This is a genomic window from Fluviirhizobium alvei, from assembly GCF_030551875.1.
GTDB lineage: Bacteria > Pseudomonadota > Alphaproteobacteria > Rhizobiales > Rhizobiaceae > Rhizobium_E > Rhizobium_E alvei.
Genome location: NZ_JAUOZU010000016.1, coordinates 56,353 through 141,092, shown reverse-complemented (window position 1 = coordinate 141,092; position 84,740 = coordinate 56,353). Strand labels below are relative to the sequence as shown.

The 84,740-nt window shown below is 59.6% G+C and carries 85 protein-coding genes and 1 pseudogene (1 of these 86 running past the window's edge); 57 read left to right on the top strand and 29 right to left on the bottom strand.

Features of this window, described 5'->3' with window-relative positions; translation table 11 throughout:
• Positions 1 to 222: 222 nt before the first annotated feature.
• The 8 genes from Q4481_RS20350 to Q4481_RS20315 form a co-directional block, all read right to left on the bottom strand.
• On the bottom strand, positions 223 to 1,236 hold the full coding sequence (locus Q4481_RS20350) for an aldose epimerase family protein (RefSeq protein WP_304378229.1): 1,014 nt from the start codon (positions 1,234 to 1,236) through the stop codon (positions 223 to 225).
• Between the two features lie 94 nt (positions 1,237 to 1,330).
• The gene (locus tag Q4481_RS20345) at positions 1,331 to 2,212 is read right to left on the bottom strand and encodes a 3-hydroxybutyryl-CoA dehydrogenase (protein WP_304378228.1); all 882 of its coding nucleotides are present in this window, start codon (positions 2,210 to 2,212) and stop codon (positions 1,331 to 1,333) included.
• A gap of 157 nt (positions 2,213 to 2,369) precedes the next feature.
• On the bottom strand, positions 2,370 to 3,299 hold the full coding sequence (locus Q4481_RS20340; protein WP_304378227.1) for an electron transfer flavoprotein subunit alpha/FixB family protein: 930 nt from the start codon (positions 3,297 to 3,299) through the stop codon (positions 2,370 to 2,372).
• Between the two features lie 20 nt (positions 3,300 to 3,319).
• Positions 3,320 to 4,066 (bottom strand): electron transfer flavoprotein subunit beta/FixA family protein, encoded by a 747-nt coding sequence (locus Q4481_RS20335; RefSeq protein WP_304378226.1) that lies wholly within the window; start codon positions 4,064 to 4,066, stop codon positions 3,320 to 3,322.
• Positions 4,067 to 4,287: 221 nt separating this feature from the next.
• The gene (locus Q4481_RS20330; RefSeq protein ID WP_304378225.1) at positions 4,288 to 5,049 is read right to left on the bottom strand and encodes a rhomboid family intramembrane serine protease; all 762 of its coding nucleotides are present in this window, start codon (positions 5,047 to 5,049) and stop codon (positions 4,288 to 4,290) included.
• A 27-nt stretch (positions 5,050 to 5,076) separates the two neighbouring features.
• Entirely contained in the window at positions 5,077 to 5,655 is a 579-nt protein-coding gene (locus Q4481_RS20325) for a cob(I)yrinic acid a,c-diamide adenosyltransferase (protein ID WP_304378224.1), read from the bottom strand.
• 3 nt (positions 5,656 to 5,658) lie between these two features.
• Positions 5,659 to 5,856 (bottom strand): twin transmembrane helix small protein, encoded by a 198-nt coding sequence (locus Q4481_RS20320; protein WP_304378223.1) that lies wholly within the window; start codon positions 5,854 to 5,856, stop codon positions 5,659 to 5,661.
• Positions 5,857 to 5,870: 14 nt separating this feature from the next.
• The gene (locus Q4481_RS20315) at positions 5,871 to 6,704 is read right to left on the bottom strand and encodes an SDR family oxidoreductase (RefSeq protein WP_304378222.1); all 834 of its coding nucleotides are present in this window, start codon (positions 6,702 to 6,704) and stop codon (positions 5,871 to 5,873) included.
• Positions 6,705 to 6,781: 77 nt separating this feature from the next.
• On the opposite strand from Q4481_RS20315, the gene Q4481_RS20310 reads away from it, so the two are divergent.
• Entirely contained in the window at positions 6,782 to 7,672 is an 891-nt protein-coding gene (locus Q4481_RS20310) for a YihY/virulence factor BrkB family protein (RefSeq protein WP_304378221.1), read from the top strand.
• On the opposite strand, the gene gluQRS is transcribed toward Q4481_RS20310, so the two are convergent.
• The 3 genes from gluQRS to Q4481_RS20295 are packed head-to-tail and all read right to left on the bottom strand — an operon-like array spanning position 7,634 to position 10,261.
• The gene (gene gluQRS, locus Q4481_RS20305) at positions 7,634 to 8,506 is read right to left on the bottom strand and encodes a tRNA glutamyl-Q(34) synthetase GluQRS (protein ID WP_304378220.1); all 873 of its coding nucleotides are present in this window, start codon (positions 8,504 to 8,506) and stop codon (positions 7,634 to 7,636) included. The genes Q4481_RS20310 and gluQRS overlap by 39 nt on opposite strands.
• Positions 8,503 to 9,396: an aromatic amino acid exporter YddG gene (gene yddG / locus Q4481_RS20300; RefSeq protein WP_304378219.1), complete on the bottom strand. Its 894-nt coding sequence runs from the start codon at positions 9,394 to 9,396 to the stop codon at positions 8,503 to 8,505. The genes gluQRS and yddG overlap by 4 nt, the downstream gene beginning before the upstream one ends.
• A 19-nt stretch (positions 9,397 to 9,415) precedes the next feature.
• Positions 9,416 to 10,261 carry a DUF3108 domain-containing protein gene (locus Q4481_RS20295; RefSeq protein WP_304378218.1) on the bottom strand — a complete coding sequence of 282 codons (846 nt, stop codon included), beginning with the start codon at positions 10,259 to 10,261 and terminating at the stop codon, positions 9,416 to 9,418.
• 493 nt (positions 10,262 to 10,754) lie between these two features.
• Between Q4481_RS20295 and Q4481_RS20290 the strand changes: the two genes are divergently transcribed.
• From Q4481_RS20290 to Q4481_RS20280, 3 genes are all read left to right on the top strand, one after another.
• On the top strand, positions 10,755 to 12,503 hold the full coding sequence (locus tag Q4481_RS20290) for a sensor domain-containing protein (RefSeq protein ID WP_304378217.1): 1,749 nt from the start codon (positions 10,755 to 10,757) through the stop codon (positions 12,501 to 12,503).
• Between the two features lie 154 nt (positions 12,504 to 12,657).
• The gene (locus tag Q4481_RS20285) at positions 12,658 to 13,278 is read left to right on the top strand and encodes an RBBP9/YdeN family alpha/beta hydrolase (protein WP_304378216.1); all 621 of its coding nucleotides are present in this window, start codon (positions 12,658 to 12,660) and stop codon (positions 13,276 to 13,278) included.
• A gap of 51 nt (positions 13,279 to 13,329) precedes the next feature.
• Positions 13,330 to 13,515, top strand: coding sequence for a hypothetical protein (locus Q4481_RS20280; RefSeq protein WP_304378215.1), 186 nt, complete (start codon positions 13,330 to 13,332; stop codon positions 13,513 to 13,515).
• A gap of 21 nt (positions 13,516 to 13,536) precedes the next feature.
• Here the strand turns inward: Q4481_RS20280 and Q4481_RS20275 are convergent, their stop codons facing one another.
• From Q4481_RS20275 to kce, 3 genes are read right to left on the bottom strand one after another with little or no spacing between them, the layout of a single operon-like run.
• Positions 13,537 to 14,565: a histone deacetylase family protein gene (locus tag Q4481_RS20275; protein WP_304378214.1), complete on the bottom strand. Its 1,029-nt coding sequence runs from the start codon at positions 14,563 to 14,565 to the stop codon at positions 13,537 to 13,539.
• Positions 14,562 to 15,095 (bottom strand): GNAT family N-acetyltransferase, encoded by a 534-nt coding sequence (locus tag Q4481_RS20270; RefSeq protein WP_304378213.1) that lies wholly within the window; start codon positions 15,093 to 15,095, stop codon positions 14,562 to 14,564. Before Q4481_RS20270 ends, Q4481_RS20275 begins: the two co-directional genes overlap by 4 nt.
• Positions 15,095 to 16,027 (bottom strand): 3,5-dioxohexanoate:acetyl-CoA acetone transferase, encoded by a 933-nt coding sequence (gene kce, locus Q4481_RS20265; protein ID WP_304378212.1) that lies wholly within the window; start codon positions 16,025 to 16,027, stop codon positions 15,095 to 15,097. Before kce ends, Q4481_RS20270 begins: the two co-directional genes overlap by 1 nt.
• Positions 16,028 to 16,242: 215 nt before the next feature.
• Here kce and Q4481_RS20260 point away from each other — a divergent pair, with 215 nt between their 5' ends.
• The 8 genes from Q4481_RS20260 (at position 16,243) to Q4481_RS20225 (ending at position 24,049) form a co-directional block, all read left to right on the top strand.
• On the top strand, positions 16,243 to 17,277 hold the full coding sequence (locus Q4481_RS20260; RefSeq protein WP_304378211.1) for a PstS family phosphate ABC transporter substrate-binding protein: 1,035 nt from the start codon (positions 16,243 to 16,245) through the stop codon (positions 17,275 to 17,277).
• Between the two features lie 80 nt (positions 17,278 to 17,357).
• Positions 17,358 to 18,842 (top strand): phosphate ABC transporter permease subunit PstC, encoded by a 1,485-nt coding sequence (pstC, locus tag Q4481_RS20255; RefSeq protein WP_304378210.1) that lies wholly within the window; start codon positions 17,358 to 17,360, stop codon positions 18,840 to 18,842.
• Complete coding sequence (gene pstA / locus Q4481_RS20250) at positions 18,839 to 20,155, top strand: phosphate ABC transporter permease PstA (protein ID WP_304378209.1); 1,317 nt, start codon at positions 18,839 to 18,841, stop codon at positions 20,153 to 20,155. Before pstC ends, pstA begins: the two co-directional genes overlap by 4 nt.
• Before the next feature lie 12 nt (positions 20,156 to 20,167).
• Positions 20,168 to 20,986 (top strand): phosphate ABC transporter ATP-binding protein PstB, encoded by an 819-nt coding sequence (gene pstB / locus Q4481_RS20245; RefSeq protein ID WP_304378208.1) that lies wholly within the window; start codon positions 20,168 to 20,170, stop codon positions 20,984 to 20,986.
• Between the two features lie 43 nt (positions 20,987 to 21,029).
• Positions 21,030 to 21,749 (top strand): phosphate signaling complex protein PhoU, encoded by a 720-nt coding sequence (gene phoU, locus Q4481_RS20240; RefSeq protein WP_304378207.1) that lies wholly within the window; start codon positions 21,030 to 21,032, stop codon positions 21,747 to 21,749.
• Between the two features lie 55 nt (positions 21,750 to 21,804).
• Complete coding sequence (gene phoB, locus Q4481_RS20235) at positions 21,805 to 22,488, top strand: phosphate regulon transcriptional regulator PhoB (protein WP_304378206.1); 684 nt, start codon at positions 21,805 to 21,807, stop codon at positions 22,486 to 22,488.
• Between the two features lie 518 nt (positions 22,489 to 23,006).
• Positions 23,007 to 23,291, top strand: coding sequence for a 50S ribosomal protein L28 (rpmB, locus tag Q4481_RS20230; RefSeq protein ID WP_304378205.1), 285 nt, complete (start codon positions 23,007 to 23,009; stop codon positions 23,289 to 23,291).
• Between the two features lie 119 nt (positions 23,292 to 23,410).
• On the top strand, positions 23,411 to 24,049 hold the full coding sequence (locus Q4481_RS20225) for a VUT family protein (protein WP_304378204.1): 639 nt from the start codon (positions 23,411 to 23,413) through the stop codon (positions 24,047 to 24,049).
• A gap of 16 nt (positions 24,050 to 24,065) precedes the next feature.
• On the opposite strand, the gene Q4481_RS20220 is transcribed toward Q4481_RS20225, so the two are convergent.
• The 4 genes from Q4481_RS20220 to Q4481_RS20205 form a co-directional block, all read right to left on the bottom strand.
• On the bottom strand, positions 24,066 to 24,872 hold the full coding sequence (locus Q4481_RS20220) for an ABC transporter permease subunit (protein WP_304378203.1): 807 nt from the start codon (positions 24,870 to 24,872) through the stop codon (positions 24,066 to 24,068).
• Positions 24,872 to 25,603 (bottom strand): ABC transporter permease, encoded by a 732-nt coding sequence (locus Q4481_RS20215; RefSeq protein WP_304378202.1) that lies wholly within the window; start codon positions 25,601 to 25,603, stop codon positions 24,872 to 24,874. Before Q4481_RS20215 ends, Q4481_RS20220 begins: the two co-directional genes overlap by 1 nt.
• A 62-nt stretch (positions 25,604 to 25,665) precedes the next feature.
• On the bottom strand, positions 25,666 to 26,442 hold the full coding sequence (locus tag Q4481_RS20210; RefSeq protein ID WP_304378201.1) for a transporter substrate-binding domain-containing protein: 777 nt from the start codon (positions 26,440 to 26,442) through the stop codon (positions 25,666 to 25,668).
• 59 nt (positions 26,443 to 26,501) lie between these two features.
• Positions 26,502 to 27,275 carry an ABC transporter ATP-binding protein gene (locus Q4481_RS20205; protein WP_304378200.1) on the bottom strand — a complete coding sequence of 258 codons (774 nt, stop codon included), beginning with the start codon at positions 27,273 to 27,275 and terminating at the stop codon, positions 26,502 to 26,504.
• 193 nt (positions 27,276 to 27,468) lie between these two features.
• Here Q4481_RS20205 and Q4481_RS20200 point away from each other — a divergent pair, with 193 nt between their 5' ends.
• The 17 genes from Q4481_RS20200 to Q4481_RS20120 all read left to right on the top strand — a co-directional run bounded on the left by Q4481_RS20200 (position 27,469) and on the right by Q4481_RS20120 (position 44,561).
• Positions 27,469 to 28,347: a dimethylarginine dimethylaminohydrolase family protein gene (locus tag Q4481_RS20200; protein ID WP_304378199.1), complete on the top strand. Its 879-nt coding sequence runs from the start codon at positions 27,469 to 27,471 to the stop codon at positions 28,345 to 28,347.
• Positions 28,344 to 28,976 carry a TetR family transcriptional regulator C-terminal domain-containing protein gene (locus Q4481_RS20195; RefSeq protein WP_304378198.1) on the top strand — a complete coding sequence of 211 codons (633 nt, stop codon included), beginning with the start codon at positions 28,344 to 28,346 and terminating at the stop codon, positions 28,974 to 28,976. Before Q4481_RS20200 ends, Q4481_RS20195 begins: the two co-directional genes overlap by 4 nt.
• Positions 28,977 to 29,014: 38 nt before the next feature.
• Entirely contained in the window at positions 29,015 to 30,205 is a 1,191-nt protein-coding gene (locus Q4481_RS20190; protein WP_304378197.1) for a pyridoxal phosphate-dependent aminotransferase, read from the top strand.
• Between the two features lie 126 nt (positions 30,206 to 30,331).
• Positions 30,332 to 33,184: a [protein-PII] uridylyltransferase gene (locus Q4481_RS20185; protein WP_304378196.1), complete on the top strand. Its 2,853-nt coding sequence runs from the start codon at positions 30,332 to 30,334 to the stop codon at positions 33,182 to 33,184.
• Positions 33,181 to 34,773, top strand: a complete 1,593-nt coding sequence (murJ, locus tag Q4481_RS20180; protein WP_304378195.1) for a murein biosynthesis integral membrane protein MurJ — start codon at positions 33,181 to 33,183, stop codon at positions 34,771 to 34,773. The genes Q4481_RS20185 and murJ overlap by 4 nt, the downstream gene beginning before the upstream one ends.
• On the top strand, positions 34,770 to 35,162 hold the full coding sequence (locus Q4481_RS20175) for a VOC family protein (RefSeq protein ID WP_304378194.1): 393 nt from the start codon (positions 34,770 to 34,772) through the stop codon (positions 35,160 to 35,162). Before murJ ends, Q4481_RS20175 begins: the two co-directional genes overlap by 4 nt.
• 312 nt (positions 35,163 to 35,474) lie before the next feature.
• Positions 35,475 to 36,539, top strand: coding sequence for a tryptophan--tRNA ligase (trpS, locus tag Q4481_RS20170; RefSeq protein ID WP_304378193.1), 1,065 nt, complete (start codon positions 35,475 to 35,477; stop codon positions 36,537 to 36,539).
• Positions 36,540 to 36,573: 34 nt separating this feature from the next.
• Positions 36,574 to 37,065 carry a universal stress protein gene (locus Q4481_RS20165; protein ID WP_304378192.1) on the top strand — a complete coding sequence of 164 codons (492 nt, stop codon included), beginning with the start codon at positions 36,574 to 36,576 and terminating at the stop codon, positions 37,063 to 37,065.
• 139 nt (positions 37,066 to 37,204) lie between these two features.
• Positions 37,205 to 37,768: a NifU family protein gene (locus tag Q4481_RS20160; protein WP_304378191.1), complete on the top strand. Its 564-nt coding sequence runs from the start codon at positions 37,205 to 37,207 to the stop codon at positions 37,766 to 37,768.
• 18 nt (positions 37,769 to 37,786) lie between these two features.
• A complete protein-coding gene (gene tsaB / locus Q4481_RS20155) occupies positions 37,787 to 38,440 on the top strand; it encodes a tRNA (adenosine(37)-N6)-threonylcarbamoyltransferase complex dimerization subunit type 1 TsaB (protein ID WP_304378190.1) in 654 nt (217 codons plus the stop codon).
• A 136-nt stretch (positions 38,441 to 38,576) separates the two neighbouring features.
• Entirely contained in the window at positions 38,577 to 39,068 is a 492-nt protein-coding gene (locus Q4481_RS20150) for a GNAT family N-acetyltransferase (protein WP_304378237.1), read from the top strand.
• A gap of 34 nt (positions 39,069 to 39,102) precedes the next feature.
• The gene (locus Q4481_RS20145) at positions 39,103 to 39,531 is read left to right on the top strand and encodes a Fur family transcriptional regulator (protein WP_304378189.1); all 429 of its coding nucleotides are present in this window, start codon (positions 39,103 to 39,105) and stop codon (positions 39,529 to 39,531) included.
• A 9-nt stretch (positions 39,532 to 39,540) separates the two neighbouring features.
• The gene (olsA, locus tag Q4481_RS20140) at positions 39,541 to 40,335 is read left to right on the top strand and encodes a lyso-ornithine lipid O-acyltransferase (protein WP_304378188.1); all 795 of its coding nucleotides are present in this window, start codon (positions 39,541 to 39,543) and stop codon (positions 40,333 to 40,335) included.
• A gap of 70 nt (positions 40,336 to 40,405) precedes the next feature.
• Positions 40,406 to 41,797, top strand: a complete 1,392-nt coding sequence (gene miaB / locus Q4481_RS20135; RefSeq protein ID WP_304378187.1) for a tRNA (N6-isopentenyl adenosine(37)-C2)-methylthiotransferase MiaB — start codon at positions 40,406 to 40,408, stop codon at positions 41,795 to 41,797.
• Positions 41,798 to 41,849: 52 nt separating this feature from the next.
• Entirely contained in the window at positions 41,850 to 42,902 is a 1,053-nt protein-coding gene (locus Q4481_RS20130; protein ID WP_377352858.1) for a PhoH family protein, read from the top strand.
• Positions 42,902 to 43,423, top strand: coding sequence for an rRNA maturation RNase YbeY (gene ybeY, locus Q4481_RS20125; RefSeq protein WP_304378185.1), 522 nt, complete (start codon positions 42,902 to 42,904; stop codon positions 43,421 to 43,423). Before Q4481_RS20130 ends, ybeY begins: the two co-directional genes overlap by 1 nt.
• Positions 43,424 to 43,427: 4 nt before the next feature.
• Entirely contained in the window at positions 43,428 to 44,561 is a 1,134-nt protein-coding gene (locus Q4481_RS20120) for a hemolysin family protein (RefSeq protein WP_304378184.1), read from the top strand.
• A gap of 6 nt (positions 44,562 to 44,567) precedes the next feature.
• Here the strand turns inward: Q4481_RS20120 and Q4481_RS20115 are convergent, their stop codons facing one another.
• Genes Q4481_RS20115 through Q4481_RS20105 form a run of 3 tightly spaced genes read right to left on the bottom strand, consistent with a single transcriptional unit; the run spans position 44,568 to position 46,124 of the window.
• On the bottom strand, positions 44,568 to 44,915 hold the full coding sequence (locus Q4481_RS20115; RefSeq protein ID WP_304378183.1) for a biotin/lipoyl attachment domain-containing protein: 348 nt from the start codon (positions 44,913 to 44,915) through the stop codon (positions 44,568 to 44,570).
• Positions 44,908 to 45,342 carry an acetyl-CoA carboxylase biotin carboxyl carrier protein gene (locus Q4481_RS20110; protein WP_304378182.1) on the bottom strand — a complete coding sequence of 145 codons (435 nt, stop codon included), beginning with the start codon at positions 45,340 to 45,342 and terminating at the stop codon, positions 44,908 to 44,910. Before Q4481_RS20110 ends, Q4481_RS20115 begins: the two co-directional genes overlap by 8 nt.
• A gap of 11 nt (positions 45,343 to 45,353) precedes the next feature.
• Positions 45,354 to 46,124: a LamB/YcsF family protein gene (locus Q4481_RS20105; protein ID WP_304378181.1), complete on the bottom strand. Its 771-nt coding sequence runs from the start codon at positions 46,122 to 46,124 to the stop codon at positions 45,354 to 45,356.
• Between the two features lie 205 nt (positions 46,125 to 46,329).
• Between Q4481_RS20105 and pxpB the strand changes: the two genes are divergently transcribed.
• From pxpB to Q4481_RS20080, 5 genes are all read left to right on the top strand, one after another.
• Complete coding sequence (gene pxpB / locus Q4481_RS20100; protein WP_304378180.1) at positions 46,330 to 46,992, top strand: 5-oxoprolinase subunit PxpB; 663 nt, start codon at positions 46,330 to 46,332, stop codon at positions 46,990 to 46,992.
• Complete coding sequence (locus tag Q4481_RS20095) at positions 46,989 to 47,987, top strand: 5-oxoprolinase subunit C family protein (RefSeq protein WP_304378179.1); 999 nt, start codon at positions 46,989 to 46,991, stop codon at positions 47,985 to 47,987. Before pxpB ends, Q4481_RS20095 begins: the two co-directional genes overlap by 4 nt.
• A 3-nt stretch (positions 47,988 to 47,990) precedes the next feature.
• Positions 47,991 to 49,241, top strand: a complete 1,251-nt coding sequence (locus tag Q4481_RS20090) for an NAD(P)/FAD-dependent oxidoreductase (RefSeq protein WP_304378178.1) — start codon at positions 47,991 to 47,993, stop codon at positions 49,239 to 49,241.
• Between the two features lie 18 nt (positions 49,242 to 49,259).
• Positions 49,260 to 50,294 (top strand): proline racemase family protein, encoded by a 1,035-nt coding sequence (locus Q4481_RS20085; protein ID WP_304378177.1) that lies wholly within the window; start codon positions 49,260 to 49,262, stop codon positions 50,292 to 50,294.
• Positions 50,295 to 50,458: 164 nt separating this feature from the next.
• Positions 50,459 to 51,118 carry a FecR domain-containing protein gene (locus tag Q4481_RS20080; RefSeq protein WP_304378176.1) on the top strand — a complete coding sequence of 220 codons (660 nt, stop codon included), beginning with the start codon at positions 50,459 to 50,461 and terminating at the stop codon, positions 51,116 to 51,118.
• Between the two features lie 293 nt (positions 51,119 to 51,411).
• Here Q4481_RS20080 and recF read toward each other — a convergent pair whose 3' ends face one another.
• Both recF and Q4481_RS20070 read right to left on the bottom strand, forming a co-directional pair.
• On the bottom strand, positions 51,412 to 52,545 hold the full coding sequence (gene recF / locus Q4481_RS20075) for a DNA replication/repair protein RecF (RefSeq protein ID WP_304378175.1): 1,134 nt from the start codon (positions 52,543 to 52,545) through the stop codon (positions 51,412 to 51,414).
• 94 nt (positions 52,546 to 52,639) lie between these two features.
• The gene (locus Q4481_RS20070) at positions 52,640 to 53,344 is read right to left on the bottom strand and encodes a type 1 glutamine amidotransferase (RefSeq protein WP_304378174.1); all 705 of its coding nucleotides are present in this window, start codon (positions 53,342 to 53,344) and stop codon (positions 52,640 to 52,642) included.
• A 140-nt stretch (positions 53,345 to 53,484) separates the two neighbouring features.
• Here Q4481_RS20070 and Q4481_RS20065 point away from each other — a divergent pair, with 140 nt between their 5' ends.
• The 9 genes from Q4481_RS20065 (at position 53,485) to Q4481_RS20025 (ending at position 63,489) form a co-directional block, all read left to right on the top strand.
• Entirely contained in the window at positions 53,485 to 54,435 is a 951-nt protein-coding gene (locus tag Q4481_RS20065; protein WP_304378173.1) for a sugar-binding transcriptional regulator, read from the top strand.
• 245 nt (positions 54,436 to 54,680) lie between these two features.
• On the top strand, positions 54,681 to 55,991 hold the full coding sequence (locus tag Q4481_RS20060; protein ID WP_304378172.1) for an ABC transporter substrate-binding protein: 1,311 nt from the start codon (positions 54,681 to 54,683) through the stop codon (positions 55,989 to 55,991).
• A gap of 144 nt (positions 55,992 to 56,135) precedes the next feature.
• Positions 56,136 to 57,008 carry a carbohydrate ABC transporter permease gene (locus tag Q4481_RS20055; RefSeq protein WP_304378171.1) on the top strand — a complete coding sequence of 291 codons (873 nt, stop codon included), beginning with the start codon at positions 56,136 to 56,138 and terminating at the stop codon, positions 57,006 to 57,008.
• Between the two features lie 12 nt (positions 57,009 to 57,020).
• Entirely contained in the window at positions 57,021 to 57,845 is an 825-nt protein-coding gene (locus tag Q4481_RS20050) for a carbohydrate ABC transporter permease (protein ID WP_304378170.1), read from the top strand.
• Positions 57,846 to 57,877: 32 nt separating this feature from the next.
• The gene (locus Q4481_RS20045) at positions 57,878 to 58,879 is read left to right on the top strand and encodes an ABC transporter ATP-binding protein (protein WP_304378169.1); all 1,002 of its coding nucleotides are present in this window, start codon (positions 57,878 to 57,880) and stop codon (positions 58,877 to 58,879) included.
• On the top strand, positions 58,876 to 59,649 hold the full coding sequence (locus Q4481_RS20040; protein ID WP_304378168.1) for an L-iditol 2-dehydrogenase: 774 nt from the start codon (positions 58,876 to 58,878) through the stop codon (positions 59,647 to 59,649). The genes Q4481_RS20045 and Q4481_RS20040 overlap by 4 nt, the downstream gene beginning before the upstream one ends.
• A gap of 29 nt (positions 59,650 to 59,678) precedes the next feature.
• Positions 59,679 to 61,157, top strand: a complete 1,479-nt coding sequence (locus tag Q4481_RS20035; RefSeq protein ID WP_304378167.1) for a mannitol dehydrogenase family protein — start codon at positions 59,679 to 59,681, stop codon at positions 61,155 to 61,157.
• Positions 61,158 to 61,240: 83 nt separating this feature from the next.
• Positions 61,241 to 61,915, top strand: a complete 675-nt coding sequence (locus tag Q4481_RS20030; protein WP_304378166.1) for an HAD family hydrolase — start codon at positions 61,241 to 61,243, stop codon at positions 61,913 to 61,915.
• Positions 61,916 to 61,923: 8 nt separating this feature from the next.
• Positions 61,924 to 63,489 carry an FGGY-family carbohydrate kinase gene (locus Q4481_RS20025; protein WP_304378165.1) on the top strand — a complete coding sequence of 522 codons (1,566 nt, stop codon included), beginning with the start codon at positions 61,924 to 61,926 and terminating at the stop codon, positions 63,487 to 63,489.
• Between the two features lie 13 nt (positions 63,490 to 63,502).
• Here the strand turns inward: Q4481_RS20025 and Q4481_RS20020 are convergent, their stop codons facing one another.
• Positions 63,503 to 65,953, bottom strand: coding sequence for a GcvT family protein (locus Q4481_RS20020; RefSeq protein WP_304378236.1), 2,451 nt, complete (start codon positions 65,951 to 65,953; stop codon positions 63,503 to 63,505).
• Complete coding sequence (locus Q4481_RS20015; protein WP_304378164.1) at positions 65,953 to 66,831, bottom strand: choline/ethanolamine kinase family protein; 879 nt, start codon at positions 66,829 to 66,831, stop codon at positions 65,953 to 65,955. Before Q4481_RS20015 ends, Q4481_RS20020 begins: the two co-directional genes overlap by 1 nt.
• Positions 66,832 to 67,070: 239 nt before the next feature.
• On the opposite strand from Q4481_RS20015, the gene Q4481_RS20010 reads away from it, so the two are divergent.
• The 6 genes from Q4481_RS20010 (at position 67,071) to Q4481_RS19985 (ending at position 74,324) form a co-directional block, all read left to right on the top strand.
• The gene (locus Q4481_RS20010; protein ID WP_304378163.1) at positions 67,071 to 67,874 is read left to right on the top strand and encodes a DeoR/GlpR family DNA-binding transcription regulator; all 804 of its coding nucleotides are present in this window, start codon (positions 67,071 to 67,073) and stop codon (positions 67,872 to 67,874) included.
• A 110-nt stretch (positions 67,875 to 67,984) separates the two neighbouring features.
• Positions 67,985 to 69,193: an NAD(P)/FAD-dependent oxidoreductase gene (locus Q4481_RS20005; RefSeq protein ID WP_304378162.1), complete on the top strand. Its 1,209-nt coding sequence runs from the start codon at positions 67,985 to 67,987 to the stop codon at positions 69,191 to 69,193.
• Positions 69,194 to 69,204: 11 nt separating this feature from the next.
• Positions 69,205 to 70,005, top strand: a complete 801-nt coding sequence (locus tag Q4481_RS20000; protein ID WP_304378161.1) for an aldolase/citrate lyase family protein — start codon at positions 69,205 to 69,207, stop codon at positions 70,003 to 70,005.
• A 115-nt stretch (positions 70,006 to 70,120) separates the two neighbouring features.
• Positions 70,121 to 70,855, top strand: coding sequence for a DeoR/GlpR family DNA-binding transcription regulator (locus Q4481_RS19995; protein ID WP_304378160.1), 735 nt, complete (start codon positions 70,121 to 70,123; stop codon positions 70,853 to 70,855).
• Positions 70,856 to 70,948: 93 nt separating this feature from the next.
• Complete coding sequence (deoC, locus tag Q4481_RS19990) at positions 70,949 to 71,935, top strand: deoxyribose-phosphate aldolase (protein WP_304378159.1); 987 nt, start codon at positions 70,949 to 70,951, stop codon at positions 71,933 to 71,935.
• Positions 71,936 to 71,939: 4 nt separating this feature from the next.
• Positions 71,940 to 74,324 (top strand): aldehyde dehydrogenase family protein, encoded by a 2,385-nt coding sequence (locus Q4481_RS19985; protein ID WP_304378158.1) that lies wholly within the window; start codon positions 71,940 to 71,942, stop codon positions 74,322 to 74,324.
• 66 nt (positions 74,325 to 74,390) lie between these two features.
• Here Q4481_RS19985 and ggt read toward each other — a convergent pair whose 3' ends face one another.
• Positions 74,391 to 76,127: a gamma-glutamyltransferase gene (gene ggt / locus Q4481_RS19980; RefSeq protein ID WP_304378157.1), complete on the bottom strand. Its 1,737-nt coding sequence runs from the start codon at positions 76,125 to 76,127 to the stop codon at positions 74,391 to 74,393.
• A gap of 160 nt (positions 76,128 to 76,287) precedes the next feature.
• Here ggt and Q4481_RS19975 point away from each other — a divergent pair, with 160 nt between their 5' ends.
• Entirely contained in the window at positions 76,288 to 77,022 is a 735-nt protein-coding gene (locus tag Q4481_RS19975) for an MOSC domain-containing protein (protein ID WP_304378156.1), read from the top strand.
• Between the two features lie 15 nt (positions 77,023 to 77,037).
• Here the strand turns inward: Q4481_RS19975 and Q4481_RS19970 are convergent, their stop codons facing one another.
• Positions 77,038 to 78,456: a helix-turn-helix domain-containing protein gene (locus Q4481_RS19970; protein WP_304378155.1), complete on the bottom strand. Its 1,419-nt coding sequence runs from the start codon at positions 78,454 to 78,456 to the stop codon at positions 77,038 to 77,040.
• Between the two features lie 142 nt (positions 78,457 to 78,598).
• Between Q4481_RS19970 and Q4481_RS19965 the strand changes: the two genes are divergently transcribed.
• The 6 genes and pseudogenes from Q4481_RS19965 to Q4481_RS19935 all read left to right on the top strand — a co-directional run bounded on the left by Q4481_RS19965 (position 78,599) and on the right by Q4481_RS19935 (position 83,558).
• Positions 78,599 to 80,131, top strand: a complete 1,533-nt coding sequence (locus Q4481_RS19965; protein WP_304378154.1) for an acyl-CoA carboxylase subunit beta — start codon at positions 78,599 to 78,601, stop codon at positions 80,129 to 80,131.
• Positions 80,132 to 80,335: 204 nt separating this feature from the next.
• Positions 80,336 to 80,644 (top strand): hypothetical protein, encoded by a 309-nt coding sequence (locus Q4481_RS19960; protein ID WP_304378153.1) that lies wholly within the window; start codon positions 80,336 to 80,338, stop codon positions 80,642 to 80,644.
• A 52-nt stretch (positions 80,645 to 80,696) separates the two neighbouring features.
• On the top strand, positions 80,697 to 81,032 hold the full coding sequence (locus tag Q4481_RS19955) for a hypothetical protein (protein ID WP_304378152.1): 336 nt from the start codon (positions 80,697 to 80,699) through the stop codon (positions 81,030 to 81,032).
• Positions 80,998 to 82,465, top strand: a pseudogene (locus Q4481_RS19950) (acetyl-CoA carboxylase biotin carboxylase subunit); the annotation flags it as partial. The gene Q4481_RS19955 and the pseudogene Q4481_RS19950, both read left to right, overlap by 35 nt.
• A complete protein-coding gene (locus tag Q4481_RS24670) occupies positions 82,453 to 83,001 on the top strand; it encodes a biotin/lipoyl-containing protein (RefSeq protein ID WP_377352888.1) in 549 nt (182 codons plus the stop codon). The pseudogene Q4481_RS19950 and the gene Q4481_RS24670, both read left to right, overlap by 13 nt.
• A complete protein-coding gene (locus Q4481_RS19935) occupies positions 83,001 to 83,558 on the top strand; it encodes a hypothetical protein (RefSeq protein WP_304378151.1) in 558 nt (185 codons plus the stop codon). Before Q4481_RS24670 ends, Q4481_RS19935 begins: the two co-directional genes overlap by 1 nt.
• 55 nt (positions 83,559 to 83,613) lie before the next feature.
• On the opposite strand, the gene Q4481_RS19930 is transcribed toward Q4481_RS19935, so the two are convergent.
• Both Q4481_RS19930 and Q4481_RS19925 read right to left on the bottom strand, forming a co-directional pair.
• A complete protein-coding gene (locus Q4481_RS19930; protein WP_304378150.1) occupies positions 83,614 to 84,000 on the bottom strand; it encodes a type II toxin-antitoxin system RelE/ParE family toxin in 387 nt (128 codons plus the stop codon).
• Positions 83,969 to 84,310: a ribbon-helix-helix domain-containing protein gene (locus tag Q4481_RS19925; RefSeq protein WP_377352844.1), complete on the bottom strand. Its 342-nt coding sequence runs from the start codon at positions 84,308 to 84,310 to the stop codon at positions 83,969 to 83,971. The genes Q4481_RS19930 and Q4481_RS19925 overlap by 32 nt, the downstream gene beginning before the upstream one ends.
• Positions 84,311 to 84,348: 38 nt before the next feature.
• On the opposite strand from Q4481_RS19925, the gene scpA reads away from it, so the two are divergent.
• Positions 84,349 to 84,740 carry the start of a methylmalonyl-CoA mutase gene (gene scpA / locus Q4481_RS19920; RefSeq protein ID WP_304378149.1) on the top strand. The gene runs 1,747 nt beyond the window's last position, so only the first 392 of its 2,139 coding nucleotides appear in the window; the start codon lies at positions 84,349 to 84,351; its stop codon lies beyond the right edge, outside the window.

Sequence of the window (84,740 nt, the reverse complement as noted above, 5' to 3'; positions counted from 1 at the left end):
AAAAACAGGCCGCATGAGGCCAGATTAGAAACCCGAGACTCTCCCGAAAACTGGAGGGAATTTGGGTCTCAGGTCACAGGCCAAAATCCCGATGACGGATGTAGAGATCAACCGTCGCCTGAATGTCCCCGCCAAGCTCATAAAGAGACCGAGCCCGAAGATAAGAGCGCATCCGTTGGCGATCGGTCAATGTCCGACCGACAAATGCGGCAAGGCACGAGCCTAACCTTCGATGGAAAAGATGTAGTCCGTCTCTTGCCGCAACACGTCTCCAGGCATGAGAACCGCATTCGGAAATTGTGGCTGATTCATCGAATCAGGCCAGACCTGGGCCTCGAGGCAAAAGCCCGCGAAGGGACCGTAAATGCGTCCCTCAAGCCCCGTAACCGGGACACCAATGCCGGCGCCCGCATAAAACTGCACACCGGGCTCTGTCGTCGCCATTCGCATATGCACGCCCGAGGTTGGGCTCATCGCATGCGCGACCGCGCGTTTGGCGACCCGGTCCGACGAGAGGCAGTAATTGTGATCATAGATGAAGGGCTGACCCTCCACCTTCAGTCCGACCGGTTTCATGGTCCGGAAATCGAACGGGGTGCCGGCGACATCGGCAATCCTGCCAACGGGAATGAGATCCGAATCGATGGGCAGATAACCGTCGGCGGCAATCGAGAGCATCTGGGCGTCCGCGGTCGCACTGCCATCGAGATTGAAATAGGAATGCTGGCAGACGTTCGCGATCGTCGGCTGGTCAGAGACAGTTTCATAGACGATATTGAGAACGCCATCGGGCAGAAGGCGATAGACACAGGTTGTGACACAGTTGCCAGGATAGCCCATATGGCCATCGGCTTCTTCGATGCGCAGGGTTACATGCGAAGGACCCTGGTCGACAATCTCCCAGTTGCGCGCACCAAACCCGGCCCGCCCGCCATGCAGATGCGTCTTGTCGTTATCGTTTCGATCAAGCTCGAAATCCTGTCCATCGATTGAAAACCGACCGCGTGCGACCCGATTGGCGTAGCGACCCACCGTCGCGCCGAAATAGGGGGAATGTGCGAGATAATCTTCGAGCCGATTTAGGCCGAGTACCAGCGGTGCCGCATGACCTTCCAGACGCAGATCCTGGATGATGGCGCCCCATGTCAGGATCGATGCGGTAAGACCACCGCCTTCAATCACCAGCTGCAGGACCGGTTCGCCGGCGGGGCCGGTTCCAAAGAATTCAGTGCCCACGCTCTTCCCTTCCCGTGTCACATGAGGAGGTGCGGAAATTGTATGATTTTTCGAGCGATGGCAACAGAAGATTGCCGTAGACCGACAGTCCGCCTTAACGGGTGGGGACCGGCGTCGGGCCGCGATAGTCGTAGAAGCCACGACCGGATTTGCGGCCGAGCCAGCCGGCTTCGACATATTTCACCAGAAGCGGGCAGGGACGATACTTGCTGTCCGACAGGCCCTCATGCAGCACCTGCATGATCGACAGGCACGTATCCAGGCCGATGAAATCGGCGAGCTGCAACGGCCCCATCGGATGATTGGCGCCAAGCTTCATTGCCGTATCGATGGCATCGACGCTGCCGACGCCTTCATAGAGCGTATAGATGGCCTCGTTGATCATCGGCAACAGGATGCGGTTGACGATGAAGGCCGGAAAATCTTCAGCGACGGTAATGACCTTGTCGAGGGTGCTGACAAACTGCTTGGCGGCAACGAAGGTCGGTTCATCGGTCGCAATGCCGCGCACCAGCTCCACGAGCTTCATCACCGGCACGGGGTTCATGAAATGAATGCCCATGAAACGTTCCGGCCGATCGGTTGCCGAGGCGAGACGGGTAATCGAAAGCGAAGATGTATTGGTGGCCAGAATGGCTTCAGGCTTCAGGATTGGACAGACGGTCGCATAGATCTTGCGCTTGACGGCTTCGTCTTCGGTCGCAGCTTCGATCACCAGATCGGAAGAGGCAAGGTCGTTGACATCCGAGGTGCCGGTGATCAGCGCCAGAGCAGCACTACGGGCATCGTCCGTGATTTTCCCGCTCACCACCTGGCGGGCAAGATTGCCATTGACCGTGGCAAGAGCGGCTTCCACCCTTTCGGCGGAGAGGTCGTAGAGATGCACCCGATGGCCGGCAACAGCCGCCACCTGGGCGATACCGCAGCCCATCTGACCCGCACCGATGATCCCGACATTCCTGATTTCGCTGCCCATGACTTTTCCCGTCGTGCAGGTCCGGTTTTTGTTTTGATTGTCCGGACGTTTAAGGCCGGGCTCGCTCTCACTCGCTGCCCGGCCCTGTGATACTTCCTATCCGTCGAGATTTCCAGCCTTTTCTCGCATTTGCGAAGGGCTGGTTAACAGGCCCGGATCAGAGTGCCTTTTCAAGCTCCGGCAGGGCTTCGAAGAGATCCGCAACGAGTCCGAAATCGGCGACCTGGAAGATCGGCGCTTCTTCATCCTTGTTGATCGCAACGATGACCTTGGAGTCCTTCATGCCGGCAAGATGCTGGATTGCACCCGAGATGCCGCAGGCGATGTAGAGCTGCGGCGCCACGACCTTGCCGGTCTGGCCGACCTGCCAATCGTTCGGCGCATAGCCGGCATCGACGGCAGCGCGCGAAGCGCCGACAGCCGCACCGAGCTTGTCGGCGACTGGAAGGATCACTTCCTGGAACTTTTCCGACGAACCGAGCGCGCGACCACCCGAGATGATGATCTTGGCCGAGGTCAGTTCCGGACGGTCGGACGACGACAGCGCATCGGCGACATGGCTGGAGAGACCCGGATTGCCCGCAGAAGCGATGGCTTCCACCGCAGCCGAACCGCCTTCGGCGGCAGAGGCAAAGGAGGCCGTGCGCACGGTGATCACCTTCTTGGCTTCGCCAGACTGAACGGTCTGGATCGCGTTGCCGGCATAGATCGGACGCTTGAACGTGTCAGACGAAACCACTTCGATGATTTCGGAAATCTGAGCTACATCGAGAAGGGCAGCGACGCGCGGTGCAACGTTCTTGCCCGAAGCGGTGGCGGCAAACAGGATCGTGTCATAAGCGCCGGCGATCGAAACGATCAGGGCAGCAAGCGGCTCAGCCAGCTGATGGGCGTAATCCGCACCATCGGCGAGCAGAACCTTGGAGACGCCCGAGAGCTTGGCGGCAGCGTCCGCTGCAGCCTGTGCACCCGAACCGGCGACCAGCACATGGACGTCCGAACCGATCTTGGTGGCAGCAGAAAGCGTCTTGGCAGTCTGGTCGGAAAGGGTTGCGTTGTCGTGATCGGCAACAAGAAGAATGGTCATGGAAAGATCCTTCCCGGAAATTAGAGAACGCCAGCGGTCTTGAGGCTGGAGACCAGCTCGGCAACCGACTTGACCTTGACGCCAGCCTTACGGCCTTCCGGCTCCTCGGTCTTAATGACCTTGAGACGCGGGGTGACATCGACGCCAAAATCGGCCGGCGCCTTCTTGTCGAGCGGCTTCTTCTTGGCCTTCATGATGTTCGGAAGCGAAGCATAGCGCGGCTCGTTGAGACGCAGGTCGGAGGTGACTACGGCCGGAAGCTTGACATTGATCGTCTGCAGGCCGCCGTCGACTTCGCGGGTAATGTCGGCGGAACCGTCCTTGATGTCGACCTTGGAAGCGAACGTTGCCTGCGGCCAGCCGAGAAGCGCCGAGAGCATCTGTCCGGTCTGGTTGGAATCGTCATCGATCGCCTGCTTGCCGACGATCACGAGACCCGGCTGTTCGGCTTCCGCAACACCCTTGACGATCTTGGCGACGGCTAGCGGCTCGACGGTTTCGTCGGTTTCCACCAGGATCGCGCGATCCGCACCCATGGCGAGCGCCGTACGCAGCGTTTCTTCCGCCTTGGCAGGACCGACGGAGACGACCACAACTTCGCTCGCCTTACCGGCTTCCTTGAGACGAAGAGCCTCTTCCACCGAGATTTCGTCGAACGGGTTCATCGACATTTTCACATTTGCGAGTTCAACGCCCGAACCATCGGGCTTCACCCGGATCTTGACGTTGTAATCCACAACGCGCTTAACCGTTACGAGGATTTTCATCGGCTTCCTTCCTTTTGAGCTCCATCAGGAAAATGCGACATTTGCATGCTGTCCTGATTGTCTGTGGGCGGCAGTTTTAAGCACGATTTTCGTCATTTCATAGTGCCTAAACGCTGTGCAATCCCTAAAAATCCACATGTCGCAGCGGGGATATATTCCTCTTACGTTAACGTCAATATGCCGCACTGCACCCAAATCGATTTAGATCTCGAATAAGAGTTTCAGCGACCCCAATGCGGCGGCTGCGGGTTTTGGGTCTCTTCCGTGGCGATATGCTCGACGGCCTTGGGGCTGACGATCGAACGGTCGAACAGAGGCACGGAGCGCCTTTTCATCAGCGGCGTCAGAACGAGGCCTGCAATGAGGCCGCCGGCATGGGCAGCCCAGGAGACACTTCCTTCTGTATCGACCACAAGCATATAGAATTGCTGGCCGATCCAGAAGAGAAGCGGAATGAATGCCGGCAACGGCAGCGGCAGCCTCCAGAGCACGAGAACCCAGATCCTCACTTTCGGATGCAGGAGAAAATAGGAAGCGACCACGCCGGAAATGGCACCGGACGCACCAATCAGGGGCCCTTCGGAAGCCGGTTCGAGAAAGCCGTGGAACCAGGCCGCAGCTGCCGCACAGATGAGATAAAACAGAAGGAAGCGCACATGGCCCATCGCGTCTTCGACATTGTCGCCGAACACCCAGAGGAAAAGCATGTTGGATGCGATATGCATGAAATTCGCGTGCAGGAAGGCATAAGTCACATATGTGAAATTCTCCGGCACCATCACAAGCGTCGGATCGAGATGGGCATTGCCAAAGATGAGCGCGGGTATGAAACCGAGCCCCATCGAGGCACGCGAGGCGAAATCCTCGTTCGCCGCGGCTCCTGTCGCGAGCCATACCAGCACATTTACAGCGATCAGGCCAAGCGTCACATATTGTAGACGGATATGCTTCAGCGCGTTGACATCATAGAGCGGCACGAACATTCCGGCGTCCTCCTCGCAACGGCCAGGTCAGCGATTGCCTCCCGGAACCCAAAGCACATCATCAGCGCCGCGGTTATTGGCGTAACGGGCCGCAACGAAAAGATAATCGGAGAGGCGGTTGATATATTTCAGCGCCTCCGGCGAAACCACTTCTCCTGCATCCGCCGAAAGCTCAACCATCAGCCGCTCGGCGCGACGGGACATGGTTCGGGCGAGATGCAGATGCGCCGCCAATGCCGAGCCCCCGGGAAGCACGAAGGAATTGAGCGGCTGAAGATCCGCATTGAGCGCATCGATTTCGCGTTCGAGCCTGTCCACCTGGCTCTGGATGATGCGAAGCGGTTCCCATTCCAGTTTGGTGCCCATGTCAGGCGTTGCAAGATCGGCACCGAGATCGAAAAGATCGTTCTGAACGATCAGAAGAACGGCATCGATGTTTGGTACCGTCGCGGCATGAAGGCGTGCCATGCCGATCATGGAATTGACCTCGTCGACGGCCCCATAGGCGTCGACGCGGACATCGCTCTTGAGACGCCGCGGCCCGGTGACCAGTGCCGTCGTACCGTCATCGCCGGTACGGGTGTAGATCTTGTTGAGCTTCACCATCGATCAGCGGCCTCCGCCGGTCAGCCAGAGCGTCAGCATGATAAGGGCGACCGCGAGCGCCTGCAACAGAATGCGGGCCTGCATCAGCTTGTTGGAGAGATTACCGGAGCCGCCGCGCATCATGTTGAAGAGGCCGCGGCCCAGCACGACTAGAACGGCGAACATGACGACGAGCGTCAGGAAGTAGGTGACAGTTCCCATGGAATTTCCCAATCTCAGCCGAGGCTTGCGAGGATGCGATAGAAAAGCCGGCTCGGAAGCAGGCGCTTGAGTAATACGCCGCGTCGCGCCGGTTGGGTCACCACATAATGTGGTTTGGGCCGCCGGGCGGTCAAGGCATGGCGCAACACATCGTAAACCGCTTCGGGGCCGAGCTTGCCCTTGACGCCGGCGCTTTCGCCGCGAAGACGCTGAAGCTGTTTCTGGTATTCGACGCGGTGCACCGATCCTTCGAGGTCGATGTTCTTTTCGATATGCAAGAGCGCATTAGCAGTGAACTGCGACCGGATCGGGCCCGGTTCGATCAGGCTCACCGATATGCCGGAACCGCGCAGCTCCATCGCCATGGTGATGGACAGGCCCTCGAGCGCATATTTCGAAGCGTTGTAGGCGCCGCGCCAGCGATAGGGAACGATGCCGAGGATGGAAGAGCATTGGACAATGCGACCGTGCCCCTGCTTGCGCATGACAGGAATGATGAGCCGCGTCAGTTCATGCCAACCGAAGAAATTAGCCTCGAACTGCTGTCGAAGCACATCGGTCGCGAGATCTTCGACCGCGCCTGGCTGGCCATAGGCGCCATTGTTGAACAGCGCATCGAGAGTTCCGCCGGTTCGTTCAAGCACATTGGCCACAAGCGCATGGATCGAGCCGGTATCGGTGTAATCCATGAGGAAGCTTTCGATTCCGGCCGCTTCCAGTTCGCTCTGATGCTCCGGCCGTCGCACGGTCGCAAACACCCGCCAGCCGTCTTCCTTGAGTTTTCTGGCACAATGGGCGCCGATTCCCGAGGAGGCGCCGGTGACAATAATGGTCGGTTTTTCTGCCACGCTTCGCTACTTTCTGTACAAAGGCCAGATTGTTTCCCATATTCGAACCAGCGTTACAACAGCTCTCGGGAGAAGGAATGCCGGCAATCATCCGCGTGATCTGGAAAGTGGTTTTCGATGCGATCTGGCATTTCACCGAGGATGACGGCTGGGCAATGGCCAGCCATGTCGCGCTCTCCGCCCTGCTCGCCATCTTCCCCTTTCTGATCTTCGGCACGACGCTGGCGAACTTTCTCGGTGCCGATCAGTTTGCCGATACCGCCGTTCACCTGATCTTCGATCGCCTGCCGAAAGAAATCGCAGCGCCGATCTCCAAGGAAGTGGTCGCGGTTCTCACTACGCCGCGCGGGGGATTGCTAACCGTCTCGGTTCTGGCCGCGGCCTATTTTGCGTCCAATGGTGTCGAGGCCCTGCGGATTTCGCTCAACCGCGCCTATCGGGTCTATGAGCCGCGGCGCTGGTATATTACCCGGCTTATCAGCCTGGGTTATGTGATCGGTGCCGTCATGAGCCTGGTCGCCTTGTCGACCTTCCTCGTCTTCGTGCCGCTGGCAATCAAGGATGTCGGTCAGTGGATGCCATGGCTAACGCCGATCGTGTCGGTGCTCGACAACTGGAGCAGTTGGGGCGCCATCGCAACAATCGTTATAGCCCTCTTCATCACACATCTCTATCTGCCGGCCGGACGTCGCCGTTTTTTCGATGTCTTCCCGGGCATATTCCTGACGCTGGTGGCCTGGGTCGCCGGCGCCAAGATTTTCACCTACTATCTCGCCGAATTCGCCAACTATACGGCGACCTATGCCGGTCTGGCATCGATCATGATCGCGCTTGTTTTCCTGTATATGATCGGCGTGATTTTCATGCTGGGAGCGGAAATCAATGCGGCTTTGTTGAAATACCGGGTCCGCTATCTCTTCACCCGCCGCTCAACCCGTGGCCAGGCCGATCCGGCGGCGGATATCTGATGGCGAAAGCCCTGCCAGTCTGAGAGAACGCAAGCCAGTCGAGCCGATGCTTTTTGAAAGCTTGTGGCCGCTTTCGTCCAGGATGAGGCGATGGTGGTGATAGAGAGGTTCCGGCAGGTCAAGCAGCGTTTGCAGCAACCGGTGGACAGGCGTAGCCCAATAAAGATCAAGCCCACGCACCACATGGCTCACTCCCTGCAGTGCATCATCGACCACGACGGAGAGATGGTAGCTCGACGGCGCGTCCCATCGCCAGAGAACGACATCGCCCCAGACCTGTGGGTCGGCACTTATGGTTTCAGCCCGGCCTGATCCGGTCTCCGTCCATCGGAGATTCTGGCCAAAGCGGGCGCAGGCCTTGTCCATATCGAGGCGCCAGAGATGGCGTTCGCCGTCAGCAATTCGTGCTTGCGCCTGCAGGCGGTTTTGCATCCGTTCCTCGGTCGGATAGTGCGGTGTTCCATCCGGGTCGCGGGGCCAGATGCTGCCTGCCGCTTCGGCCGCGGCGACACGCGCCTTGACGGCTGCACGCGACAGGAAGGCAGGATAGACGAGTTCGCGCTCGGCCAACCGCTCCAATGCGGCCCGGTATGCGGCAATATGATCGGACTGCCGACGGGCAGGTCTTTCCCAATCAAGCCCGAGCCATTCCAGATCATCGTAGATCTGGCTTTCATACTCTGGCCGGCAGCGTTGCGGATCGATATCCTCGATCCGCAACAGCATACGGCCACCCGCTTCGCGCGCCATGTCCTGGTTCAAGAGTGCCGAATAAGCATGGCCGAGATGCAACGCTCCGTTCGGGCTTGGTGCGAAACGAAAGACCGGCGTCATTGCGCGTTGGCACGCTCGCGCTTGAGAAGCGAGGGCGCCACGGCAAGCAGGGCGCCGCCCGGCACCAGCAGGCAGGCGACCAGGATTTGCCAGGACGGTTCGGCAAATCCCGAGGCGATCAAAGCCAGGGTCGAAAGAACCGGGGCGGCATAACTTGCGATACCCAGAAGCTGGATGTCGCCATGCTTGACGCCATAGTCCCAGGCATAGAAGGCGGCGCCGACCGGAAAAAGACCCAGACCGACGATCGCCAGCCATTCCGACATCGATGCCGGCCAGACGGTGGTTTCCAGAAACAGATGACTGATCGCCGAAAGCACCGACGTCGCCAAGCAAAAGCCCGTGACTGCATCGGTTGGCACCGCTCCGAAACGGCGGCTGACGAGCGAGTAGGCGGCCCAGGTGAAAGCGCAGGCGAGGGCGGCGGCATAACCGAACATCTTCTGCCCCGTCGTAAACTGGTCAGCGCCACCGGCGCGACCCGACAGGATCAGGACCGCACCGGCAAAGCCGATCATGGCGCCAATGACATGCACAAGGCGCAGCTTCTCGCCCGGCAGCATTGCCGAGCCCAGAACGATAAACAGCGGCCAGAGATAGGCGATCATGCCGGCTTCCGCTGGCGGAGCATTCCGAAGCGCCGAGAAATAGAGAAAATGATAGCCGAACAGGCCGATGATGCCGGTCAACCAGGCCGCCTTGGGCTGGTTCAGGAGTTTGAGCCGTTCCGGTTTTGCCACGAACACTGCAATTCCCGGCATCGATCCGATCAGGAAGGTAATGGCGGCCAATTGAAGAGGAGGCATGGTTCCGGAGGCGGCAGTGAAAAGCGCCAGAAGCGACCACATCAGGATCGCCGTAAAGCCAATCAAGGTTGCTTTGTATTTCAATGGCCTGCTCCCCAAATCCCTAGCCGTCGAAACGCGTCGCCCTCATGGTCAATGTTCCATATTTGGTCGGCACCGACAGAAAGACTGGAGCATATACATTCAAGATTGCAGATTTCGCAAACCAGATTTCAATGCCCTTCAACTTGCGGACATATTCGATATCGCTGTGGTTCTTCCTGTATCCGGAGCGGGGAATATATCGCAGGCTGCATTTGATGACTGATCCTGAAAAACCATGCGTGCGGAATTGGTCCGTCCCTTTGGCTTCCAGCATCAGATCCAGTCTCGCCTCGCCATCATAGACCTGGATCTTCGCCCTGCAGGGATCGGAATCGGCAGGAGAAATAAAGGCAGCAATCGGATCGGTCACCGCTTTGAGATGCTCGGGCCTGATTTCGATCCAGTTCTTGCGGCGGCTCTCTTTTGGTTTCGGTTCGATAATGGAGGAAACGACATTGCCATTCTTGAAAGAGGTGTCGAACAGCCGGTTGCGCTTGCCATAGCGATACCGGAAGAAAAAGCGCTGCGGCTTCAACTGGCCATTCTGCAACGTTCCAACCGATCGCATCTGTGCCTTCGTGCTGGTGATGACATTGGCGATGCCTGTCGAATGGATCTGTGCCTCGATCTCATAGTCGTCGGAATGTTTGACGGCCTGGAAAACGGCACTCGCCAGAGGAAGCCCGGACAATGCGATCGTGTAGTCGGTTCGGTTCCGCGCTTCGTCGGCAAAAGCCGATAGCCCGCTAAAGGCTAGGATCAGCAGGGATGATAAGACAGGTGCTATTGGCCGCATTCGATTACCTCTGGTGCAATCTATCGAATTCTGATGGCAAATTGAGGTGAAAATTGCCTCTGACAGCACATTTTTCGTTCGGAAAAGCCGATTTCAAGACGCCCGGATTTCCGGCGAGGATAAATGCAATCAAAAAAAGAATAAGGGAGAATTCATTCAACCCTGAAGAGGAAATATGCGGTAGCCATATTGGAAGGGTTGCTCCAGATCGTAGATTTAGCAAATAAAAACAAAAGCTTTCAATGGAGCGGACGAGCGCTTCTAAAAAACGCGTCCGCATGCATCCCGTTCTTCACTGGTGATAAAAACTCCGTATCAAGTCAAGGGTGCAACCTGGAGGATTATTAGGCGATAATAATATTATTTCCAATTTTAAGTAATTCTTGGATGCTCGTTCTAGCCCTCTGATATATTTAAGATTTTTCTCCAGTTTACGAAAAATAAACGGCAATACTGCTCTACTTTGAGAACGAACGACATTTTCTATCGAAGAATTGGTCAGACGTTATTACTTAAAACAATAATCGCGGTGAATGATTGCGCCGACAAAGCGGAGGGGGCCATGGCTCACGAGGTGCAAGTCGACAATAGCCAGGAGCCGGATTTATACCGGCGTATATTTGAAGAACTTTCCGAGGCAATCATTGGCACGGATGTCTCAGGAACCATCGTTTTTTGCAACAAGGCATCGGAAGTGATTTTCGGCTGGAAGCCGGAAGAACTGATCGGGCAAAAGATCGAAAAGCTCATACCCCAGCGTTATCGCGCCGCGCATGGTGGCCATATGGCCAAGTTCAAGAAAAACAATGTCCGCTCGAAATATATGGGCAAGGCGGTCGCTTCGGTTACCGGAATGCATCGTGACGGCCATGAAATCGACCTTGGCACCACGATAATGCAAATGACCTGTAACGATGGAAAGAAGGTCTTTGTCGCCGCTGTGCGCGATATCTCCCTTCGCATGCAATATATGCAGCAGGTCGAAAAATACGCCAACACCGACCCGCTTACCGGCCTCTCAAACCGTCGCTATTTCTTCGAAGAGCTCAAAGCGCTGATTGAAAATCCCGGAGCCGGTGAGACCCGTGTCTGGCTTGGTCTCTTTGATCTGGATGGCTTCAAGGCAGTCAATGATATCTATGGCCATCAAGCCGGCGATCTCCTGTTGCAGAACGTCGCCAGACGCATCGCGATTTCGTTGCCGGAGCATTGTCTCCTCGCCCGTCTCGGCGGCGACGAATTTGCCGTTGCCGTACCGGGTCCGGCCACAGCCAGCGATATCGATGAGCTTGGCCACCGTATCATCGCGGCACTGCGCCAGCCCTATGAGATCGACGGCTCCCAGATCGCAGTCGGTGCATCTGGCGGTTTTGCCCACTATCCCGACATGGCGACGACCGTTTCCGCCCTGTATGAACGAGCCGACTATTCGCTCTACGTCGTCAAACATGCCCGCAGCGGCGGCATCAATGTCTTCAATAGTGGCTTTCAGTCCCTGATCGAGCAGAAGTCGCGCATGGAATACTGCCTGCGCAAGGGCGATCTCGCAAACGAGCTTTATCTCGAATTCCAGCCGATCATGGATCTGGCCACCAATCGCATCAGCCATTTCGAGGCTTTGGCGCGCTGGGCCAATCCGGAACTCGGGTTGGTGTCGCCCGCCCAATTCGTACCGCTGGCCGAACGGTGTGGTAAAATCCATGAAATCACCCGCATCCTGTTCCAGAAGGCGCTTGATGAGGCGGCCACCTGGCCGGAGGATGTGTCGCTGTCCTTCAATCTCTCCGCCCAGGATATTCTGTCGCGCGACAGTGTTTTTGCGCTTCTGCGCATGATCATGCGCTCCGGCCTCTCGCCAGCGCGGATCGAATTCGAGATCACCGAAACCTCGATCCTGACCGATTTCGACCAGGCCGATCTCGCTCTCCGTAATCTCGCCGCTGCCGGCTGCCGGATTGCGCTCGACGATTTCGGCAGCGGCTATTCCAGCTACGGCTATATGGATCGGCTCATGCTGCACAAGATCAAGATGGATCGCAGCTTCGTCTCGCGGCTCAATACCGGGCCGAAGGCGCTGAAAGTCATCAAGGCCATTGCCGATTTTGCCGCCAGTCTCGAGCTTGACTGCGTTGCAGAGGGCGTTGAGACGCTCAACGAACTCGAATTGATCCGGTCGCTCGATATCCCGCATGCACAGGGCTATATCTTCAGCCGGCCGGTGGACGCCGCGAAGGTCCCTGACCTGTTGCAGATCCATAACGGTTTCGATGCCGCATCCAACGAAGACCTTCGTCGCGACCGCAAGGCTTGACGGTACGGAAAAGCGCTATCGTTCCGAAAATGGATGGCATTTTTTAATGTCTAGTAATTTGGTAGACTAAATTTTCTTATCCTTCCAGCGCAGCCGTGGCATCCTTGTTTTCAGAATTGGTTGTCAAACGCGTTGCCCGAGAAGGAGTCCTGTGATGCCGACACGCCTGCTCGTACCGGGTTTCCAGGGTTCCGGCCCCGGCCATTGGCAATATTGCTGGGAGAAAGATGATCCGGATTCAATCCGGGTCAATCAGCAGGATTGGGACAGGCCTAATCGGGCCCAATGGCTCGATCGCCTCATCGAGAGTCTCAAGAGCCATCCCGGTGCCACGCTTGTCGCCCATAGTCTGGGTGCGGTCCTCGTGGCCGAGCTCGCGACACATCCAGCCCGCCACCTTGTCGGGGCTGCCTTGCTGGTCGCGCCCTGCAATCTTTCGCTGGCTAATCAATTGCATCCGGGGAAGATTGAATTCGGTCCGATGCCGGAGGCCCGGCTGCCCTTTCCCACGGTCCTGGTCGCCAGTCACAATGATCCCTACATGCGTTTTGACGATGCCGAGCGCTACGCGACCCTGTGGGGCAGCGATCTCAAGGACATTGGCCATGCGGGCCATATCAATATAGCCAGCGGATTCGGGCGGTGGTCCGAAGGCCCGGTACTGGCCTCCAGTCTCGAGCAGAGAACCCGCAAGGGTTCCAGCTTAAGCATCTCCGCACCCCTCGCAAACGCTGCATCTCTGCCGGTCGCCGCCACGGGGCGAATGTGTCGCTGAACAAGCGATCATTCCTCCAATCCAGTGGCATCTGCAATCCGGAGAAAGACGATGCAGAAACAGGTAATCGAATTTGGCGGCCTGCCCGTCGGAATTGTCGTGCCCGCGAGCGGCCAGCTCCGCTTCATGGCCGTGAAATTCCATGTGATGGATCTCGACGGCCAGCTGTTTGCGTCTCCGGCTGCGGTCCGTAATGCAATCGGCTCCATGTTGTCGCAGCGACAGCTGGTGGCCTGATGAAAGAAAGCCTCGGATCCGCTACCGAGCCCCCATGCCATAACCTCCGAGGAAGGAGGCGAGATTGTCGCCCAAGGCATCGCACAGATAGCCGCCCTCCTGGATGATCGCGGCGGGCAGGCCAATGCGTGCGATCCGCTCGCCGATACGGGCGAATCCTTCGGTCGAAACGGAGAGGCCACCAAATGGGTCGCCTTCGAACGCATCGAGACCCAGTGCGATGACCAGGGCATCGGGAGCATAGGCCTCGATCCGGCGGATGCCGGCTTCGAGCGCTTCGAGGAATGCTTCATCGGCCGATTTGCGCGGCAGCGGTAGGTTCAGATTGTAGCCAAGCCCGGCACCTTCGCCGCGTTCATCGGCGTGGCCCCAGAAGAACGGGTAGAAACGCACCGGATCGGCATGGATCGACACCGTCAGCACATCATTGCGGCCGTAGAAAATGCCCTGGGTACCGTTGCCATGATGGAGATCGACATCGAGGATTGCCACCCGGCTCGCGCCTTCCAGAAGGTGCTGGGCCGCAATCGCGCTGTTGTTGAGGAAGCAGAATCCACCTGCCACATCGGCAAACGCATGATGGCCCGGCGGGCGGCAGAGCGCATAGGCAGCACTTGCGCCATCGAGCAGGCTCGTTGCGGCTTCCACCGCCGACCAGGCGCTCCAGCATGCACTATCCCAGGTGTCTGCCGAAATCGGGCAGGCCGTATCAGCCATGTGGTAGCCGGCCTGACCAACCGCCGAAGCGGGGTAACGGCCCTGGCGTGCCAGCGGGTGAATATTCGGGATCACCTCTTCGGATGCGCCGTCGATCCGTTGCCAGCGCGAAAAGATACCCTGCAGGAACTCGATATATTCCGGCGTATGGACCGCGGCGATCGGCTCAAGACCAAACTCGCGCGGCTTGATGATTTCGCATCCGGCCCGGACGGCACCGTCGCGAAGCCGCTCGATCCGCTCCGGTTTCTCCGGATTGGGTTGCGGCGCGCCGCTGGAGAGGAACATTTTGGGATCATGTTTGCGCTGCTCGTCGGCCAGATAGGCTTTCATCTCTCTTGCTCTCTGCTGAATTCAATTGTTTTGCCGGCTTCGGCCAGGGCTTCGAAGGACGCATCGTAAGCCGCATGAATCTTTTCCGTCTCGCGATGCGTCAATCCGTTGCTTCGGTAAAAAGCCTGCGCCCCGGGATTATCGGCGTCGACCGAAAGCCTGAGATAGCGGCCACCTTGCTCTTTGACGCTTCTCGCCGTCGCCCAAAGCAGCGCCTGACCTATGCCTGCACCCCGGAACTGGGGCTCGACGACAATATCCTGGATGTAGGCGCCGGCGGTGCCGCGCCAGGTCGAAAAGCTTTTGAAATAGAGGCATAGACCGGCAAAGGCGCCATCCATTTCGGCGATCAGCACCTTGAAGGCTGGCTCGTCACCGAACCCGTGGCGCCTGATATCCTCGACCGTCGAGGTGATCTTGTCTTCCTCGCCCAGATGTTCGGCAATCCGCCGAATGCCGGAATGGATCCGTTCCGCATCCTCTGCAGATGCCGGCCGGATCCGGAGCGAAGACGCTGCGGCTCTGACCATCAGAAATCCACCTCGTCCTTGCCCTTGAGATCCAGCATCGCGCGGGCTTCGTCCGGTGTCGCGATATCGAGCGACAGTCCTTCGAGAATGGAGCGGATGCGGCTGACCTGTTCGGCATTGGACCGGGCAAGCGTGCCCCGGTCGAGAAAGAGATTGTCCTCGAGCCCCACCCGCACATTGCCGCCGAGCGTCGCACCCATCGTGGCAAGCGGCATTTGCTGGCGTCCGGCGGCCAGAACCGAGAACAGATAGTCATCGCCGAACAGTTTGTCGGCAATGCGCTTCATATGGATGAGATTGTCCGCGTCAGCACCGATGCCGCCGAGAATGCCCATGACGAACTGGATGAAGAAGGGTCCCTTGACCAGCCCGCGATCGACGAAATGCTTGAGCGTATAGAGATGGCCGACATCGTAGCATTCGAACTCGAAACGCGTGCCGCAATCACGGCCGAGCCGCAAGAGAATATCCTCGATATCGGCAAAGGTGTTGCGGAAAATGGTGGAGCGGGTTGCTTCGAGCAGTTTGGGTTCCCACTCATGCCGCCATTCCATGCCGTCCCGCATGAGCGGATAGATGCCGAAATTCATCGAGCCCATGTTGAGCGAGCACATTTCAGGCTTTGTCCGCAAGGCAGGGGCCAGACGGTCATCGAGGCTCATCACGGACGAGCCGCCGGTAGAAATGTTGATGATGCCATCCGAAGCCTGCCGTATGGACGGGAGAAAGCGAAGAAACACTTCGGGGTCGGCACTTGGACGCCCGTTTTCTGGATCGCGGGCGTGCAGATGAAGAATGGCGGCACCGGCTTCCGCTGCTTCGATCGCCTGGCGTGCGATATCCTCGGGCCGATAGGGAAGGTAGGGGCTCATCGATGGCGTGTGCACCGAGCCTGTGATGGCACAGCTGATGATCACCTTGCGTTTGGCCATGAATATTCCCCCAACTTCAGCTTCGGCGCGTGCAGCACCGATAGCGCCAACGAAGGGTCTGCGTCCAGCCATCCGCAGCACCTATTGTCGGAGTCCGGGCCACGATCGGGCAGATGTAGCCGAGCTGTAACAAAACTGTCATGGAACTGTAATATTGGAGTTCTACAGGGACGGCGACGTAGCGAACGTCTCAATTTCCGAACGGGAGAAATCCAATGAAATTCGCAAAGACCACCGTGGCAGCGCTTGTCGCTTCCGTAGCATTCGCCGGCGCTGCAGCTGCCGCCGACCAGATCCACATCGCCGGTTCCTCGACCGTGCTTCCCTACGCCAAGATCGTTGCGGAAAACTTCGCCGAGACCTATCCGGATTTCAAGGCTCCGGTCGTTGAATCGGGTGGCACGGGCGCTGGCCTCAAGGAATTCTGCAAGGGTGCAGGTCCGGAAACCATCGACATTGCCAATGCTTCGCGCAAGATCAAGGATTCCGAACTGGAAACCTGCAAGTCGAATGGCGTGACCGATATCACCGAAGTCAAGATCGGCTATGACGGCATCGTCTTCGCTCTCGACAAGTCTGCTCCGGATCTCGCTCTGACCCCGACCGACGTTTACCTGGCTCTCGCTGCCGAAGTTCCGGTTGATGGCAAGATGGTTGCCAACCCGAACACCAAGTGGAAGGCTGTCAACGCGTCCTTCTCCGACACCGACATCCAGGCTTTCATCCCGGGCGAAAAGCACGGCACCCGCGAAGTGTTCGAGGAAAAGCTCCTCGTTGCTGGCTGCAAGGCCACCGGCGCGCTTGAACTGATGGTCAAGGGCGGCATGGAAGAAAAGGCTGCCGAGAAGGCCTGCAAGGCCGTTCGCAAGGATGGCAAGGCTGTCGATATCGACGGCGATTACTCCGAAACCCTGGCCCGTATCGACGCCAACAAGACCGCCGTCGGCGTCTTCGGCCTCTCCTTCTATGAAAACAATGCCGACAAGCTGAAGGTCTCGACCGTCAACGGCGTCGTTCCTACGGTTGAATCGGTTGCCAAGGGCGAGTATCCGGTTTCGCGTCCGCTGTTCTTCTATGTCAAGAAGGCTCACCTCGAAGCCGTTCCGGGTCTCAAGGAATATGTCGAGTTCTTCACCGGCGACCAGATGATCGGTCCGGAAGGCCCGCTGGCCGAATATGGCCTGATCCCGGCTCCGGATGCCGAGCGTGAAGCTGTTCGCGCTGCCGTTTCCAGCTGGAAGAACATGTAATCATAGCGGCACCGGCGGACACTCCCGCCGGTGCCATCATGTTTGCACCGACAGTGCCGGCCCGCCGGATAGGATCGAAAATGGGTACTTCCGTATTTCTGCTGATCATTGTTCTGATCGGCGTTGCTGCTTACGTGTTGGGACGGTCCCGCGCGATTGCGGTTGCCGCCGGTGATGAATCGAAGCTCCATTCGCGGCCGGGCTATTTCGGCTCATATTCCGCCATTCTATCGTTGCTGCCTGCTCTGCTGGTGCTTGTCATCGGCATGGCGATCGGTTCCGAGCTCGTGGATCGTTCCCTGCGCAATGCGCTGCCGGCCGACGTTCTTTCCAAGCCGGTCGAAGAACAGAATGTCATTTTCCACATGATCCAGGGCATGTCCGGTGGCATCGAAAAGATGACGACGGAAGAAAAGGCCACCGCCAAGGCGGATATCAGCACGCTGAAGGCCATTCTCGGGTCCAAGGGCGTTCCGCTCGCCAGAGAGCCCGAACCCTTCATGGTAGATGCGGCCGAAATCTATTCTTCGAACGCGAGCAACGTCCGTCTTTCGGTGGGCATTCTCTCGGTCGCGGTCGCGCTGCTGGGGATGTTTTTCGCGCTTTCTCGGGTTTCGCTGACCTTCCGTGCCCGCAACCGGGTCGAGCATGTCGTGCTCGCCGGTCTGATCATTTCCTCCACCATTGCCATCCTGACCACCGTCGGCATCATCGGTTCCCTTATCTCCGAGACTGTGCGCTTCTTTGCCGTCGTGCCGCCGCTTGATTTCTTCTTCGGAACCGTCTGGGATCCGCGCTTCTCGGCTGCAGGCGACGCCAATGCGCACGGCCAGTTCGGCCTCATTCCGCTGCTTCTCGGAACGGTCTATATCGCGCTTGTGGCGATGCTCATTGCGACGCCGATCGGCCTCTTTGCCGCCATCTACATGTCGGAATATGCATCCAGCCGTATCCGTTCCATCGTAAAGCCGCTGCTTGAGGTTCTGGCCGGTATTCCGACCATCGTCTACGGCTTCTTCGCGCTGATCACGATCGGTCCGTTCTTCCGTGATTTCTCGGCCCAGCTCTGGGGCGCGCTGACCGGAAACTATACCAATTTCATCGAAGCGCAGAGCGTACTGACAGCCGGCTTTGTCATGTCGATCCGCCTCATCCCCTTCGTCTCGTCGCTGTCGGATGACATTATCACCGCCGTGCCGCGGGCCATGCGCGATGGTTCGCTCGGACTGGGAGCCACGCGGTCGGAAACCATGAAGCGGGTGCTTTTGCCAGCCGCGCTTCCGGGGATTGTCGGCGCCCTGCTTCTGACCGCCTCGCGTGCGATTGGCGAAACCATGATCGTTGTTCTGGCCGCTGGCGTTGCCGCAAACCTGCAGTTTTCGCCCTTCCAGCCGATGACAACCATTACCGTCAAGATCGTCAACCAGTTGACGGGCGACCTTGAGTTCAATTCGCCGCAGACCTTGGTGGCCTTCGCGCTCGGCATCACGCTCTTCGTGATCACCCTCATCCTCAATGTCTATGCGCTCTACATCGTCCGCAAGTACCGGGAGCAGTACGAATGACCGACGCCGTTCTCAACCCCGCCCTCGGCACGTCGCTGTCGGGCCGCCGCGATATCGGACTGGCCAAGCGCCGCGCTGCTGAACGTCGGTTCCGCATCTATGGTGTCACCGCGATCGTTCTGGGTATCCTCTTCCTGATCATGCTGCTCGTCAGCATCGTATCGAAGGGATACACATCCTTCTTTCAGACGATGATCACCGTGCCGGTGGAACTGTCGGAAACCGTCATCGATCCGTCGAACAAGCGCGCCACCGATCCGACGGTGCTCGTAACGGCCAATTATCCGGTCATCGCCCGTAATGCGGTCGCCCAGGCCCTTGGCATCGAAAAAACCGACAAGGCGGCCATGAAGGCGATCAAGGACGTGGTCTCGGATAGCGTCCGCGTCAAGCTGCGCGATCTTGTCGCTGCCGATCCGGCCCTGATTGGAAAAACAGTCCCTGTCACCTTCCTCGCCTCCGCCAACATCGATTCCGCCTATAAGGGTCAGATCGACCTGACCGTTCCGGAAGCCGATCGCAAGGTGAAGGATGTCCAGCTCAAGATCATGAATGATCTGCATCAGAAGGGCATGCTTGGCCTGTCGTTCAATACGGATTTCTTCACGCTCGGCGCATCGTCGCGACCGGAGGCGGCTGGCCTTGGTGTTGCCATTCTCGGTTCGCTCTATACGATGCTGATCGTTCTGGCGCTTGCGCTGCCGATCGGGGTCGCGGCCTCGATCTATCTTGAGGAATATGCGCCGAAGAACCGCTGGACCGATGTCATCGAGGTCAATATCTCTAACCTCGCGGCTGTTCCCTCGATCGTCTATGGTCTTCTCGGCCTGTCGATCTTCATCAACTTCATGGGTCTGCCGCGCTCGGCTTCAATCGTCGGTGGTCTTGTGCTGGCCCTGATGACGCTGCCGACTATCATCATTGCCACCCGTGCCGCGCTCAAGGCCGTACCGCCCTCGATCCGCGATGCCGCTCTCGGCCTCGGTGCATCGAAAACGCAGACCGTGTTCCATCACGTCCTGCCGCTCGCCATGCCCGGCATTCTGACCGGCACGATCATTGGTCTCGCCAATGCGCTGGGCGAAACCGCGCCGCTGCTTCTGATCGGCATGGTCGCCTTCGTGGTCGATTATCCGACGACGCCCTTCGATCCGGCGACGGCGCTTCCGGTGCAGATCTACATGTGGGCGAACGAGGCTGAACGTGCATTCGTTGAACGGACCTCGGGTGCCATCATCATACTGCTCGTCTTCCTCATCATCATGAATCTCGGTGCAATCATGTTGCGCAGGCGGTTCGAACGCCGCTGGTAAGGAGCCATTCCCATGAATATGGTTACGGATATTGAAGTCGAAAAGGCGCTTGAAAAAACCATGACTGCAGTTCAGGACTACAAGATGATCGGCAAGGATGTTTCCGTCTATTACGGCGAGAAACGCGCTCTGTTCGATGTCAACCTCAACATCCGCAAGAACACGGTGACGGCGCTTATCGGCCCCTCGGGCTGCGGCAAATCCACCTTCCTGCGCTGCCTCAACCGCATGAACGACACGATCGACGGTTGCCGGGTGACCGGCAAGATCACCCTCGACACGGCTGATATCTACGATCCGAACCTCGATGTCGTGGAACTGCGCGCCCGCGTCGGCATGGTGTTCCAGAAGCCCAACCCCTTCCCGAAGTCGATCTACGAGAATGTCGCCTACGGCCCGAAGATCCATGGCCTGGCGCGCACCAAGGCGCAGATGGACGAGATCGTCGAAAAGAGCCTGCAGCGTGCCGGCCTCTGGAACGAAGTGAAGGATCGCCTCAACGAGCCGGGCACCGGTCTCTCGGGTGGTCAGCAGCAGCGCCTCTGCATTGCTCGCGCCGTGGCAGTGTCGCCGGAAGTCATCCTGATGGACGAGCCCTGCTCGGCGCTCGATCCGATCGCGACCGCCAAGGTCGAGGAACTGATCCACGAACTGCGTGCCAACTTCACCATCGTTATCGTGACCCACTCGATGCAGCAGGCCGCTCGCGTCTCGCAGCGCACGGCGATGTTCCACCTCGGCAACCTGGTGGAAGAAAACGACACCGACAAGATGTTCACCAATCCGGATGACCAGCGCACCCAGGATTACATCATGGGCCGTTTCGGCTGATTTGTTCAACGACGGTCAAACGTAATCCTGTGGAGGATAGACAATGGCAAATTCACATATCTACTCGCCCTTCGATGAAGAGCTGAAATATCTCGCCCGTCGTATCGCCGAAATGGGCGGCATGGCCGAACAGATGGTCTCCGATGCCGTGCGCGCGCTGGTCAATTCGGATTCTGCACTCGCCCAGCGGGTGATTTCGGAAGACGTTCTCATGGACGAGGCCGAGCGCGAAATCGGCGACAAGGCCATTCTGATGATAGCAAAGCGCCAGCCGGTCGCCTCCGACCTGCGCGAAGTGATCGGCTCGATCCGCATCGCGTCTGATCTCGAACGTGTCGGCGATCTCGGCAAGTCGAATGCCAAGCGCGTCATCGCTGTTCAGAATACCGGCGTGCCGCGTCCGCTCGCCCGTGGCATCGAACATCTTTCCGAACTGGCCCTGTTCCAGCTCAAGGAAGTGCTGGATGTGTTTTCCAATCGCTCGGCGGAGAAGGCGGAAGCCATTCGTCGTCGCGACGAGGAAATCGATGCGATGTACACCTCGCTGTTCCGCGAGCTTCTGACCTACATGATGGAAGATCCGCGCAACATCACATCCTGCACGCATCTTCTGTTCTGCGCCAAGAACATCGAGCGGATCGGCGATCACGCGACCAACATCGCAGAAACGATCTACTACATGTCGACGGGCGAAAACCCGACCGGTGAACGTCCCAAGGACGACAATACCGCTTCGGTAATCCAGCCGGTCGACCAGGGATAAGATGCGGGCCGGATCCAGGATCCGGCTGATCGATGCATAAGGAGCATAGACATCCATGCAGCCGAGAATCATGGTTGTTGAAGATGAAGAGGCCCTGGGCACGTTGCTCAGCTACAATCTCGAGGCCGAAGGATACGACGTCGAGGTGATCACGCGCGGCGACGAGGCGGATATTCGCCTGCAGGAGCGTGTACCTGACCTTCTCATCCTCGACTGGATGCTGCCGGGCGTCTCGGGCATCGAGCTTTGCCGTCGCCTGCGGATGCGGTCGGAAACCGAACGGTTGCCGGTCATCATGCTCACCGCCCGCGGTGAAGAAAGCGAGCGCGTGCGTGGCCTCTCTACGGGTGCAGACGACTATGTCGTCAAGCCTTTCTCGACGCCGGAACTGATGGCGCGCGTCAAGGCCATGCTGCGTCGCGTACGGCCATCGACGATTTCCTCACTTCTCAAATGCGGCGATGTCGAACTCGACCGTGAGACCTATCGCGTGCATCGCCGCTCGCGGGAAGTCCGGCTCGGGCCGACGGAGTTCAAGCTGCTTGAATTCTTCATGTCGTCACCCGGTCGCGTCTTCTCCCGCTCGCAGCTTCTGGACGGCGTCTGGGGTCACGACATCTATGTCGATGAGCGTACGGTCGATGTGCATGTCGGCCGGTTGCGCAAGGCATTGAACCTGTCCAACATGCCCGATGTCATCCGCACGGTGCGCGGCGCCGGTTATGCGATGGAAGCCTGAAGGCTTTTCTCCTGATCAAAACGTACTTGAGCAAGCAGCCGGTTCATAGCCGGCTGTTTTGTTTTGGCAGTGTCATTGGCAGCCGAACGGCTGGTCCAGGCTCGTCGATAGCTTTTGAGCGCCGCTCGGCTCGATCGGACCGGTCGGTGACCGATTCTCGTTCCGGATCGCACAGCGTCGGTTTTCACCGAAATCGCCCCTGGGAAGCGTACGGTGCGCCTCACGCCCTTGACCGTGGATTACATCTGAAAATGCGTCTCCTGGCCCTCTGTGGGCTTTTCTGGGCGTTTCCATCGGTCTATTCGCTGTGCTCTCAGAGCTGATGTTGGGCCCGACCGGACAGCGATCGGGCGGAATCGATTGAATCGTCGCTTCAGGCGAAAAAAACGCAGCTTTTGCTTGACAGGCCGGCGCCGTCTGACTATTGAACCGCAACTTCAAGAACAGGCCAGCTGCATGCGGGCCCCTTTTCGGGCCTGTTTTCGCGTGGTGCGGCCACAGTAGAAATGGGTGATAACATGTCCCGTTGTTGCGAATTGACCGGCAAGGCCGTCCAGTCGGGCCACAATGTAAGCCATGCGAACAACAAGACCAAGCGTCGGTTCCTGCCGAACCTCTGCAACGTCACGCTGATCTCCGATGCTCTCGGCCAGCGTTTCCGTCTTCGCGTCTCGGCTGCGGCACTGCGTTCGGTCGAACATCGCGGTGGTCTTGATGCGTTCCTCGCGAAGGCTGACGAAAACGAACTGTCGGTTCGCGCTCGCCTGCTGAAGCGTCAGATCGCCAAGAAGATCGCTGCCTGATCAAGGCATGCATGAATTTTGAAAAAGGCTTGGTCGAGTGCGACCAGGCCTTTTTCCTTTGACCGGGCCGACCCGGCCCCGACATTCCTCTAACTGGTGGCATCACCCAGGATAAAAAAATGCGATCACTTCGTGATACGTTTCTCTATGTCGCGCTGATGACAGCTGTCATCGTCGCCTCCAACTACCTCGTCCAGTTTCCGGTCAATGCGACTGTCGGCGCCATCAATCTCGCCGATTTGCTGACCTGGGGTGCATTCACCTATCCTGTTGTCTTTCTGATCACCGATCTGACCAATCGCGAATTCGGTCCGAACCGGGCCCGCATCGTGGTGGCGGTCGGCTTTGTGATTGCGATCGCAATTTCGGCTTACACTTCGGCACCGCGCATCGCCATTGCCTCGGGTTCGGCCTTCCTGTTCGGCCAGATGCTCGATATCTCGGTGTTCAACAGCTTGCGCCGCCAGTCCTGGTGGCGGGCGCCACTGATCGCCTCGGTTTTAGGCTCGCTGCTCGATACGGCGATGTTCTTCAGCTTTGCCTTTGCGCCGGCCTTTTCTTTCTTCGGCCCGAACGACGATTTCGCCATCGAATGGGCGCCGGTGCTCGGTGTGTTTTCGACCGAATTGCCGCGCTGGATTTCCTGGGCCCTGGGTGATCTTTCGGTCAAGATCGCGGCGGCGCTTCTGCTGCTTCTGCCTTATGGCGCGCTGATGAGCGTCATCAAGCCGATGCCGGATCTTGCAAAGACCCGGTGATCGGCTTGACGAAGGCTCAGGTTTTCACGGGAATGCGGTTTTCGAAATAGCGGAACACCGCCACCAGAATCGCTGTCAGGACGAGATAGATGAGCGCCAGCAGCAGCAGGGGCTCATAGGTCAAGAACGTGTTCTGACGCACCTTCGAAATCACGCCATAGACATCCACCACGGTAATGGTGGCGACCAGCGGTGTCGATTTCAGCTGCAGCACCGTTTCACCATTCAGCGTCGGCAATACGCGCTGGACGGCGCGCGGCAACCAGATGCGGCGGAACATCGTCGATCGACCCATGCCATAGGCCTTGGCGGCCTCAAGCTCGCCGCGGGGTACGCCCTTGAAGGCGCCGCGCATGACCTCGCCCTCGTAGGCCGCAAACGAGATCATCAGGCTCAGGAAGCCGTAAGGCCAGGCCTGCCGCAGATAGGGCCAGAGGAAAGAGGACTTGATTTCGGGATACTGGGCGAAGATGGAGCCGAGGCCGTAATAGAGAAGCCAGAGCTGCAGCAGAAGCGGCGTGCCGCGAATGATGCCGCAGAAGCCGGAGGCAAGCCAGGCCAGCGGCTTGGGGCCGGTGACCTGAACCAGCCCGAGTCCGATCGCAAAGATCATGCCGACGAACGCACTGGAGAACAGCATGGCCAGGCTCCGACCGACGCCGGCGATAAGCTGCCCCTGATAGTCGACCAGCCAGTCCCAGCGCATCGTCGTCGCGACAAGAACGATCAATCCGGCGAAGATCAACGCCAGAACGATTCGGTGCGGCATCAGCCAGCTGGCGCCGCCATTCCTTTTGTCCGTGTTGGGAACCGCATCAGCCATCAGACGGGCCCCGCAATGCCGCGCCGGGCGCGATGTTCGAGAACCCGGATGACAAGTCCCGAGACGAGCGAAAGCGCAAGATAGAGGGCGCCAGCAGCGAGATAGAAGGTCATGTAGGCCTTGGTGGCGCCGGCCGCCTGCCGGGTTGCGAGCGTCAGCTCGGTAAATCCGACGACAGCGAGCAGGGCCGTGTCCTTGGTGGCGATCAGCCAGAGATTTCCAAGCCCGGGCAGGGCATGCGGCAGCATGGCGGGTATGGTGATGCGGCGGAAGATCATGAAGGGGCTCATGCCATAGGCGCGACCCGCTTCGATCTGGCCGATCGGTACGGCTTTGATGGCACCGCGGATGACTTCGGTCGTATAGGCGCCCTGCACCACGCCGATCACCACGATCCCCGCCAGCAGCCCCGAAATATCCATCGGTTCGTGGCCGAAAAATGCCAGGATCTGGTTCACCAGATCGGTGCCGGCATAATAGAGCAGCAGGATCAGAACCAGTTCAGGAACCGCACGAACCAGCGTCGTATAGATTTCCAAAAGATCGCGCAGGATCAGGCCGCCATAGAGCTTGCCGGCCGCGCCGAAGAGACCGATCAGCATCCCGAGCGAATAGCCGCCCACGGCAATATAGATCGAGTTGCGGAAACCCGCGAGCAGAACGCCACCCCAGCCTGGCGGTTCGAGCGCCAGAAGGCTGAGATCGGCAAGTGTCACCGGCACATAGGTCATGTGCTTGCCACCCACATTTCAGGAGAAAAGGTGGCGCCGGTTTGGCCGGCGCCGGCTCGCGCTCAATCGCCGTAGATGTTGAAGTCGAAGTACTTCTTCGAGAAGGTATCGTAGGTGCCGTTGGCGCGGATCGCCTTGATGGCCGCGTTGAGCTTTTCCTTCAGCGCGCCGTCTTCCTTGCGAACGCCGATCCCGACGCCCAGGCCGAGTACGGCCGGATCATCCTCGACATTGCCCTTGTGCTCGCAGCAGGCACCGGCTTCCGATTTCAGGAAGGCGTCGAGCGCGATCGCATCGGCCTGAACGGCGTCAACGCGTCCGGCAGCGAGATCCTGGTTGGCCTCGTCCTGGGTCTGGTATTCCTTGATTTCGGCCGCTTGCGTGAAATGCTTCTTGGCATAGTCGGCATGCACGGTGGAAACCTGAACGCCGATGATCTTGCCGGCAAGACCCGCCGGGGTGGCGTCCAGCTTGTCGGTCTTGTTGCCGATGATGCCGGTCGGCGTGTTGTAATATTTATCGGAGAAGTCGATGGTTTTCATCCGCTCTTCGGTGATCGACATCGAACCGATGATCACATCGATCTTCTTGCTGGTGAGCGCGGGAATGATGCCATCCCAGGCGACCGGCGTGATTACGCAATCGAGCTTGGCTTCCTTGCAGATGGCTTCCTGGAATTCGACTTCCCAGCCGACCCATTTGCCGGCGGCATCCATTGAGGTGAAGGGCGGGTAGGGTTCTGCTGCAAAACCGACCTTGATGGTTTCAGCCTGTGACTGGGCGGCTGCTGCCAAACCCATCACAGCGGCAATCGCCAGGACTTTGAGACCTTCTTTCATGATATTCCCCTTTGTTGTCCGTCAACTCGTCCATTTTGTTTTGTCTGGCTCGAGCGGTTTCAGTGAATCGAACTGATGAACTTTTTCAGCCGTTCGGATTTTGGATCGCCGAAAAGCTGTTCCGGCGGTCCTTCTTCTTCGATCTTTCCATTGTGCAGGAACACGACATGGCTCGCCACCGAACGGGCGAATTTCATCTCGTGGGTTACGAGAACCATCGTCCGCTTTTCGGCAGCGAGGTCGCCGATGACCGACAGAACCTCACCGACGAGTTCCGGATCGAGCGCCGAGGTTGGCTCATCGAACAGCATGGCGAGCGGATCGATTGCAAGCGCCCGCGCAATGGCTGCGCGTTGCTGCTGGCCGCCGGAGAGAAAGGCTGGATAGATGTCGCGCTTTTCAAACAGCCCCACCCGACGCAGAAGCGTCTCGGCCCGGGCGATTGCCTCGTCCCGGGAGATTCCAAGCACATGCACCGGCACTTCGATGACATTCTGCAGAACCGTCATATGTTGCCAGAGATTGAAGTTCTGGAAGACCATCGCCAGTTTCGAGCGAATACGCTGAACCTGCCTGCGGTTGGACGGAAGCAATCCGCCGCGACCGTCACCCTTCATCGCGATTGTTTCGCCATGCACCGAAATGGTGCCGGCGCTCGGAAGTTCGAGCATGTTGATACAGCGCAGAAAGGTGGATTTGCCGGATCCGGACCCACCGATCAGGGCAATGACATCGCCGCGCTTGGCGGTGATGGAAACACCCTTCAAAACTTCCAAAGGGCCAAATTTTTTATGCAGATCAATAACTTCGATGGCTTTCGCCGAATCGTCCATAGATACCGCCAATGCCGGGCAATCATTGCCCGCCTCTTCTGATTGCTGTTCCCCCAGCTTCTTTTTTGCAATCGGGCCGCTGGTCTCCCGTTGCTTGAATGCGGAGAGTAAAACACTTGTCCTAAAATTATTCAAGTGTATAATCACACCCATCGGAGAATGATCTTCCACTAAAATCGGCCGGAGTGAATGCATGAGCGCCTATGGATGCCAGGAAATGTCTGCCAAGCTGGAACGCGTGTTGATGCGCCGGCCGGGCGAAAGCCTGAAGGCGGCAGATCCGCAGAAATGGCATTATGGCCCGACCTTTGATGGCGCCCGTGCTGTCGAGCAATACAAGCATTTCGCCCAGCTGGTGCAAGCCGGCGGCGCAGAGATCCTCTGGCTCGAGGATTCCGGCGACGGACTGGCGGATGCGATGTTTACCCACGACCCGTCCCTGATGACGGAAAAGGGCGCCATTCTCCTGCGCATGGGCAAACCGCTTCGCCTTGCCGAAACCGCTCTGCATGAAGAGGCCTACAACAAGGCCGGCATTCCCATTCTTGGCCGCATCGTCGCGCCGGGAACCGTCGAAGGTGGAGACTGTGTCTGGGTTGACGCAAAGACGCTGGCCGTTGGCCGCGGTGTTCGCTCCAACCAGGCGGGTATCGAGCAACTGCAAGCCATTCTGGCGCCGCTCGGCGTATCGGTCCTCGGTTTCGACCTGCCGCTCTGGCAGGGTGAAGAAGCCTGCCTGCATCTGATGAGCGTGATTTCGCCGCTGGCTTCGGACCTCGCGCTGGTGCATGCGCCGCTCCTGCCGGCCGCCTTCTACATGCTGTTGCGCGACAAGGGCATCCGCATGATTGTTGCGCCGCCCGAGGAATTTGCCGCGTCCAACGGCCTCAATCTGAATGTCCTCCCGCTTTCGCCGCGCAAGGTGATCATGGTCGATGGCTTCCCGGCCACCCGCAAAGCCATGGAAGAGGCCGGTTGCACCGTCGAGACCTTTGCTGCCGATGCGCTCTGCATCGCCTGTGAAGGCGGCCCGACCTGCCTCACCCGACCCATTCTCCGGGGAGCGGCATGACGCGTCGACCGTTTCGACATGAGAGCGAAGATGTCCGGCGGCAGGATCTGATCGCGGCCACGCTCGATTGCATCGCCGACTATGGAATTCAGGGTGCGACGGTCCGGCAGATTGCCGAGCGGGCAGGCGTGACGCCGGGCCTCATCCGGCACTATTTCGTCAGCAAGGAGCGCATGTTCCAGACGGCCTATCGCGAGATCATGAACACGATGTTCGAGACTGCGAGCAAGGCATCGGAAGAGCATGGCAGCGATGCGATCGGCAGGCTCAAGGTCTTCGTTCTTGCGAATTTCCGGCCGCCGATCATCGATCCGCGCATGCTGTCGCTCTGGGCGACCTTCATCTCGCAGATCGGAGTGGATCCCGAACTGGCCTCCATTCATCGCGAAGGCTATCTGGCGTTCCGCGATCGGCTGGAAACATTGTTGCAGGATGTTCTGACCGAAGCCGGCCGCAAGCCGAACCAGGATGATTGCCGCCGCATGGCCATTGCCATCAATGGCATGATCGACGGTCTGTGGCTGGAAGGATGCATGGCGGGCAGCCTGTTCCGCGAACAGGAGCTCGGCGACATTGCGCTGGCCTCCGTCGCCACCCTCCTGGGAATCGATTTCGACAAGGCATCATGAATGGGGTTCGCAAAAGCGGCCGCAGGGAAGGAATGGACATGCGTTACGCATCGATCACAGACAGATTGTCCGGCCTCGGCTCGGGAAAATGGGCGCTCCATATCGAGGCACGGGCCATGGCCCAGCGTGGCGAGCCGGTGATCGAGCTCACCATCGGTGAACCGGATCTTCCGCCGGATCGCCGCCTGCTCGATGCCTGTTCGGCGGCCATGTATGCCGGTCGCATTCGCTATTCGAACGGGCGCGGTGAACCTTCCGTGGTCGCAGCTCTCGTCGACAAATATCGCCGTCGCCGCGAGGATGTTACCGCCTCGAACATTCTCTGCTTTCCCGGCACCCAGACAGCACTCTTCGGCGTCATGTTGGGTCTGGTCGAGGCGGGTGATGACGTTCTGGTCGGCGATCCGCTCTATGCCACTTACGAAGGGGTGATCGCTTCGACAGGCGCCAAGCTGGTTCCCGTGCCGCTGCGCCCCGAAAATCGTTTTCACCTGCAGGCAAAAGACCTCGAGGCCGTAATCACGCCCAATGCGCGGGTTCTCCTGCTCAACAATCCGCACAATCCATCCGGTGCCGTGCTTGACGCGGACGAGATTGCCGAAATTGCCGAAGTCTGCCGGCGTCACGATCTCTGGATTGTTTGCGACGAGGTCTATGAAGAGCTGATCTTCGACAAGGAATTTGCCTCGCCTTTCGATATGCCGGCCTATGCCGAACGGACCGTGGTCGTCTCATCGATTTCCAAATCGCATGCGGCACCGGGTTTCCGCTCGGGCTGGGCGGCAGGTCCGGTGGAATTCTGCGATCGCCTGCTGCCGGTCAGTGAAACGATGCTGTTCGGCGTCCAGCCATTCATTGCCGACATGACGGCGATGGCGGTGTCTGAGGATTTTGATACGTCGGCCAGGATGCGCGCGAGCTATCGCAAGAGGGCCGATCTGGTGCGGCAGCATCTGAGCGGATCGAACATGCTGAAACCGATGATGCCCGAAGGCGGCATGTTCATCCTCATCGATGTCAGCGGTACCGGTCTCACCGGCGAGGCCTTCGCGCTCAGGCTTCTGCATGAGAAGAAGGTGGCCGTCATGCCGGGCTCCTCCTTCGGCGAGCAGGCCCGCAACTTCATTCGTGTATCCCTGACTGTGCCGGAAGATCGTCTCGAAACCGCCATGGATCGCGTCGCCGAACTTGGCCGCGAAATCGCTGGCCCAGCCCGACGGATCGCCTGACAAAGAGGCCGTTTGCAGCGTGTTCACCGGCGCTTCGCGTTAAGCGCCGGGCAAACTATTTCCTGTATTTCCATTCCGAGCCAAGGTATAGGCCGGTGCCGGCAAATGGGCCAGAGGAATGGATCGATGCAGCAAAAACCGATGCAGGCGGAACGTGCGACCGCTGGCTATCCGGAAATCCTCGATGTGACAGCCCTCTCCGATTCGGTGGAGAAAATTGCGCACGACAATCGCAGCAAGCCCGAAGACGGTCGCGCGGCGATACTGGCGCTGTTCAAGCAGGTCAACCAGGATGGTCGTGACAAGGCGCGCGCGATCCTGAACGAAGACGGTTCCGGCATGGGCTGCGCGCGGCGGATTTCGTGGCTGCAGGACCAGCTCCTTATCCAGGCTTACCGTTACGCCACGCAGTACATGTATCCCAAGGCTGCAGCCGATATTGCCGTAACCTCCGTGGGTGGCTACGGACGCGGGACGCTGGCGCCCGGTTCGGATATCGACCTGCTTTTCCTCTTGCCCGGCAAGCAGGGAGCCGGCACCCAGAAGATCATCGAATTCGTGCTCTATCTCCTGTGGGACATGGGCCAGAAGGTTGGCCATGCCACGCGCACGGTTGAAGAGTGCATCCGCCTTTCCAGGACCGATATCACTATCCGCACCGCCATTCTGGAGACCCGCTTCATCTGCGGTAACGAAGCATTGGAGCGGGAGCTGGTCGCGCGGTTCGACAAGGAAATCGTTCGCATCACCGGACCGGAATTCATCGCCGCAAAGCTCGCCGAGCGTGATGATCGCCATCAGCGCTCCGGCAACACGCGCTATCTGGTCGAGCCCAACGTTAAGGAAGGCAAGGGCGGTATCCGCGACCTCCATACGCTGTTCTGGATCACGAAGTATTTTTATCGCGTCACCGATACTGCCGACCTGGTGAAGCTCGGCGTCATGTCCAGATCCGAATATGCGCTGTTCCAGAAATCGGAAGATTTTCTCTGGGCCGTGCGTTGCCATCTGCATTTCGTCACCGGCAAGGCGGAGGACCGGCTGTCCTTCGACAATCAGCGTGAAGTCGCTGATGCACTCGGTTATCAGCCGCGTCCGGGCCTGTCGGCGGTCGAACGGTTCATGAAGCATTACTTCCTTGTCGCCAAGGATGTCGGTGATCTGACCCGCATTCTCTGCGCCGCGCTCGAGGAGCAGCAGGTCAAGGAAATCCCGGGCATTGGCGGCATGTTCTCCCGCTTCTCCAACCGGCGCCGCAAGATTGCCGGTACGCAGGATTTTGTCGAGGACAAGGGCCGGATCGATGTCGCCGACGCCGAGGTCTTCAAACGCGATCCGGTCAATTTTATCCGCTTCTTTCATTTTGCCGACGTGCGGAATCTTGAACTGCATCCCAATGCGCTGAAGTCGCTGACGCGCTCGCTTTCCCGCATTGACGATGCCCTGCGCGACAATGAGGAGGCCAACCGGCTCTTTCTCGATATCCTGACTTCGCGGCGCGATCCCGCTCTCATCCTCAGGCGTATGAATGAGGCGGGTGTGCTCGGCCGTTTCATTCCCGAATTCGGCAAGATCGTCTCGATGATGCAGTTCTCGATGTATCATCACTATACCGTGGACGAACATCTGATCCGCTCGGTCGAAGCCCTGTCGAACATCGAGAAGGGAACCGAGGCCGAGGCGCATCCGCTGGCCGATTCGCTCATTCGCACCATCGAGGACCGTCAGGTTCTCTATGTTGCGATGCTGCTGCACGACATCGCCAAAGGCCGGCCGGAAGATCATTCGATTGCCGGGGCCAAGGTTGCACGCAAGCTCTGCCCGCGTTTCGGCCTGACGGCCAAGCAGACCGATACCGTCGCCTGGCTGATCGAGGAACATCTGACCATGTCGATGGTCGCCCAGACCCGCGATCTCAACGACTGGAAGACGATTTCCGATTTTGCGAGCCGTGTCCAGTCCATGGAACGGTTGAAGCTGCTGGTCATCCTGACGGTCTGCGATATCCGCGCCGTCGGTCCCGGTGTCTGGAACGGCTGGAAAGGCCAGCTTATCCGCATGCTTTATTACGAAACCGAGCTGCATCTCGCGGGCGGTTTCTCCGAAATCAGCCGCACCGAACGCGTCAAGGTGGCGCGTGACCGGTTGGCTGCAGCTCTCTCGGATTGGCCGGAGCAGGAGCGCATGGCCTATGTGCGGATGCACTACAACCCTTATCTTCTGTCGGTACCGATCGAGGATCAGGTTCGCCACACCCAGTTCATCCGCGAGGCCGATCGCGATGGCAAGGTGCTCGCAACCATGGTCCGCACCGATTCCTTCCGGGCCATTACGGAAATCACCGTCCTGGCTCCCGATCATCCGCGCCTTCTGGCCGTCATTGCCGGTTGCTGTGCCGCTGCCGGTGGCAACATCGTCAATGCGCAGATCTTCACCACCGCCTTTGGACGCGCGCTCGATACGATCCATATTTCGCGCCAGTTCAAGGATGATGAAGACGAGACCCGGCGCGCAGCCACCATTTCGAAAACCATCGAGGATGTGCTCTCGGGCAAGCGGCGCCTGCCGGAGGTGATTGCCACCCGCACCAAGGGCAAGAAGAAGGACAAGACCTTCGTCATCTCGCCCACGGTCACCATTTCCAACATGCTGTCCAACCGCTTCTCGGTCATCGAGGTGGAATGCCTTGATCGGCCCGGCCTGCTTTCCGACATTACCTCCATGCTGGCGGATCTGTCGCTCGATATTGCCTCGGCGCTCATCACCACTTTCGGCGAAAAGGTCATCGACACATTCTATGTCACTGACCTGACCGGCGAGAAGATCACCACCGACAACCGCCAGGCGCTGATCGCGGCGCGGCTCAAGTCGGTGATTTCCGAGGAGTTGGACGATCAGAAGCCACGGGTGGCACCCGGTGTGGTGGCGCCGTTGCCGCCCAAGGGGGTCGTGGTCAAGACGCCGGTGTCGGACAAATGAGCATCGTCAAGAAGTTCATCACCGTCGGCGGAGCAACGCTCGGCAGCCGTGTCATGGGTTTTGCGCGCGAAACGCTGATGGCGGCCGCCCTTGGCACCGGTCCGATGGCGGACGCGTTTTACGCCGCCTTCCGTTTCCCCAACCTGTTCCGGCGCCTCTTTGCCGAGGGCGCCTTCAACGCCGCCTTCGTGCCGCTGTTCGCGAAGGAAATCGAAGGTGGTGGCAAGGAGGCGGCCAAGCGCTTTTCCGAAGAGGTGTTCGGGGTTCTCTTCACCGTCCTGCTCCTGATCACCATCGTCATGGAACTGGCGATGCCACTGATCGTGCGGACGATCATCGCGCCGGGTTTCGAGGTCGGTTCGGAGAAATATGACGTCACCGTCAAACTCGCGATCGTGATGTTTCCCTATCTGATGTGCATGTCGCTGACGGCCATGCTGTCGGGCATGCTCAATTCGCTGCATCATTATTTTGCGGCAGCCATTGCCCCGATCTTCCTCAATATCATGATGATCGGCGCGCTTGGTTATGGTCTCTGGACCGGCGCCGATCCTTTGACGACGGCCTGGTACCTCTCCTGGGGCGTGCTGGGAGCGGGCCTTTTGCAGATGGGCGTGCTCTATGCCGGCGTACTCCATGCGGGCATGTCGATCCGCTTTCGGCGTCCGCGCATGACGGAGAATGTCAAGCGCCTGCTGGTCCTCGCCGTTCCGGCGGCGGTTACAGGCGGTATCACCCAGATCAACCAGATTATCGGCCAGATGATCGCCTCCACCAAGGAAGGCGCAATCTCGGCGTTGCAATATGCCGATCGCATCTATCAGCTGCCGCTGGGGGTAGTCGGGATCGCTGTCGGCGTGGTTCTCCTGCCAGAACTTGCGCGCGCTCTGCGCGGCGGGCATCTGCGCGAAGCCTCCAACCTGCAGAACCGCTCGATGGAATTCGTGCTGTTCCTCACCTTGCCGGCGGCCGCCGCGATCTGGGTGCTCTCGGACGAAATCATCCGTGTGGTCTATGAGCGCGGCGCCTTCAACCCGGGCATGACGGCAACGGTCGCATCGATCCTCGCCATCTACGGCCTCGGCCTGCCGGGTTTCGTGATGATCAAGGCGCTTAACCCGGGCTTTTTCGCCCGCGAGGATACCAAGACGCCGATGCGCTTCACCATGGCGTCGGTTGCCGTCAACTGTGCGCTGGCTGTTTCGCTGTTTCCGTTCTTTGCCGAACGCGGCATTGCCACCGCAGAAGTGGTGTCCGGCTGGCTGACGACGGTTCTGCTGTTCGCCACGCTCGTCAGGCGCGGTCATTTCGAAGTCGAACGCGCGCTCGTCTGGCGGCTGGTCCGGCTGGTGATCGCAGCTGGCATCATGGCGGCAGTGCTGGAATATGCCTCGATTTACACGGCGCCCTATATCCGGCCCGAATCGGGCCTGCTCGAACAGGTCGGCGCCGTCTTTGCGCTGATCGGCCTGGCGATGATCGTCTATTTCGGCGTTGCCTTTGCCATCGGCGGCGCGAGCCTCGGCATGATCCGCCGCAACATCAAGCGCGGCGCAGCGCCCGCGGCAAAAAGCGAGGACGCCCCATGAGCCAGTCGGTTGCAACGGTCACGCTCGTGGTTCCAGATTACGATGCAGGTATCGTTTTCTATCGCGACCGGCTCGGTTTCGAACTCGTGGCCGACAGCGATCTCGGCGACGGCAAGCGCTGGGTGCTGGTCCGTCCTGCGGGCGGCAAGGGTGCCGCACTCCTGCTCGCCAGGGCGGATGGGGAGGATCAGGAGCGTGCGATCGGCAACCAGACCGGCGGGCGTGTTTCCTTCTTTCTCGAGACGAATGATTTCGCGCGCGATCATGCGCTCTATAGCGCGCGCGGGGTAGCATTTCTCGAGGAGCCCCGGCACGAAGCCTATGGCACCGTCGCCGTCTTTCAGGATGACTTCGGCAATCGGTGGGATCTGATCGAGCCCAAGGGTTGAGATTGGAAAGATGATTTCCTCAGATCTGTGGTGAGAACACCCCTCCCCAACCCCTCCCTACGAGGGGGAGGGGCTAGTTCGTTGCGCCGTTCGCATTCAAACTCCTAGGCCGTGTGAGCCGAAGCGTCGTTTTGGTCGCTATGCGAGCTCCGGATTAAGCCCTCCCCCTTGTGGGGAGGGTTTGGGAGGGGCTACTCCCAGCAGGGCTCTATACCTCTTGATCCGCACCGCTTAGCCGTGCATAAGCGCCAGCGTCAGCAACATGGGCAAAAGCCCTGGGGCCCTCCACCAGCCTAACCGAGGAACTTCATCATGGGCGAATTCAACAAGCTCGTCTTCTCCGGCGTGCAACCGACCGGCAATCTCCATCTTGGCAATTATCTTGGCGCTATCCGCAAGTTCGTGGCGCTGCAGGACGGCAATGACTGCATCTACTGTGTCGTCGATCTGCATTCGATCACTGCGCAGCTCGTTCATCCGGACCTGCCGGGCCAGATCCGCTCGATTGCGGCCGCCTTCATCGCCTCTGGCATCGACGCCGAAAAGCACATCGTGTTCAACCAGTCGGCCGTACCGCAGCATGCCGAACTGGCCTGGGTCTTCAATTGCGTCGCCCGCATCGGCTGGATGAACCGCATGACCCAGTTCAAGGACAAGGCCGGCAAGGACCGCGAGAATGCTTCGCTCGGTCTGCTCGCCTATCCGTCCCTGATGGCAGCCGACATTCTCGTCTATCGTGGCACTCATGTGCCGGTGGGCGACGACCAGAAGCAGCATCTGGAACTGGCCCGCGATATCGCCATGAAGTTCAACCTCGATTATGCTGACAATATCCGCAAGGCCGGATTGGGCACGGACATCAAGGTGGGCGACGAGCCGGTTCACGCCTATTTCCCGATGGTCGAACCCCTGATCGACGGTCCGGCGCCGCGCGTGATGAGCCTGCGCGACGGCACCAAGAAAATGTCGAAGTCCGATCCGTCGGATCTGTCGCGCATCAACCTCATGGATGACGAGGAAACGATTTCCAAGAAGATCCGCAAGGCCAAGACCGATCCGGATGGGTTGCCGTCCGACATCGAAGGCCTGAAGGGTCGTCCGGAAGCCGACAATCTCGTCGGCATCTATGCGGCGCTGGCGGACAAGTCGAAGGCCCAGGTCCTCTCGGAGTTCGGTGGCCAACAATTCTCGGTCTTCAAGCCGGCTCTGGTCGAGCTTGCGGTTCACGTCCTGTCGCCGATCACCGCCGAAATGCGCCGGCTGATGGACGACACGAGCCACATCGACAATATCCTGCGCAAGGGTGGCGAACGGGCACGGGAACGGGCCGAAAAGACCATGAACGAAGTCCGCGACATCGTCGGTTTTCTGCGCTAAGACTCTCGCCCGAACAACTGCCAGGGTCTCAGCCATGGTCTCGAAGAGACAGTCTCGACTGGAAGGTCACCGCCGCAAATTCATGGCGGTGATCGACAATACGCCGGAATGCGGCCGGGCCGTTCGATATGCTGGCATGCGCGCCAGGAATTCCGGCGGCGGCCTGGTTCTTCTCTATGTGATCTCGGATGCCGACTTCAACCAGTGGATCGGTGTCGGCGAAATCATGCGGGCCGAGGCGCGTGAAGAAGCTGAAACCGTGATGGCGAAAATTGCCCAGGAAGTCCGCGAATCCATCGGCACTGAACCAGAACTGGCGATTCGCGAAGGCAAGGGCGCCGATGAAATCATGAAGCTGATCGAGGAGGATCGCGACATCGCCATTCTGGTGTTGGCCGCCTCGTCCGGCAAGGATGGGCCGGGACCGCTCGTTTCCATGGTGGCCAATCGCGGTGCGTCGTTCCCCATTCCGGTGACGATCGTTCCCGAAAACCTCACCGACGAGGAAATCGAAGCCCTCAGTTGAGGCCAGCTGGCGCCTTGGGGAAGCGGAGAATTTTCATCCACTTTCGGCTTTGCCCTTGCCTGATGACCATAAAATGCCTATTCTTTTGAAACATTCTAAACAATCGGGCTGCCTTGAACAGCCTTGATAGGAGAGCCAGATGTTCATCCAAACCGAAGCGACGCCCAATCCGCAGACCCTGAAGTTTCTTCCGGGCAAGGTTGTGCTTGAAGAAGGCACCGCCGATTTCCGTTCGGCTGCTGAGGCAGAGCAATCGCCGCTGGCCGAGCGCCTCTTTGCGGTCAAGGGTGTTACTGGCGTATTCTTCGGCTACGACTTCGTCACCGTCAGCAAAGATGGAGGCGACTGGGCCCATCTGAAGCCGGCAATCCTCGGCGCCATCATGGAGCATTTCATGTCCGGCGTGCCGGTCATGGGTGCCAAGGCCGGTTCGGCGACGGCGTCGTCCGATGGCGAATTCTTCGACCCGCAGGATATCAACGTCGTCAATACCATCAAGGAGCTGCTTGAGTCGCGCGTGCGTCCGGCCGTAGCACAGGATGGCGGCGACATCACCTTCAAGGGCTTCCGTGATGGCAAGGTTTTCCTCAACATGAAGGGTGCCTGCGCAGGTTGCCCATCTTCAACTGCGACGTTGAAGCATGGTGTGCAGAACCTTTTGCGCCATTTCATCCCTGAAGTTCAGGAAGTCGAGGCCGTCTGAGGCCGAGCGGAGCAGATCTTGCTGGTTCTGTGCATCGATACGTCGGGTCCGGCCTGCGCCGCCGGCGTCTATGACGATCATGCCGATCGCATGATTTCGGAGATCTCCGAGATCATCGGCAAGGGGCATGCCGAACGACTGATGGAGATGATTGCCGCGGTCCTGAACGAGGCCAAGCTTGGCTTTCGCGACATTGACAGGATTGCCGTCACCGTTGGCCCAGGGTCATTCACCGGAATTCGTGTCGGCGTGGCGGCTGCGCGCGGTCTCGCGCTCGCGATCGATCGTCCGGCTGTCGGTGTCTCCACCCTTGCCGTGCTGGCCGAAGCCCATGAGCGGAAAAATCCGGAGGCCGCGGTTCTGGCGCTGATCGATGCCAAGCGCGGCGAAATCTATGCCGAAGGCTTTGCACCATCGGGGAAGAGCCTGTCAAAAGCGTCAGTCATGCCTTACGAAGACGCTCGCCATCTTGCGGCAAATCTTGCTGCGGAATGCTGCGGCTCGGGCGCGGCAATCCTTGAGGGTGCCGAAACCGCTGCCATGGATGCGATTCCTCTGGCGCTGGTGGGACGCATCGGTGCGCGCTCCGGCTTGGATCGTTTGCCGAAGCCGCTTTACATCCGTGGAGCCGATGCCAAACCGCAGCACGGCTTTGCCGTCAGCCGCGTCTGATGCGTCTGGCTGCCCAATTTGCCATCAGACGCCATGAAAAGCGGCATGACGGTCGCGCATTTGGAAATTCTTCAATCTTTTCAGCAAAACTGTTTCGGGAGGACGAACAAGGGAGTCGCTCATGAATCCGGTTGCCATGCTTGGAACGCTGTTTGGACGCAAGGCCGAGTTCGATCTCTTTTCCGCCGGCGCGGATGATTGCCACGATTTTTCGCGACTTCATGGCGAGCGGTTCTACAAGGGATGGGGTGATGGTGAATTTCACTCGTTGCTTACGCAATCGAGCGTGTTCGGCTTTTCCGCCCGCGATACCAATGCGTCGGATCGTGATCTCGGCGGTTTCGTGATCGCCCGCGAAGCCGGCGGCGAAGCGGAAATCCTCACGATTGCCGTCTCCGACAAATATGCCCGCGCCGGGCTTGGCTGGCGTCTGATGCTGGCTGCGATCCGTGAAGTGCGGGCCCGCGGCGGCGAAACGCTCTTTCTCGAAGTCGATGAGGGAAACGATGCGGCCATCGGTCTTTATCGAAAACACGGTTTCAAGAAGGTCGGCGAACGCAAGGGCTATTACTCCGATGGACGGGGCAAGACCTCCACGGCGCTTGTCATGAGGCTCGATCTCCGCTAGTGCCACGAAGGCAATCGTTGGCGGAGGGAATCCGATGGCGGATCTCACACAAACGCTCGAGGAGCTGTGCGCGGCCCGAGGCCTGCGCATGACCGAGCAGCGGCGCGTCATCGCCCGTATCCTGCAGCAATCGACCGATCACCCCGATGTCGAGGAGCTCTATCGGCGTTCCTCCGAGATCGACAGCCGGATTTCGATTGCGACGGTCTATCGGACCGTCAAGCTTTTCGAAGATGCCGGCATCATCGAACGTCATGATTTTCGGGAAGGCCGCTCGCGCTACGAAACCGTGCCTGAAGAGCATCACGACCATCTCATCGATCTGAAGACCGGCAAGGTCATCGAGTTCCATTCGCCGGAGATCGAGGCGCTGCAGGAGCTCATCGCCCGCAAATACGGCTTCAGGCTCGTCGATCACCGGCTCGAGCTTTATGGCGTTCCGCTCTCCAAGGACGAAAGCTGACGCTCTCCCATGATTGGCAATGCCAGGATCGTCCTCGCCGTTTTTTTCGTCGTGCTGGTGACGATCGTCCTGTTGCCGATCCATCTACTGCTTCTCGCCCTGCGGCATCCCTGGCGGACGCGGCTGCCGAAATACTGGCATCGCGCGGCCCTCTGGGCGATCGGGATCAAGGTCGTCACGCATGGGCGGATCGATAGCCGGCGGCCACTGCTGGTCGCTGCCAACCATGTTTCCTGGCTTGATATCCTGGTTCTCGCCTCGGTGGCGGATGTGACCTATGTCGCCAAGTCCGAAGTGCGGGACTGGCCGGTCTTCGGATTTCTGGCAAAGTTGCAGCGATCGATCTTCGTTGTTCGCGAACAGCGGCAGCGGACCCAGGACCAGGCCGATGAGATCGCCGAACGCCTCGGCGCGGGAGAAATCGTGGTTCTGTTTCCGGAAGGAACGACCTCGGACGGCAACCGTCTTGGCCTGATCAAATCCTCGCTCTTTGCGGCGGCAACCTCGGCTGCGACCCATTCGGCCGGCAAGTGCGTGCATGTGCAGCCGGTCGCAATTGCCTACACGCGCATCCAGGGCATGCCGATGGGGCATTATCACCGGCCTATCGCCGCCTGGCCCGGCGATGTCGAACTGATGCCGCATCTTCTGGGGGTCCTGCGCGAAGGCGCGATTGATGCCGAAGTCAGTTTCGGCGAGGCCATCGATGTCACGCCGGGATCGAACCGCAAGGAGATCAGCGCGCGCGCCGAACGCCAGATTCGCTTGATGCTGGAAGATCGATTGCGGGGCCGCGAGCATTGACGCCTGCGCCGTAGTCGGGGGTCGCAAGAATCCGCTTCAAAACCGGCCCCCGATGCTCTAAAGAGCCGGCATGGACCAGACCACCGAGATCGCAGAAGCTGCAGCATCGCAAACACCGCGCAAGGTGTTCGTGAAGACCTATGGCTGCCAGATGAATGTCTACGACTCCCAGCGCATGTCGGACGCGCTGTCGGAGAGCGGCTATCAGCCGACCGATACGATCGATGATGCCGACCTCGTTCTCATCAACACCTGCCATATTCGTGAAAAGGCCGCCGAAAAAGTCTATTCGCAGCTCGGCAAGCTGCAGAAGATGAAGCGTCTGCGCGCCGCCAAGGGCCGCGATCTGATGGTGGGTGTCGCCGGCTGCGTGGCGCAGGCGGAAGGCAACGAGATCATCCGCCGGGCGCCGGTCGTCGACCTGGTGATCGGCCCGACCACCTATCATAGGCTGCCGGAAGCGGTGAAACGGGCGCGCAATGGCGAAAAGATCGTCGAGACCGAATATGCGGTCGAGGACAAGTTCGAGCATCTGCCGGCCACCAACCGGGAAAAGACGCGTTCGCGCGGCGTCACGGCTTTCCTGACTGTGCAAGAAGGCTGCGACAAGTTCTGCACCTTCTGCGTCGTGCCCTATACGCGTGGTTCGGAAGTGTCGCGCCCGCTGGCGCAGATCGTCGACGAAGCAAGGCGCCTTGCCGATGCGGGTGTCCGCGAAATCACCCTTCTCGGTCAGAACGTCAATGCCTGGCATGGCCATGGAACTGATGGGACTGCCTGGGGGCTGGGCGAACTGCTCTACCATTTGGCCGAAATCGATGGCATCGAACGGCTGCGCTACACGACCAGCCATCCACGCGACATGGACGACAGGTTGATCGAGGCGCATCGCGATCTGCCCAAGCTGATGCCTTACCTGCATCTGCCGGTCCAGTCCGGTTCCGACCGCATTCTGAAAGCCATGAACCGGCGCCATACGGCCGCAGACTATATCGCGCTGATCGAGCGCATTCGTGCCGCAAGGCCCGATATCGCTCTGTCGGGCGATTTCATCACCGGCTTTCCGGGTGAGACCGACCGCGATTTCGAAGACACGATGGAACTGGTGCGGGCCGTCAATTACGCGCAGGCCTATTCCTTCAAATATTCCTCGCGGCCCGGAACGCCCGGTGCCGAACTGCCCGATCATGTGTCCGAAGAGGTCAAGGCGGATCGGCTCGAACGGCTGCAGGCGCTGCTCATGCAGCAGCAGACCGACTTCCAGAAATCGCGACTTCACATGACCTTCGATGTGCTCGTCGAAAAGCCGGGCCGCTTCCAGGCTCAGTTCGTCGGACGCTCGCCCTGGCTTCTGCCTGTGGTTATCGAAACGAAAAGCCATGACAATCTGAAAATTGGTGACATTATAAAGGTGCGAATCACCAATGTCGGTACCAACAGTCTCCATGCCGAAACGGTCTGAGACGGTGGACGACAACAGCAGGGAGCAGCACGGCTTGGTCAGACCAGAGTTGATGCCTTCACCAGAACGCCAGCCAGCCCGGTCATCGTCAGACGCCAACCACTTTGTGCTCACCTTCGAGAACAATCGCCTGGCAAGCCAGTTGTTCGGGCAGTTCGACCAGAATCTGAAACTGATCGAGGACAAGCTCAGCATCGATGCCCGCGCCCGCGGCAACACGGTCTCGATCACCGGCGAACTGAACGCGACCAACCTGGCGCGCCGCACGCTCGACTATCTCTATGACCGACTGCAGAGCGGCGCCTCGATCGAAGCCTCCGATGTCGAAGGTGCGATCCGTATGGCTCAGGCGGCTGACGATCAGCTGGTTTTCCCGTCGCTGGAAAAGAAGGCCAAGCTGACGATGGGCCAGATTTCCACCCGCAAGAAAACCATCGTTGCCCGCACGCCGACACAGGATGCCTATATGCGGGCGCTCGAACGGTTCGAGCTCGTGTTCGGCGTCGGCCCGGCCGGTACCGGCAAGACCTATCTCGCCGTGGCCCATGCCGCCCAGCTTCTGGAACGCGGCGCCATCGACAAGATCATCCTCTCGCGTCCGGCCGTCGAAGCCGGCGAACGTCTCGGCTTCCTTCCCGGCGACATGAAGGAGAAGGTCGATCCCTATCTGCGTCCGCTTTACGATGCGCTCTACGACATGATCCCCGGCGACAAGGTCGAGCGGGCGATCACGGCGGGCGTGATCGAGATCGCACCACTGGCCTTCATGCGCGGCCGGACGCTCTCGAACGCTGCCGTCATTCTCGACGAAGCGCAGAACACGACGTCGATGCAGATGAAGATGTTCCTGACGCGTCTGGGCGAAAATGCCCGCATGATCGTCACGGGCGACCCGAGCCAGGTCGACTTGCCGCGCGGCGTCCGCTCGGGGCTCGTTGAAGCGCTCGACATTCTCCATGGTGTTGAAGGAGTGGCGGTAACGCGCTTCCGCGATGCCGATGTCGTGCGTCATCCGCTCGTTGGCCGTATCGTGCGTGCCTATGAGGCGGAAGGGGCGGCAAAGGCTGCGGCAAACGCCGCCGCAAGTGCAGTCGATGACGCCTGATGTCTGAACGGCAGCGATTGGAACTCCAGCTCAGCCTGGAATGTGACGGCTGGCCGGAGGAGGCGACACTCGAAACCCTTGCCACCCGGGTGCTGGAAACGGCCGCGGTCCATCTGGCGCGGGAGACCGAACAACCCTTTGCGGATGATCCAGTCGAGATTTCGCTGGTTTTCACCGACGATGACGCTATAAGAGCCATCAATGCGGAATGGCGTCAGCAGGACAAGCCGACCAACGTCTTGTCCTTCCCGGCCTATCCGATCGCGCCCGGCGATGAGCCTGGCCCGATGCTCGGGGACATTATCCTCGCTCTGGAAACCCTCCAGCGCGAGGCACTTGACCTCGGCAAGCCGTTTGAGGATCATCTGATCCATCTTCTGGTGCATGGGTTCCTGCACCTTTTCGGCTATGACCACATGACCGACGCGGAAGCGGAGGTGATGGAAGGCCTGGAAATCCGGATTCTGGCGGAACTCGGCCTTGACGATCCTTATGGGGATCACTCCCAGAACGACAATTGAGGCAATGAGCGATTTTTCCACGCGGCCCGAAGAGGCTTCCCGAGACGCATCGCAGCAGAAGAGCGGCGATGATGGCGGCAACTCCCCAAAAGGTGACAGTACCACCGTGCCCAGGCAATCGCTCTGGGCAAGGGCGGCACGGTTTTTAAAGCCGCATTCGGCGCATAGTCTGCGCGAAGATCTCGCCGATGCGCTCGCCGAGGATGGCGGCAGTGTCGGCTTCACGCCGGTCGAACGCGCGCTTCTCAACAATATCCTTCGGTTCCGCGAGGTGCGGGTCGAAGATATCATGGTGCCGCGGGCGGAAATCGAAGCCGTGGACGAGAATATCTCGATCGGCGAACTGATGATGCTGTTTCACGAAACGGGCCGCTCGCGCATGCCGGTTTATTCCGAAACGCTCGATGATCCGAAAGGCATGGTCCATATTCGCGACCTGCTCGGCTATATGATCAAGGAAGGTCGCAACAAGCGCCGCACCCGCGCAGCCGCCGCAACGGCTACCGATGCTGGGACGACAACGAGCCCGGCCACCAAGACCACCAAAACCAGCAAGCCGTTCGATCTGGCGCGGGTCAATACCGACACGACGATTGCCGAAGCAGCGGTCATTCGCCCTGTTCTCTTCGTGCCGCCGTCGATGCTCGCCTCCGAACTGATGGTGAAGATGCAGGCCGAGCGCACCCAGATGGCGCTGGTGATCGACGAATATGGCGGCACCGACGGGCTTGCCTCGCTCGAGGATATTGTCGAGATGCTGGTCGGAGATATCGAAGACGAGCATGACGATGAAGAGGCGATGTTCACCCGCCAGTCCGACGACGTGTTCCTGGCCGATGCTCGTGTGGAGCTTGAAGATATCGCCAAGGCCATCGGCCCCGATTTCGATGTGTCCGGCCAGATCGATGAAGTCGATACGCTGGGCGGATTGATCTTCGCCGAGCTTGGCCGCATTCCGGCCCGTGGCGAAGTGGTTCAGGCCGTGCCCGGGTTCGAGTTTCACGTGCTGGATGCCGATCCGCGACGGATCAAAAGGGTGCGGATCACCCGCAAGCGCCATGCGCCGCGGCGACGAAACGTCAAGGACGGTGCCGAAAGCGCCGAACCGCAAACCGGGACAGATCAAGCGGAAGAATAGTGCAGGCTATAGGATGATCAAGGGATCTCCATAGCCGACTATGGATCCTTCCTCCGCCACGATGCGAAACGCCCTGCCAGAGCGAGGTGCCATGATCGGCCGGACAAGCGGTCCGACGGTCAGGAAGCCAGCGATTTCGGGATCGATAGCCACCATTCCATCATCGGTAACAGGATTGACCGAAGGGTGCCGGCGCGTAAAGCGAGCCGGCCCGCTGGCCCGGAAAGCACCTTCGACAGAACCCGCATCCGCTAAGACGATCCGAATCTGTCCGTCGGGGGCCGCATAATCGAATTCGGCGATGCCGTAACGGCGCATCAATCTGCGCAGCCTTTCCTCCTGGCTGTCACGCATTGTCTGCCGGCCCGATCGTGAACATGAGATCACCCTGGTCCACCGGGGCGCCATTTTCGATATGGACCGCGAGCACGACGCCATCGCGGTCGCACTCGACCGGATTGAACATCTTCATCGCCTCGATGATCGCGAGTTGCTGACCATCCCGGACAAGGCTGCCGACCTCGACAAAGGGCGCCTCGCCCGGAGACCGCGCGCGATAGAAGGTGCCGGAAAGACCGGCATGAAGCGCCCCGTCGTCCGGAACTGCAATGCCGGTCTGTCCTTGACCGGTCGCATCCGGATCGATCGGACCGAGACTATCGCCAGACGCGCGCCGTTGTTTCGCCAGCCTGATACGCATGCCTTCTTCGGTGACATCAAGCTCCTCGAGGGAGGATTGTTCGAGCATCCGCATCAGCTTTTCAATGAGTTCAAGATCCATCCGTACGGTCCTCAAGAGGTAGCGAAGGGCGCGATGGCCACGCCGGCAGCCTGCAACGATTGTCTGAGCCGGCGCGCGATCTCCACGGCGGATGGCGTATCCGAATGGACGCAGATCGAATCGATCCTGGTCTTGAGCCGTTTGCCGGTGATCGTTTCGATGGCGCCAGTTTCGAGCATCGACAGAATGCGTCGGGCGATCAGGTCGGGATCATGCAGCACAGCCCCCTCCAGCCGGCGGTCGACCAGAAAACCCTCGTCGGTATAGGCCCGGTCGGCAAAGATCTCCGAGCGAACGTCGAGGCCGAAATCACCTGCCAACCGCTCCTGTTCGCCAAGCGCAATAGCAAGGCAGACGAGCTTGTCGTTGACCGCCTTGATGGCACGGCAGGCTGCGAGCGCGATGTCGCGGTTCTGCTGGCCGAGATTGCCAAGCGCCCCATGCAGTTTCACATGTGTCAGCTTATGGCCAGCATACGCCGCCATCGCTTCGGCAGCACCGATCTGGTAGGCGATCAGGCGCTCCGTCTCGGCATAGGTGTAGGGCATGTTGCGGCGTCCGAATCCCCAGAGATCCGGATAGCCCGGATGGGCGCCAACCGAAACGCCGCGTTCCTTTGCCTTGCGGAAGGTCTCGGCCATCACTTCGGGGTCGCCGGCATGGAAACCGCAGGCAACATTCGCCGACGAGACGATATCGAGCATGGCGGCATCGTCGCCGATACGATAGGCGCCAAAACCTTCCCCCATGTCAGAATTGAGATCGACGCTGATGCCGGACATGATGTTCTCCCTGAATGCATGACCGCCAACAAGTCGCGGAATTCGAGCGAAAAATCAAACCGGATCTCGCCCAATCCGCTAGGATGATCGTTCCGATCGCTTTTCATTGCGTCCATGGCGGAAGGGTAAGGAAATTTATCATACCCAGTAGGCAAGCGCGCCATTCTGATATATCAGTTCATCTCGACTTTGGCGGAAGAATGCGGTGCCGGCAGTGAACGAGCCGAAACTCTATTATGAAGGTACGGGTTCCATCCTGGTGGATGTGTCCGATGGTGCCTTCGACTCCCGCAGCCAAAGGCAGATACTCGAAATTGCTGATGCGCTTCTGCCGGTTCCCGGCATTCTGGAAACCGTGCCAGGCATGAATAATCTCATGGTGGTGTTCGATCCGTTCCGTCTCGAGGGAGAAGAACTCGAAGCCGCGATCAGATCGGCCTGGCATCGGGCCAAAGGCGATGGTGACGATGGTCCTATACGCGAGGTTCCTGTTGTCTATGGCGGTGAATCGGGCCCGGATCTGTCAGCCTTTGCGAACGCAAAAGGCCTGAGCGAGGCAGAGGTCATCGCGCGCCACAGCCATGCGATCTACTCGGTCGCCGCCGTTGGCGCGATGCCGGGTTTCGTCTATCTCTCGGGTCTCGATCCGAGCCTTGCGGCACCACGCCTGTCCAACCCCCGTTCGGCGGTACCGAAAGGATCGGTCATCGTGGGTGGCGCGCAGGCCGGCATCATGCCGGTCACGGCACCGTCCGGCTGGCATATCCTTGGACGTACATCACTCGAACTGTTTGACCCGGAGCGGGAGCGTCCTGCCCTTTTCCGACCCGGCGACCGGATCCGTTTCGTTCAGGAGCGGGTTCGATGATCGAGATCCTCACCTCCGGACTGATGAATTCGGTGCAGGATCTCGGCCGTACCGGTTTGCTCAACCAGGGTATCGGCCGTGGCGGCGCGATGGATCGCAAGGCGCTTGTCATCGCCAACCGGTTGGTCGGCAATGCCGATGATCTGGCCGGCATCGAGGTCTCTATCTTCCCTTTCCGTCTGAGAGTGGAACAGGAGGTGCTTGTCGCGGTCACCGGTTGCGATTGCGATGTCTCCGTCAATGGCAGAGGGCTGCCGCCTTGGTGGGCCACCACACTTCCAGCCGGCGGCGAACTGCGCCTGGCGCCACCGCGCAGAGGGGCCCGTGCCTATATCGCCCTGGCCGGCGGCATCGACTGCCCTCAGGTGCAGGGATCGCGCGCGACAGATCTCAAGAGCGGTTTTGGCGGGCTTCGCGGGGCTGCACTGATGCGAGGCGATCGCCTCGCTCTGATGTCGACCCTGAATGCTGTACAGCCAAGGCAATCCGCTGGTCACGGCGCCGATCCAAACTATTTCCGGGATGGATTTGGTGGCCAAACCGGTTGCGATGCCCAGACGATCCGGATCATGATAGGCGCTGAATACGAAGCCTTCTCCGAGGAGGCGAAAGCCGCCCTGAACCGGAGCGATTTCGTCGTTTCGTCGGAAAACAACCGCCAGGGCATGCGGCTTGAGGGACCGGTACTGACATTGACGAATAGGCTCGAACTGCATTCGCATGGCATCATGCCAGGGACGATCCAGGTGCCGCCTTCGGGTCAGGCAGTGATCCAGCTCGCGGAAGCCAATACCTGCGGCGGCTATCCCAAGATCGCACATGTCATCGAAGCCGATCACTGGAAGCTCGCGCAGGCACCATCCGGCTCGAAACTGCGCTTTGAAATCATCACCCGTTCTGCGGCGATCGCAGCGGAACGACTGGAACGACAGAAACTCGCCCGCCTCGGCAATCTCATGCCGCTGGCCTTGAACGCCCAATCCGGAGCAGGATGAAGCATGACTGAAATGAGCGATCCCATCATCATTGCTGGAGCCGGTATCGTTGGCGCCGCAATTGCATTCGAACTCTCCCGTCGTGGCCGGAAGGTCGTGCTGATCGACCGCCAGGAGCCGGGCCGCGGCGCCTCGTTTGGCAACATGGCCTCGATTGCCATCAACGGTTTCGATGCCGTCTCGCGTCCGTCGACCTGGAAGAAGATACCCTTCTGGCTCGCCAATCCGGTGGCTCCGGTGGCGGCGGACCCGCTCTATGCCTGGCGCATGGTCCCCTGGTTCCTTCGCTTCCTGAGAGCCGGCACATCCTCCCGCATTCGTGAGATCGAGGATGCGGGCGCGAGCCTGGCAACCCGTTCGCTGGAAGATCTCCGCCTGATGTTGTCGTTGCTTGGCGCTGACCATATGCTGAGCGAGACCAGCTGCCTCTGCGTTTTCGGTTCGGAAAGCGAATATCGTGCAGGGCAGGGCAATCTGGAGATGATGGGCCGCTACGGGCTCAAATACGAAATCCTCCGCGGTGCCGAGATCCAGGATCGCGAACCCCTTCTCACCCGTGAGATCCAGCATGCGGCTCTGCTGCCGGATAATCACTTCGTGTCCAATCCGTTCGAGCTTGTCGGTCGGCTCGTTGCAGCCATGCAGTCCCATGGCGGTACGCTCGTTCGCGGTGAAGTCGCCGATGTCGAGCGCGACAATGGTCTTGTTACCGGCGTACGGCTGACGGATGGCCGCACCATTGCGGGCAGCAAGGTCGCGCTCACCCTTGGTGTGCATACGCGAGAGCTCGCCGGTCGCCTCGCCGAACCGATTCCGCTCGAAACCGAGCGCGGTTATCATACCCAGATCATGGCGCCGGGCATCGATCTCAAATGGTCGATCATCTGGCCGGAAAGGGCCTTCATGATCACGCCGACAGCGGGCGGCATCCGCGTCGGCGGATCGGTGGAAATGGCAGGGCTGGAGCGCGCACCCAACTGGCGGCGCGCCCGCATTCTTGTCGATCATGCGAAATTCGCGCTGCCGGGTCTGAAGGTTGAGAATGCCGAGGAATGGATGGGCCACCGTCCGGCACTGCCCGATACGATTCCGGTCATCTCGGCGTCGGCCCGTCATCCGGGCCTCTATTACGCGACCGGACACGGTCATCTCGGCCTAACCTATTCGGCAACGACGGCCAACATCATGGCCGACATGATGACCGGCGAGGCGCCGGCGGTGGACATGCGGCCGTTCCGCGTCAACCGATTCTGATATCGCAAGGAAAAGACGATGCGTTGGAAAAGAACGATTCAGCTGGTGGATGTGCACTGCGAAGGCGAAATCGGCCGAGTAGCCACCGGTGGCGTGCCGAACATTCCCGGCAAGACCATTGCCGAGCAGCTCAACTACATCAACACGGTGGACGATAGTCTCAGACGGTTCCTTTGCCTTGAGCCCCGGCAGGGACCGCTCGGTTCTGTCAATCTGCTGGTGCCGCCGAAGCGTGAAGGCGCCGATGCTGGCTTCATCATCCTGCAGGCAGATCAGGCCCATGCGATGTCGGGCTCGAACTCGATCTGCGTGACGACGGCGCTTCTGGAAACCGGCATGGTCGAGATGCAGGAACCGACCACGATCGTGAAATTGGATACTGCTGCGGGCCTCGTCACGGCCACCGCAACCTGCCGTGACGGCCGTTGCGAAAGCGTCGAGCTGACGATGACACCATCCTTCGTTCAGGAACTTGACCTCGAACTCGACACCGACAACTGGGGCAAGATCAAGCTCGACCTTTGCTTTGGCGGCATCTTCTACGCCATTGTCGATGCCTCGGCCGTGGGGCTGACCATCGACAAGGCCAACGCACGGGCACTGGTGGAAGCCGGCATGGCGATCAAGGCGGAAATCAACCGCAAGATCCCGGTCGTCCATCCCGAAATTCCTGAAATCTCGGGCGTTGCCTATGTGATGTTCCGGGGACAGGAACCGGACGGTGCCGTGCGTACCTGTACCACCATGTGGCCCGGTCGGGTGGATCGCTCTCCTTGCGGCACCGGCAGCTCGGCCAATCTTGCGACCCTCCATGCGCGCGGCCTCGCCAAGCCGGGTGATGTGTTCGTCTCGCGTTCGACCATCGGCACGGAATTCCGCGTCGGCCTCAAGGCTGTCACCGAAATTGCCGGGCGCCCGGCCATCATCCCCACCATCTCCGGCCGCGCCTGGACCTTCGGGCTCACACAGGTCGCGCTCGATCCGTTCGATCCGACAGCCGATGGCTTTGCGGTCACCGATGTCTGGGGTCCGGAAGCCGGTCAGATCCGCTAGGTGAAACCGGTACGGCTATGCGCCTGCTGTTCCGCAGGGAACGGCGGGCAGGCCCCGGTTCAGGCGATTGTGGCGCCAAGTGAGTGCCTGGTTCGACTTGCGCTTTGCAAATGGCGGCAAGTCGAATAGTGTCAGGCACGGATGGTTCCCGGAGGCCTTCGGACATGCAGGATATCGATCAGTTCCACAAGATTGTCGCGCTTCGCCGACGCGAAATACTCGCCGGTGCGGCTGCCTTGGCTGTCGCGAACGGGTTGCCTGCGCGTGCTTCCCAGGCGATCGGTTCGCTGATCGATGCCCGTGGCATGGTGCTGAAACGGCAGAACGATGTCGAAACCCAGATCGCTTCCGGTGCCGAACTGATCGACAATGACCTGGTCGCCACCCGCGAAGAGAGTTTCGCTTCGATGTCGCTGGGTGCCGATACCAAGATCCTCATGGGTCCGAACACCGAGGTGCTTCTCGACACGTTTCTTGCCGAACAGGGCGGCACGCTTGAGCTCGTCTCCGGCGATATGGTGTTCGACCGGCCTGAAGGGCTCCCCAAGATCGACCTGACGATCCGCACCACCTTTGGCCAGATCGGTGTGCGCGGAACCAAGTTCTTCACCGGACGCAGCCGTGGGAATTTCGCCGTTTTCGTCGAACATGGTCAGGTCGAGATTTCGAGTGGAGAAACCGTCCGGCGGATCGGCGCCGGTGAAGGTGTCGATATCGCAACGGATGCGAAAACCCGCTCGCTCTTTGGCTCCGACATGTCGGAAACCAAGACCTGGGGCAAGGCCCGTATCGATGAGGCTTACAAGAAGGTTGGCCTGCTCTGAGGGCGCGTCCCCGTCGATTGCTCTTCTGTCGTACTGGACTCTGGAAACGAAAGGACCGCCACGGCTGGAGGGCGGAGCCATGGCGGTCCTGTATAACGCGGAACAAAGTAAAAGGGGCGTCTTTGTCCGCATCTCCGGGACGGCGGGGGACATGCCGTTGCTCCGGAACAGGCAGTCAAAGGGGCGATGACTGCCGATAATCGTTATCTGGCTATCCAATTGTGGCATTTCAATGGATCGCCTAGCGACCCACCCATTACAAATTTGTAATGAAATCCTCAGGCGTTTCGGGATCAGTCGATGGGCGTCAGCGCGCCAGCCGAGACCGAGAAATACTGCGCGCGACTGCCCAGCGCGTTGAACAGCTGCCGATCTGTTCCGGTCATGAAGGCTTGGCCTCCCAATTCCTCGATGAGATCGAAGAGGGCAGCCCGCCGTTTTTCGTCGAAATGAGCGGCGATTTCATCGAGCAGCAAAACCGGCGCATAACCGGTCAGGCTGGCGGTCAGCCTGGCATGGGCGAGTATGAGACCGGTCAGCAGGGCCTTCTGCTCGCCGGTCGAACAGCGGGCTGCATCCATGTTCTTCTCGCTATGGTCGACGAGGAGATCGACCCGGTGCGGGCCTTGTAAGGTTCGCCCTGCGGCCTGGTCGCGCCAGCGGCCTTCGCGGAGAAGGGCAAGATAGCGCTCCTCGAGATCGAGCGCCGGCAGGCCTGCCGCATCATCTAGGAAACCTTCCAGACGCAGCCGGGCGCTTGGAAAGGCGCCATTGCCGGTTGCCATATCACCGAGCTGGGCGATCAGTGACAGCATTTCGTTGCGCGCAATGGTCATCGCGATGCCGAGTTCGGCCATCTGCTGTTCGAGGCCCGAGAGCCATGTCTCATCGGGCTTGCCGTCTTCCAGCAGACGGTTGCGCATTTTCATCGCCTTCTCGAAATCAGCGGCACGCCGGCCGTGTGTGGGATCGAGAGACAGGACCAGCCGGTCGAGGAAGCGACGGCGGTCGGAAGCCGGGCCGGTGAACAGCCCGTCCATGGAGGGGGTCAGCCAGAGAATTCTCAGATGGTTGAGCAGTTCGTCGGCCGATTTCATCTCGGTTCCGTTGATCCGGACTTTGCGCAGGCTGCCTGCATCGGGACCCGCGCCAACGCCGGTGCCGATTTCAACTTCACCCTCCATCCCCTCAAGTTCGGAGAAAATGGTAAAGCCCTGGTCTTGCCCTTCCCGAACGGCATCGCCATAGACGGCCCGCCTTAGCCCGCGTCCGGGCGATAGAAACGAGATTGCCTCGAGAAGATTGGTCTTGCCAGAACCATTGTCGCCGGTCAGCACGACATGGCGTCCGTCGAACCGCAGCGACAGGGCGCCGTAGTTGCGGAAATTGCTGAGCACGAGGCGGAGAATGGTGACTTTGCTGGCCATTATGCTGACGACAGGACGAAGAATCGCGCGACCATAGAGGTTTGCGCGTCATGGCCAAAGCCAAATCTTGGAAATCCGGGGAGATATCCTGCGTTCAGATCATTCCGACCCAGGCCTTGGCGATCGCCATGCCCGCGACATCGGCATGAACGCCGGCTGTGGCGGCATGATGCTCGTAGTCGGCCAGCCAGTCCGGAGCCTTGCGCTCGATCACGCTGGAAAAAGCCTTGTTCCAGGTCTCGACGAGGCTGCGGTTCGCCTCGAAATGGAACTGCATGCCGTAAGACGCCCGACCGATGCGGAAACACTGGTTGGTTGCCGTCGTGTTGGTGGCGAGATGTACAGCGTCCGCTGGCAGGGTGAATGTGTCGTCATGCCACTGGAAAATGGGGAAGCTCTCCGTAACGGACGACAGAACGGGATCGCGCTGGCCCTCTTCGGTCAGGTGAACGGTCTGCCAGCCGAATTCCGGTGCAGCACCGATCAGATTCTGGCCGCCATGGGCGCGAGCCAGCAATTGGCTCCCGAGGCAAATGCCGAGTACCGCCTTTGACTGGGCGCCGAACTCGGCCATCAGATTGGCGAGCGCCGGCAGGTAGGGGTGTTTTTCGTCATCGACAGCGCTCTGTTCGCCGCCAAGCACTACCAACCCATCGAACCCGTCCGACATTTCGGGCAGAGGTGCACCAGCCCACATCTGGCGGATGTCGGACTGGATTCCGGCGTCTTCCAGCGCCCGGCCCACAACGCCGTAATGGGAGAGATTGTAATTTTCGATGACCAGTACGCGCTTCTGCATGATTTTCCCCGGACGATGCGACTCGCCATGAGACTAACGGCTTGTTTGCTAATGCCAATCCATTTTTCAGGAATTATTTGATCTTGTCCGCACCTTGTCCGTCATTCTATGATTGCCGTCGAAAATGAGGGAGAGACCGGGTGAGCAAGCGTACGAGCCGCCTCGATGATGCCGCCCGTGCAGGCTGGCTCTATTACGTCGCGGGCAACACCCAGGACCAGATCGCCACCAAGCTCGGCGTGTCGCGGCAATCGGCGCAGCGGCTTGTGTCTCTCGCCCGGTCCGAACGGCTCGTCCGGGTGCAGATTGATCATCCGATTGCCAATTGTCTTGAACTGGCCGAGCGGCTGCGCCAGAAATTCAAACTCCGGTCAGTCGAAGTCGTCCCCACCGATCCCGGTTCTGAATCGACCGTGACCGGTGTCGCGGAAGCGGCAAGTTCCGAGCTGGAGCGATGGCTCAAGCAGGAAACGCCGGTTCTGATTGCGGTGGGAACAGGCAGAACGCTCAAGGCTGCGGTCGAAATGCTGCCACGTATGGATTGCCGGCACCATCGCGTGGTTTCGCTGACCGGAAACATTGCCCCCGATGGATCGGCGGCCTTCTATAACGTTGTTTTCACCATGTCCGATACGGTCAACATCCGGTCATTTCCGATGCCGCTGCCGGTCATCGCCTCCTCGCCCGGCGAACGCGAAATGCTGCATGCCCAGGCGATGGTGAAGCCGACGCTGGCGCTCGCCGCCAAGGCCGATGTCACCTTCGTCGGGATCGGCGATCTCAGCGATGCTGCGCCGCTCTACCTCGATGGGTTCATCACCGAGGCCGAGCTCAAGGCGTTGCAAAAGGCGGGAGCCGTGGGCGAAATCGTCGGTTGGTCCTTCGATATCCAGGGCAGGTTGATCAAGGACATTACCAACGACCGGGTTGCATCCGCCCCCATTCCGTCGCGCGAAACATCGCTCGTGATTGCTGCCGCGATGGGCCGCAAGAAGTTGCCCGGCATCCTCGGTGCCATTCGCGGCAATCTCGTCAATGGTCTGATCACCGACGAGGACACGGCAGAAGCCTTGCTCGCTTCGGCAGCCTGAACCCTCCATCGCAACCATCTCGTGACTGTCGTCGCTCGGTCGAGCGCGTTCGCACGCATGCTTTCCTTCACGATTCCTGAAATTTAAAATCTCGTTTTTCCTCAGAGGCTTGGCCTGCCTGCGGGGACGATTCCGCCTGCCATCTGTTGCGACGCAGCAACGAATCCTGATTGACAGATTTACGAATGAACGAGTAAATGCCCAGGAGTATAGCAAATGCTCACTTACTTCTCGGGAGGAAGATCATGAACCTCAAGACCCTTCTGCTGGGCGCAAGCTCGGCACTCGCACTGTTTTCGCTCGCGAATGCGGAAACGCTGACCATTGCGACCGTCAATAACGGCGACATGATCCGTATGCAGAAACTTACGGATGATTTCACAGCCAAGAATCCCGGCATCGAATTGCAATGGGTCACGCTCGAAGAAAACGTGCTCCGTGAACGCGTCACGACCGACATCGCGACCAAGGGTGGTCAGTATGACGTCATGACCATCGGCACCTATGAAGTGCCGATCTGGGCCAAGCAGGGCTGGCTCGTTCCGCTCGACAATCTCGGCGCCGACTACGATGTCGACGATCTTCTGCCGGCCATCCGCGGCGGCCTCTCCATGGATGGCAAGCTCTTTGCGGCGCCCTTCTATGGCGAAAGCTCGATGGTGATGTACCGCAAGGACCTGATGGAAAAGGCCGGGCTATCCATGCCTGACGCGCCGACCTGGGAATTCATCGCCGATGCGGCCCGCAAGATGACGGACCGCGCCAATGGCGTGAACGGCATCTGCCTGCGCGGCAAGGCCGGCTGGGGCGAAAACATGGCCTTCCTTACCGCCATGTCGAACTCCTTTGGTGCCCGCTGGTTTGACGAAAGCTGGAAGCCGCAGTTCGACCAGCCGGAATGGAAGGCGACACTCGACTTCTACGTCAACCTGATGAAGGACGCCGGACCGGAAGGCGCATCCTCCAACGGCTTCAACGAAAACCTGGCGCTCTTCCAGCAGGGCAAGTGCGGCATGTGGATCGATGCGACGGTCGCAGCCTCGTTCGTGTCCAATCCGAAGGATTCGACGGTTGCCGACAAGGTTGGCTATGCACTGGCACCCGATAACGGTCTCGGCAAGCGTGGTAACTGGCTCTGGGCCTGGACGCTCGCCATCCCGGCCGGCACCCAGAAGGCGGAAGCTGCCGAGAAGTTCATCTCCTGGGCAACGTCGAAAGCCTATCTTGACCTCGTCGCCTCCAAGGAAGGCTGGGCCAACGTTCCTCCGGGCACGCGTACTTCGCTCTACAACAACCCGGAATACCAGAAGGCGGCGCCGTTTGCCAAAATGACGCTCGACTCGATCAACTCGGCCGATCCGACCAAGCCGACCGTCAAGCCGGTGCCTTACGTCGGCGTCCAGTTCGTCGCGATCCCGGAATTCCAGGGTCTCGGCACCACGGTCGGTCAGCTCTTCTCGGCCGCACTTGCCGGCCAGTCCAGCGTCGATGACGCTCTGGCGCAGGCTCAGGACGTCGCAACCCGTGAAATGACCCGGGCCGGCTATATAAAATAACAGCTCCCAAGGCCCTCTGGTTGCCCGGAAATCCGGGCAACCCCTTTCCGCCTCGCGGATCATTGCCACCGACATTCATTCACGCGCCAGCATCGGCTCAAGGCTGTCTTTCATGACTGCCGCCGCATCGGGGAGGATCGCATCATGGCGACGCAACAGACCAGAACCCTTGCCAGAATGATGATGGCGCCGTCCGTTGGGCTGCTCCTGGTCTGGATGATCGTACCACTGGCAATGACCCTTTGGTTCTCCTTCCAGAACTACAATCTGCTGAACCCGGCCAATGTCTCCTTCGCCGGCCTGTTCAACTACAAATATTTCTACACCGACCCGGCCTTTTTCGTCTCGATCGCCAATACGTTGATCATCGTCGTCGGCGTCCTTGCGATCACCGTGATTGGCGGTATTGCCATCGCACTTCTTCTGGATCAGCCGATGATCGGCCAGGGGGTGGTCCGTATCATGATCATCTCGCCCTTCTTCGTCATGCCGCCTGTTGCGGCACTGGTCTGGAAGAACATGATCATGCATCCGGGCTACGGGGTCCTGGCGGATCTAGCCCGCGCTCTCGGTCTGCAACCGGTTGATTGGTTTGCGCAATTTCCGCTTTTGTCGATCATCATCATCGTCGCCTGGCAATGGCTGCCTTTCGCGACGCTGATCCTGCTCACAGCCCTGCAATCGCTCGACAGCGAGCAGAAGGAAGCCGCCGAAATGGATGGCGCCGGCTTTATCAGCCGCTTCATCTATCTCACGCTGCCGCATCTGGCCCGGTCGATCACGGTGGTGATCCTCATCCAGACGATTTTCCTGCTCGGGGTCTATGCCGAAATCCTCGTCACCACCAATGGCGGCCCTGGCTATGCCTCCACCAACCTGCCGTTCCTGATCTATCGGACCGCGCTGCTCGGCTATGATGTCGGGGGTGCATCGGCCGGCGGCATCATAGCGGTCATCCTCGCCAACATCGTCGCCTTCTTCCTGATGCGCGCCGTCGGCAAGAACCTCGACAAGTAAGGGAGAACGGACATGGCACGTGCAACTTCCACCAGACGGACGCTCGCCTTCACCCTGCTCGCATGGATCATAGCGCTCGTGATCTTCTTTCCGATCCTCTACACGATCATCACGAGCTTCAAGTCCGAGACCGAAGCGATCCAGGGCTTCAACCTCATCCCGTCCGGCACGTTCGAAAGCTATATCGAGGTCCAGACCCAGAAGGACTATTTCAAGCCCTTCATGAATTCGGTGATCCTGTCGATCGGCTCGACCCTGCTTGCGCTTCTCGTGGCGGTACCGGCCGCCTGGTCGATGGCCTTTGCGCCGACATCGAAGACGAAAGATATCCTGATGTGGATGCTTTCGACCAAGATGATGCCGGCAGTGGCGGTGCTGGTGCCGATCTATCTGCTGTTTCGCGATCTCGGCCTTCTCGATAGCCGCTTCGGTCTCACCATCATGCTGATGCTGATCAACCTGCCGATCGTCGTCTGGATGCTCTACACCTATTTCCGCGAGATTCCGGGTGAAATCCTTGAGGCGGCACGCATGGATGGCGCCTCGCTGTGGGGCGAGATCTGGCATGTGCTGACCCCGATGGCCGTGCCGGGCATTGCCTCGACCATGCTGCTCAACATCATTCTGGCCTGGAACGAAGCCTTCTGGACCATTCGCCTGACAACAACCAATGCCGCACCACTGACGGCTTTCATCGCCTCCTTTTCCAGTCCACAGGGCCTGTTCTGGGCCAAGCTCAGCGCTGCCTCCACATTGGCGATCGCCCCCATCCTCGTGATGGGCTGGTTCTCGCAGAAGCAGCTGGTGCGCGGACTGACCTTCGGCGCGGTGAAATAGGGGCAAGCCGGCAGAACCGGCGGGAGGAAAACATGGGACATATCAAACTTACCAAGGTCAACAAGACCTTTGGCGCCACCATCGTCATTCCCGGCATCGACCTGACGATCGAAAACGGTGAGTTCGTCGTCTTCGTCGGGCCATCCGGATGCGGGAAATCGACGCTCCTGCGGCTGATCGCCGGTCTGGAAGACACGTCCTCCGGCAAGATCGAGATCGATGGCAATGATGTGACCCGTGCCGCTCCTGCCAAGCGTGGACTGGCGATGGTCTTCCAGTCCTATGCGCTTTATCCGCATATGAGCGTCTACAAGAACATCGCCTTCCCGCTGAAGATGGCTGGCCTGCCGGTGGAGATCATCGACAGGAAGGTCAAGGATGCCGCCCGCATCCTCAACCTCACGACTTATCTCGATCGCCGTCCCGGTCAATTGTCGGGCGGTCAGCGCCAGCGTGTCGCGATCGGTCGCGCTATCGTCCGCGAGCCTTCGGCCTTTCTGTTCGACGAGCCGCTTTCCAATCTCGATGCGGCATTGCGCGGCACCATGCGGCTCGAAATCTCCGAACTGCACCAGCAGCTTGGCACCACGATGATCTATGTCACCCATGACCAGGTCGAGGCCATGACCATGGCGGACAAGATCGTGGTGCTGCAGGCCGGCGTCATCGAACAGGTCGGCTCGCCGATGGAGCTCTACAATCGACCGGATAATCTCTTCGTTGCCGGTTTCATTGGTTCTCCGCGCATGAACTTCGCCATTGGCGATGTCGCCGGTCGTTACCAGGCACATACGATCGGCATCCGGCCGGAGCATCTGCGGCTTTCGAAAACGGAAGGGACCTGGAACGGTACGATCGGTGTCACCGAACATCTCGGCTCCGACACGTTCCTGCATGTGCATGTCGAGGGAATTGGTCCGATGACGGTCCGTACCGCTGGTGACACCGATCTGGTCCATGGCGACCGCGTCTTCGTCACGCCGGATGAGAACCGCATCCACCGGTTCGACGCCAACGGAAAGGCGATCCGATGACCAGGCTGGCGGGAAAATCGGCGCTGATCACCGGCTCGGCGCGTGGCATCGGTCGCGCCTTCGCGGAGGCCTACATTCGCGAAGGTGCCACGGTGGCAATCGCCGATATCGACCTTGCGCGCGCGGAGGCAACGGCATCCGAACTCGGTTTGAAAGCCTATGCGATCGAAATGGATGTGACGAACCAGACGTCGATCGACAAGGCGATTGCAGCGGTCGATGACCGGACCGGCGGCATCGATATCCTGATCAACAATGCGGCTCTTTTCGATCTCGCGCCGATCGTCGAGATCACGCGCCAGAGTTACGATACGCTTTTTTCCATCAATGTCGCGGGAACGCTCTTCACCCTGCAGGCGGCGGCGAAATCGATGATTGCGCGTGGAAAGGGCGGAAAGATCATCAACATGGCCTCGCAGGCCGGTCGTCGTGGTGAGGCGCTTGTTGCCGTCTATTGCGCCACCAAGGCCGCCGTCATTTCGCTCACGCAGTCGGCCGGCCTCGACCTCATCAAATACGGCATCAACGTCAATGCCATCGCGCCCGGCGTGGTCGACGGCGAGCACTGGGACGGCGTCGATCGCCTGTTTGCAAAATATGAGAACCGACCGATCGGCGAAAAGAAAAAGCTCGTCGGTGAGGCGGTGCCGTTCGGTCGCATGGGTCGGGCGGAAGATCTTACCGGCATGGCGATTTTCCTCGCGTCATCCGACGCCGACTACATCGTCGCCCAGACCTACAATGTCGATGGCGGCAACTGGATGAGTTGATCTCATCCATATTATGAAGGAATTCAGAGATGACAGTCTCTCTCTCAAACGCCAATCTCCAGAAACTGTCCGGCAAAGCGGCCATTCCGCGCTATGAGCGCTCCGATCTCGCCGCCGGTATCGTCCATTTCGGCATCGGCAATTTCCATCGTGCCCATCAGGCGGTCTATCTCGATGATCTCTTCAATCTCGGTCTCGACCACGACTGGGCGCTGATCGGCGCTGGCGTCACCTCCTATGACGGGGCGATGCGGGCGAAGCTCGCGAGCCAGGACTGGCTGACGACGGTGGTGGAACAGGATGTCGGCCTTTCAGCTGCGCGCATCACAGGCGCGATGATCGATTTTCTTGATCCATCCGATCGGACGGGGATGATTTCGCGCCTGTGCGACCCCGCAATCCGCATCGTCTCGATGACAATCACCGAGGGCGGCTATTTCATCAATCCCGCGACGGGACATTTCGATCCCAACCATCCCGCTATTGTTGCCGATGCATCCAGACCAGATGAACCGCAAACGGTGTTCGGTCTCATCGTTGCAGCCTTGAAGGCGCGGCGCAACGCCGGGCTTCCGGCTTTCACCGTCATGTCCTGTGACAATATCCCCGGTAATGGCCATGTGACGGAAAATGCCGTTGCCGGTCTCGCGGATCTCTCCGATCCGGAATTCGGCGCCTGGATCCGGGCAAATGTTGCCTTTCCGAATTCGATGGTCGACCGCATTACGCCCGCCACGGGTACACGCGAAATCGATCATTGCGCGCGTGAGTTCGGCATTGCCGATGCCTGGCCGGTTTACTGCGAAGAGTTCCGCCAGTGGGTGATGGAAGATCATTTTCCGGCCGGCCGACCTGCCCTTGAAAAGGTCGGTGTCACCTTCGTTGACGATGTCGCCCCCTTCGAGCTGATGAAGATCCGCATTCTCAATGGCGGTCATGCGGCCATCGCCTATCCGGGTGAGTTGCTGGATATCCATTTCGTCCATGAGGCGATGGAGGAGCCACTGATCCGGGCCTTTCTCGCCAAGCTCGAGAACGAGGAAATCATTCCCTGCGTGCCGCCGGTGCCGAACACGGATCTCGGCGATTATTTCAAGCTCATCGAACGCCGGTTCTCGAATCCGAAAATCGGCGACACGATCTCTCGTCTCGCGCAGGATGGGTCGAACCGGCAGCCGAAATTCATCCTGCCTTCGACGCGCGACCGGTTGAGCCGTGGCGAGGATGTTACCGGTCTGGCGCTGATATCGGCGCTCTGGTGTCGCTATTTCGAGGGGAGTTCCGACAGCGGACGCCAGATCACATTCAACGATGCGAATGCCGAACGGTTGCAGGCAGCCGCGCTCGCCTCAAGAAGCGATCCGCTCGCCTTCCTCGCGCTTGACGACATTTTCGGGGATGTTGCCCGTTCGGATCTGTTTCGCAGGCGTTTCGTAACGGCACTCGCTTCCTTGCGGGAGAAAGGGACGCGCGTAACGTTGCAGACCTATCTGGATGATGCATTGTGAGCTTGAGCGCCTACGACAAACAGGTATGACGTCGAAGGCGTTTCGACCGGCGAAACGGAAGCGATGATGTTAGGGCACTGGCCATGGCAGGCGACGGATCACACCTGATCATTTTTGATTGCGACGGCGTTCTCGTCGACAGCGAAATGATCTCCTTTTCCGTTCTGCATCGCATGCTGGCCGATGTCGGCGCCGATGTGCCGCTCAAGCGCGCCTATCACGATTTTCTCGGCAAGAGCCTGGCCTCGGTGACGAAGCTGGTTGCGGAGGAGTTCTGCGTGCAGATCACCGATAAGCATCTGCAGGATATGCGGCTTGAACTCTATGCCCGGTTCGAAAAGGAACTGCGGCCGATGCCGGGCCTCCGTAATGTGCTGGCCTCGCTTGAAGCCGACCGTTGCGTTGCATCCTCGAGCCAGCCGGAGCGTATTCGCCTTTCACTGACGACCACGGGTCTCATCGATTTTTTCGAACCGCATATCTTCAGCGCCACGATGGTCGATCACGGCAAGCCGGCGCCGGATCTCTTTTTTCATGCGGCAAATGCAATGGGACGACGGCCGGAAGACTGCCTGGTCATTGAAGACAGTCCGGCAGGCGTTACGGCAGCCAAGGCCGCAGGAATGAAGGTTTTTGCATTCGTGGGCGGCGCCCATGCCGGACCCTGCCGCCTGCGTGAACAGATGCATGACTTGAAGCCGGATACCATTTTTGATGATATGTCCAAGCTTCCTGCCCTGATTGCGGCTTGGAGCTAGGGAGGTCCATGGGCGAATTCGTTCTCGCAATCGATGTTGGCACTGGCAGTGCCCGGGCCGGTCTGTTCGATCGCCGGGGAAGCCTTGTCGCGCGAGCCGAACATCCCATCCTCACGAACCGCGAAACGCCGGACATTGCCGAGCATAGTTCTGACGATATCTGGAATTCGGTGGTTCAAGCCGTACGGAAGGCCGTCGAAACGGCGGGCATCGATCGGGCGTCGATCGATGCCATCGGCTTTGACGCCACCTGTTCTCTGACGGTCCTGACCGGGGAAGGCGAACCGGTAGACGTTTCGATCCAAGGCGGTGGCGCCTGGGATACGATCTGCTGGTTCGATCACCGCGCCACCGCTGAAGCTGAACGTATGACGGCGACCTGCCACTCTGCGCTTCGTCATGCCGGCGAGATCGTATCGCCCGAGATGCAGTTGCCGAAGCTCCTGTGGCTCAAGGAAAAGAGGCCGGATGCCTGGCAAAAAGCCGGCCTCATTTTTGATCTTGCGGACTATCTCACTTACCGGGCCACCGGGAGTGCGGTTCGGTCACTGTCGACGCTGACGACCAAGTGGAACTATCTTGCCCATGCAGAGGAAGGCTGGTCGAAAGATTTCCTGGCCGCTATGGGCCTGCCTGAGCTCAAGGAAAAGGCCGGCATGCCGGGCTCTCCTGTCGCGCCTGGAAAGCCGGTCGGGACGCTTTCAAACGAAGCTGCCGAGGCTCTCGGCCTTCGCGCTGGCATACCGGTGGCGGCCGGTATGGTGGATGCGTTTGCAGGCCTTCTGTCGCTGCTGGGTTCGCGCCCTGACCAGGAGGAGACAGCCGCGTTGATCGGTGGCACCTCAAGCTGTGTCATGCGGCTATCTGCGGTGCCGCAATTTGTCCGCTCCTTCTGGGGACCCTATCGGGATGTCGCGCTTGATGGTTTCTGGGTAATCGAGGGCGGACAATCCGCAACGGGAGCGCTTCTGGATCTTATCCTGCGCACGCATGGTGCTGGCGGCCGTATCGACAGCGAATGTCATGAAAAGGTTCTCGAGCGTATCGAGGCGCTTCTGAAGGAAAAGGGTCTGGGCTTTGCCGGCGATCTGCACATTCTGCCCGACTATCATGGAAACCGGGCACCGCTGGGGGACGTAACGTCGCGCGGCGTCGTTCACGGACTGTCGCTCGATCCGTCTTTCGACGGGCTCTGCGCAGTCTATTATCGGGCCATGGTGGCACTCGCGCTCGGCATTCGCCAGATCGTGGAATTGCTGGAGGAAAAGGGCGCGCCGATTGCGCAGCTTGCCTTTGGCGGCGGGCATGTGCGTAATCGTCTGCTAACGCAGCTCTATGCCGATGCAACGGGTCGCGAGATCATGATCGGTGCCGGTGACGAGACCATGCTGCATGGCACCGCGATTGCGGCGGCAACGGTTGCCGGCTGGCATGGCAGTCTCGCCGAAACCAGTCAGCGCATGCGCCGGGAAGAGACGGTCATTCGCCCGCAGCCGCAGCCCGCGCTCGATCGCGATTACCGGGTGTTCCTGATGATGCAGGAACACCGGCGGCAGATCGCGGCCATCCGCTGACTTTCGTGTGGCCTCAAAGCTTCACGTTCCGGTTTTCCGGATCATGGAACGGAGCAAGCGAAACCCGCGCCTTGACGCGTTCGGTCGCGACTTCGAGTTCGTAATCGCCTTCCAGCACATAATCGGCGGTGACACCTTCGGGATTGCGCACATAGCCATAGCCGATCGGCTTGCCGACTGTGTAGCCAAAGCCGCCGGAGGTCAGCCAGCCGGCCCGCTTGCCATTGCGGTAGATGGTCTCGCGGCCGAGCAGGACGATCGATGGATCATCGACAACGAAGCCGGCCAGCATTTTCTTGACGCCGGTCTCGTTCTGGCGCTGGATCGCCTCGCGTCCCCGGAAGGCGACATTGCTCTTCATCTTCACCGCCCAGCCGAGACCTGCTTCTACCGGCGTATGATCGGGGCCGATATCCGAACCCCAGGCGCGATAGCCCTTTTCGAGGCGCAGGCTTTCGATCGCGCGGTAACCGGCATTGGAAAGACCGAAGGCGCGGCCCTTCTCCATCAGGAGTTCATAGACCGAGCTTGCATATTCGACCGGCAGATGCAGCTCATAGCCGAGTTCGCCGACATAGGTAATGCGAAGGGCCCGGACGGGAGCGCCGGCAATGCCGATCGTCTTGAACTTGCCGAAGGGCAGGGCGGCATTCGAGACATCGGCGCTCGTCACGCTGGCCAGAATATCGCGTGCCTTCGGCCCCATCAGTGACAGGACAGACCAGGCCGAGGTGACATCCACCAGGCTCGCATTCATTCCAGAGGGAATGTTGCGGGCAATCCAGTCGAAATCATGGGTGGCGAAACCGGTGCCGGTGACGATGTAATATTCATCCTCGGCAACACGGGCGCAGGTCAGGTCCGCCTCAATGCCACCCTTGTCGTTCAGCATTTGGGTATAGATGAGCGAACCGACGGGCTTGGCGACATTGTTGGCGGCAATCCACTGCAGGGCGTTTTCGGCATCGCTGCCCTTGAGGCTGAATTTGGCAAACGACGTCTGGTCGAAAAGCACGGCTTGTTCACGGGCCGCCTGGTGTTCGCGACCCACAGCGCCGAACCAGTTCTGGCGGCCATAGGTGTATATGTCGCGCGCTTCTTCGCCTTTGGCGAGATCGGCAAACCAGTTCGGCCGCTCCCAGCCCAGCTTTTCGCCGAAGCAGGCGCCTTGCGCTTTCAACCGGTCATAGAGCGGTGATTTGCGAGCCGGCCGGCCCGACGCATGTTCTTCGAACGGCCAGGCCATCGTGTAATGTTTGCCATAGGCCTCATAGGTGCGGGTGCGCACCCAGTCGGTGTCGAAATGCGGCCGACCGAAGCGGCGGATATCGACCGGCCAGAGATCATAGGGGGCTTCGCCCTTGGCGACCCATTCGGCGAGCGCCATGCCGGCCCCGCCACCGGAGGCGATGCCGAAGGCGTTGAAGCCGGCGCCGACATAGAAATTCTTGAGTTCCGGCGCCTCGCCGAGAATGAAGTTGCCATCAGGAGTGAAGCTTTCCGGACCATTCAGCAATTGCTTGATGCCGGCCGTCTCGAGCGCCGGCACGCGACCGAGCGCCAGTTCCATGATCGGTTCGAAATGGTCGAAATTGCTGTCGAGCAGCGTATAGTGGAATCCGTCCGGAATTCCGGTCTCGAAGCAGCCGATCGGATTGGGTTCGTATCCGCCCATGACGAGCCCGCCGACCTCTTCCTTGTAATAGGTCAGACGGTCGGGGTCGCGCAGCGTCGGCAGGTTCGAGGGCACCCCGAAGGCTTCCGTGATCATATATTGGTGCTGGACCGAAACGAGCGGGACATTGACCCCGAAGCGGGAGGCGAAATTGCGCGTCCACTGGCCGGCGCAGACCACGACCTTCTCGCATTCGATGCGGCCGCGATTGGTGATGACGGCGCGGATCTTGCCCTTGTCGATCTCGAGATCGAGCACTTCGGTATCTTCGAAGATCGACACGCCGGCCATGCGGGCGCCTTTCGCCAGCGCCTGTGTGATGTCGGACGGGTTCGCCTGACCGTCGGTCGGCAGGAAGGCGGCGCCGACGAGATCATCGATCTGCATCAGCGGCCAGAGATCCTGCGCTTCCTTCGGGTTGAGGAGATGCATTTCAAGGCCGAACGAATGGGCGGTGGTGGCCTGGCGCTTCACCTCTGTCCAGCGTTCCTCGTTACAGGCAAGCCGCAGCCCGCCATTCATCTTCCAGCCGGTGCCAAGCCCGGTTTCGGCTTCGAGCTTCTTGTAGAGATCGACGGAATAGCCAAGGAGCTGGGTAATGTTGGCGCTGGTGCGCAGCTGCCCCACAAGGCCGGCAGCATGAAAGGTGGTGCCGGAGGTAAGTTTCTTGCGCTCGAGAAGCACAGTATCCGTGAGGCCGAGCTTACCAAGGTGGTAGGCGGTCGAACAGCCGATGATGCCGCCACCAATGACGACCGCTTTGGCAGATGCAGGCAGTTCCTTCATGATCATATCCCGTCAAAATGTGCATAGGCGCTTTCAAACCGCGCCCTGTTCTGAGCCGTATAGGCCTTGTAGTCGAAGCCGATGGTGGAGTGGATTTCCGAGACCATGCTCCACATCGTCTCACGAAGAAGCGAAGCGCATTTCATCGCCTGGTAACGCCGCCACAGCGCCTCATCGACCGGCTGTTCGTAATAGGCTTCGAGCAGGCTGATCTCGCGGCTTTCACCGAGAAGATTGTTGGACGCGAGCCCGCCAAGATCGAAAAGCGGCGAGTTGAAACCGGCATAATCCCAGTCGATCAGCCAGAGACGATCGCCGTCGTCGAGGAAGTTGGCCGCCAGGAGATCGTTGTGGCCGAACACGATCGTATAGGGTCCGGCAGCGGCTTCGAGACGTTCGGCGCGGGAGAGCAGCAGCGGCAGATCTTTCAGATAGTCGCTCTCGCCGTCCTTGAGCACGCCCGCATATTGCTGGATGACCTGAAACACCCAGAAGATGAAGGTCGGTCCGCGGAAATATTTCGGCATTTCGAGATGGCAACGCCGGATAAGCGGGATGATGCGGCCGAGCATGTCGGGGTTGTTGACATCCTCCTCGCGCAGCGTCTTTGCCTCCAGGAATTCCATGACCAGCATGCCCGGGGCATGGTGAAGGACCCTGGGCGAAATGCCGGCCGCCTCGGCTGCCAGGCTTGCAGCCAGTTCGTTGGCGCGGCTGATCATATGGACCGGAATATCATCGCCGAGGCGTACAACGGCCGTGCCGCGATCATCGGTCACACGAAAGTTCCGGTTGGTCATGCCGCCAGACAGGGGCGAAATCTCCAGCTTGCCACGCCAGATGCCGAGATTTCTGATCTGGTCTTCGGGATGTTCCCCCATTCCCAAAACCTCTCCCACTCCTGCCTCTTGTGCCAGACGGTTCATGCGCGCCGCATCGGGCCGGTGCCGGCCCGCAAAATCATCTTGCGTGCGTTTTGTTGTGGAATGTAAGGTCGTTCAAATTCGCGAATTGGTCAAGCAAAAACCACATTTTCGGTCGCGATTTTGGTTATTTGTTGGTTTTGCGCCATGAATCGGGCATGCAACGACCAGCAGCGTACAGCCGGGAAGGTTTTCGAATGAATGCGCAGGAGCGACCCACACAGCATGCCAATCACCGGGAGCGCGAGATTCTCGAAGAACTGCGGCTTGCGGGTGGGTCGAGCCGAATTCAGTTCCTGGCCGAGCGGCTGAGTGTTTCGGAAGAGACCATTCGCCGCAACATCAAGGTTCTCGAGGAGGGCGGCCTCGTCACCAAGGTGCATGGCGGAGTTCATCTCAAGGATTTTTCCTCCGAGCAACCGCTGCATTTCCGCATGAACGAGAATCCGGAAGCCAAACGGCTGATCGCCGCCGAAGTCGCGACCATGATCAAGGATGGCGATACGTTGTTTCTTGATATCGGATCGACCACAGCCTTCATCGCGGTCGCCCTGCAGAAACACCAGAACCTGTTCATCGTGACGAACTCGATTTCGGTCGCCCATGCGCTGGCAACGCGCAACGGCAACAAGGTGTTCTTTGCCGGCGGGGCGCTGCGCTCGCACGATGGCGGCGCCTTCGGTATCGAGGCCATCGATTTCGTCCGCCGTTTCCACGTCCGCCATGCCATCCTGTCGGTGGCGGCCATCAATGCCGAATCCGGCTTCATGCTGCAGGATATGGACGAGGCCGAGTTCTCGCGCGCGGCGGCGCGGCAGGCCGATCGCAGCATCGTCGTGGCCGACGCACATAAATTCTCGCGTAGTGCCCCGATCATCATCGATCGCCCGGATAATTACGATCTTCTGGTGACGGATGCGAGCCCACCGGCGGATATACGCCAGATGCTGGAACAGAACCGGGTGGAGCTGATCGTCGCCGGCAACCGTGACCGGACATGAGTTCTCGTGCTGCGGCATGGCGTTGCAAAGCCGTGATAAATCATATTCAACAGCATATCGTTCGTTCGGGCTCGCCCCGGGCTCACTTCTGATTATCTGAGGATATTCCAATGAAGGCTGTCGTCATCGGTGGAAGTCATGCCGCCCTGGCCTATGCCGCAGAGCTGCGCAAGCTCAGCGAGGATGCCGAAATCACCATCCTTTCGTCCGATGCGGAAACACCCTATCAGCGGCCACCGCTCTCCAAGGCCTATATGTCGGGCAAGGTGACGTTCGAGCAGATCGTCCTGCGTCCCGATGAGTGGTATCAGGCAAACCGCATCGAGCTGCTTCGCGGCGTTCGGGCTACGGCCATCGATCGGGCCGAACGCAGGATCCATCTCTCGAATGGCGAAATCCGCGCCTATGATCGGCTCGTTCTGGCGACCGGCGCCAGACCTCGCCGACTGCCGGAAGCCATCGGCGGCCTTCTTCCGAATGTCTTCGTCATGCGCGATCTTGCCGATGCCCATCATCTGATGGCCGAAATGGTCGAAGGACGTCGGCTCGTCGTGGTGGGTGGCGGCTATATCGGGCTCGAAGCGGCATCCGAGGCCGCCAAGAAGGGCGTCTCCGTCACCGTCATCGAGGCTGCCGACCGTATTCTGAAGAGAGTGGCATCCGCCGAAACCGCCGATGATGTCCGCGCACTTCACAAGGCGCATGGCGTGACGATCCTTGAGGATACCGCACTTGCCCGCATCGTCGAGAAGGACGGTGCCGCTGTCGGCGTCGAACTGGGGGGCGGTGAAGTGTTGCCGGCCGATTTCGTGATCACAGGCATCGGTGTCGTGCCTGATATCGCGCTTGCGGAAACGGCCGGACTGGAGATCGCCAATGGTATCAAGGTCGATCTCCAGCTCAAGACCTCCGACGAAACGATCTTCGCCATCGGCGACTGCGCCTGTTTTCCCTATCACGACCAGATGATCCGGTTGGAATCGGTGCAGAATGCCAATGACATGGGAATCGTGGCTGCCCGCAATTCGCTGGGCGAGGCGGTCGATTATCGCCCGGTTCCCTGGTTCTGGTCCGACCAGTTCGAACTCAAGCTGCAGATTGCCGGTCTCAACACCGGTTACGATACGGTGGTGACACGTGCCGGTGCCCGCGAAGGGGCAAAATCGCATTTCTATTTCCGCGGCAACGATTTTCTCGCTGCCGACTGCCTCAATGACGGGGCCACCTACATGATGAGCCGCCGGCTGCTCGAGGCCGGCAAGGGTCCGACGCCGGAACAGATCCGCGACCCGTCCTTCGTGCTCAAGTCACTTCTCTGAAAGGTCAGCCGATGCATCTCCCCGCCAATGGATTGAAAGCCGATCTCGCGGCCGGCCGTGTCATGACCGGTCTCTGGCTCGCGCTCGCCAATGGTTACACGGCCGAACTTCTCGGCCACTGCAATTTCGACTGGCTGCTGATCGATGGCGAACATGGTCCGAACGACCTGAGATCGATCCTGCAGCAGTTGCAGGCGCTCAAGGGATCGCAATCGCATGTGATCGTCCGGCCGCCGGTCGGCGATGTGGCGCTGATCAAGCAGCTCCTGGATATCGGCACGACTTCGCTTCTCATTCCAATGGTGGAAAGCGGCGAGCAGGCACAGAAACTGGTGCAGGCGGTTCGCTATCCGCCGAATGGCATCCGCGGCGTCGGCGCCTCGATCGCCCGGGCCTCGAATTTCGGCTTGATCGGTAACTACATGCAGGCGGCCGATCAGGAAATCTGCCTGATGCTGCAGATCGAAAACCGTGCCGGGCTTGCCGCACTTGATGCGATTGCCGCCACCGAAGGTGTGGATGCGGTCTTCATCGGACCGGCGGATCTTTCCGCCGATATGGGTTTTCCCGGCCAACCCTTTGCGCCGGAAGTCCAGGCGGCCATTGAGGATGCGATCATCCGCATCCGCAAGCACGGCAAGGCAGCCGGCGTCTATATGACGGATGAAACCTATGCCCGCCGTTACATCGAGCTCGGCGCCTCTTTCATCGCGATCGGTTCGGATGTGACCCTGCTGGTCGAGGGCGGCAAGCGGCTCAAGGCCCGCTATTCCGGCGAGGCGGCGGCGCCGCAAACTCCGGGCAGCTATTGAACGAGCGGGCAAAAAGCACGCATGTGAATTTCTGTCAGAATATTCACAGGTGTCATTGACCTGAACCAGCGCCGCCGCCAATGTGGCGACGGTCGGAGGACACGAGGAGGCACGTGTGACACCCCGGAACCGCGACAGGCTGGATCGACTGGCGAACCTCTTGCAGGAGCGCGGCGTGCTGCATCTGAAAGAGGCAGCGCGGGCGCTGGATGTGTCGGAGATGACGATCCGGCGCGATATCGCCGGCGATACGAGACGGTTTGCCTATCTCGGTGGTCACATCATGCCGGCCGGCGCCATCGAACCGGAGGCGCCCTACCAGATTGCCGCGGCAACCGACAAGCATGCCGAGGCCAAACGCCAGGCCTGCCGTTACGCGCTCGCGGAAATTCGTCCCGACGATACGATCTTTATCGATTGCGGATCGACCTTGATGCATCTCGTGGACCTGTTGCCCGAGGACATGCCGGTAACGGCAGTCTGCTATGCGCTGAACACGGCCGAAAAGCTGGCCGCCAAGCCCCGTGTGCGGCTCATCATGCTCGGTGGTGAATATTTTCCGGCTTCCGCTTCCTTTTCCGGGGCCCCGGGTCTCGAAATGCTGGACCGTCTGGGCATCAACCTCGCCTTCCTGTCGGCCGCCGGCCTGGAGGTCAATCGAGGCGCCACCTGTGCGCATTTTCACGAGGTCGCCATCAAGCAGAAGGCCATGGCGCTGGCGCAAAGATGCCTGATGGTCGTCGACCGCAGCAAGATTGGCCGGGTCAAACCCGCCTTCTTCGGCAATTACGACGAGTTTGACGCGATCTACACCGAAGATGGTCTCACCGACATCAGCGAAACCGGTTGACACTGTCCGGCAATGATGCAATCCTAACAAAGAATGTTAGATAAATAACATATCCCAGATCTCGCAGTCTATGATCCGGAGGATAGGGTGGAAATGCCGAGCACTGAAACCAGCCATGCCCCCAACCACGGCTGGCCACGAAATCCGGGCATGGATCTCGATCTTGCCTGGGTCGCCGAGCAGCGCGTCAACCTGTCGGCCGGCGAGCGTCGCATTGCCTCGCTCTCGGGCCGGCGCACCGTCAAGAAGGATGCGCAGGCTGCCTGGCTCTTGAAGGCACTCACCTGTATCGACCTGACGACGCTGAATGGCGACGACACGGCCGGTCGCGTCAAGCGACTCTGTGCTAAAGCGGCCAATCCGGTTCGTCCCGATATTCTCGAAGCAATCGGAATGGCCGATCGGCGCATCACCACCGGCGCCGTCTGTGTCTACCACCGGTTCGTTGCAACCGCCGTCGAAGCACTGGACGGGACCGGCATTCCGGTTGCGGCCGTCTCGACCGGGTTTCCGGCCGGCCTTTCGCCACATGACACGAAGCTGCGCGAAATCGAGGCTTCGGTTGCCGATGGAGCGCGCGAAATCGATATCGTCATCACGCGTGAACATGTACTGACCGCCAACTGGACGGCTCTCTATGACGAGATGCGGGATTATCGCGCCGCCTGCGGTGACGCCCATGTGAAGGCCATTCTCGCCACCGGCGATCTCAAGACCTTGCGCAATGTCGCGCGTGCCTCGCTTGTGTGCATGATGGCCGGTGCCGATTTCATCAAGACCTCGACCGGCAAGGAAGGCGTCAACGCCACTCCGCTTGTCACGCTGGTCATGCTCCGCATGATCCGGGAATATGAGGAGCGTACCGGCATCAAGATCGGCTACAAGCCGGCCGGCGGCATCTCGACTGCCAAGGACGTCCTGAACTACCAGTTCCTGATGAAGGACGAACTGGGCCGCGAATGGCTGGAGCCGGATCTGTTCCGGATCGGCGCCTCTTCGCTTCTGGCCGATATCGAGCGGCAGCTGGAGCATCACGCAACCGGCGCCTACTCCTCCTTCCAGAGACACCCGATCGGATAAAGCCATGACCGTTGCCCAGTATTTCGATTCCATGTCCTATGGACCGGCACCCGAAGGCGATGCGGAAGCGCGGGCCTGGCTGAAGCGCCACGAAAGCCGGTTTGGCCATTTCATCGATGGAGCCTTCCGCCCGTCGGCATCCGGCAAGACATTCCCGACTTTCGAACCCGCCACCGGTCATGAACTGGCCATGCTGGCTGCAGGAACGAAGGACGATATCGATCTCGCCGTTGCAGCGGCCCGCAAGGCGCAAGGCGCCTGGTCGAAACTGTCCGGTCACCAGCGCGCCCGCCATCTCTATGCGCTGGCGCGCATGATCCAGCGCCATGCGCGGCTGATTGCCGTCATCGAGACGATCGACAATGGCAAACCGATCCGCGAAACCCGCGACATCGATATTCCGCTGGCTGCCCGCCATTTCTATCACCATGCCGGATGGGCGCAGATCCAGGACACCGAGTTTGCCGATTATCAGCCGATCGGCGTCATCGGCCAGATCATTCCCTGGAACTTCCCCTTCCTCATGCTGGCCTGGAAGGTGGCGCCGGCGCTCGCGCTCGGCAATACGGTGGTGCTCAAGCCCGCCGAATTCACCTCGCTGACGGCGCTTCTGTTCGCCGAACTCGCAGCAGCCGCAGGGCTTCCCGCAGGCGTGATCAACATCGTCACCGGCGAAGGTGAAACCGGGGCCGCTCTGGTCGATCATCTGGGTGTCGACAAGATCGCCTTCACCGGCTCCACCGAAGTGGGCCGCATCATCCGTGAGAAGACGGCTGGATCCGGCAAGTCGCTGACACTCGAGCTTGGCGGCAAGTCACCCTTCATCGTGTTCGATGATGCCGATCTCGATGGCGCGGTCGAAGGCGTGGTCGATGCGATCTGGTTCAATCAGGGTCAGGTCTGCTGTGCCGGTTCCCGTATTCTTGTGCAGGAAGGCATTGCCGAAAAATTCCTGAGCCGGCTAAAGAGACGAATGGCAACGCTGCGGGTCGGTCCGCCGCTCGACAAATGCATCGATATGGGCGCGATCGTGGCGCCGGTGCAGTTGCAGCGTATCGAAAAGCTGGTGGCACAGGGCGTTGCCGAAGGCGCAGAACTGCATCAGGCGCCGATCGACCTGCCGTCCGGTGGCTGCTTCTATCGCCCGACGCTTCTGACCAATGTCCAGCCGACATCGATCGTCGCCACCGAAGAAATCTTCGGTCCGGTTGCAATAACGATGACCTTCCGCACGCCGGAAGAGGCGATCCAGCTCGCCAACCACGCTCGATACGGTCTGGCCGCCTCGGTGTGGAGTGAAACGATCGGCCTGGCGCTGCATGTGGCGGCCAAATTGCAGGCCGGCGTCGTCTGGGTCAATGCCACCAACCTCTTCGATGCCTCGGCCGGTTTCGGCGGCAAGAAGGAATCCGGTTTCGGTCGCGAAGGTGGCCGTGAGGGGGTTTACGAATATCTCAAGCCAAAGGCATGGGCCGCACTCAAGCCTCGGCCGGACGTCTCTGTGCCCGAAGCCAAGCTTGCGGCCGGTGATTTCGCCATGGCGACGATCGACCGCACGGTAAAGCTTTATATCGGAGGCAAGCAGGCGCGTCCGGATGGCAATTACGAGCGGCCGGTGATTTCGCCCAAGGGCAAGCTGATCGGCGAGGTCGGCGAAGGCAATCGCAAGGATATCCGCAATGCCGTTGCTGCTGCCCAGTCGGCCAGTGGCTGGGGCGGGGCAACGGCGCATAACCGTGCCCAGATCCTCTATTACATCGCGGAAAATCTCGCGTCCCGTGAAACGGAATTTGCAGCCCGCATCGCCGCCCAGACCGGACGGTCGATGGTCTCCGCGGAAGCCGAAGTGCAGGCATCTGTTTCGCGGCTCTTCACCTATGGCGCCTGGGCCGACAAGTATGAGGGGCTGGTCCACCAGCCGCCGCTGCGTGGTGTGGCGCTCGCCCTGCCGGAACCGCAAGGGGTCGTGGGTATTGTCTGCCCGCCCGAAGCGCCGCTTCTCGGTCTGATCTCGCTTGTCGCGCCGCTGATCGCGGTCGGCAATCGCGTTGTCGCGGTGCCGAGCGAGCCGTACCCGCTTTCGGCAACCGATTTCTATACTGTTCTCGAAACCTCCGATGTGCCGGCCGGTGTCGTCAACATCGTCACCGGTGGGTCGCTGGAACTCGGCAAGGCGCTCGCAAGCCATATGGATGTCGATGCTGTCTGGGCGTTCGGGTCAACGGCCCTGTCGGCAACGGTTGAGAAACTCTCGGTTGGCAATCTGAAGCGGGTGTTCACCGATTATGGCAAGGCCATCGACTGGTTCGATCCGAAACAGGCGGAAGGCCCGCTCTTCCTGCGCCGCGCCACCGACATCAAGAATGTCTGGATTCCCTACGGCGAATGAGGCCTGACCCTGCCGGGTCCATCGGCAGGGTCCAATCCTCCTGAAACGCTTGACCGCAGACCGGCTTCAGTATCCCACAGCCGCGCCGGCAATCGCGCGGCTGTCGATGGCGCCATTGAGGCGTGATCCTTTGCCGGATTCGATATCGGCAACATCCTCCCCACCGACGAGTATGCCCGCCGACTGACCCCAGATCGTCCAGTTGGGATCGATCGACACATCATGGCCCATGGCAGCGAGTATCCTCAGCGTGTCGCCGGAGAGCGCATAGGGTTCCATGAACACCTTGTCCGGCAGCCACTGATGATGGAGACGCGGCGCATCGATCGCTTCCTGGATATTCATACCGTGATCGACCACATTAAGGATGGCTTCAAGCGTGATGGTAATGATGCGGGCGCCACCCGGGCTACCGATCACCATGAAGAGCTTGCCGTCGCGCGTCACGATTGTCGGGCTCATGGACGAGAGCGGCGTCTTGCCCGGCTCGACCGAGTTGGCTTCTCCTTGAACGAGGCCATAGAGATTGGCTGTGCCGGGTTTGGCGGTGAAATCATCCATCTCGTTGTTGAGCAGAATGCCGGTCCCGGGCGCGACGATGCCGGTGCCGAAGGCGCCGTTGAGCGTGTAGGTCACCGAAACCGCATTCCCTTCGGCATCGACGATCGAATAGTGCGTCGTTTCAGCGCTTTCCGCGGCAATCGGGGTCACATCAGCAGACTTTCCGGCCCGGTAGGGCGAGATTTCCGTACGGATCTTCGCTGCGTAGGACTTGTCCAGCAAGGTTGCGACCGGGTTCTTGACGAAATCCGGATCGCCAAGCGCCGAATTGCGGTCCGCATAGGCATGCCGCATCGCTTCCACCATCAGATGGACGCTGTCGGCGGAATGATAGCCGAGATGGCCGAGCGGATAGGCTTCGAGAATATTGAGGATCTCGCAGAGGATGACGCCGCCGGAGCTTGGGGGCGGAGACGAGATGATAGCGTAACCCCGGTAGTTGCAGCGTACCGGCTTGCGTTCGCGGACCTGATAGGAGGCGAAATCCTCCATCGCCAACAGGCCGCCATGGGCGTTGCTGGCATCAACGATCTTTTGAGCGATTGCGCCTTTGTAGAAGGCGGTCTGTCCTTCGGAGGCAATGGCATCGAGCGCCTTGGCAAGATCGGGCTGCACCAGCTTCTCACCGGGTTTCGGAGCCGAGCCATCAGGCTTGAGAAAGATCGCCGCCGCTGCCTTGTCCTTGCCGAGCTTGCGGGCTCCGGACGCCAGGATGGTCGCATCGCCCTGTTCGAGCAGGAAGCCTTCGCGCGCCAGATTGATCGCCCGGGTCATCAGTGCCCGGCGCGGTTTGGTACCGTAATGCTCCCGGGCATATTCCAGACCCGCAACGGTGCCGGGCACGCCCACTGCCAGATAGCCCTGCGTGCTCAGGCCGGGGATCACCTTTCCCTCGCCATCAAGGTACATTGTCTTGTAGGCCTTGCCCGGCGCGCGCTCGCGGAAATCGAGAAAGGTTTCGCGTCCGTCGGCCATGCGAATGGTCATGAAGCCGCCACCGCCGATGTTGCCCGCGGTCGGATAGACCACGGAGAGGACGTAACCCACGGCCACTGCGGCATCCACCGCATTGCCACCGGATTTCAGAACCTCGATGCCGGCTTCCGATGCCAGCTTCTGGGCCGTTACCACCATGCCATGCTCGGCCTTGACCGGAGCCGGCGCCGCAGCCCAGCCGGGAGGGACGAGCGTGGTCAGGATATAGGTGGCGACGATTATGGACCGGGTTCGAATTCGCAGCATGGCGCTCTCCCTGTGTTGATCGATAAGCCTGTCGGAAGCGGAAGCCCAAGTCCAGCGGAAAGAACGGTCGCCTCATGCTGGTTCGAAGTGTCGGGGGCCATCAAGAAAGACTGGAATCCTTGCGGCGAGTGGGCCAGACTGCCCGAAAGGAGAATTGGGCATGATCGACATCGGAAGGGTCATCGCACTCTGGCACTATCCGGTCAGCACGATGGCCGGGCATGAAATCCCGACGCTGACCGTGACACCGCAGGGCGTTCCGGGAGACCGGCAATTCGGCCTGTTCGATCGGGAAACCGGCCAGATTGCTGATCCGGCACGCGACGGGCGCTGGCGTCCGATACTCGAAATCACGAGCCGCGTGACCTCTGCCGGCACGCTGGAACTCAAATTGCCGGATGGCGACTGGCAATCGGCTGAAACGATGGATGAGGCCCTGTCTCGTTTCATGGGATTTCCGGTCGAACTCCGCCGCTATGACGATCCAGCGCCGAAGCCCGGGGTGGATATTCAAGGGGCGCGCAATCGATACCAGCCGAGCCCCATCCATCTTTTGACGACGGCATCGCTTGCGGCCCTCAAGGCACTGCATCCGGCTGGTCAGGCCGATCCGAGGCGGTTCCGGCCCAATATCTTTGTCGAGATGGACGAGATGCCGGGCTCGTTCCCGGAGACCGAATGGATCGGGCGCGACCTGCTGATCGGCGAAGAGCGCCTGACAATCACCGAACCGACCCGCCGCTGTGGTCTGACGATACAGAGCCAGACGGATCTGGCGCATGATCCCGATATCCTGCGCCATCTGGTCCGCAACAACGGTCACAATATCGGCGTCTATTGCGTTCCGGAGCGGGCCATCACAATTCGAACAGGCGACAGGGTCCAGCTGGTCTGAGCGGGCATCTGCAGATCAGTTCTCGCGCAGTCCATAGGGCAGAATGGCCCGGTTCTCATGGTCGATCACCAGCCGGCCCTTCAACGGCGGCATGGCGCGGCTTGCGCATTTGGTGCGCTCGCAGATCCGGCAGGAAATGCCGATCGGATCGAAGGCCGCCTTGTTGGTAAGATCGAGCCCGTCGGCATAGACGAAGGCATCGGCATAGGAAATCTCGCAGCCGAGCGCGAGCGCGTAATGCTGTTGCGACAGGCGAAAGCCGCGCCCGCCCTTGGTGACCTGGGTCGAAAGCGACAGGTAGCGCACGCCGTCCGGCGTTTCTGCGAGCTGGCGGATGATGCGCCCCGGCATTTCGAATGCCTGATGGGCATTCCAGAGCGGACAGGCAGCACCAAAGCGGGCGAACTGCAATTTGGCAGCAGAATGGCGTTTTGTGATGTTGCCGGCACGATCGATGCGGGCAAAGAAAATCGGAACCCCCTTGAGGCCGGGGCGCTGCAGGGTCGAAAGCCGGTGGCAGACCTGCTCGAGGCTGGCGCCGAACCGCAGCGAAAGAAGATCGATGTCATGCCGCACATCGCGCGCGGCCTGCATGAACTTGCGGTAGGGCAGGATCAGCGCGCCGGCGAAATAATTGTGCAGCCCGATCTTGCAGATTTCCATGGCCTCGCTCGTCCGGAAACCGGCCTGCTTTGCAACCTGGTCAATCGAATCGGCGGCATGGAGCTGGGCAATCTGCATGGCGATCTGGAAATCGCGTGTCGACGCCGGAAGATAGGCATTCAGCGTCAGCACGCGTGCCTGATGGTCATAGGCGCGGATCATGTCGTCATCGCGGGTCGAGCGGACGATGCGCACGCCATACTCACGCTCGAGAAAGGCTGTGAGCGCCGGATTGAGATCGGTATCGCCGATGCCGAGTTCGGTCGCGAGCTTCTCCGCCTTCAGATCGATTTCGTGGATGTAGTTGTCGACGAAATGGAAAAAGTCGCGGACTTCCTCATAGGGCGTGTTTTCAAACACGCCGGAAGCGCGACCCAAAGTCTGGTCGATCGAGGCGAGCTGTTCGGAATTGTGGCGGTAGGCCTGATGGCATGCGATCAGCGCGTGCGCCAGTCCCGGTGCATTCTGGGTAATCAGCTTCAGTTCCTGCAGGCTGGTGCTGAAAGGTTCGAAGATCGGATCGGTCAGGGTCTCCGTCAGCGCCGAAAGCAGCCGGTCGCCTTCCCCGGCAGAAAGGTCGGCTAGATCGATCTTGAATTTTTCGGCGAGCGACAGGAGCACCGCGGCGGATACCGGACGCTGGTTGTTTTCGATCTGGTTGAGATAGGAAACCGAAATGCCGATCCGTTCGGCGAACTGCGCCTGCGTGGCGCGGTTCTCGAGCCTGAGATCGCGGACCTTGCGTCCGATATAGAGTTTGCCGACAGCCATGTTCGCAAATTTGCAAAATTCAGTTTCACAAAGTGTAAACTGCGCATGTTCGCATGATCAAGCATTTTGTTAGAGGCGCCGACGATTTATGAAGAGGCTGGTCCGGAGGTGGGCCGGCTTCAGCAATCGGGTGGGAGATACCATGCGCCAGATACTCGAACAGTTGGAAACGCGTCGTGAGGCGGCCCGCGTGGGCGGTGGTCAGAAGCGTATCGACACCCAGCATTCCAAGGGCAAGCTGACGGCTCGTGAGCGGATCGACGTCCTGCTCGATGAGGGCTCGTTCGAAGAATATGACATGTATGTCTCCCATCGCTGCACCGATTTCGGCATGGAAGAGAACAAGGTCCCCGGCGACGGCGTCGTTACCGGTTGGGGCACGATCAACGGTCGCCTCGTCTATGTATTCAGCCAGGATTTCACCGTTCTCGGTGGTTCGCTGTCGGAAACCCATGCGCAGAAGATCTGCAAGATCATGGACATGGCAGCCCGCAACGGGGCGCCGGTCATCGGTCTTAACGATTCCGGCGGCGCCCGTATCCAGGAAGGGGTCGCCTCGCTTGCCGGCTATGCCGAAGTGTTCCGTCGCAATGCCGAAGTGTCGGGCGTCATTCCGCAGATCTCGGTGATCATGGGACCCTGTGCCGGTGGTGCTGTCTATTCGCCGGCTATGACCGATTTCATCTTCATGGTGCGAGACAGTTCCTACATGTTCGTCACCGGCCCCGATGTCGTGAAGACGGTGACCAATGAAATCGTTTCGGCCGAGGATCTCGGCGGCGCCAAGACCCACACGACCAAGTCCTCGGTGGCCGACGGTGCCTTCGACAATGATATCGAAGCACTCCTCAAGATCCGCGATCTCTTCGATTTCCTGCCGCTCAACAATCGCGAACAGCCGCCGGTGCGCCCCTTCTTCGACGATCCGGCCCGGATCGAGGAGCGTCTGGACACGCTGATTCCGGACAGCGCCAACAAGCCCTACGACATGCGCGAATTGGTTCTTGCCATTGCGGACGAGGGCGAGTTCCACGAAATCGCCGAGGCCTATGCCCGCAACATCCTGACCGGCTTCATCCGCCTGGAAGGCCAGACGGTCGGTGTCGTCGCCAACCAGCCGATGGTGCTCGCCGGTTGCCTGGATATCGACTCCTCGCGCAAGGCTGCGAAATTTGTGCGTTTCTGCGATGCCTTCAACATTCCGATCCTGACACTCGTCGATGTGCCGGGCTTCCTGCCGGGCACCGCGCAGGAATATAACGGCATCATCAAGCACGGCGCCAAGCTTCTGTTCGCCTATAGCCAGGCAACGGTGCCGATGGTGACGCTGATCACCCGCAAGGCCTATGGTGGCGCCTATGACGTCATGGCTTCGAAGCATATCGGTGCCGATGTCAACTATGCCTGGCCGACCGCGGAAATCGCTGTCATGGGCGCCAAGGGCGCAACCGAGATTCTTTATCGTTCGGAACTCAACGATCCGGAAAAGATTGCCGCCCGCACCAAGGAATATGAGGATCGTTTCGCCAATCCCTTCGTGGCAGCCGAACGCGGCTTCATCGACGAGGTGATCATGCCGCATTCCTCACGCCGCCGGATCGCCCGCGCCTTCGCGATGCTTCGGACCAAGAAGCTGGAAACGCACTGGAAGAAGCACGACACCATGCCTCTCTGAGGAGGTCGACGGGGAGGAGCACGGTGTCGGCGAGGCTGGAAATGATGATTGTCAACAAAATGTGCGATTTATGCGAAGGATCGTCTGCGAATATGCGACGTTCCTTTACAAGATCCCGTTCGCGCGGCAATATGCCGCAATGGTTCGATGCGCGGCTGGAGGAGCGGCTTGCGGCATCGGCTTTCGGACGGGAGGAAATCGTCGATGCAGAAGCCGCTGATGACGCCGGAAGAAGCCCGGCGGGACCACGAGGAAATGCTGCGTTTCATGGCCAAGCGTTTTGCCATGGGGCTGGGTCTCGGACTGGTCTGCGCAGCGCTGGTTTTCCTTCTGGATATCGGCACGCTCGGCACAAGGGTTGCGCGCACCGACAATCCCATCATTCCCATATTCCTGATCGCGGTTCCCATGGGCCTGACCTTCGGCGCCATCGTTCTGTGCATTGCCATCTGGGTGCTTCCCTATGAGGCAAAATATGCAAAGGAACGTGGTGAAGGGCGCGAGCCATTCTGATCTGACGATCCAAAACCGTCTCGGCGCTGGCCCATGCTGAAGGGAAGGCGCCATGGCACTCAAACCGAAAATGACACCGGAAGAAGCCAGACGAGATCACTGGCTGATGATGCGCTTCATGGCGCTCAACGCCGCCTTCGGCGTCTTCCTCGGTCTCATGATCGCGGCCTTGCTGATCTATCTCGACATAGGCGGCATCGGCACACGCATTCTGCATGCATCCAATCCCATCCTGCCGATCGTGCTGATCGCCTTTCCGCTTGCGCTGACCTTCGGCGCCGCGGTCACGGCTTCGGCCATCTGGCTCATGCCCTACGAACGCAAATTTGCGCCTGAACCCAGGAAAGACGACGATGATAAAGAAAATTCTGATCGCCAACCGCGGTGAAATCGCCTGCCGGGTCATTCGGACCGCCCGCAAGCTGGGCATCAAGACCGTTGCCGTCTATTCCGACGCCGATCGCGAGGCGATGCATGTGAAGATGGCGGATGAAGCGGTCCATATCGGCCCGGCACCGTCCAGCCAGTCCTACATCGTCATCGACAAGATCCTCGACGCCATCCGCAAGACCGGCGCCGATGCAGTCCATCCCGGCTACGGCTTCCTGTCCGAAAACGCAGTCTTCGCCGAAGCGCTCGACAAGGAAGGCATCACCTTCGTTGGCCCGCCGGTCGGAGCCATCCAGGCGATGGGCGACAAGATCACTTCAAAGAAGCTGGCCGCCGAAGCGGGTGTCTCGACCGTACCGGGCTATATGGGCCTGATCGCCGATGCCGAGGAGGCGGTGAAGATCTCCAACGAGATCGGCTACCCGGTCATGATCAAGGCTTCTGCCGGCGGCGGCGGCAAGGGCATGCGCATTGCCTGGAATGCGGAAGAAGCGCGCGAAGGTTTCCAGTCGTCGAAGAACGAGGCGAAGAACTCCTTTGGCGACGACCGTATCTTCATCGAGAAATTCGTCACCGAGCCGCGCCATATCGAAATTCAGGTTCTCGGCGACAAGCATGGCAATGTGCTTTATCTCGGCGAGCGTGAATGCTCGATCCAGCGCCGCAACCAGAAGGTCGTGGAAGAGGCGCCGTCGCCTTTCCTCGATGAGGCAACCCGCCGCGCCATGGGCGAGCAGGCGGTCGCGCTCGCCAAGGCTGTCGGTTATCATTCTGCCGGCACCGTCGAATTCATCGTCGACGGCAAGCGCAACTTCTACTTCCTCGAAATGAACACCCGCCTGCAGGTGGAGCATCCTGTCACCGAATTGATCACCGGTCTCGATCTCGTCGAACAGATGATCCGCGTTGCCAATGGCGAACAGCTCGCCTTCGGCCAGAAGGAAGTGAAGCTCAATGGCTGGGCGATGGAAAGCCGTCTTTATGCCGAGGATCCCTATCGCAGCTTCCTGCCGTCGATCGGCCGCCTGACCCGCTATCGCCCGCCGGTCGAAGGCTATCGCGAGGATGGAACCATCGTGCGTAATGATACCGGCGTCTTCGAGGGCGGCGAGATCTCGATGTATTACGACCCGATGATCGCCAAGCTTTGCACCTGGGCGCCGTCGCGTCCGGAAGCCATCGAAGCCATGGCGAATGCGCTCGACAATTTCGAGGTCGAAGGTATCGGCCATAACCTGCCATTCCTTTCGGCGGTGATGGCGCATCCGCGCTTCTATTCCGGCAACATCACCACCGCCTTCATTGCCGAGGAATGGCCGGAAGGTTTTGGCGGCGTCGAGCCGAGTGCCGAACAGTCGCGCCTGCTCGCCTCCGTGGCCGCCTTCGCGCAGTTTGTCGAGGAATCCCGCAAGACCAGGATTTCCGGCACCATGGCCAATCATCCGCGCAAGCTCGGCAGCGATTATGTCGCGGTCGGCGGCAAGTTCTTCTGGCCGTTGACCATGTCGGTCGAAGCTGGCTGTGCCAGCATCGTCTATGATGATGGCATCGAGCAGGTTGTGACGAGCGACTGGTTGCCCGGCATGTCGCATGGCACCTTCATGGTTTCCGGCCAGTCTTTCGGCGTCAAGATCGCCAAGGTTCAGGCCGGTTGGCGCCTGCGCTTCCGCGGCATCGACCAGGTCTTCCAGGTCATGACGCCGCGGATTTACGAACTGTCGCGTCATATGCCGGTCAAGAAGGCGGCCGATACGTCCAAACAGCTGCTCTGCCCGATGCCGGGCGTCATCACCCAGGTGATGGTCAAGGAAGGCGATATGGTGGAAGCTGGCCAGGCGCTTGCAACCGTCGAGGCCATGAAGATGGAAAACGTGCTGAAGGCCGAAAAGAAGGCCACGATAAAATCGGTCAAGGTTGAGGCAGGACAAAGCCTCGCCGTCGATGAAGTGATCATGGAATTCGAGTGATGGGTTTTCGGGTCACTCTTCTTTCGGTGCAGGCCGGGGATGCGGACAAGATCCTCCAAAGCCTCAGCCTCACTGCGACCAGTGAGGCTGATCCAGAGAACAAAACCCCTTTGAGCGGTGCGTCCAACGGCGAAACCTATATCATTTGGGGAAACGATGACGCCTACCGATTCTCCGATGATCGGCTTCTGATGGCTTCTCGACTTGGTCCAATACTGATGCTTCGCGCCAATGAGACGGTAATGATCTCGGAGGTCGCGAAGTTTGACCATGGCCAGAAGCAATGGTCGCTTGTTCACGATTGCAACGAAGGTCTGGACCATCTAGCCCCATGGGGAGATCTGCCTGCCATCTGGCAGACTATCAGAGATGATCTCAGCGCCGAAGCGGCGGCAGAAGACGACGATGTTGTGGATTTTATCTACGATGCTCCTGTGGTCCTCTTTCAGCATCTGAGCGGGTTTCGCCATGACGAAAGCCATGAACTGCAATTTGTGACGCTGTCTGGAGAACACAGCGCCAGAGTAAGGAAGCCGTTCTGGAAATTCTGGGTATGACGAGAGGATAAACGCGATGCCACGGCAAGACACATTGCCAGAGTTTCTGACGGCGTCAGTCGTCGGAAACCGTTTTTTTCCGTCCAAGCCGTTTCAACATGTGCCGCTGGTGGTCCTGTCCGCCGAAAAAGACAGCAAGGATTCGAATGACCTCGGCATCTTCATCAATGTCGAAATAGAAGATGGCCTGGTTTTTCGTGACAACCCGAAGGTCGTCCGCGAGAAGGTTGTGAAGCGTTCCCTGATGAGGCGCTTTCGAGATCGTTTCCATGTCTGCCTCGATGGCGCGGATACGATTGGCAGCGCGTTCAAAGGCGTCGGCGGTGCTATCGCCGAGATTGATGTAAGATCTCACCAAATGATCGAAGATGATTTCGAGATCTTGGATACTGTCGCGGGATCGGCTGATCCTAAAGGCCATAGAGCGCTCTTTTTGAGGCAATCATGTCTTCGATCTGTTGATGGCTCTCGGCGCCATTCAGGAATTCGCCTGTTCTTCTTTCAGCGATCAGGGCTTTCAGGGCTTCGAGTTCCGCGTCTTTCAGTTCCGTTTCTTCACGAACCAGCTCCAGTCCTCGTTGCACCACTGCGCTCAGGCTTGCGTAACGTCCTTCCTCCACCAGCTTTCGCGCGAAGGACTCCTGTTGATCGGAAATTGAGACCGAGGCTTTTACGGACATTTCATTGCCCTCCGTTTCTGCCCCCAGAATACTACCCAGTAGCAATGCAGTCAATTCGAGCAGACCGGGCAAGGCCCACGCCTGCTGTAACGCATGTCAAGGAGTGACCCATGACAGATAAGACAATCGCCGACTGGCAGAAACTCGCCGAGCGGGAACTGAAGGCGTCGCCGGACACGCTCACCTGGCACACGCCGGAGGGGATCGACGTCAAGCCGCTCTATACGGCCGAGGATCTCGAAGGCATCGACCATCTCGATTCGCTGCCGGGCTTCGAACCTTTCGTTCGCGGACCGCGCGCCACCATGTATGCCGGTCGGCCCTGGACGATCCGCCAATATGCCGGCTTCTCGACCGCCGAGGCTTCTAACGCCTTCTACCGCAAGGCGCTTGCGGCAGGTCAGCAGGGCGTGTCGGTTGCCTTCGACCTCGCGACCCATCGCGGCTATGATTCCGATCATCCCCGCGTCGTCGGCGATGTCGGCAAGGCGGGCGTGGCGAT

Coding starts and splice junctions, on each gene's coding strand:
- Q4481_RS20345 (WP_304378228.1), bottom strand. CDS start 2,212: ATGGGCAGCGAAATCAGGAATGTCGGGATCATCGGTGCGGGTCAGATG.
- Q4481_RS20340 (WP_304378227.1), bottom strand. CDS start 3,299: ATGACCATTCTTCTTGTTGCCGATCACGACAACGCAACCCTTTCCGAC.
- Q4481_RS20335 (WP_304378226.1), bottom strand. CDS start 4,066: ATGAAAATCCTCGTAACGGTTAAGCGCGTTGTGGATTACAACGTCAAG.
- Q4481_RS20330 (WP_304378225.1), bottom strand. CDS start 5,049: ATGTTCGTGCCGCTCTATGATGTCAACGCGCTGAAGCATATCCGTCTA.
- Q4481_RS20325 (WP_304378224.1), bottom strand. CDS start 5,655: ATGGTGAAGCTCAACAAGATCTACACCCGTACCGGCGATGACGGTACG.
- Q4481_RS20320 (WP_304378223.1), bottom strand. CDS start 5,856: ATGGGAACTGTCACCTACTTCCTGACGCTCGTCGTCATGTTCGCCGTT.
- Q4481_RS20310 (WP_304378221.1), top strand. CDS start 6,782: ATGCCGGCAATCATCCGCGTGATCTGGAAAGTGGTTTTCGATGCGATC.
- gluQRS (WP_304378220.1), bottom strand. CDS start 8,506: ATGACGCCGGTCTTTCGTTTCGCACCAAGCCCGAACGGAGCGTTGCAT.
- Q4481_RS20290 (WP_304378217.1), top strand. CDS start 10,755: ATGGCTCACGAGGTGCAAGTCGACAATAGCCAGGAGCCGGATTTATAC.
- Q4481_RS20285 (WP_304378216.1), top strand. CDS start 12,658: ATGCCGACACGCCTGCTCGTACCGGGTTTCCAGGGTTCCGGCCCCGGC.
- Q4481_RS20280 (WP_304378215.1), top strand. CDS start 13,330: ATGCAGAAACAGGTAATCGAATTTGGCGGCCTGCCCGTCGGAATTGTC.
- Q4481_RS20275 (WP_304378214.1), bottom strand. CDS start 14,565: ATGAAAGCCTATCTGGCCGACGAGCAGCGCAAACATGATCCCAAAATG.
- Q4481_RS20270 (WP_304378213.1), bottom strand. CDS start 15,095: ATGGTCAGAGCCGCAGCGTCTTCGCTCCGGATCCGGCCGGCATCTGCA.
- kce (WP_304378212.1), bottom strand. CDS start 16,027: ATGGCCAAACGCAAGGTGATCATCAGCTGTGCCATCACAGGCTCGGTG.
- Q4481_RS20260 (WP_304378211.1), top strand. CDS start 16,243: ATGAAATTCGCAAAGACCACCGTGGCAGCGCTTGTCGCTTCCGTAGCA.
- pstC (WP_304378210.1), top strand. CDS start 17,358: ATGGGTACTTCCGTATTTCTGCTGATCATTGTTCTGATCGGCGTTGCT.
- pstA (WP_304378209.1), top strand. CDS start 18,839: ATGACCGACGCCGTTCTCAACCCCGCCCTCGGCACGTCGCTGTCGGGC.
- pstB (WP_304378208.1), top strand. CDS start 20,168: ATGAATATGGTTACGGATATTGAAGTCGAAAAGGCGCTTGAAAAAACC.
- phoU (WP_304378207.1), top strand. CDS start 21,030: ATGGCAAATTCACATATCTACTCGCCCTTCGATGAAGAGCTGAAATAT.
- phoB (WP_304378206.1), top strand. CDS start 21,805: ATGCAGCCGAGAATCATGGTTGTTGAAGATGAAGAGGCCCTGGGCACG.
- rpmB (WP_304378205.1), top strand. CDS start 23,007: ATGTCCCGTTGTTGCGAATTGACCGGCAAGGCCGTCCAGTCGGGCCAC.
- Q4481_RS20225 (WP_304378204.1), top strand. CDS start 23,411: ATGCGATCACTTCGTGATACGTTTCTCTATGTCGCGCTGATGACAGCT.
- Q4481_RS20220 (WP_304378203.1), bottom strand. CDS start 24,872: ATGGCTGATGCGGTTCCCAACACGGACAAAAGGAATGGCGGCGCCAGC.
- Q4481_RS20215 (WP_304378202.1), bottom strand. CDS start 25,603: ATGACCTATGTGCCGGTGACACTTGCCGATCTCAGCCTTCTGGCGCTC.
- Q4481_RS20210 (WP_304378201.1), bottom strand. CDS start 26,442: ATGAAAGAAGGTCTCAAAGTCCTGGCGATTGCCGCTGTGATGGGTTTG.
- Q4481_RS20205 (WP_304378200.1), bottom strand. CDS start 27,275: ATGGACGATTCGGCGAAAGCCATCGAAGTTATTGATCTGCATAAAAAA.
- Q4481_RS20200 (WP_304378199.1), top strand. CDS start 27,469: ATGAGCGCCTATGGATGCCAGGAAATGTCTGCCAAGCTGGAACGCGTG.
- Q4481_RS20195 (WP_304378198.1), top strand. CDS start 28,344: ATGACGCGTCGACCGTTTCGACATGAGAGCGAAGATGTCCGGCGGCAG.
- Q4481_RS20190 (WP_304378197.1), top strand. CDS start 29,015: ATGCGTTACGCATCGATCACAGACAGATTGTCCGGCCTCGGCTCGGGA.
- Q4481_RS20185 (WP_304378196.1), top strand. CDS start 30,332: ATGCAGCAAAAACCGATGCAGGCGGAACGTGCGACCGCTGGCTATCCG.
- murJ (WP_304378195.1), top strand. CDS start 33,181: ATGAGCATCGTCAAGAAGTTCATCACCGTCGGCGGAGCAACGCTCGGC.
- Q4481_RS20175 (WP_304378194.1), top strand. CDS start 34,770: ATGAGCCAGTCGGTTGCAACGGTCACGCTCGTGGTTCCAGATTACGAT.
- trpS (WP_304378193.1), top strand. CDS start 35,475: ATGGGCGAATTCAACAAGCTCGTCTTCTCCGGCGTGCAACCGACCGGC.
- Q4481_RS20165 (WP_304378192.1), top strand. CDS start 36,574: ATGGTCTCGAAGAGACAGTCTCGACTGGAAGGTCACCGCCGCAAATTC.
- Q4481_RS20160 (WP_304378191.1), top strand. CDS start 37,205: ATGTTCATCCAAACCGAAGCGACGCCCAATCCGCAGACCCTGAAGTTT.
- Q4481_RS20150 (WP_304378237.1), top strand. CDS start 38,577: ATGCTTGGAACGCTGTTTGGACGCAAGGCCGAGTTCGATCTCTTTTCC.
- Q4481_RS20145 (WP_304378189.1), top strand. CDS start 39,103: ATGGCGGATCTCACACAAACGCTCGAGGAGCTGTGCGCGGCCCGAGGC.
- olsA (WP_304378188.1), top strand. CDS start 39,541: ATGATTGGCAATGCCAGGATCGTCCTCGCCGTTTTTTTCGTCGTGCTG.
- miaB (WP_304378187.1), top strand. CDS start 40,406: ATGGACCAGACCACCGAGATCGCAGAAGCTGCAGCATCGCAAACACCG.
- Q4481_RS20130 (WP_377352858.1), top strand. CDS start 41,850: ATGCCTTCACCAGAACGCCAGCCAGCCCGGTCATCGTCAGACGCCAAC.
- ybeY (WP_304378185.1), top strand. CDS start 42,902: ATGTCTGAACGGCAGCGATTGGAACTCCAGCTCAGCCTGGAATGTGAC.
- Q4481_RS20120 (WP_304378184.1), top strand. CDS start 43,428: ATGAGCGATTTTTCCACGCGGCCCGAAGAGGCTTCCCGAGACGCATCG.
- Q4481_RS20115 (WP_304378183.1), bottom strand. CDS start 44,915: ATGCGTGACAGCCAGGAGGAAAGGCTGCGCAGATTGATGCGCCGTTAC.
- Q4481_RS20110 (WP_304378182.1), bottom strand. CDS start 45,342: ATGGATCTTGAACTCATTGAAAAGCTGATGCGGATGCTCGAACAATCC.
- Q4481_RS20105 (WP_304378181.1), bottom strand. CDS start 46,124: ATGTCCGGCATCAGCGTCGATCTCAATTCTGACATGGGGGAAGGTTTT.
- Q4481_RS20095 (WP_304378179.1), top strand. CDS start 46,989: ATGATCGAGATCCTCACCTCCGGACTGATGAATTCGGTGCAGGATCTC.
- Q4481_RS20090 (WP_304378178.1), top strand. CDS start 47,991: ATGACTGAAATGAGCGATCCCATCATCATTGCTGGAGCCGGTATCGTT.
- Q4481_RS20085 (WP_304378177.1), top strand. CDS start 49,260: ATGCGTTGGAAAAGAACGATTCAGCTGGTGGATGTGCACTGCGAAGGC.
- Q4481_RS20080 (WP_304378176.1), top strand. CDS start 50,459: ATGCAGGATATCGATCAGTTCCACAAGATTGTCGCGCTTCGCCGACGC.
- recF (WP_304378175.1), bottom strand. CDS start 52,545: ATGGCCAGCAAAGTCACCATTCTCCGCCTCGTGCTCAGCAATTTCCGC.
- Q4481_RS20070 (WP_304378174.1), bottom strand. CDS start 53,344: ATGCAGAAGCGCGTACTGGTCATCGAAAATTACAATCTCTCCCATTAC.
- Q4481_RS20060 (WP_304378172.1), top strand. CDS start 54,681: ATGAACCTCAAGACCCTTCTGCTGGGCGCAAGCTCGGCACTCGCACTG.
- Q4481_RS20055 (WP_304378171.1), top strand. CDS start 56,136: ATGGCGACGCAACAGACCAGAACCCTTGCCAGAATGATGATGGCGCCG.
- Q4481_RS20050 (WP_304378170.1), top strand. CDS start 57,021: ATGGCACGTGCAACTTCCACCAGACGGACGCTCGCCTTCACCCTGCTC.
- Q4481_RS20045 (WP_304378169.1), top strand. CDS start 57,878: ATGGGACATATCAAACTTACCAAGGTCAACAAGACCTTTGGCGCCACC.
- Q4481_RS20040 (WP_304378168.1), top strand. CDS start 58,876: ATGACCAGGCTGGCGGGAAAATCGGCGCTGATCACCGGCTCGGCGCGT.
- Q4481_RS20035 (WP_304378167.1), top strand. CDS start 59,679: ATGACAGTCTCTCTCTCAAACGCCAATCTCCAGAAACTGTCCGGCAAA.
- Q4481_RS20030 (WP_304378166.1), top strand. CDS start 61,241: ATGGCAGGCGACGGATCACACCTGATCATTTTTGATTGCGACGGCGTT.
- Q4481_RS20025 (WP_304378165.1), top strand. CDS start 61,924: ATGGGCGAATTCGTTCTCGCAATCGATGTTGGCACTGGCAGTGCCCGG.
- Q4481_RS20015 (WP_304378164.1), bottom strand. CDS start 66,831: ATGGGGGAACATCCCGAAGACCAGATCAGAAATCTCGGCATCTGGCGT.
- Q4481_RS20010 (WP_304378163.1), top strand. CDS start 67,071: ATGAATGCGCAGGAGCGACCCACACAGCATGCCAATCACCGGGAGCGC.
- Q4481_RS20005 (WP_304378162.1), top strand. CDS start 67,985: ATGAAGGCTGTCGTCATCGGTGGAAGTCATGCCGCCCTGGCCTATGCC.
- Q4481_RS20000 (WP_304378161.1), top strand. CDS start 69,205: ATGCATCTCCCCGCCAATGGATTGAAAGCCGATCTCGCGGCCGGCCGT.
- deoC (WP_304378159.1), top strand. CDS start 70,949: ATGCCGAGCACTGAAACCAGCCATGCCCCCAACCACGGCTGGCCACGA.
- Q4481_RS19985 (WP_304378158.1), top strand. CDS start 71,940: ATGACCGTTGCCCAGTATTTCGATTCCATGTCCTATGGACCGGCACCC.
- ggt (WP_304378157.1), bottom strand. CDS start 76,127: ATGCTGCGAATTCGAACCCGGTCCATAATCGTCGCCACCTATATCCTG.
- Q4481_RS19975 (WP_304378156.1), top strand. CDS start 76,288: ATGATCGACATCGGAAGGGTCATCGCACTCTGGCACTATCCGGTCAGC.
- Q4481_RS19970 (WP_304378155.1), bottom strand. CDS start 78,456: ATGGCTGTCGGCAAACTCTATATCGGACGCAAGGTCCGCGATCTCAGG.
- Q4481_RS19965 (WP_304378154.1), top strand. CDS start 78,599: ATGCGCCAGATACTCGAACAGTTGGAAACGCGTCGTGAGGCGGCCCGC.
- Q4481_RS19960 (WP_304378153.1), top strand. CDS start 80,336: ATGCAGAAGCCGCTGATGACGCCGGAAGAAGCCCGGCGGGACCACGAG.
- Q4481_RS19955 (WP_304378152.1), top strand. CDS start 80,697: ATGGCACTCAAACCGAAAATGACACCGGAAGAAGCCAGACGAGATCAC.
- Q4481_RS19935 (WP_304378151.1), top strand. CDS start 83,001: ATGGGTTTTCGGGTCACTCTTCTTTCGGTGCAGGCCGGGGATGCGGAC.